At 39.1% G+C, this 115,343-nt stretch carries 111 protein-coding genes, 1 pseudogene and 1 riboswitch (1 of these 113 only partly in view); of the genes and pseudogenes, 25 read left to right on the forward strand and 87 right to left on the reverse strand.

From position 1 onward, the window contains the following. On the reverse strand, positions 1 to 1,213 hold the start of the coding sequence (locus K7887_RS10815; protein ID WP_223493518.1) for a DEAD/DEAH box helicase. It extends 1,376 nt beyond the left edge of the window; only the first 1,213 of its 2,589 coding nucleotides appear in the window; its start codon is at positions 1,211 to 1,213; the stop codon falls past the left edge of the window. 46 nt (positions 1,214 to 1,259) lie between these two features. Beyond that, positions 1,260 to 2,033 carry a S1C family serine protease gene (locus K7887_RS10820; protein WP_223493519.1) on the reverse strand — a complete coding sequence of 258 codons (774 nt, stop codon included), beginning with the start codon at positions 2,031 to 2,033 and terminating at the stop codon, positions 1,260 to 1,262. A gap of 213 nt (positions 2,034 to 2,246) precedes the next feature. Here K7887_RS10820 and K7887_RS10825 point away from each other — a divergent pair, with 213 nt between their 5' ends. After that, positions 2,247 to 2,777 (forward strand): YceI family protein, encoded by a 531-nt coding sequence (locus tag K7887_RS10825; protein ID WP_223493520.1) that lies wholly within the window; start codon positions 2,247 to 2,249, stop codon positions 2,775 to 2,777. Positions 2,778 to 2,821: 44 nt separating this feature from the next. Here K7887_RS10825 and K7887_RS10830 read toward each other — a convergent pair whose 3' ends face one another. From K7887_RS10830 to K7887_RS10865, 8 genes are all read right to left on the reverse strand, one after another. Next, positions 2,822 to 3,100, reverse strand: coding sequence for a DUF1871 family protein (locus K7887_RS10830; protein WP_223493521.1), 279 nt, complete (start codon positions 3,098 to 3,100; stop codon positions 2,822 to 2,824). 18 nt (positions 3,101 to 3,118) lie between these two features. Continuing rightward, positions 3,119 to 5,098 carry a penicillin-binding transpeptidase domain-containing protein gene (locus tag K7887_RS10835; protein ID WP_223493522.1) on the reverse strand — a complete coding sequence of 660 codons (1,980 nt, stop codon included), beginning with the start codon at positions 5,096 to 5,098 and terminating at the stop codon, positions 3,119 to 3,121. 413 nt (positions 5,099 to 5,511) lie between these two features. Next, a complete protein-coding gene (locus K7887_RS10840) occupies positions 5,512 to 6,516 on the reverse strand; it encodes an LLM class flavin-dependent oxidoreductase (protein WP_223493523.1) in 1,005 nt (334 codons plus the stop codon). A gap of 16 nt (positions 6,517 to 6,532) precedes the next feature. Continuing rightward, on the reverse strand, positions 6,533 to 7,702 hold the full coding sequence (locus K7887_RS10845; protein ID WP_223493524.1) for a M20 family metallopeptidase: 1,170 nt from the start codon (positions 7,700 to 7,702) through the stop codon (positions 6,533 to 6,535). Positions 7,703 to 7,831: 129 nt separating this feature from the next. Then, a complete protein-coding gene (locus K7887_RS10850) occupies positions 7,832 to 9,055 on the reverse strand; it encodes an NADH:flavin oxidoreductase/NADH oxidase family protein (protein ID WP_223493525.1) in 1,224 nt (407 codons plus the stop codon). Positions 9,056 to 9,139: 84 nt separating this feature from the next. Beyond that, on the reverse strand, positions 9,140 to 9,232 hold the full coding sequence (locus tag K7887_RS10855) for a YjcZ family sporulation protein (protein WP_010199532.1): 93 nt from the start codon (positions 9,230 to 9,232) through the stop codon (positions 9,140 to 9,142). A 103-nt stretch (positions 9,233 to 9,335) separates the two neighbouring features. Next, a complete protein-coding gene (locus K7887_RS10860) occupies positions 9,336 to 10,565 on the reverse strand; it encodes an aminopeptidase (RefSeq protein WP_223493526.1) in 1,230 nt (409 codons plus the stop codon). A gap of 275 nt (positions 10,566 to 10,840) precedes the next feature. Next, positions 10,841 to 12,118: a hypothetical protein gene (locus K7887_RS10865; RefSeq protein WP_223493527.1), complete on the reverse strand. Its 1,278-nt coding sequence runs from the start codon at positions 12,116 to 12,118 to the stop codon at positions 10,841 to 10,843. Between the two features lie 187 nt (positions 12,119 to 12,305). Between K7887_RS10865 and K7887_RS10870 the strand changes: the two genes are divergently transcribed. Then, complete coding sequence (locus K7887_RS10870; protein WP_223493528.1) at positions 12,306 to 13,061, forward strand: AraC family transcriptional regulator; 756 nt, start codon at positions 12,306 to 12,308, stop codon at positions 13,059 to 13,061. A 22-nt stretch (positions 13,062 to 13,083) separates the two neighbouring features. Here the strand turns inward: K7887_RS10870 and dat are convergent, their stop codons facing one another. The 3 genes from dat to K7887_RS10885 all read right to left on the reverse strand — a co-directional run bounded on the left by dat (position 13,084) and on the right by K7887_RS10885 (position 15,732). Then, entirely contained in the window at positions 13,084 to 13,944 is an 861-nt protein-coding gene (gene dat, locus K7887_RS10875; protein WP_223493529.1) for a D-amino-acid transaminase, read from the reverse strand. Positions 13,945 to 13,965: 21 nt separating this feature from the next. Beyond that, entirely contained in the window at positions 13,966 to 14,730 is a 765-nt protein-coding gene (locus K7887_RS10880) for an exodeoxyribonuclease III (protein WP_223493530.1), read from the reverse strand. Positions 14,731 to 14,826: 96 nt separating this feature from the next. Beyond that, positions 14,827 to 15,732 (reverse strand): DUF899 family protein, encoded by a 906-nt coding sequence (locus K7887_RS10885; RefSeq protein ID WP_223493531.1) that lies wholly within the window; start codon positions 15,730 to 15,732, stop codon positions 14,827 to 14,829. A gap of 159 nt (positions 15,733 to 15,891) precedes the next feature. On the opposite strand from K7887_RS10885, the gene K7887_RS10890 reads away from it, so the two are divergent. Further along, the gene (locus K7887_RS10890; RefSeq protein WP_223493532.1) at positions 15,892 to 16,230 is read left to right on the forward strand and encodes a hypothetical protein; all 339 of its coding nucleotides are present in this window, start codon (positions 15,892 to 15,894) and stop codon (positions 16,228 to 16,230) included. 145 nt (positions 16,231 to 16,375) lie between these two features. Here K7887_RS10890 and K7887_RS10895 read toward each other — a convergent pair whose 3' ends face one another. From K7887_RS10895 to K7887_RS10915, 5 genes are all read right to left on the reverse strand, one after another. Next, complete coding sequence (locus tag K7887_RS10895; RefSeq protein ID WP_047968712.1) at positions 16,376 to 16,690, reverse strand: ferredoxin family protein; 315 nt, start codon at positions 16,688 to 16,690, stop codon at positions 16,376 to 16,378. Beyond that, positions 16,672 to 17,967, reverse strand: a complete 1,296-nt coding sequence (locus tag K7887_RS10900; protein WP_223493533.1) for an FAD-dependent oxidoreductase — start codon at positions 17,965 to 17,967, stop codon at positions 16,672 to 16,674. Before K7887_RS10900 ends, K7887_RS10895 begins: the two co-directional genes overlap by 19 nt. Position 17,968: 1 nt before the next feature. Further along, entirely contained in the window at positions 17,969 to 18,991 is a 1,023-nt protein-coding gene (locus K7887_RS10905) for an electron transfer flavoprotein subunit alpha/FixB family protein (protein ID WP_223493534.1), read from the reverse strand. Next, on the reverse strand, positions 18,988 to 19,818 hold the full coding sequence (locus tag K7887_RS10910) for an electron transfer flavoprotein subunit beta/FixA family protein (RefSeq protein ID WP_223493535.1): 831 nt from the start codon (positions 19,816 to 19,818) through the stop codon (positions 18,988 to 18,990). The genes K7887_RS10905 and K7887_RS10910 overlap by 4 nt, the downstream gene beginning before the upstream one ends. A 187-nt stretch (positions 19,819 to 20,005) precedes the next feature. Next, a complete protein-coding gene (locus K7887_RS10915; RefSeq protein ID WP_223493536.1) occupies positions 20,006 to 20,884 on the reverse strand; it encodes a LysR family transcriptional regulator in 879 nt (292 codons plus the stop codon). A 110-nt stretch (positions 20,885 to 20,994) separates the two neighbouring features. Here K7887_RS10915 and K7887_RS10920 point away from each other — a divergent pair, with 110 nt between their 5' ends. Next, positions 20,995 to 22,077 (forward strand): citrate synthase/methylcitrate synthase, encoded by a 1,083-nt coding sequence (locus K7887_RS10920; protein ID WP_223493537.1) that lies wholly within the window; start codon positions 20,995 to 20,997, stop codon positions 22,075 to 22,077. Positions 22,078 to 22,458: 381 nt separating this feature from the next. Here K7887_RS10920 and K7887_RS10925 read toward each other — a convergent pair whose 3' ends face one another. The 3 genes from K7887_RS10925 to K7887_RS10935 all read right to left on the reverse strand — a co-directional run bounded on the left by K7887_RS10925 (position 22,459) and on the right by K7887_RS10935 (position 25,952). After that, on the reverse strand, positions 22,459 to 23,172 hold the full coding sequence (locus tag K7887_RS10925) for a DsbA family oxidoreductase (protein WP_223493538.1): 714 nt from the start codon (positions 23,170 to 23,172) through the stop codon (positions 22,459 to 22,461). A 105-nt stretch (positions 23,173 to 23,277) separates the two neighbouring features. Beyond that, on the reverse strand, positions 23,278 to 25,467 hold the full coding sequence (locus tag K7887_RS10930) for a DEAD/DEAH box helicase (protein ID WP_223493539.1): 2,190 nt from the start codon (positions 25,465 to 25,467) through the stop codon (positions 23,278 to 23,280). A 119-nt stretch (positions 25,468 to 25,586) separates the two neighbouring features. Next, on the reverse strand, positions 25,587 to 25,952 hold the full coding sequence (locus K7887_RS10935; RefSeq protein WP_223493540.1) for a hypothetical protein: 366 nt from the start codon (positions 25,950 to 25,952) through the stop codon (positions 25,587 to 25,589). Positions 25,953 to 26,189: 237 nt separating this feature from the next. On the opposite strand from K7887_RS10935, the gene K7887_RS10940 reads away from it, so the two are divergent. Then, positions 26,190 to 26,360 (forward strand): hypothetical protein, encoded by a 171-nt coding sequence (locus K7887_RS10940; protein WP_010199486.1) that lies wholly within the window; start codon positions 26,190 to 26,192, stop codon positions 26,358 to 26,360. Positions 26,361 to 26,900: 540 nt separating this feature from the next. Continuing rightward, a complete protein-coding gene (locus K7887_RS10945) occupies positions 26,901 to 27,215 on the forward strand; it encodes a hypothetical protein (protein WP_223493541.1) in 315 nt (104 codons plus the stop codon). 57 nt (positions 27,216 to 27,272) lie between these two features. On the opposite strand, the gene K7887_RS10950 is transcribed toward K7887_RS10945, so the two are convergent. The 15 genes from K7887_RS10950 to K7887_RS11020 form a co-directional block, all read right to left on the reverse strand. After that, complete coding sequence (locus K7887_RS10950) at positions 27,273 to 28,133, reverse strand: YihY/virulence factor BrkB family protein (RefSeq protein ID WP_223493542.1); 861 nt, start codon at positions 28,131 to 28,133, stop codon at positions 27,273 to 27,275. Positions 28,134 to 28,149: 16 nt separating this feature from the next. Next, on the reverse strand, positions 28,150 to 29,019 hold the full coding sequence (locus K7887_RS10955) for a dimethylarginine dimethylaminohydrolase family protein (RefSeq protein WP_223493543.1): 870 nt from the start codon (positions 29,017 to 29,019) through the stop codon (positions 28,150 to 28,152). 134 nt (positions 29,020 to 29,153) lie between these two features. Beyond that, positions 29,154 to 29,999, reverse strand: coding sequence for a CAP domain-containing protein (locus tag K7887_RS10960; RefSeq protein WP_223489153.1), 846 nt, complete (start codon positions 29,997 to 29,999; stop codon positions 29,154 to 29,156). Between the two features lie 104 nt (positions 30,000 to 30,103). Next, the gene (locus K7887_RS10965; RefSeq protein WP_223489155.1) at positions 30,104 to 31,060 is read right to left on the reverse strand and encodes a Gfo/Idh/MocA family protein; all 957 of its coding nucleotides are present in this window, start codon (positions 31,058 to 31,060) and stop codon (positions 30,104 to 30,106) included. Positions 31,061 to 31,231: 171 nt separating this feature from the next. After that, complete coding sequence (locus K7887_RS10970; RefSeq protein ID WP_223489157.1) at positions 31,232 to 31,756, reverse strand: type 1 glutamine amidotransferase domain-containing protein; 525 nt, start codon at positions 31,754 to 31,756, stop codon at positions 31,232 to 31,234. 62 nt (positions 31,757 to 31,818) lie between these two features. Further along, positions 31,819 to 33,210, reverse strand: a complete 1,392-nt coding sequence (gene argH, locus K7887_RS10975; protein ID WP_223489159.1) for an argininosuccinate lyase — start codon at positions 33,208 to 33,210, stop codon at positions 31,819 to 31,821. Between the two features lie 160 nt (positions 33,211 to 33,370). Next, positions 33,371 to 34,582: an argininosuccinate synthase gene (locus K7887_RS10980; protein WP_223489161.1), complete on the reverse strand. Its 1,212-nt coding sequence runs from the start codon at positions 34,580 to 34,582 to the stop codon at positions 33,371 to 33,373. A gap of 65 nt (positions 34,583 to 34,647) precedes the next feature. Then, positions 34,648 to 35,622 carry an ornithine carbamoyltransferase gene (argF, locus tag K7887_RS10985; protein WP_223489163.1) on the reverse strand — a complete coding sequence of 325 codons (975 nt, stop codon included), beginning with the start codon at positions 35,620 to 35,622 and terminating at the stop codon, positions 34,648 to 34,650. Next, a complete protein-coding gene (gene carB, locus K7887_RS10990) occupies positions 35,607 to 38,831 on the reverse strand; it encodes a carbamoyl-phosphate synthase (glutamine-hydrolyzing) large subunit (protein WP_223489165.1) in 3,225 nt (1,074 codons plus the stop codon). Before carB ends, argF begins: the two co-directional genes overlap by 16 nt. After that, positions 38,821 to 39,894 (reverse strand): carbamoyl phosphate synthase small subunit, encoded by a 1,074-nt coding sequence (locus tag K7887_RS10995; RefSeq protein WP_223489167.1) that lies wholly within the window; start codon positions 39,892 to 39,894, stop codon positions 38,821 to 38,823. Before K7887_RS10995 ends, carB begins: the two co-directional genes overlap by 11 nt. Next, positions 39,887 to 41,050 (reverse strand): acetylornithine transaminase, encoded by a 1,164-nt coding sequence (locus K7887_RS11000; protein WP_399209694.1) that lies wholly within the window; start codon positions 41,048 to 41,050, stop codon positions 39,887 to 39,889. The genes K7887_RS10995 and K7887_RS11000 overlap by 8 nt, the downstream gene beginning before the upstream one ends. A gap of 25 nt (positions 41,051 to 41,075) precedes the next feature. Further along, a complete protein-coding gene (gene argB / locus K7887_RS11005; protein ID WP_223489170.1) occupies positions 41,076 to 41,873 on the reverse strand; it encodes an acetylglutamate kinase in 798 nt (265 codons plus the stop codon). 13 nt (positions 41,874 to 41,886) lie between these two features. Further along, the gene (gene argJ, locus K7887_RS11010) at positions 41,887 to 43,125 is read right to left on the reverse strand and encodes a bifunctional ornithine acetyltransferase/N-acetylglutamate synthase (RefSeq protein ID WP_223489172.1); all 1,239 of its coding nucleotides are present in this window, start codon (positions 43,123 to 43,125) and stop codon (positions 41,887 to 41,889) included. Between the two features lie 15 nt (positions 43,126 to 43,140). Beyond that, complete coding sequence (gene argC, locus K7887_RS11015) at positions 43,141 to 44,178, reverse strand: N-acetyl-gamma-glutamyl-phosphate reductase (RefSeq protein ID WP_223489174.1); 1,038 nt, start codon at positions 44,176 to 44,178, stop codon at positions 43,141 to 43,143. 131 nt (positions 44,179 to 44,309) lie between these two features. Beyond that, complete coding sequence (locus tag K7887_RS11020) at positions 44,310 to 45,443, reverse strand: M20 family metallopeptidase (protein WP_223489175.1); 1,134 nt, start codon at positions 45,441 to 45,443, stop codon at positions 44,310 to 44,312. A 394-nt stretch (positions 45,444 to 45,837) separates the two neighbouring features. On the opposite strand from K7887_RS11020, the gene K7887_RS11025 reads away from it, so the two are divergent. The 6 genes from K7887_RS11025 to K7887_RS11050 all read left to right on the forward strand — a co-directional run bounded on the left by K7887_RS11025 (position 45,838) and on the right by K7887_RS11050 (position 52,516). Then, positions 45,838 to 46,824 (forward strand): Gfo/Idh/MocA family protein, encoded by a 987-nt coding sequence (locus K7887_RS11025; protein WP_223489176.1) that lies wholly within the window; start codon positions 45,838 to 45,840, stop codon positions 46,822 to 46,824. 402 nt (positions 46,825 to 47,226) lie between these two features. After that, positions 47,227 to 48,144: a nuclease-related domain-containing protein gene (locus tag K7887_RS11030; protein ID WP_223489177.1), complete on the forward strand. Its 918-nt coding sequence runs from the start codon at positions 47,227 to 47,229 to the stop codon at positions 48,142 to 48,144. Between the two features lie 658 nt (positions 48,145 to 48,802). Further along, entirely contained in the window at positions 48,803 to 49,012 is a 210-nt protein-coding gene (locus K7887_RS11035) for a hypothetical protein (protein WP_223489179.1), read from the forward strand. Positions 49,013 to 49,038: 26 nt separating this feature from the next. Beyond that, on the forward strand, positions 49,039 to 49,521 hold the full coding sequence (locus K7887_RS11040) for a spore coat protein (RefSeq protein WP_223489181.1): 483 nt from the start codon (positions 49,039 to 49,041) through the stop codon (positions 49,519 to 49,521). 322 nt (positions 49,522 to 49,843) lie between these two features. Further along, positions 49,844 to 50,782 (forward strand): coiled-coil domain-containing protein, encoded by a 939-nt coding sequence (locus K7887_RS11045; protein ID WP_223489183.1) that lies wholly within the window; start codon positions 49,844 to 49,846, stop codon positions 50,780 to 50,782. Between the two features lie 78 nt (positions 50,783 to 50,860). After that, entirely contained in the window at positions 50,861 to 52,516 is a 1,656-nt protein-coding gene (locus K7887_RS11050) for an AMP-binding protein (protein WP_263290302.1), read from the forward strand. A 31-nt stretch (positions 52,517 to 52,547) separates the two neighbouring features. On the opposite strand, the gene ltaE is transcribed toward K7887_RS11050, so the two are convergent. Beyond that, positions 52,548 to 53,579, reverse strand: a complete 1,032-nt coding sequence (gene ltaE / locus K7887_RS11055) for a low-specificity L-threonine aldolase (protein WP_223489187.1) — start codon at positions 53,577 to 53,579, stop codon at positions 52,548 to 52,550. Positions 53,580 to 53,740: 161 nt separating this feature from the next. Here ltaE and K7887_RS11060 point away from each other — a divergent pair, with 161 nt between their 5' ends. Further along, positions 53,741 to 54,985, forward strand: coding sequence for an MFS transporter (locus K7887_RS11060; protein WP_223489189.1), 1,245 nt, complete (start codon positions 53,741 to 53,743; stop codon positions 54,983 to 54,985). Between the two features lie 89 nt (positions 54,986 to 55,074). Further along, positions 55,075 to 56,142 carry a DUF3900 domain-containing protein gene (locus K7887_RS11065; protein ID WP_223489191.1) on the forward strand — a complete coding sequence of 356 codons (1,068 nt, stop codon included), beginning with the start codon at positions 55,075 to 55,077 and terminating at the stop codon, positions 56,140 to 56,142. Positions 56,143 to 56,800: 658 nt separating this feature from the next. Here K7887_RS11065 and K7887_RS11070 read toward each other — a convergent pair. The 3 genes from K7887_RS11070 to msrA are packed head-to-tail and all read right to left on the reverse strand — an operon-like array spanning position 56,801 to position 59,004. Next, positions 56,801 to 57,193: a VOC family protein gene (locus tag K7887_RS11070; RefSeq protein ID WP_223489193.1), complete on the reverse strand. Its 393-nt coding sequence runs from the start codon at positions 57,191 to 57,193 to the stop codon at positions 56,801 to 56,803. A 26-nt stretch (positions 57,194 to 57,219) separates the two neighbouring features. Then, entirely contained in the window at positions 57,220 to 58,410 is a 1,191-nt protein-coding gene (locus tag K7887_RS11075; protein ID WP_223489194.1) for a DHH family phosphoesterase, read from the reverse strand. Between the two features lie 48 nt (positions 58,411 to 58,458). Then, the gene (gene msrA / locus K7887_RS11080; protein WP_223489196.1) at positions 58,459 to 59,004 is read right to left on the reverse strand and encodes a peptide-methionine (S)-S-oxide reductase MsrA; all 546 of its coding nucleotides are present in this window, start codon (positions 59,002 to 59,004) and stop codon (positions 58,459 to 58,461) included. Between the two features lie 242 nt (positions 59,005 to 59,246). Here msrA and K7887_RS11085 point away from each other — a divergent pair, with 242 nt between their 5' ends. Further along, entirely contained in the window at positions 59,247 to 60,776 is a 1,530-nt protein-coding gene (locus K7887_RS11085) for a hypothetical protein (RefSeq protein ID WP_223489198.1), read from the forward strand. Positions 60,777 to 60,819: 43 nt separating this feature from the next. Here K7887_RS11085 and K7887_RS11090 read toward each other — a convergent pair whose 3' ends face one another. Further along, positions 60,820 to 61,086: a hypothetical protein gene (locus K7887_RS11090; protein ID WP_223489199.1), complete on the reverse strand. Its 267-nt coding sequence runs from the start codon at positions 61,084 to 61,086 to the stop codon at positions 60,820 to 60,822. Positions 61,087 to 61,183: 97 nt separating this feature from the next. Then, on the reverse strand, positions 61,184 to 63,331 hold the full coding sequence (recQ, locus tag K7887_RS11095) for a DNA helicase RecQ (protein WP_223489201.1): 2,148 nt from the start codon (positions 63,329 to 63,331) through the stop codon (positions 61,184 to 61,186). 306 nt (positions 63,332 to 63,637) lie between these two features. Here recQ and adh point away from each other — a divergent pair, with 306 nt between their 5' ends. Together adh and K7887_RS11105 are read left to right on the forward strand one after the other, a co-directional pair. After that, positions 63,638 to 65,158: an aldehyde dehydrogenase gene (gene adh / locus K7887_RS11100; protein WP_223489203.1), complete on the forward strand. Its 1,521-nt coding sequence runs from the start codon at positions 63,638 to 63,640 to the stop codon at positions 65,156 to 65,158. A gap of 1 nt (position 65,159) precedes the next feature. Beyond that, positions 65,160 to 65,489, forward strand: a complete 330-nt coding sequence (locus K7887_RS11105) for a DUF779 domain-containing protein (protein ID WP_223489205.1) — start codon at positions 65,160 to 65,162, stop codon at positions 65,487 to 65,489. Positions 65,490 to 65,983: 494 nt separating this feature from the next. Here K7887_RS11105 and K7887_RS11110 read toward each other — a convergent pair whose 3' ends face one another. Beyond that, positions 65,984 to 66,970: a DUF3231 family protein gene (locus K7887_RS11110; RefSeq protein WP_223489207.1), complete on the reverse strand. Its 987-nt coding sequence runs from the start codon at positions 66,968 to 66,970 to the stop codon at positions 65,984 to 65,986. A gap of 156 nt (positions 66,971 to 67,126) precedes the next feature. On the opposite strand from K7887_RS11110, the gene K7887_RS11115 reads away from it, so the two are divergent. The 4 genes from K7887_RS11115 to trhA all read left to right on the forward strand — a co-directional run bounded on the left by K7887_RS11115 (position 67,127) and on the right by trhA (position 71,367). Continuing rightward, entirely contained in the window at positions 67,127 to 67,579 is a 453-nt protein-coding gene (locus K7887_RS11115) for a cupredoxin domain-containing protein (protein WP_223489209.1), read from the forward strand. Between the two features lie 138 nt (positions 67,580 to 67,717). Continuing rightward, positions 67,718 to 69,337, forward strand: coding sequence for an ABC-F family ATP-binding cassette domain-containing protein (locus K7887_RS11120; protein WP_223489211.1), 1,620 nt, complete (start codon positions 67,718 to 67,720; stop codon positions 69,335 to 69,337). A 142-nt stretch (positions 69,338 to 69,479) separates the two neighbouring features. Beyond that, complete coding sequence (locus K7887_RS11125) at positions 69,480 to 70,580, forward strand: AI-2E family transporter (protein WP_223489213.1); 1,101 nt, start codon at positions 69,480 to 69,482, stop codon at positions 70,578 to 70,580. 139 nt (positions 70,581 to 70,719) lie between these two features. Continuing rightward, a complete protein-coding gene (gene trhA, locus K7887_RS11130) occupies positions 70,720 to 71,367 on the forward strand; it encodes a PAQR family membrane homeostasis protein TrhA (protein ID WP_223489215.1) in 648 nt (215 codons plus the stop codon). Between the two features lie 255 nt (positions 71,368 to 71,622). On the opposite strand, the gene K7887_RS11135 is transcribed toward trhA, so the two are convergent. From K7887_RS11135 to K7887_RS11145, 3 genes are all read right to left on the reverse strand, one after another. Then, on the reverse strand, positions 71,623 to 73,050 hold the full coding sequence (locus K7887_RS11135; RefSeq protein ID WP_223489217.1) for a phospholipase D family protein: 1,428 nt from the start codon (positions 73,048 to 73,050) through the stop codon (positions 71,623 to 71,625). 192 nt (positions 73,051 to 73,242) lie between these two features. Next, positions 73,243 to 74,355 carry a PQQ-dependent sugar dehydrogenase gene (locus tag K7887_RS11140; protein WP_223489219.1) on the reverse strand — a complete coding sequence of 371 codons (1,113 nt, stop codon included), beginning with the start codon at positions 74,353 to 74,355 and terminating at the stop codon, positions 73,243 to 73,245. 107 nt (positions 74,356 to 74,462) lie between these two features. Then, a complete protein-coding gene (locus K7887_RS11145; RefSeq protein WP_169290212.1) occupies positions 74,463 to 74,666 on the reverse strand; it encodes a DUF6501 family protein in 204 nt (67 codons plus the stop codon). A 98-nt stretch (positions 74,667 to 74,764) separates the two neighbouring features. On the opposite strand from K7887_RS11145, the gene K7887_RS11150 reads away from it, so the two are divergent. Then, on the forward strand, positions 74,765 to 75,469 hold the full coding sequence (locus K7887_RS11150) for a class I SAM-dependent methyltransferase (RefSeq protein WP_223489221.1): 705 nt from the start codon (positions 74,765 to 74,767) through the stop codon (positions 75,467 to 75,469). A 25-nt stretch (positions 75,470 to 75,494) separates the two neighbouring features. Here K7887_RS11150 and K7887_RS11155 read toward each other — a convergent pair whose 3' ends face one another. Beyond that, the gene (locus K7887_RS11155) at positions 75,495 to 75,947 is read right to left on the reverse strand and encodes a hypothetical protein (protein ID WP_223489223.1); all 453 of its coding nucleotides are present in this window, start codon (positions 75,945 to 75,947) and stop codon (positions 75,495 to 75,497) included. 229 nt (positions 75,948 to 76,176) lie between these two features. On the opposite strand from K7887_RS11155, the gene K7887_RS11160 reads away from it, so the two are divergent. Next, on the forward strand, positions 76,177 to 76,764 hold the full coding sequence (locus K7887_RS11160) for a cell wall hydrolase (RefSeq protein WP_223489225.1): 588 nt from the start codon (positions 76,177 to 76,179) through the stop codon (positions 76,762 to 76,764). A gap of 49 nt (positions 76,765 to 76,813) precedes the next feature. On the opposite strand, the gene K7887_RS11165 is transcribed toward K7887_RS11160, so the two are convergent. Continuing rightward, positions 76,814 to 77,005, reverse strand: coding sequence for a DUF2187 family protein (locus K7887_RS11165; RefSeq protein ID WP_223489227.1), 192 nt, complete (start codon positions 77,003 to 77,005; stop codon positions 76,814 to 76,816). A gap of 26 nt (positions 77,006 to 77,031) precedes the next feature. Beyond that, complete coding sequence (locus K7887_RS11170) at positions 77,032 to 77,925, reverse strand: alpha/beta hydrolase (protein ID WP_223489229.1); 894 nt, start codon at positions 77,923 to 77,925, stop codon at positions 77,032 to 77,034. A gap of 125 nt (positions 77,926 to 78,050) precedes the next feature. On the opposite strand from K7887_RS11170, the gene K7887_RS11175 reads away from it, so the two are divergent. Beyond that, the gene (locus K7887_RS11175) at positions 78,051 to 78,587 is read left to right on the forward strand and encodes a YhcN/YlaJ family sporulation lipoprotein (RefSeq protein ID WP_223489230.1); all 537 of its coding nucleotides are present in this window, start codon (positions 78,051 to 78,053) and stop codon (positions 78,585 to 78,587) included. 75 nt (positions 78,588 to 78,662) lie between these two features. Here the strand turns inward: K7887_RS11175 and K7887_RS11180 are convergent, their stop codons facing one another. The 32 genes and pseudogenes from K7887_RS11180 to K7887_RS11335 all read right to left on the reverse strand — a co-directional run bounded on the left by K7887_RS11180 (position 78,663) and on the right by K7887_RS11335 (position 109,187). Beyond that, a complete protein-coding gene (locus K7887_RS11180; RefSeq protein WP_223489231.1) occupies positions 78,663 to 79,094 on the reverse strand; it encodes a bifunctional adenosylcobinamide kinase/adenosylcobinamide-phosphate guanylyltransferase in 432 nt (143 codons plus the stop codon). Next, positions 79,046 to 79,681: a histidine phosphatase family protein gene (locus tag K7887_RS11185; RefSeq protein WP_223489232.1), complete on the reverse strand. Its 636-nt coding sequence runs from the start codon at positions 79,679 to 79,681 to the stop codon at positions 79,046 to 79,048. The genes K7887_RS11180 and K7887_RS11185 overlap by 49 nt, the downstream gene beginning before the upstream one ends. After that, positions 79,633 to 80,394, reverse strand: coding sequence for an adenosylcobinamide-GDP ribazoletransferase (cobS, locus tag K7887_RS11190; protein ID WP_223489233.1), 762 nt, complete (start codon positions 80,392 to 80,394; stop codon positions 79,633 to 79,635). The genes K7887_RS11185 and cobS overlap by 49 nt, the downstream gene beginning before the upstream one ends. Further along, positions 80,391 to 80,939 carry a bifunctional adenosylcobinamide kinase/adenosylcobinamide-phosphate guanylyltransferase gene (locus K7887_RS11195; RefSeq protein ID WP_223489234.1) on the reverse strand — a complete coding sequence of 183 codons (549 nt, stop codon included), beginning with the start codon at positions 80,937 to 80,939 and terminating at the stop codon, positions 80,391 to 80,393. Before K7887_RS11195 ends, cobS begins: the two co-directional genes overlap by 4 nt. Then, on the reverse strand, positions 80,936 to 82,012 hold the full coding sequence (gene cobD / locus K7887_RS11200) for a threonine-phosphate decarboxylase CobD (RefSeq protein WP_223489236.1): 1,077 nt from the start codon (positions 82,010 to 82,012) through the stop codon (positions 80,936 to 80,938). The genes K7887_RS11195 and cobD overlap by 4 nt, the downstream gene beginning before the upstream one ends. A 9-nt stretch (positions 82,013 to 82,021) precedes the next feature. Next, positions 82,022 to 82,990, reverse strand: a complete 969-nt coding sequence (cbiB, locus tag K7887_RS11205; RefSeq protein ID WP_223489238.1) for an adenosylcobinamide-phosphate synthase CbiB — start codon at positions 82,988 to 82,990, stop codon at positions 82,022 to 82,024. Next, entirely contained in the window at positions 82,987 to 84,462 is a 1,476-nt protein-coding gene (locus tag K7887_RS11210; RefSeq protein WP_223489240.1) for an adenosylcobinamide amidohydrolase, read from the reverse strand. The genes cbiB and K7887_RS11210 overlap by 4 nt, the downstream gene beginning before the upstream one ends. Continuing rightward, complete coding sequence (locus K7887_RS11215; protein WP_223489241.1) at positions 84,455 to 85,528, reverse strand: FecCD family ABC transporter permease; 1,074 nt, start codon at positions 85,526 to 85,528, stop codon at positions 84,455 to 84,457. The genes K7887_RS11210 and K7887_RS11215 overlap by 8 nt, the downstream gene beginning before the upstream one ends. After that, positions 85,494 to 86,492 carry an ABC transporter substrate-binding protein gene (locus K7887_RS11220; RefSeq protein ID WP_223489243.1) on the reverse strand — a complete coding sequence of 333 codons (999 nt, stop codon included), beginning with the start codon at positions 86,490 to 86,492 and terminating at the stop codon, positions 85,494 to 85,496. Before K7887_RS11220 ends, K7887_RS11215 begins: the two co-directional genes overlap by 35 nt. Before the next feature lie 43 nt (positions 86,493 to 86,535). Then, a complete protein-coding gene (gene cobT, locus K7887_RS11225) occupies positions 86,536 to 87,576 on the reverse strand; it encodes a nicotinate-nucleotide--dimethylbenzimidazole phosphoribosyltransferase (RefSeq protein ID WP_223489245.1) in 1,041 nt (346 codons plus the stop codon). Then, positions 87,560 to 89,101, reverse strand: coding sequence for a cobyric acid synthase (locus K7887_RS11230; protein ID WP_223489246.1), 1,542 nt, complete (start codon positions 89,099 to 89,101; stop codon positions 87,560 to 87,562). The genes cobT and K7887_RS11230 overlap by 17 nt, the downstream gene beginning before the upstream one ends. Further along, positions 89,094 to 90,476: a cobyrinic acid a,c-diamide synthase CobB gene (locus K7887_RS11235; RefSeq protein WP_223489248.1), complete on the reverse strand. Its 1,383-nt coding sequence runs from the start codon at positions 90,474 to 90,476 to the stop codon at positions 89,094 to 89,096. Before K7887_RS11235 ends, K7887_RS11230 begins: the two co-directional genes overlap by 8 nt. Before the next feature lie 19 nt (positions 90,477 to 90,495). After that, the gene (locus tag K7887_RS11240; protein ID WP_223489250.1) at positions 90,496 to 91,044 is read right to left on the reverse strand and encodes a cob(I)yrinic acid a,c-diamide adenosyltransferase; all 549 of its coding nucleotides are present in this window, start codon (positions 91,042 to 91,044) and stop codon (positions 90,496 to 90,498) included. A 177-nt stretch (positions 91,045 to 91,221) separates the two neighbouring features. Continuing rightward, positions 91,222 to 91,408, reverse strand: a riboswitch (cobalamin riboswitch). A 239-nt stretch (positions 91,409 to 91,647) separates the two neighbouring features. Next, a complete protein-coding gene (locus tag K7887_RS11245) occupies positions 91,648 to 91,878 on the reverse strand; it encodes a hypothetical protein (RefSeq protein ID WP_223489252.1) in 231 nt (76 codons plus the stop codon). Positions 91,879 to 91,975: 97 nt separating this feature from the next. Next, entirely contained in the window at positions 91,976 to 92,848 is an 873-nt protein-coding gene (locus K7887_RS11250) for a hypothetical protein (protein WP_223489254.1), read from the reverse strand. Beyond that, complete coding sequence (locus tag K7887_RS11255; protein WP_223489256.1) at positions 92,845 to 93,354, reverse strand: RNA polymerase sigma factor; 510 nt, start codon at positions 93,352 to 93,354, stop codon at positions 92,845 to 92,847. The genes K7887_RS11250 and K7887_RS11255 overlap by 4 nt, the downstream gene beginning before the upstream one ends. A gap of 200 nt (positions 93,355 to 93,554) precedes the next feature. After that, positions 93,555 to 93,767: a DUF6366 family protein gene (locus K7887_RS11260; RefSeq protein ID WP_223489258.1), complete on the reverse strand. Its 213-nt coding sequence runs from the start codon at positions 93,765 to 93,767 to the stop codon at positions 93,555 to 93,557. 129 nt (positions 93,768 to 93,896) lie between these two features. Then, positions 93,897 to 94,310 (reverse strand): hypothetical protein, encoded by a 414-nt coding sequence (locus tag K7887_RS11265; protein WP_223489260.1) that lies wholly within the window; start codon positions 94,308 to 94,310, stop codon positions 93,897 to 93,899. A gap of 52 nt (positions 94,311 to 94,362) precedes the next feature. Next, positions 94,363 to 94,929, reverse strand: coding sequence for a hypothetical protein (locus tag K7887_RS11270; RefSeq protein ID WP_223489261.1), 567 nt, complete (start codon positions 94,927 to 94,929; stop codon positions 94,363 to 94,365). A gap of 111 nt (positions 94,930 to 95,040) precedes the next feature. Continuing rightward, positions 95,041 to 95,505, reverse strand: a complete 465-nt coding sequence (locus tag K7887_RS11275; protein WP_223489262.1) for a hypothetical protein — start codon at positions 95,503 to 95,505, stop codon at positions 95,041 to 95,043. A gap of 169 nt (positions 95,506 to 95,674) precedes the next feature. Beyond that, complete coding sequence (locus tag K7887_RS11280; protein ID WP_223489263.1) at positions 95,675 to 96,187, reverse strand: hypothetical protein; 513 nt, start codon at positions 96,185 to 96,187, stop codon at positions 95,675 to 95,677. Positions 96,188 to 96,567: 380 nt separating this feature from the next. Then, a complete protein-coding gene (locus tag K7887_RS11285) occupies positions 96,568 to 97,077 on the reverse strand; it encodes a GNAT family N-acetyltransferase (protein WP_223489264.1) in 510 nt (169 codons plus the stop codon). A 241-nt stretch (positions 97,078 to 97,318) separates the two neighbouring features. Then, entirely contained in the window at positions 97,319 to 97,618 is a 300-nt protein-coding gene (locus K7887_RS11290) for a hypothetical protein (RefSeq protein WP_223489265.1), read from the reverse strand. A gap of 153 nt (positions 97,619 to 97,771) precedes the next feature. Continuing rightward, positions 97,772 to 100,838, reverse strand: a pseudogene (locus tag K7887_RS23075) (efflux RND transporter permease subunit). A gap of 102 nt (positions 100,839 to 100,940) precedes the next feature. Beyond that, positions 100,941 to 102,296 carry a sensor histidine kinase gene (locus tag K7887_RS11300; RefSeq protein ID WP_223489266.1) on the reverse strand — a complete coding sequence of 452 codons (1,356 nt, stop codon included), beginning with the start codon at positions 102,294 to 102,296 and terminating at the stop codon, positions 100,941 to 100,943. Further along, complete coding sequence (locus tag K7887_RS11305; protein ID WP_223489267.1) at positions 102,289 to 102,966, reverse strand: response regulator transcription factor; 678 nt, start codon at positions 102,964 to 102,966, stop codon at positions 102,289 to 102,291. Before K7887_RS11305 ends, K7887_RS11300 begins: the two co-directional genes overlap by 8 nt. Positions 102,967 to 103,254: 288 nt before the next feature. Beyond that, positions 103,255 to 104,286, reverse strand: a complete 1,032-nt coding sequence (locus K7887_RS11310) for a cyanophycinase (RefSeq protein WP_223489268.1) — start codon at positions 104,284 to 104,286, stop codon at positions 103,255 to 103,257. Between the two features lie 908 nt (positions 104,287 to 105,194). Further along, positions 105,195 to 105,668 carry a YxiG family protein gene (locus tag K7887_RS11315; RefSeq protein ID WP_223489269.1) on the reverse strand — a complete coding sequence of 158 codons (474 nt, stop codon included), beginning with the start codon at positions 105,666 to 105,668 and terminating at the stop codon, positions 105,195 to 105,197. Positions 105,669 to 105,683: 15 nt separating this feature from the next. Beyond that, the gene (locus K7887_RS11320; protein WP_223489271.1) at positions 105,684 to 106,514 is read right to left on the reverse strand and encodes an SAR2788 family putative toxin; all 831 of its coding nucleotides are present in this window, start codon (positions 106,512 to 106,514) and stop codon (positions 105,684 to 105,686) included. A 21-nt stretch (positions 106,515 to 106,535) separates the two neighbouring features. Continuing rightward, entirely contained in the window at positions 106,536 to 107,360 is an 825-nt protein-coding gene (locus K7887_RS11325) for a S8 family serine peptidase (protein ID WP_223489272.1), read from the reverse strand. A gap of 566 nt (positions 107,361 to 107,926) precedes the next feature. Then, entirely contained in the window at positions 107,927 to 108,406 is a 480-nt protein-coding gene (locus K7887_RS11330; protein WP_223489273.1) for an HIT family protein, read from the reverse strand. Positions 108,407 to 108,452: 46 nt separating this feature from the next. Further along, on the reverse strand, positions 108,453 to 109,187 hold the full coding sequence (locus tag K7887_RS11335) for a hypothetical protein (RefSeq protein WP_223489274.1): 735 nt from the start codon (positions 109,185 to 109,187) through the stop codon (positions 108,453 to 108,455). A 322-nt stretch (positions 109,188 to 109,509) separates the two neighbouring features. On the opposite strand from K7887_RS11335, the gene K7887_RS11340 reads away from it, so the two are divergent. Beyond that, a complete protein-coding gene (locus tag K7887_RS11340) occupies positions 109,510 to 109,854 on the forward strand; it encodes a hypothetical protein (RefSeq protein WP_223489275.1) in 345 nt (114 codons plus the stop codon). Between the two features lie 503 nt (positions 109,855 to 110,357). On the opposite strand, the gene K7887_RS11345 is transcribed toward K7887_RS11340, so the two are convergent. The 6 genes from K7887_RS11345 to K7887_RS11370 all read right to left on the reverse strand — a co-directional run bounded on the left by K7887_RS11345 (position 110,358) and on the right by K7887_RS11370 (position 114,989). After that, positions 110,358 to 111,593 (reverse strand): FtsW/RodA/SpoVE family cell cycle protein, encoded by a 1,236-nt coding sequence (locus K7887_RS11345; protein WP_223489276.1) that lies wholly within the window; start codon positions 111,591 to 111,593, stop codon positions 110,358 to 110,360. After that, positions 111,590 to 111,991 (reverse strand): helix-turn-helix domain-containing protein, encoded by a 402-nt coding sequence (gene lstR, locus K7887_RS11350; RefSeq protein WP_223489277.1) that lies wholly within the window; start codon positions 111,989 to 111,991, stop codon positions 111,590 to 111,592. Before lstR ends, K7887_RS11345 begins: the two co-directional genes overlap by 4 nt. Then, positions 111,924 to 112,481, reverse strand: coding sequence for a sigma-70 family RNA polymerase sigma factor (locus K7887_RS11355; RefSeq protein ID WP_234946554.1), 558 nt, complete (start codon positions 112,479 to 112,481; stop codon positions 111,924 to 111,926). Before K7887_RS11355 ends, lstR begins: the two co-directional genes overlap by 68 nt. 287 nt (positions 112,482 to 112,768) lie before the next feature. Next, positions 112,769 to 113,566 carry a class I SAM-dependent methyltransferase gene (locus K7887_RS11360; RefSeq protein WP_223489278.1) on the reverse strand — a complete coding sequence of 266 codons (798 nt, stop codon included), beginning with the start codon at positions 113,564 to 113,566 and terminating at the stop codon, positions 112,769 to 112,771. Between the two features lie 160 nt (positions 113,567 to 113,726). Further along, complete coding sequence (locus K7887_RS11365; RefSeq protein WP_223489279.1) at positions 113,727 to 114,413, reverse strand: hypothetical protein; 687 nt, start codon at positions 114,411 to 114,413, stop codon at positions 113,727 to 113,729. 114 nt (positions 114,414 to 114,527) lie between these two features. After that, complete coding sequence (locus tag K7887_RS11370; RefSeq protein ID WP_223489281.1) at positions 114,528 to 114,989, reverse strand: hypothetical protein; 462 nt, start codon at positions 114,987 to 114,989, stop codon at positions 114,528 to 114,530. Positions 114,990 to 115,343 lie beyond the last annotated feature (354 nt).

Raw genomic sequence — 115,343 nt, forward strand, 5'->3', positions numbered from 1 at the left:
GAGCAAGATATAATCCGCTTTTGGCTTCTTTCATTCTCTGCAAAGCCTGAAATGTCTTTCCTGTGTTTGTTTCCCCAATATGTATGACATACCTTGTGCTTCTACCGTTCGAAGGAATATACTCCCTTCCGAAGATATCTTCTAACATCCTCTCCTCTTCTTTTTGTTTTCGGCGAATCTCTGCCAAAATCTCCTCTTCTTTTCGTTTCCTATCTTTGATATCTCTTTGTAGATACTCCTCATGTAGTTCGAAGTCAAATGGTTGTTCTGCCAGTTCAAGCAGATCCGTAACAAATTCATCTTGCAGTTGTTCCATATAATCATTGACCAATAAGTAGAAAGAGTTGGCAAGTAACTTTCTAAGCTTAGATACAGTAAATTCCTCGGAAGTCACGGTTTCGTAGTCTGTTAAAATTTCTTCAGAAAGCTCATTCATTATTAGGCCGGGGATAAAACCGAACAGATAATCTGTAATTCTTTTTTCATAGAAAAAATAATATGTTTCATACTCCAAGTATTCCTCATAATAATCAAAGCTCTGATGGACAGCACCTGTCAATTCACTGAAAAAGTCCCTCATTGTGTGATAGTCAGATGCATCCATAGGACCCGCCTCTTTTAACACTTCTTCTCTTCTGTACGATTCTGTTTCCTCAAACTTCGGGTTGTTTATTAAGTCCTCTTTGACTTTCTTGGCTACAAAGTGCCTGACATATAAGAAGTAATTCGCTTGATTTTCTTCCACTATCTTATGAGCTTCCTGATCAACCGCATCTGTAACAGCATCCATGCGAAGTTGCAATCGTTTTTCTTCCATTCTTTTTTGAAAATCTTTACGAGCCTGAATGTATTTTTCTTCCCAAACAGATGGGTTTGTATAAGAAGAATTCTGCAACCACTCTACTGCATCAAAAGGTTCATATTCCCTCATTTCATTTTTGAAAAGTTGATTGATTATTTTCTTGTCTATCCCTTCTACTTCGAACCCTCTCTCACTCAAAATCTGTTTTTTCTCTTTACGTGCAACATCATTTGTTACTTTATTGAGCCAAACATTGTACCAGATCTGTTCCACATAATGCTTTCGTTCTTCCAAATATTCAACAAAGGTCGGCAGGTCTTCTTTCGTTTGAAAATATTGTTGAATATCTTCTTCAATCTTATATTTTGTTCGATCCAAAGATGTAGAATGAATGATGTCTAATTTGTCCATGATGAAGTCTCCTTTAGTATATGTTTAGAGACTTTAGATGTTTGTCTTAATCCATGTCTAAAAGCTCTAGTATTTGTTTCGCTGGTATTGCCAATCCTTTGTTTTCCTCTGTTGTTGCATATACCACTCCTACCACTAATCCATCTTCTGTAAGGACAGGGCTCCCACTATTACCGGAATGTACAGGAACCTCAATAAGTAAAACGTCCGAATGTATAGAAGAACGAACCATTTCTCCAGAAGTGCCTTCATTTACAATAAAAGTATGTGCGAGTGGGTTTCCAATTATATAGATAGGTCGATTAGGTTCGACCTTTTGATCACTTAACGGAAGTGAAGCGAAATTCTCTTTCTGTGCAGTAACCTTTAACAATGCGATATCATTTTCTGGATTTTCCTTTAAAACTTCTGCTGAGTATATTTCTCCATTTGAAAAGGAAACCTGTATTTCTTTCATTTTGTCAATAACATGAAAGTTTGTAACAATTAATCCAGCAGGGTCAATGATAAATCCTGTTCCTTTTCGCCCATTTCCGTTAATAGTTACAACGGCTTCCTTCCATGCCTGTATATCACTATCTTTTGATAATTCATTGGATTTTAACAAAAATTGTATGGATGGGATATTCACGATACGGGGAAAAATGCCCCATATATTCACTAATAGGGCCAATATGATAAAAAATGTTATGTACTTTATTGTCTTTTTCCTTTTTTGTTTTTTCCTTGCTATTGCTGCTAATTCCTCTTCGGTTATTTGAAAATCTTCCAATGAAGGCTCTTCCAACTCCTCGAATTCTTCATTTTCGTCCTTTTTCACAGCTCCACCTCTGATCTCAAATTGGTGTTTCCTGCAACATATCATAAGAATATTCCCTTGTCACGAGTTACATCTCATTTTTTTAAAACAGAGTAAATTATAGGAAAAAATAGTTGTTGACAATTTTACCCCTCGAGCATATAATTTATCTTGAAGTTATAAATCTTGAATTAAAGATATTTTATTAAAAGGGAATTTAGGAGGAATATTATTATGGCTAAAACAGTATGGAATGTTGACAAATCTCACAGTACAGTGGATTTTTCGGTGAAGCACATGATGTTCGCTACAGTTAAAGGCGGATTTCATGAGTATGATGCAACAATTGTAGCGGATCCAACTGATTTAACAACAGCTGATATTGAATTTACAGTGGATGTTGCAAGTATCGATACACGAAGCAGTGACCGTGATGCTCACCTTCGCTCTGCTGATTTCTTTGATGTAGATAATCATCCAAAAATGACGTTCAAAGCGACAACCATTGAAAAAACAGACGATAACGAATATAACGTAACAGGAGATCTTACTCTACGTGGTACGACAAAATCAGAAACATTCTCCGTTGTATTTGAAGGAACTGGTCAAGATCCTTGGGGAAATGAAAAAGCAGGTTTTGCAGTAGAAGGAAAACTTAAGCGCAGTGACTATGGTTTGACATGGAATGCTCCATTAGAAGCCGGTGGTGTACTTGTTGGCGATCAAATTAAAATAGCATTGCAATTACAAGCTGCTAAAGGATAAATAGAAAAAAGGGAATTGCTACACAATGGCAATTCCCTTTTTGTTTATTCTTGTATTTCTTCCCAGATTAAAACCGCTACTTGCAAGCATGTTATAGAGGGGAAATCGGTGGAAAAAGAAGCGTCCATATATTGTTTAATGAACCCTGCTAGTACGTCTACCGAGTCAACTTGATCTAGCGCATCTACAATTTTATCAATTTTTAACCGGTACCTATCTTCCCCCGCTCCCATTGCAAGGAGGTCCATTGGATCCCATTCATTGATAATCTTGGTGACGACGTCTTGTTTTTTTCTCTTAGATACACTAATAAAACTTTCCATCTATAACACCTGCCCTAATTAATTTGAAAGAGCCTCATAAAATTTGTTCGTCAATTCTATTGTGTATCTGCTTCCACCTCTGTCGATTACGTCCTCGATCAACATAGCAGTCAATAATGTCGGGTCCTTCTGATCGTAAGAGACCCATAACCCGTTTTCCAATCTTTCTTCTTTCTTAATCTCAGCTGTACCGGTCTTTCCTGCAATCTCACGGCCTGGTACATTTGCCACACTGGATTTTCCTTCTGTAACAGTCTTTCTAAGATTATCCTGAAGGAGTTTTGCATTCTCAGGTAACACGATATTCTTCCATACTTCCGGAGTTTCTTCTACCAACAGCAATGGTTTCATCATCGACCCGTCATTTACTACCCCACCATAAATGCTTGCAAGGTGTACGATGTTTAATAAGACTTCGCCTTGTCCATAGGCAGTGTGGGCCAATAGGACCTCATTGTCGAAGGAGCCTGAGTTGGAAATTTGAGAATCGCTTACAGGCGGATAAGCAAAAGGAAGTTCTTCTCCAATACCTAATTTCGCCAATCCTTCTTCAAAATCCTCTATTCCAATGTCAATCGCAGCTTTAGCAAAATAAATGTTATCTGAATTGTTCAATCCACTTTCTAAATCGACTTTTTTGTCGTCTACATACACCCTGGTTACTTTACTTCCCCCAATATCCCATTGTTTTTCAGGAATGTCATATTGGTGGTTCGGGTCAAGTTTGCCGCTTTCAAGACCGATAATGGAAGTAAGGAGCTTCATGGTGGAGCCTGGGGAATACGTACTACGGAAGCGGTTTTCACTCGCATTAATTCCTGCTTCCTTAAATTCATCCAGCCTTTTTTTCTTACTCATTGAAGTTCCCATTGTAACAGTGTTTGGGTCATATGCCGGGGTACTCACAAGACTTAACACCTTTCCGGTACTTGGGTCAATGGTAGCTGCTTGCCCTGCATCATCTTTCATGACATCATACAATTTCTGTTGCATGTTAGCATCAATTGTCAAAGTAATGTCTTGACCACGCTCTGGCTCTGTTCTTGCAATTGTTTTTTCAGTGCCATCTTCTTTTACTTGGGTTACTTCTAGGCCTTTCTTTCCTTTTAATTCTTTTTCATACAACCCTTCAATTCCGGTGACACCTAATCTATCACCCTGTTCATACCCATCAAAGTCTTCTAAATCCTGTGCAGTAACCTCATCTATATAGCCAACTAAATGAGCTGTTGCTTCTGCGAATGGATAAACTCGTTCCATTGATCTTCCATTTGTAACTCCTTCAATTTCTATTAATTCTAAAACCAGGTCCCTCTCGTCTTCTCTGAAATTTTTGATAGGCATAGCATAATGTGGCTGTGCCCAGCTTAATGTATAAAGACCTGTAATTTCTTCCTCTGACATATCAATCATCTCAGCAAGCTTTGCCAAATCTCTTTCTGCATTAAACTCACCTGGAACAATTTGCAGATTCATCACTTCTTCATTAGCAGCAAGCTTGTTTCCCTTGCTGTCCAAGATTTCTCCCCGCGTAGCTTCGGTGTAATCTATTACAAATTCATCTGTCAAATCATATTCAGGAAAAATAAAACTTGGTTCCCACTGAATATACCAATGTTCGTTTTCTTCTTCGTCCAACACTTTATCCATGACAAAATTCACTTCGTAATCTATCTTTCTAGCAAATGTGTCATAAGTGATCTTACCCGGAATGGTGACGGTTTCTTGTTCTTCCCACTCAACTTCTTGATCCAACACTTCAACTTTTAAATTTTCCATTTCAAAAAGGTCATAAACCTCTTTATGTTTTTCCTCAAAAAGTTGCAGTGGTACGTTTTCTTTTGAATCCGATTGGAGATATTCCTCATACATGCTGGAGAAATTTTGTTCCTCCCAAGTGGTTATGTAGTCGTTTAATACATCATAGGGATTGACGGGTTCTTTTTGACACCCGGCTAGTATAAACAACATGATGATCATAAATAATATCTTTTTCATTCAAGCCCCCACCCTCTCTTGTCTCTTTGTTTTAAGGATACATGAATTTCCATATTGGTTAAAGGAAAAAGATTCAATCGTTTCTTGGAATATCCAGCTAAGCCTTCATGAAGACCTCTGGGAAACAGTTTCTGGCAGATAGAAGTCCTCATAAGCGGTATGAAGACCTCAGGGAACCAATTTTCAGCTGAGAGAAGTCCTCATAAGCGGTATGAAGACCTCAGAGAAGCAATTTTCAGCTGAGAGAAGTCCTCATAAACGGCATGAAGACCTCTGCTCTGAGTTTTTAGTAAAAAGAGGTCTTCATGCCAAACTTTATAAGTTACCGCTAATACTAATCTTGTTTCCCAATAACAAAACAAAAACCCCTACTCCTAAAAGTAGAGGTCAAAGTCTATCTAAATATCTTGCTTTCATTGTCCAAACCAAACATCTGCCAAAATCTGATATGATTTTAACCTTGCTTGCTGGTCATAAACATGAGTATTCACAATTAGTTCATCTGCTTGTGTTTCTTCCAGTATTGCTTCAAGCTTTTTCCTAACTGTTTCTGCATTACCTGTAACTGTATATTTCAACTGTTGGTCAACCACATGCTTCTCATACTCACTCCAGAGAGAGTCCATATCTTCTACTGGTGGCTTTAACTGGCCTGGGTTGCCACGGATCAGATTGAGGAACTGTTGCTGAATAGATGTTGCTAAGTATTCGGCTTCCTCATCACTATCGGCGGCAATTACGTTCACGCCAATCATGGCATACGGCTTTTCCAAATGCTCAGATGATTTAAAAGAACTGCGATAGATTTGGAGTGCAGGCAGCGTGTAATCTGGTGAAAAATGACTGGCAAAAGCAAAAGGCAATCCTTGTTCTGCAGAAAGCTTTGCGCTGAATCCGCTTGAACCGAGCAACCAAATTGGAACATCCAATCCCTCTCCAGGTACCGCTTTTACTCTAGTGGTTCCATCAGGGTGAAAATAGGAACGTAATTCCGCTAACTGATTAGGGAAATCCTCTCCTCCTGTTTTGCGTTCTCGTCTAAGCGCCGCCGCAGTAAGTTGGTCACTTCCTGGTGCCCGGCCGAGGCCAAGATCGATTCTCCCAGGATACAAGGATTCCAACGTCCCAAACTGTTCTGCAATGACAAGCGGGGCATGATTAGGGAGCATAATGCCGCCGGACCCTACTCTTATTGATTTTGTCGAACCTGCTATATGTCCGATCACGACAGAAGTGGCAGAGCTTGCGATTCCCCTCATATTATGGTGCTCGGCAAGCCAATAGCGGTTAAATCCTAATCTTTCCACGTGTTGTGCAAGCTCCACACTGTTTTTAAAAGATGTTTGAGCATTACTTCCTTCTACAATTGGTGCCAGATCCAAGACAGATAATGGTATCTGGTTAATTTGTACGGTCATTATTTATTCTCCTTTCTTACTTTGGAGCATTATCGAATTCTTCTTTTATTTTCTTAAGAAGCTCTTGTTTCGTTAAAAGTTCATATGCGGTCGATGCCATTGCTTTTGCTCCAAGGATCATCGCTTCTTTCCCTTGCTCACTCAATGCCGCATCACGGAATTCAGTGGTATGGCAACTATATAATTCATTACAGATTTTAATGTACGGATGAATGGAGGGAACTACTAGACTTACATTTCCCATATCCAGTGAGCCAGATCCATCTCTGTTTTCAACAATCTCTTCAGAGTCCACTCCAAGTGAAATCAATTGTTCTGTAAAAATATTTGACAGTGTTTCGTTGGTCACCATGTTATCGTACGATAATTCATAGTTGGACATTTTCATGGAAGCTCCAGTAATCATCGCTGCGCCTTCTGCTATAGATTTCACTTTTTCTACCAATTCATTCACATAACTGCGTGTTTTGGCGCGAACGTAAAATTGAGCGACAGCATAATCTGGCACCACATTGGCAGCTTTTCCGCCTTCAGGAATGATCCCATGAATACGGGTATCACTTGTAACATGTTGTCTCAGTGCATTGATGCCATTAAATGTCTGAATCACAGCATCCAATGCATTTATTCCTTTTTCAGGGTTTGCCGCTGCATGGGCAGGTTTCCCAAAGAATTCAAATTGGATAGCATCCATCGCAAGCGAGGAACCACTTTTCACATAGGAATGCAATGGGTGGACCATCATGGCTACGTCTAATTTATCAAAGACACCCTGCTCCGCCATTGTTACCTTGCCGCCTTTTGTCTCTTCGGCAGGAGTACCGTAGACAATCACTTTGCCTCCTGTTTCTTGGATTACTTTACTAGTGGCAATCCCTGCTGCTATCCCCATCGTACCTATTAAATTATGACCGCAAGCATGTCCAATCTCAGGTAGCGCGTCATATTCACACATAAATCCGATAGTTGGACCCGGTTTCCCACTGTCAAAAACAGCCTCAAAAGCAGTTGGCAGGTCCCAAATTCCCATTTTCACATTAAAACCGTGTTCAGAAAGTTTATCTGAAAGGACTTTGGCTGATTTGAATTCCTCATGTCCAAGTTCAGGATTTTCTCCTATATATGTACTAATCTCATAAAAATCATTTTTATGTGAATCAAGGAAATCTGATATGATTTGCTTCATTTATTAATCCCCTTTGGACAATTTATTTAGTGAATGGAAATATAGTAACATGAAGTTTCTTCAAATAATAATATTTTGCCTCAAAATAAATAAGGGAGCTTCCACCTTTTATTGGAAGCTCCTTCAACACTATACTCTTCTCATCTGAAAGACATCTAATCCATTTTTCCATAGTGTCTGTAATAATGCCACTTTAGGAGACAGTCTTGGATTTGTTTGCTTGCCTTTCCCTATTCGCTCTAACTGATTGCTATACCACGTTAATTCTAGCATAGCGGTTTGATCCACGAGTTTTATTCCTGTTTTTCTTGGTGCTAGTTCTATAGAATCCCTTTTACCTTGTAGAAGTTCCTTAGGGAGATAAGGATAGACGGCCATCGGGCGAGCCAAGCCTATCATCGATGTTGCCCCTTCAAGGATTGCTTCCTTCATTCCGGTTAACGTTCTGAATCCTCCGGTGACAACAAGGGGGGCTTTTGTTACCTTTCTAGCTTCTGTTGCAAATTCAAGAAAGTACGCTTCCCTTCTTTTGGTGCTCTCTTTTACATTTACTCCCGTCATCTGCGGACTTTCATAGGAACCACCTGAAATTTCAATTAAGTCTATTCCCAGTTGGTCCAATGTTTGAATAACCTGTAATGCTTCTTCCTCTGAAAATCCGGCCTTCATAAAGTCTGCAGAATTAAGTTTAACTCCTATTGGGAAAGAGTCACCAACTTCTTCTCGAACCTTTTTATAGATTTCCAAAAGAAATCTCATGCGGTTTTCGAGTGAACCTCCCCACTTGTCTGTCCTTTTATTATGTCGGGGTGATAAAAACTGACTGATGAGATAACCATGCGCACCATGGAGCTGTACACCTGTAAATCCAGCTTTCTTGGCAATTATGGCTGTGTTGGCAAATCGTTGGATGATGTCTTTTATCTCTATTTCTTGCAGCTCCCTCGCTACAGGGAAGTAGCGTTGAAGCTTTGGATTAAACTCCACTTTGGACGGAGCCACCGCTTCTTTTACAATTCCTTTAAATACCTGTTTGCCTGGATGATTGATTTGCATCCAAAGGTGAGTTCCATTCTTTGTTCCCGCCTTTGCCCAACTCTTTAACAAATCTAAATCTTTTTCATTTTCCACAACGACGTTCCGGGGTTCACCAAGTGCACGTTTGTCGACCATGACATTGCCTGTCACAACAATACCTGCTTCACTTTCTGCCCATGTTTCATAAAGGCGAACCAGTTTTTTTGTTGGTCTGTTGTGTTCGTCTGCCATCCCTTCGCTCATCGCTGCTTTAAAAAATCTGTTTTTAATTTCAACCCCATTTGAAAGCAACAATTTGTCATGTAACTGTGTCATTCATTCATCTCCCCTACGCTTGTCCTTACATGGATATGAAAAAATGGTTGGAAGAACACTCCAACCATTCGTTTATTTGTTAAATTAGTATCTTAACGCGCCTGCACCTGCGATAATCAAAATAATGAAAAGCACTACAATCAGCGCAAATCCACCACCATAATTTCCACCTGACATACAATTCCCTCCTTCACGTAGACTACAATACAATTTATGCATCAAACTCGTCCTACGTATAGGCTATGGAATGTTTTTTAGGCAAGGAATGTTCTATAGTGGATTATGCCCAATTACCTTGGCGGAACAACGGTACTCTCTCTCCGTCCTTGGTGATCCCGTCAATATCCATGTCACTTGATCCGATCATGAAATCGACATGGGTTATGCTTGAATTTGCCCCTGCTGCTTCCAGTTCTTCTTCTGACATCTGTTTTCCACCTTCAAGTGCGAAAGAATATGCATTCCCAATCGCCAAATGATGAGATGCATTTTCATCAAATAACGTGTTATAGAAAATTAGATTGGTATTTGAAATAGGAGAGTCATGCGGTACAAGTGCTACTTCTCCTAAATAGTGGGATCCCTCATCCGTTTCAATCAATTTTTGTAAGGTTTCATATCCTTCTTCTGCTTCAAAAGAAACAATTTTCCCGTTTTCAAACGTAATCGAAAAATTGTCAATCATATTTCCGCCGTAGTTCAATGGCTTGGAACTTCTAACCGTCCCATTAACTCCTGTCTTAAGGGGCGTGGTGAAGACTTCTTCTGTCGGCATGTTGGCGATAAAGGCAACACCATTTTCATTAATACTTTCCGGACCAATCCACACATGCTTTTCAGCTAGCTCAATCGTTAAGTCCGTTCCTTCTGCTTTGTAATGAAGGGATTTAAACTTTTTGTTGTTAAGGAATTCCACTTTCTCACTAAGTTTTTCCTTGTGATCCATCCAAGCTTGGACTGGGTCTTCAAGATTTGCTCTTGTTGCATGAAAAATAGATTCCCATAATTTTTCTTCTTGTTCTTGTTCTGATAAATCAGGGAAAACTTTTGCGGACCAGCCTTTAGATGGAACAGCCACAATAGACCAGCTGATTTTATCAGCCATGACCATATTACGATAGCCTTTGGTTGCTTCACCTGCTGCCTTTTGTAAGTTTGCAATTTTAGATGCATCCACACCTTTAAGTAAATCAGGATTTACGGATGTGATAGCAAGCATTGCTGCTCCTTCTCCGAATGCCTTCTCAAGCATTTCGGCTCTCCAGCCAGGAAAATATTCGAATGATTCGTCTGGTGCTTTATCGTAACGGATTCTTGTTACTTGCTCATCGGTCCATTCAATCTGAACGAGTTTTGCTCCTGCTTCATAAGCTTTTTTTGTAACTAACCTAACGAAAGGTGCTGTTGCGATGTCAGCGTTTACAATTAGTGTTTGGCCTTTTTGTATATTTACTCCGACTTTTACGGCAAGTTCAGCGTATTTTTCCATGGTTGTGTGAAGATTGCTCATTATGTATACCCCCTAAGATTTTTCCTATGTTCCCAAAAAATATCATGTTCATTAGGATTTGTCTAGTTTTCTAACGCAAAAAGGCAGTAACCATAGTTGGTCCTGCCTAATTGTTGCATTTACTGTTGATCTCCGTTCCAGGTGCTTCGCTTTCCGCGGGCGGTCCGGGAGCCTCCTCACTTCGTTGCGGGGTCTTCCCTGTCCCTTCCTCCCGCAGGAGTCTTCGCACCTTACTCTACGATCAACATGGTATTTCGACAACATAATTTCTTCTTTTACTTATTCAAAACCGTATTCACTCTAGGAAGATTTGAGCTGAATAGTTTCATGCCGTGTTTGAATGCTGCTAGACCATAGAGCATGCTGCTCCAGTCGATTAGGGTTACTTTTGTTGGGTACCAACGGTTTGGCTGCTCAAGATGCCACCAGGATATGCGGTGTAGTCCGTATTTGTACGCCGCTTTGAATTTTTCTTCGTCCTCTTTATCCTCTTGGTTAGCGTACACATCATATGGGATATGCAAAGAATATTGTGCGTATAGATCATAGATTCCTGCAGGATACACAGGCAGATAGCCCCCAATAATGTAGGATGAGGCAATATTATGTGGAGCATCGTTAATTCTGTCAGCATGATAGCCATCGAATAGGCCGTCATTCGGGCCTGCACCATAGCCCCAAATATAAGATGGAACATCCTCGAGCTCTTTCCATTTCATTCTGTCAGCAAGACAAGCGTTCTTATAATACTCCAGATAAGTTGCACTTTCTGCATATTCAGGCACTAGATAATAAGGAAACTGTTGAACGAAGGATGATAAAAATGCACCGGGATGATCGTTTAGAACCGCAAGTCCACGAAACTCTTCTTGGGGAAGTTCCTTGATTTTTTCTTCTGCAAAATTGTTCAGCCAAAGTGCCTGGATGTTCTCATCATCTGATTTACCCAATAAAGCAAGGTAAGAGACCATTACATATTCATTATAGGCCGGTAGTGGGGCAATCCCTTCTCCGTCCTTAGCTATCATGTTAATGACACCTTTATCTTTATCTGCAACCACGATACTCCAATCTATAGAGTAAAGAAGTTTTTCTGCCATCTCCAGTATCCTTGGCTCTTTTTTCGCAAAATGATTTCCTGCAAATAGTGCACCTGTTAAGAGAAGGGTCGTATCTATTGTAGAATACTCTGAATTCAGATTTTCTCCTGTTTCCATATCTACAAAGTGTGCATAGAAACCAGACTTATCATCTCTGGCAACCCGGCATCCCTCTATTTCCCCGGATACCCCTTTCAATGTGATTAATGCTTTAGTAGCCGCATTATCATCCCAGCCTTCTAGATCAGCAATAGCAAGACTGATCAGACCGACACCAGTGGCAGCTATAGAGCAGCGAAAATCCGGATTTTCACCGAGGGTCATATAACCATCTGCATATAAACCTGTTCGTTGATTTCGTGAAGCTTCAAATAGTGCGTAGGAATCATGAAATTGGCGATCAAAAAACTGTTGTACTTTAGTTGGTAGATTTTTATACTCTTTTGTTGGCATCTCTTTTGCCCCTTTCATCCAGTAAATTGGAATGACATTGTATATTTCATGCTTATGTATTTTTTATGTAATCAAATTCTTTGCTGAAAATGATATAATTATCATACAAAATTTATCCTTATGTGAAAATAGACAAAACTATACTAATTGGATAATTCATCACTTTAATTAGAATGGAGAGAGTGAAATGCCCATTATTCATGGGGTTTTCTACGATATTTCGCCACATTGGGACGTGGAAAAAGCAAAGGGTCTAGACACGCTTGTTTATGTTACAGAAGGAAAAGTTCATTACCAGGTGGAAGGTCGGCTTATGGAATTGACGAAAGGGGATCTTTTGTTTATTCCTTCAACGTACACGAGGTCTTGGAAAAATGATATCGTCGAGGGGCATCGTAAATATACCGTCGTTTTTGAGAACAACGAGAGAACCTATCAACATTTTGTGGAAAATGAGATCGTTTCATTTAAACCACGTAAGTCTGCTTATTATGAACAAAGGCTGACTTTTTTAAATGAGCAATGGCTTAGTAAGAGGGTTTTTCATGAGGAATTGTCTCAGAATATCTTATTGGAGCTTCTGATCATGATTGCTCAGGAGAAAGCAGAATGGCATACTTCTCCTGTAAAAGAAACATCTGTCCGTGACATGCAGGAATATATTCTTCAGCATTATCGCCGAAACATTACAATAGAGGAATTGGCAGCTTTAATTGGGGTGACACCGAATTATGTGACCGTCTTGTTTAAAGAGGTGATAGGGATCACTCCTATACAGTATCTTCATCAAACTCGCATTAATAATGCTTGGAATTTAATTAGTACAACGAAGATGACGATTAAGGAGGTTGCGGAGCATTTAGGTTATTGCGATCAGTCGTATTTTAACAGGATGTTTAAAAAGTGGATGGGAATCCCGCCTTCTCAAGTGAAGAAGACATAAGAAAAAGCATAGAGATTGGCCTCTATGCTTTTTCGGTGGTCGTTTTTGTTTCGGTTTTGACTGCTTCGCGGAAGGCTTTTTGGAATTTGAGTGTGTATGGTCCTGGCTTTGCTTGTGAAAAAGTGACGCCATCGATTTTGATGATAGGCATTATTTCACTGGTTGTGGATGTAAGGAATACTTCATCTGCCTCCATCAGTTCCTCTTTATGGAATGGTTGAATTTTATAATCCCAACCATTTATATCCATAATTTCTAGCAGTTTCGTTCTCGTAATTCCGTTCAAAATTAAGTTATTGGCTGGATGGGTTTGGAGAATCCCGTCTTTGACGATGAAAATATTAGAAGATGAACCTTCGGTAACAATCCCGTCTCTAAAAAGTATGGTTTCAAATGCCCCAGCCTCGCTTGCTTTTTGCTTGACCATAATATTGTAGAGCAGGTTTAGACTTTTAATATCGCATCGAAGCCAGCGCATATCTTCAGCAGTTATGGCTTCCACTCCCTTTGTCTGCGCATCCTCTACACTTTTATATGGAAGTGGGTATGCAACAAGTTGGGGAGTTAATGATTGATCATAATGGTGTGATCTGTTAGAGACTCCTCTTGAAATTTGGAGGTAGAGACCTCCTTTTGTCATGTTATTAACGTCAATAAGTTCAAGCAACCTATTACAAAGCTGTTCTGGTTGTTCGTTTAGTAGAATGCCAATTTCCTTAGCACTTCTATAAAACCTTGCAATATGCTCTTTTAACGTAAAAGGAACTCCTTCGTATATGTTGACAACCTCATACACCCCATCGCCAAACTGATACCCTCTGTCTTCAATATCAACTTTTGCTTCATTTCTTTCCATAATCTCATCATTCATCAATACTTTCATTTTTCAGCACCTCCGGAAGCGTTATTCATTTAAGTTAAGTACAACAGGGCAATGGTCACTTCCCATAATATGAGAGTGGATTTCAGCACCCTTTAACGAATCAAGTAATGTATTGGAAACGATGAAATAATCAATTCGCCAACCGATATTCCTTTCACGGACTTTATTCATATACGACCACCATGTGTATTTGTCAGTCATATCAGGATAAAAGTGGCGGAATGTATCGGTAAATCCTTCTCCTAGCATTCTAGTCATCTTCCCTCTTTCTTCTTCCGTAAAACCAGAATTATTGCGGTTAGATTTAGGGTTTTTCAAGTCGATTTCCGTGTGTGCTACGTTCAGGTCCCCGCATAAAATGACGGGCTTCACCTGATCCAGCATTTTTATGTAAGCTAAAAAGCGGTCCTCCCAATCCAGTCTGAACGGTAGTCTGGCCAAATCACGCTGAGAGTTTGGTGTGTACACATTGACCAAGAAAAAATTCTCGTACTCCAGTGTGAGTATCCTTCCTTCTGGTTCGCATTCTTCTGCCTTTTCCTCATCCAACCCATAACGAACTTGCAGCGGTTTTACTTTGGTGAAAACAGCAGTGCCTGAATATCCTTTTTTAATTGCGTAGTTCCAATATTGATAGTACTCTGGGGTATCTAATTCAATTTGTCCCTCTTGAAGTTTCGTTTCCTGAATGCAGAAAATGTCTGCATCCATCTCGTTAAAATAATCCATGAATCCTTTTTTAACACAAGCTCTAATTCCATTCACATTCCAAGATACTAGTTTCATAGGTGCATGTAATTCCCTTCTAAACTATTACTATATTTAGCCAAGTATATCAAAAAGAACCGCTTTCCATAAAGAAAAGCGATTCCAACCTGGTCATTACACTTGAAATAGATGAAATTTTAATCCGTAAGGGTCACTTACCATTATACTTTTCTCGTTAAACTCCTTCGTAATGATACAGTTATTTTCGATTAAGACTCTTTTAGCAACTTCCATGTTTTCAACAGCGAATTCGAAAAATACGGATTGATCACTATCCTTATTATGATTCTCTACATATAAATTCGTGCCATTCATAGTAAATAGTGTTTCAGAATCTGTACTTTTTTCTGGTTTCATCCCAAGGATTTGGTGATAAAATTTAATAGCATTCTCATAATCTTTCACTTGTAGTGCAATGTTATTTGTCATCTGATAATCGGAACGATCATTAATTTTCTTACTTGGTTTATAATCTTCATATCCGGAAGGTAGTAGATCGAATAAGGGCCATACCGAACAAAAATCATCTCCTGGTCCGAAAAACGCGCTTGAATGACGGTATATCTCTCCCGTATCATCTTTTGAAAAAACCGTCACGCCGGGGTAAAACCCTTCATCTACAACGAACCCCATGTCTTCTTTGAATGATGTTCCTTTTGTGGAGACCATTGGGAAGTTCCAGCTTCTTTCTGCTGCGAAATTCTCTTGCACTTGAGGTTCATCCGGAGTTGACACGACAAACGCTGCCTTCCTGCGGATGTGATGGTATACACTATTAAATCCATCTGCCCACATCGTGCAATAGGAACAGCTTTTACCCATATTGTGGACCACGAATAATTCATCTTTATCTTCAAACAACTCCGCCAAGCTTACCTTGCCATTTTGAAAAGACGAGAAGACATAATTATCGACTTTTTCTTTTTCTATGTTGCGTTTCATTTCTGCCAATTGCTTTTTCTTTTCTAGGATTTCTTTCTCAAGCTGTTGAATTTCTGTTAACATTTCCGTTTGATTCAATACGACCACTCCATTCAAGATAGTATTCTATCTACCTATTATACAACCTAAAATATGAAATAAAATTAAATTTTCAAAAAACACAAAATATTTCACGTAGCCCTTCATATAATAATACAACTACTACTTACCCACATTTCATATAAAGGAGAGATGTTTATGAGAGAAGCTCCTAATTACGGAGAATTTTATCCAAAGTCTTTGGTTCCGATTAATAAGGATGATCTTGTGATTTTTCTAGAAAAAGTGACGGACTTTGAGTGTTGCGACAATTACAGCCATTGGTTGATTGCCCTTGAAGGCAGAGCGTTGGGGACGGGAGAAGATTATTACCATTGGCAAGTCGTTGTGTTCCCCGCTGAAATAGGTGGAGGTTTTGACTATAAGCATCCCCTTTACGTTTCTTCCTTCTTCTTATCCATTGATGAGGCCATTGACTACACCTCTGAAGTGGAACGAATTGCAAGTGACGGTCAGCTATATACAATCGCTGGCTAATGAAAAAAGTCAAATAAAAGAAAAACGCCATGTTTTTCTTTTTGAAAGCGTTTGTGAAAGAATATACATATGAATGCCCCGCGGTTTCCTTTTTCAAAGTCCCCTCTTTAATTTAAAAAAAGCCCACCGCTAATGCGATAGACTCCTAAGCTAAACGGAACACAATTCCATGACCGCCTTTTGGATACTCCCATTTGATATTTTGATGGGGACAACCAATTCTGCAGCTTCCACATTCATGACAACCCTCGTAACCTACATGCATCCGAATATTTTCCCATTTGTAAATTTCTGCCGGACAAAATATTGTACAAATTTTATCGGGACATTTTGTTAAACAAATATCTTCATCCATTACCGTTAAATGTGATTTGGTGTCAGCATTAAAGCGAACCAGGTATTGTTTTTCTTCGATAGACTGACCCTTTTTCTGTTCACTCATTACTTCATCACCTTCCATGCCCGGTATGCGTCTCGGGCTAGTTTGAGTTTCTCTTTTGGTGAGCCAAGATCCTTCCAGATCTTTTTCTGCTTCTCCCACTTGGACTTACCATCAACCGTAAACATCTGACTGGCTGCACGGTTGACCATTGGAATGTACTGGTCGAAGTATTGCGGAAACTTATTAAAGTGATGGGTGGAATCCTTGTATTTTTTCATATCCTGCCCAACAAAGCTCTTCATGAGATTGACCCTGTATTGATCCAGCGTCCGTTCGGAAAAGTCCCCGACTGACATGGCCTCAAGAATAGTGGATGCCGCCAACCTCCCTGAAGTCATGGCAAGGTTCGATCCCTCACGGTGGATGGCATTTACAAGCTGTGCCGCGTCTCCTACTACCAAGACCCCGTCCGCCACGATACGCCCCATTGATTTTAAGCCACCTTCTGGAATCAAGTGGGCCAGGTATTCAACAGGTTCCCCGCCAGCAAGATAAGGTCGGACCATTGGATGTGTCTTCACATATTCCAACAGTTCGTATGGTCTTATCTTATGCTCAATTAATCCAGATAGAAGTGTTCCGACCCCGATACTTAAAGTGTCTTTGTTGGTGTACAGAAATCCTGTACCAAGAATGCCTTTTGTCGCATCTCCCAAAAGTTCAATAGTACAACCTTGGTTCTTTTCCAGGTTGAAACGGTCCTCAATGACCTTACTGTCCAGTTTAATGATTTCCATCGTGGCAAGGGCCACTTCATCCGGCCGGTATTCCTTGTGGAAACCAAGGGATTTACCGAGTAAGGAATTCACGCCGTCTGCAAGGACCACTACATCTGCATAAACCTCCCCGTCAGGCCGATCTGTCCTTACCCCCACCACTTTTCCATCTTCTACGATACATTCCAGCACAACCGTTTCATTGACAAGCAATGCCCCCTGCTCCACCGCTTTCCCTGCGAACCATTGATCAAACTTCGCCCTTAGGACGGTAAAATTATTATAAGGTTCCTGTGCCCATTCCAGGCCCTTATAGCCAAACGTAACAGCGGATTCCTTGTCCATCATCATAAAGCGTTGCTCGACAATCGGCCTTTCAAGCGGGGCCTCTTTATGAAAATCAGGAATAATATCCTCCATCATCTTTCTGTATAACACTCCGCCCATTACATTTTTAGATCCGGGGTATTCCCCCCTTTCCAGCAAAAGAACATTTGCACCGCCCTTAGCGAGTTCATATGCACAAGAGATACCCGCAGGCCCTGCCCCAACCACGATACAATCAAACTTTTCCGGCATATTAAACCTCGACCTCCTCTCCGTGTAAAGCTTTGTTAAATTCCTTTACAAGCAATGGGACGATTTCAAAAGCATCTCCTACAATCCCATAATGACAAGAATTGAAGATGGCCGCATCAGGATCTTTATTAATGGCAATAATCATTCCTGAATTCTTCATTCCCACAATATGCTGGATGGCCCCGGAGATACCGATGGCAAAATAAATCTTTGGTGTTACCGTGACCCCCGTCTGTCCGACCTGATGATGATGGTCGATCCAGCCCGCTTCCACTACATCACGGCTTGCTCCAACCACTCCTCCAAGCGTTTTTGCAAGTTGATGAACAAGTTCAAATCCTTGCTCACTTCCAAGACCTTTTCCTCCAGCTACGACAATATCCGCTTCATCAATCCTGATTTTTTTGGTAGCTTCCCTGACAATTTTTAAAACTTTTGTCCGCATATCTTCTTCTTTGATATCGATATTCTCTGCAACTAACTTACCGGTACGTCCCTTCTCCGGTTGCAGTGCTTTCATCACTTTCGGACGAACAGTTGCCATTTGTGGTCGGTACTTTTTACAGAGGATAGTCGCCATGATGTTGCCGCCGAATGCCGGGCGACTGGCCAAAAGTAACCCCGTATCCTCTTCTACATCGAGTTCGGTTGTGTCAGCAGTTAAGCCTGTTGGAAGATCCGTCGCAACTGCACTAGCAAGGTCCTTTCCAGTTGATGTGGCCCCGTACAAAATAATCTCCGGCTTGTACTTTTCACTGCAATGAAGTAGTGCTTTCATAAAAGATTCCGTACGATACAATTGGAATATCGGTTGATCATATACATAAACCGTATCTGCTCCATATTCAAAAACTGTATCTGAAAGTGCTGTAACATTTTCACCGATTATTATTCCGGCAAGCTCCACTCCCCGTTTGTCCGCAAGTGTTCGCCCGGCCCCAAGCAGCTCCAAGGAAACCGGTGCGATCTTCCCTTCATTTTCTTCAATAAAAACCCAGACCCCGCTATAATCCTCAAAACTCACTTCGATCCCCTCATTTCTGCAAACAACTCTTTCCTTTCCAACACTACTGAAAGCAACTGTTGTACCTGTTCGTCCGCGTTGCCCTCAAGTAGCTTTCCACCTTCTGGTTTAGGTGGGGCCCAAACTTTTGCAACAATGGTTGGTGAGCCCTTTAAACCTAGCTGTTTCCTGTCAATATCCTCTAAATCATTAACAGACCAGATGACAGGTTGATATCGCGCAGCCTTTAGCATATTTGGAAAAGAGGAGTATGGAACTTCGTTAATCTCTTTTTCTACGGAAAGCAAACAAGGCAGTGTAGTCTGCACGACTTCATACCCATCTTCAAGTTTCCTATGAACTACCATATTGCCATCCTCTTTGTTGATTTCGACGACTTTATTAACTGAGGTCAAAGGTGGTATATCAAGACGCCGGGCAATACCGGGCCCTACTTGTCCTGTATCACCGTCAATGGTCATTTTCCCGCAGATAATCAAATCGACCGGCTTGATTTCGCTGATCTTATTGATTGCCTTTGTCAGTGCATAACTGGTTGCTAAGGTGTCCGCTCCGGCAAAAGCCCTGTCAGAAATCATATATCCCTCGTCGGCTCCAATCTCAATGCATTTCCGAATAGCTTTAACCGCTGGTGGTGGACCCATCGTGACGACCGATACGGTTCCTCCATATTTATTTTTCAGGCGTACAGCCTCTTCTACCGCGTGGGCATCATAAGGATTTAATATCGCCGGTGCACTGGCTCGATCCATCGTATTCGTTTTCGGATTCATCTTTATCACTTTTGTATCTGGTACTTGCTTTATACAGGCAACAATGTGAAGCAAATCTTTTCCCTCCTGCCCTTTATCTATTTGTAATGATGAATAGTAATGTATATTCGTCCCACTACTATCACTATATAAAGTTATTTAAGAGAAAATACCGGTTTTTATAGATTTGTTGACATGTTGGATGAAAAAGAAAAAACATTACTCCTTTGTGTGGGGAGCAATGTTTTAATTCTAGTCATTGTTAAATTCTGTATTGTGATAAAAACTTCAGAAACTCTTTTTGTATAGAATGCTCATATTTCATCAGTGCGTATGTCTTGGCATCGGGTAGATTTATCGACTGGCAATCTACTTCAAGTAGCCTTCCTTCTAAAAGTTCACGCCTCACAGTGGATTTAGGTAAAATGGACACCCCTAGCCCTTCTATTATGAACCGCTTAGTTATATGCGTCTGGGAAACCTTCATCATTTTGGTGTGAGGGTACTTCACCTTTATCTGCTGACATAGTTCGTCCCAATATCCAGGGTGATTGTGAGTCAATAAGGTATGTTGCCGAAAGATATCTTCTTCTTCAATTGGATATCCTGTCTCCAAATCAAAGCCGTCGTGAGGCACCGCCAAAACTAGGGGATCTTCATATAAATGATGGCATTTAAGATCTGTTTTTCTGTTAGGCAGACATGATAAACCGATATCCACTTCTTCGAGTTCCACTGCCTGTTCAATTTTGATAGATTCTATAATTTTTACGGAAATTTCTATGTTTGAATGTGATTGAATGAATTGTTTTAGCACAAAAGGCAAAATGGTATCCGCAATCAACGGAGAGATTCCGATGGTGAGTTGTGATGTGAACCCCTGTTGAAAGGAATGCAAATTCGATATTCCTTCTTCATAAAGGGATAGCAATGTTTTTGCTTCCTTCACATACCTTCTCCCTGCCTCGGTCAATATTACTTTTCTACCCTCGCGAACAAACAGCTCTGCTCCCACTTCCTTTTCTAATTGCTTAATATGTACTGTTACTGTGGGTTGTGAAATATATAACAGTTCTGATGCCTTTCTGAAATTTCCATGTTCTGCAGCTATTACAAATGTTTTCAGCCAGTTAAGCTCCATCGAATCACACCTCTGATTATTTATATTAATCAATTAGTTTAAAAATCTTTAATTTTCTTAATCAATGCTATTTTATACAATATAAGTAATAAAAGAAAGGGTGATGAAGGGTGAGTATACAAAGAGGATTAAAAGGTGTCATTGCAGCTGAAACCAGGATTGCGGAAGTGGATGGTTCAAATGGTCGGTTGATTTACCGCGGATATGAAATAAGGGATATTGCTACTACTTATTCATTTGAGGAAATTGCTCATCTATTATGGTTCGGTGAATTGCCTTCAGGTGCACAGTTAGAAAAATTCAAATCTACTTTTGCTTCATATAGGAACCCTTCCCCAACGATGGAAAAAGTTTTAAATGTTCTTCCTAGTGATATGGATATGATGAGTGTGGTAAGAACAGTGATTTCCAGTGCCGGGGGCCAATCCATGACGTGGAAACCGACTGTTGAGGATGCGATGATATTGACAGCGGTTATTCCCACAATCATTGCTTATCGAAAGAGAATACTAGAGGGTAAAGATCTAATTGCTCCTTGTTTTAAATATAGTCATGTGGAGAATTATCTGTATATGTTACATGGAAGTCCAGCAAGTCCTGAGCACATCCGCGCTCTGGAAACCTATATGATATTGACAATGGAACACGGAATGAATGCATCCACTTTCTCTGCAAGGGTAACTGCTTCAACTGAATCGGATCTTGTATCTGCGGTAACTTCCGCTATCGGCACGATGAAAGGTCCTCTTCATGGCGGAGCTCCTTCTGAGGTAATAGTATTGTTGAATGAATTGAGTGAAGTTGAAAATAAAAAATTGCACTTACGAGAAAAAATTCTCTCGGGAGAAAAGCTGATGGGATTTGGGCATCGAGTTTATAAAACGCATGATCCACGTTCGATAGCGCTGAAGGAAACTTTGTCAGGACATGTAGGAAAAGATAGATGGCTTGACTTGGCATTAGAGGTAGAGAATGCTGCAATAGATGTGTTGGAAGAACTTAAACCCGGCAGAGGGTTGTATACGAATGTTGAGTTTTATGCTGCCGCCATCATGAAAGCAATAAATATGGATTCTTCCCTCTTTACGCCAACTTTTACAGCTAGTCGAATGGTCGGGTGGACAGCGCATGTTCTGGAGCAGGCTGAGGATAATGTGATATATCGTCCATTGTCGAGGTATGTGGGGAAATAGCGGGTATATTTATGAAGGCGCCTGATAAATTAGGCGCCTAAGTTTTCCGATTTGTTTACATAACAATATTATAGTACCAGTCCTTGGCTATGAAGACATTTCCTACTGTAAAAACAGCTTTAAAGTGTCTTCATTGGCCCTATGAAGACACTATCGAGGAAAAATCTAGCTCTAAATTGTCTTCATCCCCCATATGAAGACACTTTCCACCCAAAAACCATCATTATAGTGTCTTCATCCTGCCTGATTAGTAGATTGCCCCCCTCTACCCCACAAAAAACCAGAACCCCATCCAAAAGGGTTCTGGCTACTCCAAACATAAATATTAATACAGGCTTAAATACGTGAAAAGTGGGTCGTGGAACCTGTCCCTAAACCCAATCACTCACAGCAGTCGTCAGAGCAATAGGAAGTTTCGCTTTTATTCTTAGACTCAAAATTCTGCAACTTCGGCTTTTCGTTCTCTTCTTCCCATACTTTAGCCAAGGCTTCAGCAAACACTTCCGGGGGTTGTGCTCCGGATATGGCATATTTGCTGTTTAATACAAAGAATGGAACTCCTTGTACACCAATTTCTCTTGCTTCTCTTTGGTCGAAGCGGACATCTTTTTCATAAGCGTCTCCGGCTAACACTTCTTCCACTTCCGCAGAGTCCAAACCTAGGCTGACCGCTAATTCTTTTAAATAGCCTTTGTCGCCAATATGTTTAGACTCAGTAAAGTACGATCTTAGTAAACGTTCAGTGATTTCTTTTGCTTTGCCCTTTGTTTCAGCATATTTGGTTAAACGGTGAGCATCAAATGTATTGGTTGGAATTGAGGTATCAAAATTAAACTGCAACCCTACCTCAGCCGCTTGTTTGGCAACCCCGGCGCTCATTCTTTTCGCCTCTTCTACAGGCATTCCATATTTCTTCGCAAGTATTTCATATATAGTCAAATCAGTATCACGCTTTGCATTTGGGTCTAATTCAAAGCTTTTATATTCTATTTCAATCTTATCTTTATGTGGGAAATCTTCCAATGCTTTTTCCAATCTTCGTTTTCCGATATAGCAGAAAGGACAAACATAATCTGACCAGATTTCTATTTTCATCGTTGCACCTCATTTCCTAAACTAGTATGTATTATCATACCATAATGTATGAAAAACCTCTTTTAATATGACTTGGAACGAAAAGCAAGGTCCCGGCTCCCTTCCTTATATACCAAACTGATTAAAAAGTTCCCTGCATATTGCCGCAGACTCCACCCTTACACTTACAAAAGGTGGTTTTGTGTTTGTGGCTGCCTCTACAGGCACTCCAAGCCAAAGGATACGATGGTCAATAATGATAAATGGAAAGGTTACTCCCTCTGTAATGATAGAAACTCTTTTCTTCCACAGAGTCAATCTCCTTCCCCATTCTTCTGGAAGTACATTCCGGTCTTTTAAGCCTATAGTGATGGATGAACTGGAATGCTCCATGTCTTCCATCACTCTATCCCATTTTCTCGCATGCATCCATTGAACCTTGGGATGCTGATGCTTGATCCAAGAACCTATTTGAAATGGCTGAACGTGAAATTGGGAGGCTTCCTGATATTCCACTAATTTTCTAATAATCTTATTGTAGGAAACCTTTTTCTTCATAAATTGACTGTCACAGACGTGAATAAACTTACCTTTCGATCTTGTGATTGCAACATTTAACAGGCGTTCACTTTCTTTTCCGACTAACAACATTCCCGGTCTCTCCATAGGAAAGCTGTCGACAGAATCAAAAATGATAGTATCCTGCTCACTTCCTTGAAAACGGTGGACGGTAGCAGATACGATCTCGGCTGTTTCCATTTCAACTCCATAAATATCTTGCAGCAACATATCCATCCATTGAGCCTGAGCTCGGTATGGGGAAATATAACCGATGGACCTTCCACCTACTACATATGCTTCATGTATTAGTTGAAAAGATAAAAGAAGATGCCACAAGTTAATCCGAGACCTGCTGCTTTTTTCAATAAAAGCATGCTCTCCGGTATAGCTCGTATTAACCAATACGGAAGCTTGATCAGGGAATGGCCGCTGCCTAGCTATGTCTTGCCTGTTTTTCTTTACACTTGGATGATCACCTACAAGAGAATGATAGATATATTTGTTTGTAAAGGCGGAAATATCAGGGTGCATTCTCCGTTGTTCTTTTAATAAAAATAAATGTGGATGCAAGCGAGAGGACTGAACATTGTCTGCTACTCCTGTACGATGGAACACATCTTCTTTTAACCATTTTTCTACTAACTCATGTCTTGCTGAGGCAATAGGCGGCAGTTGCTTGAAATCTCCGCATATGATGATATGTTTTGCCAGTGAGGCTGCAAAAGCAGATTGAGGAACATATGCCATACTCGCCTCATCCACAATGACCACGTCATATTCTTTTTCATAAATGGCAGGATCCATAGCAGCTTTAGCGAGCGTCGTGCCAATGATGAACGCTTCATCTAAGAAGTCCACTTCTTTCTGCCTTATTTTCTCCAATATTCTTGCTACCTTGGTTTCGAGCTTCAGCAATGTTTCCGAATCCCTCTTACTGAAAGACTTGGATAAATCCATTTTTAAATGTTTCCGTTCTTCCATCAGCTTGTCTCTGTCATTAGCAAGTATTGGATCACGGTTTTGTAGTAGTTGTGAGGTTGTATTGGCCGGAAGGTTTGCCAATATGTCACTGTTATGTGACCCATACCTCAGAACATCACCTTCTCTATTGCGTTCTTGCTTGGAAAGAAAGGCTGAAATCTCTCGCATAAATACGTCCACAGACTGGTTACTGTGAGATAACAGTAAAACTTTCTTCTTTTTAAAATATTTATTGGCAGCAACCCTTGCTAACGTATAGGTTTTTCCTGTTCCAGGCGGTCCCCAAACAAAGGTTACGGGATTGTATTTGGAACGGAGAATTAATTCATGAACACTGCTTTTAATAATATCGGTGGGATGCTTTGGCTTCATTTCCGGATTCATCAATCTTTTAATGCGGCTTCTCTTTTTTTTACTTTCTTTCAATTCATCCAGCCTCTGGAAAAGTTGATCCAACAGCTCCCACGGATCATGAAAAAGATATGCTTCTGATATAATATCTCCAAGTGATTGTTCAAAAGAAACGATAACACTCTTTCCTTCAGATGACAGAATCTTTCCTTCCGTTTTAATTCCTCCCCATTCGACTTTCACTAGTGAACCTACAGGAATTCTTACGGAAGTATAGGTTTCAAAAAAGTAAGTAAAACTTTTATCGCTTGACATCAGATGACCGTTATTTATAAGATACTTGGTGCTCCCAAATTTTTTTAAATGTTGTATTTCAGCCTGTAATGCCTTTTTCCATTCGTTAATATATTGAATTGTCTTCATTTATCTTTCCTCAACTCATCATTTTTTACATTCCCAAACTATATCACAAACATTATTAAAATAAAAAAGCCAAGATCCCTTCAACAAATTTTGTTGGAATCTTGGCCATTCATTTCGATTTATTTGTAAAAACTTATTACATTTTTCAGTACTTTTTTATCTTGCTTGGATATTGTCTTTGGTTTGATGGGAGCAACGGCAATCTTATCTGCACTTTCTAAGGTTGAGATTTCAAGGTAAAAAGGATTGGAATTTTTGTCTCCATCTAAATACCCTTTAAGGATTTTTACTTTATCAGTAGAGCCCTTCATGCGTTCTTCATAGTCCCATGTTATATTATTTTTGTACGCTTTATCAATACGTTCCTTTAAACCAAGGGCTTCTGAAACAGCATCCTCTGCGGTTTCAAGAAAAGTATCAGATCGTTTCAATCCTCTTTTTTTCAACCCGTCTCCAGCCTTTGCTTGGTAAAATAGACATGACATATAGGTCATCCTCTCTGTGTGTCGGCCTCACACCTTTAGACGGCGAATCTTAACACCAGGATACCAAAGGAACTTACCTCTCCTTATAGTGTAACCTCTCAAGCCAGTTTCTACCACCATTTTCTATAATTATACGGGATTGGAGAAAATATATTTGAGGATTAAGTGGGATTACTCCCTATTTTATGAGATAATGAAAGAATGATTAGAAATTCCAAATGGAAAGAAGGAACATTAATGAAACAAAAAAACAAGTTCCAAGACAATGAAAAAGTCATTTTGAAAAGCACTGGCGAGGAAGTTACCATCTTAAAATTCAACTACGTCCCCAATTTAAAAAGATACTCCTACACCATAAAAGAAAACCCTAAAACCTTTTATTTCGAAGAAGAAATTAAACAAAGCTAATAAAACAATACCCATTCTCGAGAAACCTACGGCTCCTTGCCCGGGTTTCTTTTTTTTTAGAAAAATATAAAACCCGGTTGATTTCCGTTCCAGACGCTTCGCTTGCCTGCGGGCGGTCCGTGAGCCTCCTCGGCTACGCCTGCGGGGTCTCACCTGTCCCTTCCTCCCGCGGGCGTCTGCGCGCCTTCCACTCCAATCAACAATGTGGCTTCATTCATCGAAGGGTTTGAAAAACTATCTAACCGAGATAACTGATTAAACATTAACCTATCGTTTACATAACTTCTAGCTGTGGATTGGAGCAAATGGCGGAGACTCCAGCGGGGGAGTAACGGTAGATTGAGACCCCAAAACGAAGCGAGGAGGCTCAAGCGCCGTCCCGCGGAAAGCGAGCCATTTGCGGAAAGGAACAGCGGCTATTAACCACAAACTAATGTCTTATGTTATAGGCGGTTATTATTAAATCTTTAGAAACTCACAATGTTTTTATCACTTTCTGTGGGGTATTTATTCTATATGTAGCCAAAGGAGGAGGAAGAAATGTTATTAGTATATTTGAGTATTGGAATTCTAGTTGTATCCATCATTTTGCTTAGTATCGGGTTTATCTCTTTTCGTAAAAAGACAAACCCCACCCTATCCTATATAAATTCGGTGAGTGAGCGTCTTCAGGAAGAAAACGATGCCATTCAAGAGCAGGTGGATCAATTGAAAAGTAAACAAGAGGCCATCAAAAATGATATTGATTGGAAGAAATCCGTTCTATCCTTTACTGTGGCAGAAATAAAGAAGCTTCCTAATTCTTTTAAGAGTAGTTCAAGGCAAAAGCTTCATGAGTATGAGCGCGGCATGTAAGCAACGATATCAAGCAAAAGCACCGTTACCTATTAAGGGTTAACGGTGCTTTTGTTCTTATAATGCTGTGAATTTTTCATCGTGATATTTATTAGAGCTGGTAGTAATCCGATCTTTATGATAGATGGCATTAATCTCGCCTCCTATGACAAGGGCAAGTCCTGTCAAAAACAACCATAACATCAAGATAATTACCCCACCCAAACTCCCGTAGGTTGCGGAATAATTACCAAAGTTACTAACGTAGAACGAAAAGCACAAGGAGACTAGCTGCCAGATTACTGTAGCAACTACTGCACCTGGTAACAACTGTTTAAATGACTTGCTGATATCAGGGGCAATGCGATAAAGGACCGTAATAATCGTAAATATAACAAAAAACGCAATGATGAACCTTAAGATATTTAATATAATGGCTGTACTTCCTGGAATATAAATAACCGATTCAAGCTGCTTAATGATTATTCCACCGAAAACGGGGAGGAAAAATGCAATAAGGAAAGCAAAAATCAATCCGATGGTAAGCCCTATAGAGAGAAGCCTTACAAGATAAAACGGCCTGCTTTCTTCTACATTGAAAGCTTCATTCATCGCACTAATAAAAGCGTTCATCCCATTGGAGGCTGACCAGATTGTTCCGAGTATCCCAAAGGTCAAAAGTCCACCGTTCGGTTTATTTACAAATTCATTGATATTTTCTTCGAATACTGAAACAGTTTCGGGAGGCATCATGGTTTGTAAGAACTCTATCACTTTTTGTGGATCAATATTTAAATATGGAATAATGGATAAAGCCAGCACTAACAAAGGAAATAGTGAAAGCATATAATAATAAGCTTGTTCAGCTGCCAACCCTGTTGCACGGTCTTTTTTCATTTCCAGGCCTAATCTTTTCAAAAATTTAACCAGTCGCGACAACTTTCACACCCACCTCTCATTTTCCGCCTCTGAGTAAAGGCAATGTGCAACACCTGAACGACCCACCAGATTTGATGATCTCAGAAATATCTACTTCCACTACCTCATAGCCCCTGTTGCGGAGTTGCTCGTTCACTTGTTTATTGCACGGCAGACTGAAAATCTTTTTATTACCAATAGACAATACATTCGTTCCCATGGTGAATTGTTCTTCTTTAGATACTTCAATTAATTCATATCTTTTTGATAGAAAGTTTAGTTCTTCTTCTCTTAGTGCTGGAGAGAAAACAAGTGCTTCTGTCGGTGAAATGACATTAAATACACAGTCTAAATGGAGATATGATTTGTCTATCGGGATAGGTTGAACGGTATACTCAGAAAGGGATTGGCTAATATGTTCCAAGGCCTTCTTGCTTGTTCTGCCACTGATTCCAATGTACACGATATCACGGTCAATAATGATATCTCCGCCTTCCACACTGTAACCTGAGAAGGGAGTATATGATAAGTGTTGTTCTTCTAGCCACGATTTTAAGATATTTTCTTCACCCGATCTAATATCACTGCCCATACTGGACACGAAAACGGTATTTCCAAGTGTAAAGCCAATATCTCTTGTGAAGACCTGTTCTGGATATTGCTCACTCGGAGGTAAACTATAAACATCCACTCCATTTGCCAACATGGCTTGGACAAAATTACGATGTTGTTTTGTTGCCAACGTCTCGTCAATATTGTCTTCCAAGAAATGTTTTTGTGTTTCATTAATCACTTCTGTGATGCTCATATGAGTTGGCGGACACACAATGACCTTTTTTAATTCTCCATATTCATTTTCACATGTATGTCTTGTCACCTTATCCGTATATTCCAAATTAATTGTCATTTTGTAATCCTCCGATCAAGTATATGTAGGTTGTTCTATGAACTCTATTCCCTAAACGGAGAATTACTTAAACATTTTAGAATAATAAAAAGCAAATCTAATCATAGGACTAGATTTGCTTTTTATTTGATTGCTTATTTACCGATAAACATTTGTGTCCAATAATTGCCTTCTTCTACATAACCAACACCGATGTGTGTGAAATCTGGAGTTAGAATGTTTTTACGGTGTCCTTCACTGTCCATCCATGCTTGAACTACTTCTTCTGGAGAACGTTGGCCCATTGCAATATTTTCTCCGGCAGTATTATAGGAAATACCGTAGTCTCTCATCATATCGAATGGTGATCCGTGAGTTGGACTTGTGTGAGAAAAGTAATTATTTGCTTGCATATCTTTGGACTTATCACGAGCAACGTTGCTTAAAGAAGCATCAGCTTTTAGGTCTGATAATCCATTTTTGCGGCGCTCTGCATTTGTAAGTTCTATTACTTTCATTTCTGTTTCAGAAATACCTTCTGTTGACTCTTCAGCCTGTTGTTGATTATCATCTGCTGGTTCTTCAGCAGGTTGATTCTCAGGAGGAGCTGCTTGCCCGCCTTGAGGAGCTTGACCTTGTTTTGGCTGAGCCGGTTGTCCTTGTTGTCCAGGCGAACCTTCTTGCCCGAATTTGTATATAGCAAACGGTCCTTCTTGCTGGAATTTTTCAACATGCGGGAACTTTTCGCTTGGGATTGATGTGCTGAAAGAGTTTTGATCAATCGTTAAGTATCCATTGTTGATTTCTTGGACATCTGCACTTTGGCCCATTCCGCGAGCTTCATTTCTTACATGAGTAATTCCATTGCCGTTATCGTTATCAAGAAAAGCTGTATTGTTGTTATCCATATTATCATTATTGTTGGTAGCATTGTTGTTACAACCGACCACTAATGATAATGCAAAAGCAGTAATAACTGTTACTTTCAAAAGTTTCGTCATTTGTACATCTCCTTTTCATCATTAATACTTTTTTAGTTTTGCAATTTCACCTGAAAGTATTATTGGTAATAATGATAAAAAAGAGATAATTTTGGTAACAGTTATTATCGTATAAGTTGTTCTAACACACGTTGTACCTCTAAACCTTCTTTAAATCCGACGAGAAAGGCTTGTTCATTATTTAACCTTTTAACAAAATGTTCGACTAAGCTCCCTTTTGGGTTCACTAATTCGGAATCCATAATTTCTGTCCACTCTTCCCCTTTGTTTGCCAATTTCACCTTTCTCCAGTTAAGTAAAGAAAGGCTCTGATTTTCCCCATGAATGGTAAAGGCTATTTCTTCCTTTTCCGCTTGTCCTGCAAGTCCATCAATAAGAACACGGACTCCATTTTCAAGAGTAAGCATGGCAATGACAGCTTGCTCGCATAGTTCTGGATTGGAAGGGTAATCCACATAGCTTTTGACTTCTTTAACAGGACCGAAAAAATGAAGGATCATTTGAAGGTAATGTGGCGAGATTTCCCTGATAAATCCCCCTTGTTTCCTGGAACTTATCCAATTTGTTTGTTGCCAAGGTCTTGGCCACTGATCAAAGTGCATTTTTAAGGTAATTCGCTTTATTTTGCCAAACGAGTCTTTGCGTATGTGCTCTTCAATCGTGGCAAATGCTTTTTCATATACAAGAGGAAAATGCATGGCATGTACTAAACCGGATTCTTCTGCAGCACGTAACATAGCTTCTGCTTCTTCCTCAGAATTGGCTAGTGGCTTTTCACAAAGAACATGTTTTTGGTGTTGGAAAGCAGACATGACGACATCATAGTGAACAGCAGGTGGTACCGCGACATAGACAAAATCGATTTCCTTTAGTTGCAGTAATTCTTTGTAGTCTGAAAAGTAAGATATATCACCGCATTCCATGGCTGTTTCTTTTGCCAAGCTTTCATTATAGTCGCACACTGCTGCGATTTGAATATCTTCGTTATTTTGAAATGCTGAAATTAGCCTCTGGCCAACTACTCCAAGCCCAACTACTCCAACTTTATATTTTTTCTTCAATGTTTCTCCCCCTATGATAGCTTTAACGGTTGATTGCCGTTCCAGGCGCTTCGCTTTCCATGGGCGGTCCAGAAGCCTCCTCACTACGTTGCGGGGTCTTCCTTGTCCCTTCCTCCCATAGGAGTCTGCGCGCCTTCCACTGCAATCAACTTGGTTTTAGCATAATCTCTTCTATTTGTCCGCTAATACCCGGATGAATTCTCTCATATAGTCTGGAAGGTCTGGTGGTCTTCTGCTGGAGATGATGTTTCCGTCGACAATTACAGCTTCATCAACCCACTCTGCTCCGGCGTTTATCATATCATCCTTAATTCCAGGTGTACTGGTTACTTTTTTTCCTTGAAGTATCTTTGCGGAAATTAATACCCAGCCTGCATGACAAATTTGACCGATGGGTTTTTGTTGCTCATCCATCGTTCGAATAAACGATAGAATATCTTCATATCTACGAAGTTTATCTGGTGACCATCCCCCAGGAACCAAGATGGCATCATAATCTGCTGGATCTGCATCGTGAAAAGATATGTCAGATTCAATGGGCACGCCATATTTTCCGATGTAGGTCGTACCTGCCTTTTCCCCAGCAATGACCACTTCAGCACCTTCTTCACGCAAACGTAAAACCGGATACCACAGTTCTAAATCCTCAAAATCGTCACTGACTAATTGAATTATTTTTTTATTATGTAATTTCATAAAAAAACCCTCCTTCACATGAATATAACTCCATTGTGAACGAGGGTTTCGCGTTTTGCAAATTATGAAGTTGATACTGAATCATATATTAGCTGCTCTGCTAATGCTAGCTGATTTTCCACTTGTTCAAAGGAGGTTCCGCCTTCGCTTTTTCTGGCACCGACAACGTGTTTTGGCTGAAGCAACTCGAAAATATCGTCCGAAAATAAGGGGGAAAAGTCCTTATACTCATCAAGTGTTATGCCTAAAAGATATTTATCCTGATTGATGGCATAAAGCACGATTTTACCGATAATTTCGTGAGCCTGTCTAAATGGCAACCCTTTGGTCACTAAGTAATCAGCAATATCCGTGGCATTTGAAAAGTCTTTTGAGACCGATTCATACATCTTATTTTCGTTTACAGTCATCGTATGGATCATCGGTGCCAACAGTTTCAGGGAACCAACCAGTGTCTTGACTGTATCGAACATCCCTTCCTTGTCTTCCTGCATGTCTTTGTTATAAGCCAGTGGCAAACCTTTTAGAACTGTCAAAAGTCCAACTAGATTTCCGTAAACTCTGCCAGTTTTGGCTCGAAGCAACTCTGGTACATCCGGGTTTTTCTTTTGTGGCATAATACTTGAACCGGTACAGAAAGAGTCGTCTAGTTCAATGAATTGAAATTCCTGACTTGACCAAATGACCATTTCTTCTGAAAGGCGTGAAATGTGAGTCATGATAAGTGATGCATGAGATAGAAACTCGACGATAAAATCACGGTCACTGACGGCATCCATGCTGTTTGGGTATAGTTTATCAAATCCTAATAAGGAGGCAGTCTGAGCTCGATCTATCGGGAAGGTTGTGCCAGCCAAGGCACCTGCTCCAAGAGGTGACCAGTTGATTCTCTTTAGGCTGTCTTGTAGACGCTCCTTGTCACGCTCAAACATCCAAAAATATGCCATCAGATGGTGAGCAAATGACACTGGCTGGGCACGTTGCAAATGCGTGTAGCCCGGTAAAATGGTTTGCACATTTTCCTTGGACTTCATTAAGATGGAATTTTGTACATCTGTTAGTAATGAAATGATTTTTTCCGTTTGTTTTTTAAGGTATAAGTGCATATCTGTTGCCACTTGGTCGTTACGGCTTCTTCCGGTGTGAAGTTTTCCTCCTACCGGTCCGATTTCATCTATTAACAGCTTTTCAATGTTCATATGAATATCTTCATGTGCAACGGAGAATTCGACTTCCCCTGCATTTATTTTGTTTTGGATCACTTGGAGTCCATGTTGGATTGTTTTTGCGTCGTCTTTTGGAATAATGCCGCAGTCACTTAGCATTTGGACATGGGCCATGCTTCCTTGTATATCTTCGAGTGCGAGTTCTTTATCAAATTCGATGGATGCTGTGAATTCTTCTACTAGTTTGTTTGTTTCTTTTGTAAATCTTCCGCCCCAGAGCTTTGTCATGTTGTTGCCTCCTCTTACTGTAGGTTTCTGTATTAACTGTTGATTTCCGTTCCAGGCGCTTCGCTTGCCTGCGTGCGGTCCGTGAGCCTCCTCGGCTGCGCCTGGGCGTCTACGCGCCTTCCACTACAATCAACAAGGTTACTGGAAGTTACGCCATCTTTTAAAGGGTTACTTTTTCTTTGTTGTGGATTTCTGCGTATACTTTTGTAGGGAGGCCCCAGAGTTTGATGAAGCCGACTGCTGCATTATGGTCAAACATATCCCCTTTGGAATAGGTTGCAAGCTCTTCGTTATAAAGGCTGTATGGCGATTGGCGTCCAACTACAGTGTGGTTGCCTTTTTGGAGCTTTACGCGAATTTTACCTGTTACATTGTTTTGAGTTTCTTCAATGAATGCTCCTAGTGCGTTTACTAATGGAGAGTACCAAAGTCCTTCATAAATAACTTTCGCCATTTGTGCATCAATGGATGCTTTAAATTGTGTCACTTCTCTTGGAAGCGTCAAGAACTCAAGTTCTTTGTGTGCTTGGATAAGAATAAGGGCTGCAGGGTTCTCGTATACTTCTCTTGATTTGATTCCTACCAAGCGGTTTTCAATATGATCGATTCTACCGACCCCATGTTTTCCTCCCAGCAGATTTAATTCTTCGATAAGATCAACAAGGCCCATAGGCTTTTCATTTAAAGCCACCGGTATACCTTTCTCAAAGCTAATTTCCACATATTCCGGTTGGTCTGGTGTCAGTTCAATCGGGTTAGTCCAATCAAAAGCTGCTTCTGGTGCTTCATTCCAAGGATTTTCTAGTACCCCTGCTTCGCATGCTCTCCCCCATATATTTGCATCTATAGAGAAAGGGTTATCCAGATTAACTGGAATTGGAATATTATGCTTTGCTGCGTATTCAATTTCTTCATCTCTTGTCATCCCCCATTCACGAACAGGTGCAATGACCTTTAAATTAGGGTTTAGCGCTTGAATGGATACTTCAAAACGTACTTGATCGTTTCCTTTGCCAGTGCAACCATGTGCCACTGCCACCGCTCCCTCTTCCTCTGCGACTTGTACAAGCAGATTTGAAATAAGCGGACGAGACAACGCGGATGATAGCGGGTATTTTCCCTCATACATCGCATTCGATTTTAATGCAGGTACAATATAGTCTTTGGCAAGCATCTCTTTTGCATCAACCATAATAGCTTTGATTGCGCCAACGTCGAGTGCCTTCTGTTTAATTGATTCCAAGTCCTTGCCCTCTCCGACATCAAGACCAAGTGCAATGACATCATAACCATATTTCTCTTGTAACCATTTAACGGAAACGGAAGTATCAAGCCCTCCTGAATAGGCCAAAACCACTTTCTCTTTCTTCATATGAATTCCTCCTTAGGTATAAAAATCTACGTTGTTGTATTTTTATGCATTTTAATGTAAAAAAATTAGTTACTTAGTAAAGCCTTTAGAATGGCTTTTTGTGCATGAAGTCTGTTTTCAGCTTCATCAAAAACAACAGAATGGGTTCCATCAATAATTTCAGCAGTTACCTCTTCCCCGCGGTGTGCAGGCAGGCAGTGCAAAAAGATAAAATCGTCCTTAGCATATTTGCAAAGCTCACTGTTTACTTGATATGGCGCAAATACCTTAAGTCTCTCTTCCGATTCAGCTTCTTGCCCCATGCTGGTCCAGACGTCTGTTACGACTACATCTGCGTCTTTGATCATTTCAACAGGGTACTCTCCGACCTCAATAGAAGAACCTGTTAAGAGAGCTTCCTTCTTCATTGCAGTGAGAATGGACAAATCCGGTTCGAAACCAGCAGGACAAGCGATAGAAATATCCATGCCGACTTTTACTGCACCTTCTATTAAAGAATGAGACATATTATTGTTTGCATCACCTAAGTAACAAACCTTTAAGCCTTTTAACTTCCCTTTATGCTCTTTGATGGTCAAAAGATCTGCCAATACTTGAGCTGGATGATGCGAATCAGTGAGGCCATTGATAATTGGTACGTCCGAGTGACGTGCAAATTCCTCTAATGTTTGATGGTCAAAAGTCCGTATCATCAATCCATCTACATAGCGGGACAGGACTTTTGCTGTATCTGCTGGTGATTCTCCCCGCCCTAATTGTATATCATTTGAGCTTAGGAAAATCGCATGACCACCAAGTTGCAGCATGCCTACTTCAAAGGAAACTCTTGTTCTGGTAGATGACTTTTCAAAGAGCATGGCAAGTACTTTACCTTGTAAATAGGGGTGAGGTATTCCCTCTTTTTGATATTTTTTAAGTTTAATAGCGTCTTCTAATAAAAAATGAATGTCTTCTTGTGAAAAGGATCCAAGTGTCAAAAAATGAGATTGACTTACATGATAGGTCTCCTTGTTCGTTTCCCATTTTAGTACACTTTGCATAAATATTCAACCTCTCTCTTTTTATTTTTTGTATAATCTTTTATAGTTTGATAATTTTGTTGTATCGTATCGTTCAGCATGATTGCTTGTTGAGCGGTTTCTAAACAAGTAAAAGTTCTTATTCCGTTCATGGTGCACAATGCTCTGTAGATGGCTCCATTACGTAACTTTTCTCTTCCAATTGTAGGAATGATGATTGCAGCAGCAAACTTCTCTGTTTTTAATGTGATGTCTATATCCTTTTTGGAAATGGTTTCCACTGATATATTGTTTTCTTTTAAAAATTCAGCAGTACCTTCCGTTGCAATGATAGAAAAACCTTTATTCACAAGTTCCTTCATGAGTGGAAGAGCATTCTTTTTTTCACGATCTGCAATGGAACAAAAAATTATTTTTTCTTCTTGCATAAGAGAGAATGGGCTTTTTTTCCCAAGGAACAATGCTTTACTCATTGCCTCTTCAAATTTCATTCCGAGGCCGATAATTTCTCCCGTAGACTTCATCTCAGGTCCTAGAACATGATCCACGTCCTTTAGTTTAGTATCAGAAAAGACAGGTGCTTTTACCGTCCAAAAACCAGGATCCTCTTTTAGGCCGCTTTGACTGAGTTTCTCCCCCAATTGTGTTCGGATTGAAAGTTCTATCATGGGGACATTCGTAACTTTACTAACAATAGGGACTGTTCGGGATGCCCTTGGGTTAACTTCTAAACAATAGATAATGTCGCCGGAAATGACAAACTGGATATTGGCAATACCGATGATTTGAGCAGCATGACATATTTTCCTTGTGTACTCGATTAGTCGTTCTTTCACTTGTTCTGACAGAGAGATGGAAGGAAGAACGGCAAGGCTGTCACCTGAGTGAATTCCTGCTTTTTCAATGTGTTCAAATATTGCAGGGATATATATTTTTTCTCCATCTGATACTACATCCAGTTCACATTCCAGACCTGGAACATAACGATCGACCAACAAAGGCCATATGGAGTCATTATTTTGGTGTGTTTCGCTGAATTGATTTAATTCTTTTTCATTAAAAAGCGTGTACATGGATTGCCCACCGATCACATAGGATGGACGCACCAATACAGGATAACCGATAGCATGTGCTGCAGCCTGCAATTGACCGTGGTGATCTACCATCATTCCTTCAATATGAGGAATCCCCTCTGATTCCAGTAAAGAATAGAAGTGTGATCTGTCCTCAAGTTTATCAATCGATTCGATGCTCGTTCCTGCGATGGTGACACCTTCCCGTTTTAGGCCTTCTGCAAGGTTGATGGCAGTCTGCCCACCAAATTGAATAAAGACAAGATCAATCTTTTCCTTTTGGATGATTGATAAGATATCTTCAACTGTAATGGGTTCAAAATAAAGTTTATCAGCCACCGAAAAGTCTGTACTGACGGTTTCAGGGTTGTTGTTTACAACGATAGTTTCATAGCCTGCTTTCTTCAGGGCTTTCACAGCATGGACAGAGCAATAGTCAAACTCAATTCCTTGGCCGATACGGATCGGTCCGGAACCTATGATTAGTGCTTTCTTGTTTTGACTGACTTCTACTTCGTCCCCTCCACTATATGTGGAATAATAGTATGGAGTTATAGCCTCAAATTCAGCTGCACACGTATCAACTAATTTATAGGATGGAAAGATTTGATGGTCTTTCATAAGGGAAGTCAATTCTTCAAAACTGCATCCTAGTAAACCACACAATCTGTCATTACTGATATTATGACGTTTAGCTATTTTTAAAGTCTCAAGGGATAATGTCTCCAAGCTGTTATTAGAAAGGTCCTGTTCAAGCAACACCATTTGCTGCAATTTATGAAGAAACCATTTATCAATAGAAGTCATCTCATATATGGTTTCTAATGAAATACCCTCTCTAAAAGCATGCGTGATAGCAAAAAGTCTTAAATGTGTTGGTTCCTTCAGTAAACCCAACCATTGATCCTCCACCATATTCTCCATTTGAGGGTGTGCAATCCCGTTTACTTTCATCTCCAAAGAACGAAGTCCCTTATTTAAGGCTCCTTCAAAGGTACGGTCGATCGCAAGTACCTCACCAGTAGCCTTCATTTGTGTACTTAGAGTTGAATCTGCTTCTGGAAATTTATCAAATGGAAACCTAGGTAACTTTACTACTACATAATCAAGAGCAGGTTCAAAGGAAGCAAAGGTTGATCCTGTTATTGGATTTTTAATTTCGTCCAAGTGGTAACCCACTGCACACTTGGCTGCCATTCGAGCAATCGGATAACCGGTTGCCTTTGATGCAAGAGCGGATGAACGGCTTACACGGGGATTCACCTCGATAATATAGTAATCATCTGACTGAGGATCGATAGCAAACTGGATATTGCATCCTCCGACAATCTTTAAGTTTCTGATAATTTTTAGACTTGCATTTCTTAGTAGTTGATATTGTCTATCTGTTAATGTTTGGGAAGGAGCAACTACGATAGAGTCCCCCGTGTGAACTCCAACTGGATCAAAATTTTCCATGTTGCACACGATGATGCAAGTATCGTTATCATCACGCATTACCTCGTACTCCACTTCTTTCCAACCTTTTATGCTTCTTTCCACTAATACTTGACCTATCGGACTCAGGCTCAACCCTTTTTTTAGTATGGACTCAAATTCTTTATCGTTATATGCAAAGCCCCCACCTTCTCCACCTAAAGTGTATGCGGGTCTGATGATAAGCGGGTAACCGATTTTCTTTACAAATTGAAGGCCTTCTTTTAGAGAATGGACAATTTGTGATTCAGGAACTGGTTCATTTAAATCCATCATCAGTTTACGAAAACGTTCTCTGTCTTCTCCCTGTTGAATGGATTGAACAGATGTTCCAAGTACCAAAACGTTGTGTTTTTTCAAGATGTCTTTGTGCGAAAGTTCTACTATCAAGTTTAAGGCTGTCTGCCCGCCAAGCGTTCCAATAATTCCGTCGGGATGCTCTTTTTCAATTATTTTCTCCAGACTTTCCACAGTTAAAGGTTCCATATAAACGTGATCTGCAATATCTGCATCCGTCATGATTGTAGCAGGATTGTTGTTTACTAGGACCACTTCAATGCCCTCTTCTTTGAGAGCCAGGCAAGCTTGTGTTCCGGCATAGTCAAACTCTGCGGCTTGGCCGATGACGATCGGGCCTGAACCGATAACCAACACTTTTTTTATTGTATTGTTAAATGGCATATGACATTACTCCTGTTTTCTCATGGATGAGTGTTAAAAATTTCTCAAAAATATAATTGGTATCCTGCGGTCCAGGATGTGCTTCCGGGTGAAATTGAACACTTAAAGCAGGAAGTTTTTTATGTTGAAGGCCTTCCACTGTCCCATCGTTAATATTTTTATAAGTGATGGAAAAGATTTCTTGATTAATAGAGTCCTCTTTTACGTTATAGCTGTGATTTTGGGACGTAATATACACTTTCCCTGTTGCAAGATCTTTTACTGGGTGATTGCCGCCTCGATGTCCAAAAAGCAACTTTTCTGTCTTTGCACCAAATGCCATAGCTAATAATTGATGGCCTAGGCAGATCCCAAGCGTTGGAAATTCTTCTGCAATCTTTTTAATTTTTGGTAAGTGACCCTTCAATACTTCTGGATTTCCAGGACCATTGCTTAATAACACACCATCAGGTTGAAGCGTCTCTACTTCTTCCAGGCTTGTGGAATATGGTACAACTGTTACCTGGCAGTTTGCATGAAGCAAAGCTTCTAATATTGATTTTTTATATCCATAATCCAACAGAACGATGTGAGGACCAGGTCCAGGATAGTTTTTCATTATTGGAGTGGACACCAATTCTACCCAATTTTCTGGAATTTTTGTATGTGGGAAGTCTTTTATAGAGTCAGTAATGAACCCTTTCACAGATCCCCGTTTTCGAATGGTTTTAACAAGCTCTCTTGTATCCACATTACTAAGTCCACTGATCCCCATTTTTTCTAAAAGCTCAGGTGCTGCCACTTCAGAAGAATAATGGTTAGGCATATAGCAAGCCTCTCCCATGACCACCCCTTTTGCATAAATATTTTTGGCTTCATAATCTTGTGGGTTAAAGCCATAGTTTCCGATTAGCGGATAACAAAAGACGATAATTTGGCCGGCATAGGATGGATCTGACATGATTTCCTGATAACCTGTCATACTGGTGTTGAAAACCACTTCCCCGATCGCATCGTCTTTACTTCCTATTAAAATACCGGGAAAAACTTCCCCTGTCTCTAAAAGTAAATATCCATTATTCATGTTCTACCTCCATGTATTGCTGTAGTACCTTGGTGAATTTTTGAACGAAAGTGACCACATCTTCTTGTGTGATTGTGAGAGGTGGAAGCAGTCTTACCACGTTTGGACCGGCACTTAACAGTAATAGTTTTTCCTCTAATGCCATTTTGACTATATCAATCGCGTTCCCATTTATCTCCAAACCAATCAACATGCCTTTTCCCCTTTTTTCCTTGATGAAGGAAAAGTCATCTAGTAAACTTTCAAGCTCTGTATGCAGGAGCTGGCTCTGTTCTGCAACATTTTTCAAAAAGCTTTCTTCGCTTATTATGTTTAAAGTTTCAATACCTGCAGTACATGCTAACGGATTCCCGCCAAAGGTACTTCCATGCATACCAGATTTAAAGGCAGCAGCGACCTCTTCTTTAGCGAGCATCGCACCAATCGGAAAACCAGAACCGAGTCCTTTGGCTAGTGTCATGATATCTGGTTCCACATTGTATTGTTCATATAAAAACAAGCTTCCTGTACGACCCATTCCCGTTTGCACTTCATCGACGACAAGTAGAATTTCTTTTTCCTTACATACAGAAGATAGTTCCTTAACCCAGTCAGGATCTGCCGGGACCACTCCGCCCTCTCCTTGAAGAAGTTCTAGCATGACAGCGGTTGGTTCCAGTTCTCTTATTGTTTGGAGAGATTGATAATCGTTATAAGGCAGGTGGATAAACCCTTCTGGCATTGGTTCAAATCCAGACTTGATTTTCTCTTGTCCTGTTGCCGCCACTGTAGCCAAGGTTCTTCCATGAAAGCTTTGCTGAAATGTCACAATGCTTGCATGCTTCTTATGATTGTTATTGGCAAAGGCCCTTACAAGCTTAATAGCGGCCTCGTTTGCCTCTGCACCGCTATTACAGAAAAACACCTGATCAAAGCAGGATTTTTCCACCAGAAGGCGGGCGAGTTCTTCCTGTTTTGGAAGATGATAAAGGTTGGACGTATGCCAAAGATTTGACAGTTGTTGCTCAAGAGCTTTTTGAACTTCAGGGGGACAATGCCCTAGATTGCATGTTGCAATTCCTGATGTGAAATCCAGATAGGCTTCATTCTTATCAGACCAGACATATGCCCCTTTACCTTTTTGGATTGGTAAAGGCAGCCTGCTGTATGTATTCATTATTGGTGAGTAATCAGTAGCAGATTTAGACACTTTTCTTCATAACCTCCTCAAGATAGAATGATGTACCTGCACCTGTATGGTTCAATGCGAAATGGGTTAAGGCATCCTCGGTGGTACCATTGATTATGCCAATTTGACTTACCCCTTTTTTCAAGCATTGAATGGCAGCCTCCACTTTTGGAATCATCCCTCCGGTAATATGTTTATTTTCTATTAGGCTATAAACTTCACTATCTGATAACTTTGACGCCACAGAGTCTCCCACCATCACCCCATCAACATCTGTGATCATGCAAAGCGGCGCACGGAAAGCTGTCGCAACAGCAGCCGCTGCCATATCCGCATTAATGTTGTAATGCTGGCCCTCTGTATCAACAGCAACCGGGGAGATAATTGGTATGATTCCTTGTTGTATGATAGGAAGCAATAATTCTTTATTTACACCCACGATCTCACCAACTAATCCTAGCTCCTCCGCATTGGCATTCGGTTCTGCCAAAAGCAACTTCCCATCCACGCCACTTAAACCCATAGCATTGCCGCCTGCTTTCATGACTTGGCGGACAAGATGCTTGTTCATCGATCCTGACAAGACCATTTCCACTACTTCCAATACAGGTTCTGTCGTTTTTCTTAAACCATTGACGAATGTGGTTTCTACATTTAAGGAGGACAAAATAGTAGAAATGGAAGGTCCTCCACCATGAACTACAATGACCTGGATTTGATGCTTGTTCTTTAATTCCACTAATTCTGTAAAAAATGAAGGGGAAAGCTTGCCGATCGTACTGCCCCCGCATTTTATAACTAGTGACTCCATAACTTCCCCTCCTTTATGTTCGATAGGATGCATTAATCCGTACATAGTCGTATGATAAATCACAGCCCCAAGCGGTAGCATTTTCACTCCCAGCTACAAGATCTACCATAATTTCAATCTTTTCATTTTCCAAATAGCTTTTGGCTTCTTCTTCACAGAAAGAGACCGGCATTCCATCCTCAACAATTAAGATAGGTCCTATCATCACCTTGATTTTTTCTGTGTCGAGGGTGATTCCGCTATATCCAACAGCTGAAACAATTCTTCCCCAGTTTGGGTCTTGACCAAAAACTGCCGTCTTCACCAAGCTTGAGCCGACAATGGTTTTAGCAATTACTTGTGCATCTTCTACAGTTTCAGCACGGTTAACGTGCACTTCAATTAGTTTAGTAGCCCCTTCCCCGTCTCTTGCTATCTGTTGAGAAAGCGATTTGCAAACTGTATGGAGCCCTTGCTTGAAAAGAGTATATTCATCGTCATTTTCTTTCCATTGTTTATTTCCTGCCATCCCATTTGCCAGGACGAGAACCATGTCATTGGTACTTGTGTCTCCATCAACGGTAATCATATTAAAGGTTTCTTTCGTTACTTCGCTTAAAGCTTGTTGTAATAATTCATGATCGATATTAATGTCGGTGGTGACAAAACCAAGCATGGTTGCCATATTCGGATGAACCATCCCAGATCCCTTTGCAGCTCCAGCTATCGTGTACACCTTATCTCCTGATTTCAACTGCAGACAAACATGCTTTGTAAACGTGTCGGTAGTAAGAATCGCTTCTTCAAAAGACAGGGCTGCGTCAGATGTTTTTAGTGCTGATATCGATTCCACCCCTGTTATTATTTTGCTTATTGGCAGTTGCTCTCCTATGACTCCTGTGGAGATGACTGCGACATCCTCTTTGTTTAAGCAGGCTTTTTCTGCAAACACTTCCCTCATTTTATAAGCGTTTTTTAAGCCCTCGTGTCCTGTACATGAGTTAGCATTACCTGAGTTCACGATGACACCTTGGAGGGTTCCGTTAGTATTTATGCTCTCTTTGGAAACTTTAAGTGGCGGTGCTTGAAATAAATTGGTTGTGTAAACTGCTGCTGCCGTTGCAGGTGTTTCACTGTAGATCCATCCTAGATCTTTTCGTTTTCGTTTAATTCCACAATGCAGTCCACCGGCGGAAAAGCCTTTAGGGGTACAGATATTTCCATCTTGTACAGCAACCCATGTCTCTTTTTTCGCTAAAACTTCCACTTTCATGTCTTCACCTCTTTTTTATGGATAGACAGGTGTTATATTTAGTCCAGTTTGTTCGTCCCACCCGTTCATTATGTTCATATTTTGTACTGCCTGGCCTGATGCGCCTTTCATTACATTGTCGATAACAGAAACGATCATTATTCTGTTGGTTCGTTCGTCAACTGTTATACCGAGATCACAAAAGTTGGAACTATATACCTCTTTGGTGGCTGGCAAGTGATTCTCCTGTCTGACTCGAACAAAGTACTCTTTTTGATAGAACTCATTGTAGAGTCCTATTGCTTCTTTTGTACTTATTGTTTGCTTCATATCACAATAAATCGTGCACAAGATCCCTCTAGACATTGGGACTAGATGCGGAGTAAATGTGATAGTGGCATCCATGCCGGAAAATGATTGGATTACTTGTTCCATTTCCGGGATATGTTGATGGTTTCCTAGTTTATAAGCTTTGACATTTTCATTCACTTCACAGTAATGAGTGGACATGCTAGCTTTTCTACCTGCACCTGTTACACCAGATTTTCCATCGATAATGATGCTGTTTAGATGGATCAAATTGGTCTTCAATAGTGGTGCAAGACCAAGCAATGTAGCAGTGGGATAACAACCAGGGTTTGCTATTAAAGATGCATGTTTAATTTCTTCCCTGAAAAGTTCCGACAGCCCATATGTAGAGTTTTGTAATATGTTATCAGGGGCTGGTGAATATTTATACCATTTGTCGTATAAATTAGAATCTTTCAAGCGATGATCGCCAGAAAGGTCAATACATGGAATCCCTTCTTCTACAAACCTATGAATCATGTTTTTAGCGACTCCGGACGGGGTAGCAAAAAAGAATATGTCAGCACTTTCCATCAAATCATCTATATTCACTTCTTCTAATCTATTATCTGTAATCCCCATTAAATGGGGATATTGTTCAGAAATCAGTGTTCCGCTTGTTGAGTGGGAGCCAAGAAAGCTTATTTCTACTTCCGAATGCTGCTTTAAGATTCTTATAAGTTCTGCACCGCTATACCCGTTCGCTCCGATAATTCCAACCTTCAAAATCTTCATCCTCTCCATGGGTTTATAATATGAATTATTATAACTACGTATGTATAAAAATACAACATGTTTTTTAAAAATAAAAAAGATGACCTTGAGAGGATAGTTTCTCAAGGTCATCTTCTTAAATATTATTCTCCCAAGGCGGCAATCGTTTTTGCCAGAAGTTCCGTCCGTTCTGTTAGAGAAGGAATTTCTAAGTACTCTTCTTCGCTGTGGGCATTCCCGCCAACCGGCCCCATTCCATCTACGGTGGCAATTCCCATCGCAGCAGTAAAGGAAGCATCCGATCCACCGCCTGTAGCCGTGTCTTTTACCACTACTCCTATCTGTTTGCCAACTTTCTCAATGACATGTAACAATGATTCTGTGCGTGCTGTCTTTTCCATAGGAAGCCTATTCATTTCGCCAACCAGCTCGACCTCTGTACCTTTGACATCTGTTGATGCACAGATTTTTTCCAATTTCCGTTCAATAGGGATGGCCTGTTCTCGTTCTGTGATTCGGATGTCTACATGGGCAACAGCACTATCAGAAACAGTATTAACAGATGATCCTCCCTCAATCAAGCCTACATTGACACTGATTCCCTTAGAATGATCATTGAGTGCGTGTAGCTGTATTACTTTATGAGCGAGCTCTTCAATCGCACTTCTTCCTTTTTCCGGCTCAATTCCGGAATGTGCTGCCCGCCCGCGTACATTTATCGTATATTTCCCTTTTCCTCTTCTTGCCGTGACAAGTGAACCGTCTTTTCTGGCAGGTTCCATGATAAGCGCATATTTTTTATCCTTTGCTTTGCTCTCTATAAGCGATTTGGAAGACGGAGAACCAATCTCCTCATCACTGTTCAATACAAGAACAACATCCTGATAAGCTTTAGAATGGGCGTGAATTAATGCTTTCATTGCATAGAGTATGGAAACTTGGCTGGCTTTCATATCAATGACACCAGGTCCATATGCCCTCCCACCTTCTACTTTAAACGGTCTACTTTGTACGGTACCATTAGGGAATACCGTATCCATATGTGCCACTATTATTATTTTTGGCTCTTTTGCTAACGGATGCTGGATGACTAAATGATTTCCATACTTTTCTTCTTCTAACACTTGTACCGAAAATCCGATAGACCTATACTCCTTTGATAAAATAGATCCAATCTGATCTATTCCCTCTTTAGAGGTCGATCCACTATCAATATTGACCAGTTTCTCCAACAACTCTAGCATATTAGTTTGGTTATTTTGTAAATACTCTTTCATCTTACTCTCTCCTGACATAATAGACGCATAAACCTTGTTCTTCTATATACATATATTTATTTACCTATTCCATTATACCTTTTCTACTTATTAAGTCCTATATTTCCTTTATTCTACCTATTCGAAGAGTTCAAACCTTTTTTTAATAAAAAAACATTTTTTATCTGAATAAACAATCTATTATGTTTTCCCGCTAATCTATGTTATAGTAATTATGCGATGAGCTGAATTGTGTAAGTCGACGGACGCGCTCTTTGAGCAAGGCATGAATGTGGTCATGCTGTCCCTCGCCTCAATACGCAGGAAGGCACCTTTATAGGTGCCTTCTTTTTTTGCTACTTTTTCGCCATTTCTGCTATACTGTCTACATCTATTAGAGAAAGAAGGAATTATTTTGATACGTTTTGGTGTCATCGGAACCAACTGGATAACAGAATCATTTATTAATGCAGCTCTAGAGTCAGAAGATTTTCGCTTAACTGCTGTCTATTCCCGAAAAGAAGAAACAGCAAAGGAATTCGGGAATAAATTTAATGTATCTACCACATATACTGATTTGAATGATTTTACAAAAAGCAAGGAATTTGATGCAGTTTATATAGCCAGCCCTAACTCTTTACATGCAAAGCAAGCAATCGCATGCATGGATCAAGGTAAACATGTAATCTGCGAAAAACCGATAGCATCCAATACAAGAGAATTATCTGAAATGATAGCTGCGGCAAAAAGAAATAACGTCGTTCTGATGGAGGCAATGAAAAGCACTCTCCTTCCTAACTTCTTGGCAGTTAAAGAAAACCTGCATAAAATAGGGAAAATCAGGCGTTATGTTGCTAGTTATTGTCAGTACTCCTCCCGCTATGATAAGTACAAAGAAGGAACAGTACTTAATGCCTTTAAACCTGAGTTTTCCAATGGTTCCTTAATGGACATAGGGATATATACAATTTACCCAATGGTGGCATTGTTTGGGAAACCGAAAGCTTTGCATGCCATGGCCCATATGTTGGAATCAGGAGTGGATGGACAAGGGAGCATCTTGTTCCAGTATGATGGAATGGATGCCTCTGTCGCCTACTCCAAGATAGCGAACTCCTACCTTCCTTCCGAAATACAAGGAGAAGAAGGAACGATCATTTTAGATACCATCCATACGCCGGAGAAGGTTCTAATTAGGTTTAAAGACGGGACAGAGGAAGATATAACGGTCCCTCAAAAGAGTAAATCAATGTTTTATGAGGCTGAAGAATTTATTCGACTTATTAAATCTGGTGAGAAGGAATCTTCTATTAATTCTCTTAGTGCTTCCCTGCAAACCATGGAGCTAATAGAAGAAGCCCGCTCACAAATAGGTCTTGTCTACCCGGCGGACAAAAGATAACCTATACTCCTGAAAGAATCGCCTGTTGCACACGGGCGGTTCTTTTTTATTTAGTTTCTTCATTTACCATTTGACTTAAGGGGGCAAACAATGATGACCTCTTGAGTTCTTTTTTCGTGCTAGAGCGGTCTTCATTGCTCGGATGAAGACTTCTCTCGTTCTTTTTTCGCGCTAGAGAGGTCCTCATTGCTCGGATGAAGACTTCTCTCGTTCCTTTTTCATGCTAGAGAGGTCCTCAAAGGGCTGATGAGGACCTCAGTGGAGCGGCATCGAAGGAAGAGAGGTCTTCATAATTACCACAACGATACTCAATGGATAAAATTAGAATTTTCAAACAAAAATCCTACCTTTTCCACTCTACTATTGGTATAGTAAGAAGTACAAAGAATAAAGGAGTGTGCCATGATATATAAAGCTCGAACTATACCTCGCGAGTTAGAAGTTTATCAATTACTTAATTCTCGCAAAAATCTACTCGAAAATGAGAGGAAGCACCTTTATGCCCTTCAAAAAGGTTACGAAGGAGAATTGCTATTTGATACCTTGACTTATTCAGTTATGAAAGCCGAATGTCTCATTCTCAACGACTTACTTCTTCCCCATAACAAAAACACTTTTCAAATTGACTCACTGATCATTGTCCCAGAGACCATTTACATAATTGAAGTGAAAAATTTCGAAGGGGATTATTTTTATGAACAAGACCGCCTATATACAAGAGTTCCTCCACATTCTGAAGTAACCAACCCGCTTATTCAACTTAATAGAAGTGAGTCCTTGTTCAGACAACTGTTACAACAGCTCGGTAATAATATGACTATTCAATCTTACCTAGTGTTTGTAAACCCCGAATTCACGCTATATCAAGCACCCATTAACAAGCAAATCGTGTACCCAGGTCAGATTAATAGATTCCTAAAAAGCATTCTCCCTATCTCTTCAAGATTAGATAATAACCACTACGTTCTTGCTGACAAACTTAAGTCCCTTCATAATCCTAAAGCTCCATTCTATTTTCCACCTTCTTATCAATATGATGAGCTACGAAAAGGTATCCCTTGCTCGTATTGTGACTCGTTAGAATTTACTACTAAGGGTCCTTACTGTTATTGTTTGGTTTGCTCGAAAAAAGAAACGATGGAAAAACGTATTCTACGAATTGTTCATCATTTTACTATGCTGTTTCCTGAGATAAAAATTACTACAAATGCGATTTTTGACTGGGGTAGTGGGAAAATTTCAAAGCGGGTGATTAGGCGAGTGCTTCAAAAGCATTTGAATACTAAAGGTGTACATCAGTGGAGTTATTATGAGTTTTGATGATGTGTGATAATAATAGATTTTTAGAATAGTAAGCGAGGGTGGAGAGTAGTCCATCTTCGCTTTTTTAAGTGGTAAAACACTACTTTATTAAATTTACAATTAGAGATGAAGACCTCAGTGAAGTCGAAGTCAGGGAAGAGAAGTCTTCATAGCACGGATGATGACTTCTCTCGTTCTTTTTTTATGCTAGAAAGGTCCTCATTGCGAGGATGAAGACTTCTCCTGTTCCTTTTTCTTGCTAGAGAGGTCCTCATTGCAAGGATGATGACTTCTCTCGTTCTTTTTTTATGCTAGAAAGGTCCTCATTGCAAGGTTGAAGACTTCTCTCGTTCCTTCTTCGTGCTAGAGAGGTCCTCATTGCAAGGATGAACTGCCCCCTGTTCCCTTATCATGAAAGAGAGGTCCTCATCTCACAATTGAAGACCTCTTCTCTCCGTTTTCCCCCCTAGAGAGGTCCTCATCCCACACTATGAACTTCTTCCCTTCACCAGGACCAGGTGCCAATCAAAAACTATCGTTTATTGCATAATTCCCATAGACTCTACGCCTATTTTGCTAAATCTAGTAAAAATGGACGTTTGCTAGAGGACAGGCGTCCACTCTCTTCTCTCGTAAATACATAGTATGTGGTAGATAAGAAAAAGGGGGTGTAAGAATGGCAGATAGCAAAGATATGCAACGAGAGATTTCAAAACTCACCCAGGCAACAACAAACATGATGCTTCAAAATGTTTTAAAGAAACACAATGTGAAACTAAGTGGAGATAACTTCTCCAAAGAGCAAAAAGCGCAACTTAAGAAATTGGTTGCAGACATCCAGGATTCTTTCGGGAAAATGGAAAAACTTCAAAAAGAAGAAAAATAAAAATTTTAAAATGGGGGATTTAAATAATGAGTAAAGATTGGTTATTCGGTGGAAGAAGCTGTGGCTATGATCACGGCTGTGGAAATAATGGTGAATGGAATGCTTTAGCAGCAGGAAGCAGACATCCACTTGACAATGATGGTGTAGCTCAAGAAGCTGACCAAGTAAACAAAATGATTCAAAAATCTTATGAGCAAATTGTTATTAAGGATTCTTGCGATATTGAAGTAACAACTACTGACACAAAAATTGCCGTATCACTACAAGCAGCAATCCAAGCAGCTATCGCTCTAGTTATCAGCGTAAGTATCGCAGACAGTAACAAAGCAGAGCAAGTAATCCAAGAATTGCTTCAAAGCTCCAAATCTGTACAAGTAAATCACCAACAAACGTATATTCAAAACTCTCGTGGTGTAAGAGTAACAACTACTGACACTGACCTAGTACTAAACATTCAGCTACTTCTTCAATTATTGATTGCACTTGTTGTAGCTGTAGACATCTTATAATCTTGCTGAAGACTTGCCCGCTTCAGCCAAAGTTTTCAAAAAAAACACCTGCCATGTAACACTCCTTCTTATCTAAAGTGCCGGAAAAAAACACCTGCAATTCCTGCCAAAGCATATCATAGCCTCCTTGCTATACCCATCTTACACCACACCTACAAATAGTTCGGAAAAATGAAGACCAGAAAGTTGGTCTTCTTTTTATTGTTTGCTGGAATGACAAATCTAGTCTTTTGCCTAGTTTTCTTAAAAACACGCGCAAATCCATGGCTCTCTCATAAGATAGTGTAGTTAAATAACCTATTTTTAAAAAAGGAGTTAAGTTATGACAGAAAAAAATAACAACCTGCTTCCCACCCCTAAATTATACCATCAGACGAAATCAATCACGTCCAACCAGCAGGAATATCGAAAGAACTATTTAACAGATATATTAAAGCAACAGGAAGAAACGAATTTGACTGTTTCTAGAACAGTTAACAAGATTAATGAAAATTTACAACATAGTATGTCTACCCAGGATAAGAATCATCAACTTTTACTGGATAAATTATACTCCCAGGAAAAATCTCAACAAGATTTATCGGAAATGATAGCCACTCAAGACTTTAATGTACGGCAAGTATCTGACAAAGTACTTGTGCACGAAAAATATCATGAGGATCTTACACTAAAACTAAATGATCAGGATAAAAATTATGCGCAACTCCTAGAACTATTAAAAGTTCAGTCATTGTTAAGTGAAGAACTTCAAGAGAATATCGCATCACATGAAGAAAGCAGTAAGAAGGTAGAGCAAAGACTGGATAAATTGGAAGTTTCACTGGAAGAAGAAAAGCTATTGAGTCAGGCTACGATAGATCAGTTGGCATATCAAGAGAATCTGACCCGAGGCATCCACACCAAGTTAGAAAAATATGAGGAATTGTATGAAGACATTCAATCAAAATTACATGATCAGGAACATTTTTACCAAGAGATAAATAATAAATTACAGGTTCAAGAAATGTTTCACAAGTCGGTAATGGAGCGAATGGACAGTCAAGATATTGCCACCCAGAAAATTGCCGATCAGCTTAACTCCTTGAGACAAACACTAGTGGATAAATTGGAGACAGCTATTTCTTCCATTGATAGTAAATATAAGCAAACACTCCACTATTTGAGTGGAAGTATGATCGGGTTAAAAGAAAGAATTATTCAAAAGGCTCCGGTTGAAAATGAAAACAATGAAGTGAAAAAAGTAGAAGTGACACAAGAGTAGTCTTCGGGCTGCTCTTTTTTTCGTTTGATTTTTCTGAACATTCATACTAATATTTAACTAGCACTTACTTTTTCTATTATGGAGGTTTGGACGATGGCAGAGTTAGTACATAAAACAATAGGTAATCTATTGGATGAAACCGTATCACGTTACCCTGATAAAGAAGCTGTAGTGTATGTGGAGACAGGATTGCGTTATAGTTATAAAGAATTTCAGCAAATCTGTAATCAAGTGGCGAAAGGCTTAATGAATCTAGGAATTAAAAAAGGAGATCATATTGCGGTTTGGGCATCCAATAAACCTGAGTGGTTAATTACCCAATATGCAAGTGCAAAAATTGGTGCCGTTTTAGTTACAGTAAATACTAGCTATCAATCGAAGGAACTCGAATATCTCTTACGTCAATCAGAATCCACCACCCTTCTTCTTATGGACAATTTTAAAGGGGTAAGCTACTTGGATATGCTTCAAGAGCTATGTCCAGAGCTTGAAAACTGTGCACCTGGAGAACTTGCTTCTAATAGATTACCTAAGTTAAAGAACATTATTTTTATGGGCAGCGAAAGACACCCGGGTATGTTCACATGGGATGACCTTTTGAATAAAGCATCAACTATTACAGACGAAGAGTTAATGACCCTACAAAACAGTACAAGCTATGAGGATGTCATCAACATGCAATATACATCTGGTACTACAGGCTTCCCAAAAGGAGTCATGCTTACCCACTCCAACATTATCAACAATGCCATTAATGTGGCGGAATGCCAGAAGCTTACCGTAGAAGATAGAATATGCATTCCGGTTCCTTTTTTCCATTGTTTTGGTTGTGTGATGGGCACCCTTGCTGCTGTAGCTACAGGAGCAACGATGGTCCCACTTGTAATGTTTGATCCACTATTAGTTCTAAAAGCGGTGGAACAAGAAAAATGTACGGCGCTTTACGGAGTTCCAACCATGTTCATCGCCGAACTAAACCATCCGGATTTTGAAGAATATGATTTATCCAGTTTACGTACCGGTATTATGGCAGGGTCACCTTGTCCTACGGAGATTATGAAAAGAGTTGTTCATGATATGGGAGCTAAGGAAATTACTATCGCTTATGGGCAAACAGAAGCCTCCCCTGTTATTACACAAACACGACCATACGACAGCATTGAAAGAAGAGTTTCAACTGTTGGAAGCGCTTTAGATAATGTAGAAGTGAAAATTATTGATCCTGCAACAGGTGAAACTGTGCCAACTGGCATTCAAGGTGAACTTTGTACGCGGGGCTACCTTGTCATGAAAGGCTATTACAATATGGAAGATCAGACAAAAGATACGATTGATAAAGATGGATGGCTTCATACAGGAGATCTTGCCACAATCGATGAGGATGGATATGTGGTCATAACAGGCAGGTTGAAAGATATGATCATCCGTGGCGGAGAGAATATTTATCCACGAGAGATAGAGGAGTTTTTATATTCCCATCCGAAAATATTTGATGTTCAAATCGTAGGAGTTCCTGATGAAAAGTTCGGCGAGCAAGTTGCAGCATTTATTAAAGTCAAACCAGGCGAAAGCTTAGACAGTCAAGAAGTCAAAGACTACTGCACTGGAAAAATATCTAAATATAAAATACCTTACTATGTAGAGATAGTAGACGAGTATCCAATGACAGCATCTGGAAAGATACAAAAATTCAAACTCAGAGAACATGCCGTAAATACACTGGTGAAAATATAAAACGGTAAGGGGTATTGTGCCCCTTACCGTTTTATTTTCTAGTTTTCACTATCTCATCTATCACACTAATAATTCTCTCCATGTCCCCTCTGCCCACATCAAAATGAGTCGTGAGTCGAACAAGTGTAGGTCCAAAGGTAACAGCCAAAACACCCTTCTCTTTTAATGCTTGTACAAACTGCTCTGCCTTAATACCTAAACCTGATACATCCAGCACCACAATATTCGTATCAACCGAATTCACTATTTTTAACGGGCTGATTCCCCTTATTCCATCAGCAAGAAAGGTGGCATTATCATGATCTTCTGAAAGTCTTTCTGTCATCTGTGTTAAAGCAATTAAGCCAGGTGCCGCAATAATTCCAACTTGCCTCAATCCTCCACCAAGTCGCTTTCTCCATTTTCGAGCTCGTTTAATGAAATCGTTAGAGCCGGCAATAATCGAACCAACTGGTGCACCTAACCCTTTAGAAAGACATATTTGAACAGTATCGCAATGTTTTGTGAATTCTTGTATAGGTGTGCCCGAACTTGCTGCGGCATTAAAAAGTCGAGCACCGTCCACGTGAACAGGGATAGAATATCTCTGTGCCACTTCATAGATTTCTGCCATGTTTGATACAGGCACCACTGCCCCGCCAGCACGATTATGTGTGTTTTCTATACAAATCAGACCGGTTTCAGGAAAGTGTTGATCTTCCCCACGTATAGCAGATTCTATATCTTGTGGATTCATTATCCCATTTACGCCTGGTATGGTTCTTGTTTGGACCCCTGCCAAAGCGGCAACAGCACCAGATTCGTAATAAAAAATATGTGACTCTTCCTCTAGTAATATCTCATTTCCTGGTCGGCAATGCGTCAACACCGCAATTTGATTACCTTGTGTTCCGCTAGTAACAAACAGTGCCGCTTCTTTTCCCAGAATTTCTGCCGCTTTTTCTTCTAACAGCGTAACTGTCGGGTCTTCTCCGTATACATCATCTCCCACCTCTGCTTCATAGGAGGCCTTTCTCATTTCCTTTGTCGGTTTTGTAACTGTATCACTTCTTACATCAATCATAACGCCTATCCCCTTTTCTTTTTCTTTTTAGTTTACCAGAATACTATTTATTTCGCATACCGTAAAATAATCTACCATCCCTTCTCCTTCACGTGCTATGATTATGAATATACAAATGTTGGCTAATAGGTCCATTATCAACCTAAGGAGTTTAAACTAATATGCAGGCACAAAAAATTAGACAAGATACCGCAACCAATGAAACCTCAACCGTTTACCCAATACTTTTTATTATCGGCCTTGTTCACCTGCTGAATGACTCTTTACAATCAGTGGTTCCGGCCTTATTCCCCGTGTTGCAAAATTCCATGGGGCTCACATTTACACAACTTGGACTAATTGCATTTGCATTAAATGCGACATCTTCGCTTATTCAACCAATTGTGGGGATTATTACAGATAAAAGACCTTCACCTTATGCCCTGCCAATCGGACTTACCTTTTCTTTATTCGGAATTATTGGTTTGGCCTTGGCACCAAGCTTTTGGGTGATTATTATTTCTGTGTTGTTTATTGGACTAGGTTCTGCTGCATTCCATCCTGAAGGTTCCCGTGTTGCATATATGGCGGCAGGAAACCGCAGGGGGCTGGCACAGTCTATTTACCAGGTAGGGGGCAACTCTGGGCAGGCCTTGGCTCCTTTGATGGCAGCTTATATCCTGTTACCACTCGGACAAAAAGGCGTGTTATGGTTTACAATTGTCGCTGCCGCAGCTGTCCTATTACTTTTATACATCGCTGCTTGGTACAAACAGCAAGTAGCAAATACAAACAGACCATTAAAACAAAAGAAGAAAACGATCAAAGTTAAATCAACGGATAAATCTATTAGAAATAAACGGATCATCATCTTTTCGATTTGTTTGCTAATTTTTCTGGTATTTGCTCGTTCATGGTTCCATGCAGGAATCACCAACTTCTATGCTTTTTACGCCATTGAGAACTATGGAATACCTATCGCAGATTCACAAATATATATTTTCGTGTTTTTAGGTGCTGGTGCAGTGGGCACATTTTTTGGAGGACCATTGGCAGATCGTTTCGGAAAGAGGCTTGTAATTTCTCTTTCTATGCTGGGGTCTGCTCCACTTGCATTGTTGCTGCCTTTTGTAGGTCCCACACTTGCCTATATACTTGTTGCCATTATCGGATTCATCATCCTTTCTAGCTTTTCGGTAACGGTCGTGTACGCTCAAGAGCTGGTGCCTGGTCGAATCGGCTTGGTTTCCGGTCTGATTGTAGGACTGGCGTTTGGAATGGGGGCCGTGGGATCCGTTGCGCTTGGAGTTCTGGCAGATTGGGTCGGGTTAACAAACACCATCATATTTACTGTGTGTCTACCTTTTATAGGATTGTTGACGTTCTTCCTTCCTAGTGATCAGAAAGTTAGAGAAATGCATAACTAAAGGAAAGAAAGGGTCCCTGTTGACCCTTTCTTTCCTTTTGCCTATACTGTTAAAGTGCTTAAAGATACCTAGCGAAAATGGTGATAAAAATGGATTTTGATATAAAATCATTAGCCTTTTACCTTATTGAAGTAGAAGGCAGTGGAGATAATGCCAAGAAACAATATAAACCGATGGCAGTATTGGATGAAACTACATATGAAGAAAGTGCATTAAAACCTTTCCTAGACGGAGAATTGATGAAAATCACCAAAAGGAAGGTAGATCGACACCCTAAAAATGAACAAGTACCAACAAAGATTGGGCGATTTATTGTAGAACCTGGCTACGACCTGGGCTCAAACCCCAACTATAACCAATTTAACCGGATCAAACAGGCCGAAAGCTTAGAAGCATTTTCCTCTGCGGCAGATGAAATAGCTTCCACCTATACAGATACAACGGCGGTAAGAGGTGGTGTACTTATTGTCACCAGGGCTAAATTAAATAAATATTTTGATGAGCCCTTTGTTTTTATTTTAAAATGTGACTTTGAACAAAAAGTTGCTTCCATCACAAATGAACAGACGCTGATTCATAATGTCCAGATGGCCATTACCACAAAAAACATGAAGTCCATTCAGTATCCATTTATGATAGAGGACGGTATGGTGGAAGAAGGAGAATTAAAGATCCACCAGTCCTCTCACTCTCGTTACTTCGAGGATTTCCTGAAGTATGTAGAATATGGTGAGTCGATGCCAGAAATCATAAAGAACCAAGTGATGGGGATGGTTCACCAAGAAATTTCCGAAACCTATCAAGAGGAAAGCGAAGAAAAAGAAAAAGTGGAACAAGCCATGGAAGCCTGGGCTACTTCACCGAAAAGAGAACTTCAGGAGCGTTGGTCCGACGAACAAGTAATAGAGGCCTCCTCCTCCATCATCGAACAGACACCGGATATAGAATTGAAATTCAAGCTTGATCATATCTCGGTTAAAGCCTTATTGGCGGACTTTGGTGAAAATGTCCATATAGCCAAGATTAACGACCGTTATGTTGTCCTTCTTGAAGGGGATTATCTTCAATTTGAAAAGAATGTCTCCCCTGTTGAGATGTTAAAGCCGAGTGAATTGACGATGATTTTAGAGCGGTTAAATAAAAAATACAGTTCCTAACACCAATCTAAGAATAATTTGAACAAGCATTGAGAGAATAAGAACAAATACCTTTTAGGGGTGACTCTCATGGATTGGATGTCCATCATTCGGTATGCTTGCTCTATCACCGGAATCATTTGTCTTGGCTTTACGTATAAACATATGTTAAAAAGCTCACGAGCTAAAGGAAAAACTATGGATAGGAAATAAGGAAAAATAACAAGAACCACACGTTCTTGTTAAACCTAAAAATTTTAGTTGATTGGGTAATCGACGCTGTTGCTTTCCGCGAATGGCTTCGCTTTCCGCGGGACGGTGTTTGAGCCTCCTCACAACGCTTCAGGGGTCTCAAACTACCGATACTCCCCCGCTGGAGTCTTCGCCATTTGCTCCAATCCACAGCTAGAAATTATGTTAAAGAAACGTTATTGGTTTATCATAACTCGGTTAGTTAACTTTATTGACCTCAAGGTGAATGAAGTCATCTTGTTAATTGGAGTGGAAGGCGCGCAGACGCCCGCGGGAGGAAGGGACAGGTGAGACCCCGGAAGGCGAAGCCTGAGGAGGCTCACGGACCGCCCGCAGGCAAGCGAAGCGCCTGGAACGGAAATCAACAGTTTTATTGATTAATCATCATTTAAAAAAGAAGGCTGGGAAATTTCTCCCTGCCTTCTCTTTATTTTACCGGTGTTTCAAACAATTCTATCCATTCTCCGTCCGGCCCTGCAAAAAAGATATATCTTGCTCCATTTGGCAGCGTCGTGATCTCCTGTTCGATAAAGGTGACATCCAAGCTTTTCAATCTCTGATGCTCCGTCTCTACATCATCTACAGTTAAGGCAATATGATGGACTTTGCCTTCTACCGGTAGATCGTCATTATAGCCTTGAATAAGCTCTAACTCCGTTTCTTCCCTTTCGTTAAAACCAAGAAATGCAAGTTTTATTTCCCCGTTCGGATGATCTAATTGCCCCTTTAAAGAAAATCCGACCACTTTCGTATAGAACTCTATGGATGCCTGAATATCCTTCACCATGATTCCAACATGTTCTAACCTTTTAATTGCCATACTCCATCTCTCCCATTATATATATGTTAGTTTGTTTTTAACCTTCTAATGTTTTCAACTAGAAAATTGACATATTCCTCGTCTTTAACCAACCATGCTGCAAATTTTCTTTTTATAAAAGTTTCTGCTTCCTGAAAAGAAGAGAAGGTTGTATCCAAAAACTTTTCCTTGTTTTCCACCTTCCATGTGCCGTCTTCCTTCGGTAAAAGAAACAATGTTCCTTTTTCTTTGGAATCATACAACACACCATTAGGAGATTCTTTTACATTGAAAACGTTGTGACGAGCGTCTTGTTTGAGAGGATGTAACGGAAATGCCTCCGCTACAAAAAGCTTGTACGCTTGTTCATTTAAATTACAACCAGATGCCTTAGCATGGCCTCCCCCATCAAATTTACCGGCGACTTGCGAAACGTCGACATCATCATGTATGGTGCGCAAGCTAATACGTTTGCTTCCCATATTAATCATAGCGATATAATCCAAGTGGGGATTTTCCTTCCCCAAAACATTACCAAGTTCCGAAAGAAATGATTCAGCATGGACAATTCCAACCCAATTATCCCCAACAGGCTTTTGAATAATTTCTCTGCGTTTTTTTCGCAAATACCTTTCCAGTTTTTGCTCTTCCATATCAAGGATCTGAGTCTCAAAATCATCAAAATCGAATTTGGCGGCACTTGTTAACTTTTGAAGCATTCTCGATTCAAAGTCATCAATAGAAATCATGTACAAAAGGTCGTTCAATCTTTTTGCCTTTGTATTATTATTTCGATCCCATTCCCATGTATCATACTGACGTATCAATTCCACTACTTCATCTAAGGGTTCTGACCGGTCTATTAAACCTTGCTCTAATAAATACTCATAAAATAAAGATGTGGCACTTGTCAGTCTGCCATCCTCATACTCGACCGTAACAGAAGCCCAGCTATATTCATTAAGATGAATGGCAGTTTTATGATGATCAATGAATTGAACGAAGCCTTCTTGTTGTTTGGCAAAATGGTCGAGTTTTTTTGCGTTTTCCTCATTGACCGATAAATCTGTTATGTATATTTGATGCCTTGGAGTTGCTTCTTCCATAAACTCCGCAACCTGATAATTTAAACTGCCGACTGAATTATAATGAACCTTCACTTTTTCATCAAACGCAAGCTTGGCCAATATCCCGCAGCCTACCCCATCCAGGTCATTATGTGTAAAAAGATGAATCAATTGTAGTCCCCCTTATTCATATGGGTAAGCATTTATTACCACCCTCTCTTACTTTGTATATTCTTCTCCCCAATACTCTTTTATATGAGCATCTCTTCCTGATTCTTGACGTTCTTGTTTATATTTTTCAGGATTCTTCTTATAAAATTTTTGATGATATTCTTCTGCTTCATAAAATGGAGTCGCCGGTTTAATTTCGGTTACAATTGGCTTTTTATATCTTCCGCTTGCTTCTAACTCCTGTTTAGTTTTCTCTGCAAGCTTTTGCTGATCTTCATTATGGTAAAAGATAGCTGTTCGGTACTGACTTCCTCTATCAAAAAATTGCCCTCCATCGTCTGTCGGATCAATTTGCGGCCAATATAACTCCAATAATTTTTCATAAGGAAAAAGATCAGGGTTAAATTCAATCTGGACAGCTTCGTAATGACCTGTATTGCCTTTTTTAATTTCTTCGTATGTAGGATTAGAGACATTACCTCCCGTGTAACCGGAAACTACTTTTTCAATGCCAGGCATCTCGTCAAAAGGTTTGACCATGCACCAAAAACATCCTCCAGCAAAGGTAGCGAGTTCTGTTTTGTTCGTTGTCATATTGTTGTATTCCTCCATCTTTTAGGTGTGTTTGATGGAATTTTACACTAACTATCTAGTAGTTACAATAACTACGCTCAAATACTACAGCAGTTGTTTACATAATAAAGTTATAAACCACCTTATATAAATTAAATAGTTAAACATTTTAATGATGGCGTTTACAATGATTTACACTTACCTAAGAATATTGTACGATAATTCTTTGTGAAAAAATGAACGATAGGAGTCTGATCAGAAAGATGTTAGAACAATTTTCAAATATAGAATTGTTAAATCAATTTTGGTTGATGCTTTTCTTCCTTATTCCCATTGTATTGGTTTCAAGGATGGTAGTCGCAGGTACGAGATTTTCCCCTATCCTTATTATTGTAATTCTGGGTTTAGGAATGGGTTACTTACTTGTAGACACAGGTGTTGCAACTCCAGGATTAGTAGAGTATCCCTTTATTGACCTTATGGCAAGAACAACTATTATTGCCTTGACCGTATCCTTTTTCGTAGGAGGTCAGGAGCTTCGAAAAATACTAGGAAATAAAGACTTGGATGTAGAAGATAGCGTGGTTCCTTCTGAGGAAGAGACTTTCCTTGGCACTTCAAGAACTCAATTTTTCTTTATCGTCCGTGCATTCTTCCTATTATTTGGACTAGAGGGAATCACACGGATGATCCTTTCTGATGGTACACAAAGTTTTGATAATGTTTATCCTTTGATTGCTTACATCGGAATCATCGGATCCATTCTTCTTATTGATAACAAAGCTAAGCTTCAAAATAAGAAACAGTACATGAAAAAAGGAATCGTAGAGATGATGGCGATTATCCTGTTACTGGTAATTTCTTATCATATTGCGATGTGGATAAAGCCACTGATTGCCTTGCCACAAATTTTCTTTGCGATGATGATCGCTGCTGCTTTAGGTGCTATCTTCTATAATTGGAGCTTCGGACCGACGATTCGCGCACTATTAGTTGCAGGTATCCCGGTTGTATTGGCAGCCAACTTTATGGTTGGTGGTTCCCGTATAGGCGACGCATTTGCCATTGATGGGATGAATGCAGTATTAGCCTATGGATTCTTCGGCCAATTGTTCTGGATGTTTGGCGGAATTGCTTTGATCATGTTTTTTGCTAAAAATGCCAATACAAGAAACCTTGCTCCTGGTATGGCTGGTTCCCTGTCACATTCAGGTTTAACAGGTGCTTGCACAGCTGGTGATTTTGGAAAAACTGCTGCAAAACGTGCTCCCATTATGATTAACATCCCGTTTTTCGGACATATATTTGTCTTCTCTGTGCTTGCTATAAGTGCGGAAAGAGGCAGCCTTTGGATCTTGCCTTCCATGGTAATTGTAGCTGTTGGTGTTGGTTTGACCGTTCTCGCATTGGTTAACTTAAGAAAAGCTAATGGAGAAGATAAAAAAGAAGTAAAGGCATTGATGCAGTTCTCTTTTGGATGGCAAATGTGTGCGGTATTCGGTGGATTGGCTTTACTAAGCCTAAGCACTATGTCTATTGACTATGCAGCCATGGCTCAATCTTCTGCGATTTCGCATTTTGGTTTATTTGCTGCCATTCAAGGTGAGATGTTCGGTGCTGAAGCTGCCGCTTTAATTCCGTTCATTTTCTCTATGCCGTTCTTAGTTCACCCGCTTGTATTCTTTATGTTTGGGAAAGCGATGGAGAATAATGGTGAGATGCCAATAAAGCCTGTTTATACATTGGCTTTAATAGGGGTTGTTGGTGTAGCTTACGCTATATTCTTTGTTTAAAACATTAAAAAGGCGTTCGGTTTTGGACCGAGCGCCTTTTTGTTTATTGCATTTTCTTATTATAATAGTCTACTGAATATTGAGCACCTTCACTGACCATGTTGTTATCTTGGAAATCTTCTGGATCTGGGTTCCCTGCTTTTTCGATTGGCAAATCCGTTTTTCTGAACTTTAAAGGTATAAGTTTATTTTTAACTTTCTTGGAGTAATGAACAATCTTTTCTCTGTATGGTTTATATGCTAACAATCCGGCCCCGGTGAGGCTAGCTGCTCCTGCCACAATTAAAGGTTTCTTTAGTTGACGATTCATTATAAACGCCTCCTGTTTTATGGTTTTTATCTATAAACTTGATATTCCCGACAAGATAAAAACTAAACATTATGGAGAATTGTTTAACTGAATATATTTATATCATCTCATGCTTGGCCATTACCGCTTTTATTGCAATATACTCAACATCATCAGGTAAATTCTCTTTTATTGGCTTCAGCTTTTCCGTGCCTACTTCCTCGATGACTTTAATTATTTCTTCCTCATACTCCTCCGGAATAAAAGTGTCCCAATCAACCTGTACACCTTCATCACTTGCACATTTAAAAAGGTGATTTTGAATCGTAATCAAACTCATTCCACGTTCTTTGGCTATTTCTTTAAAGGACATGCCCTCTTGCAGGAGTCTATAAGTAAACATATGACTTGATTCCCCCATATTCATCGGAATAGAAGGCTTATTTATCTTTTTAGAAACGTTTTTTTGGGTGGATGAAGTACTATTGCTGGAGAACTCTTTTCCTGTGAACTTTGCTATCTCACTTAAAAACACTTCTCCATACTTCTCAAACTTTAACGACCCCACACCTTTTATTTCTAACATGGCCGTTTCATCCGGCGGTAGTTTCTCACTCATTTCTCTTAATGTACTATCTGGAAAAATAACGTATGGAGGGACTCCCTCTTCTTTTGATAGGTTTTTACGCAACTCACGCAACATATCGAATAATTCGTTATCTTCCACGACAGATTTCACTTGCTCTTTCACTTTAAATAACACTTTTTCTTTTCCTTTTAACACTGGAACTGCCCTTGTACCAAGCTTCACAATAGGATATTGTCCTTCAGTAAGTATTAAATACCCCTCTGCAATTAGAATATTGATTAAATCCACCAACTCTTTTTCTGTATAGTTGTTCATTAATCCGTAGGTTGGCAAGCTATCAAAACGGAATTGCTGGATACGCTTATCTTTTGATCCTTTTAATACTTTTGCTACTAGTAGAGCCCCAAATCTTTCGTTCATTCTATGAATGCAGCTAAATATCTTCTGTGCCTCAAGCGTAATGTCCTGCTCAACGAAATCGGTGGAGCAGTTACTGCATTTACCGCAAGTAAGATCTGTTTCCTGACCAAAATATTGCACGATATATGCTTGCAGGCAACGCTGCGTATAGCTATAGTCCATCATTGCTTGAAGCTTTTTGTATTCTTGCATTTTGCGTTCCGGTGAGCGGATGCTCTCTTCGATTAAAAATTTCTGGATCTGAATATCCCTCGCGTTAAACAGAAGGATGCACTCACTTTCTTCTCCATCCCTTCCTGCCCTTCCAGCTTCTTGATAATAGGACTCTACATTTTTAGGCATATTGTAATGGATGACAAATCGCACATTCGACTTATCTATTCCCATCCCAAATGCATTCGTCGCTACCATCAGCTTTAAGCGATCATGTAGAAAGTCTTCTTGATATTCTTTTCTTTCCTCTTCTGAAAGTCCTGCATGATACTTGCCAATTTTATAACCCTTTTTCGTCAATGAGGAAAAAATTTGATCTACTTCTTTTCTGGTAGTTGCATAGATTATCCCCGACTCTTCCTTATTTGCTTTCAGGAACTTTTCCAAATAATTGTCCTTATTTTGTCCTCTCAAAACGGAAAATGTCAGGTTATCCCGTGAAAAACCAGTTACATATGTATGTTCCGGTGTTATTCCAAGCATCGTTTGAATGTCTTCAATCACCTGTTCTGTTGCAGTCGCTGTAAAAGCTGTTATGGTTGGGTTTCCTGGTATCCTTTTGATAAAAGTACCCACTTCACGATAGCTTGGCCTAAAATCGTGCCCCCATTGGGACATACAATGCGCTTCATCAATCGCAACGATCGAAACTTCAACAGCAGATAAAATAGATTGAAAATCGTAAGAATCAAGTCTTTCTGGTGCAAGATATAATAGTTTAATTTCGCCTTGTTCCACCAGTTGAACTCTTTCCCTTATTTCTCCTGCGTTCAACGAACTATTAATATATGTCGCCTGCACCCCTATATTTATCAAGGAATCCACTTGGTCTTTCATTAAAGAGATTAATGGAGAGATAACAATTGTCAATCCACTTTCTAGAAGAGCTGGCACTTGATAGCAGATAGACTTCCCTCCACCAGTGGGCATTACTCCTAGCGTGTTGGATTTAGTTAAGATACTTTTAATGATTTTTTTCTGGCCAGGTCTAAAATCTTCATAGCCAAAGTATTCTTTCAATATAATTTTTCCTTGTTCGTACATAGTACACCTCGTTTTTATATGGGAAATGTGTTGAAGGTAATTGGGGTTAGGTAAATGAAGGAGTATTCTAAGATTCAATATTATTTTAACTGAATGAGTAATGACCTGCAACCAAAGTGAAATGAAGCCTAATAATCATTGCTGACGATAAAAAATCATTTCCCTTGCATTTTATTATCAGAATGTTTAAAATTCATTATACAATAGGTTGTCTAACCTCTTTCTTTTTTTGCAGTATTTTGTATACGCTTACATAATGAGGTTCTATGGATAATCTATTAATCTATTCTGAGGAGGAATTTTCAAATGATTTATGCTAACCCAGGTGAAAAAGATTCAAAAGTATCTTATAAAAATCGATATGACAACTTTATAGGCGGCGAATGGGTCGCTCCGGTAAAAGGTGAGTATTTTGAAAATGTCACTCCCGTTACAGGTCAGGTTTTTTGTGAAGTTGCCCGTTCCACTGCAGAAGATATTGAATTGGCATTGGATGCTGCCCATAAAGCGAAATCAGCTTGGGGACAAACTTCTGTAGCTGAAAGAGCAAACATATTAAATAAAATTGCAGATCGTATGGAAGAAAACTTGGAGATGCTAGCAGTTGCGGAAACTTGGGAGAACGGAAAGCCCGTTCGCGAAACGATGGCAGCCGACCTTCCGCTAGCTATCGATCATTTTAGATATTTTGCAGGTTGTATAAGAGCACAAGAAGGCTCGCTCGGAGAAATTGATAACGACACAATCGCATACCACTTCCATGAACCACTAGGGGTGGTCGGTCAAATTATCCCTTGGAACTTCCCGTTATTAATGGCCACTTGGAAGTTAGCTCCTGCCTTGGCTGCTGGTAACTGTGTGGTATTAAAGCCTGCTGAGCAGACTCCTGCATCCATTATGGTAATGACTGAGTTGATCTCAGACCTTCTACCTCCAGGAGTATTGAATATTGTCAACGGATTTGGTGTGGAAGCAGGAAAGCCATTAGCCTCCAGTGACCGAATTGCAAAGATTGCCTTTACTGGAGAAACGACAACAGGTCGTCTAATTATGCAATATGCTTCTCAAAACATCATTCCGGTAACTCTTGAGCTTGGTGGAAAATCTCCGAACATTTTCTTTGAAGACGTATTGGCTCAAGATGATGATTTCTTCGATAAAGCGGTGGAAGGTTTTGTGATGTTTGCACTCAATCAAGGGGAAGTATGTACATGCCCTTCCCGTGCCCTGATTCATGAATCTATTTACGATAAATTTATGGAACGTGCACTTGAGCGAGTATCTCAGATCAAACAAGGAAATCCACTTGATACGGAAACGATGATAGGAGCCCAGGCCTCATCAGAACAGTTAGAGAAAATCCTCTCCTATCTTGAAATTGGGAAAGAAGAAGGTGCCGAGCTACTTGCTGGTGGAGAACGTAATATGCTTGAAGGTGATCTTGCTAATGGTTATTATGTGAAACCGACCGTTTTTAAAGGCAATAATAAAATGAGAATTTTCCAGGAAGAGATTTTTGGTCCAGTAGTATCTGTCACCACATTCAAAACGGCGGAAGAAGCTTTAGAAATTGCGAACAATAGTCTTTACGGACTTGGTGCAGGAGTTTGGACTAGAGACGTCAACACTGCCTATCGTTTTGGCCGCCAAATTGAAGCAGGACGCGTATGGACAAACTGCTACCACGCATATCCTGCCAATGCAGCATTTGGTGGATATAAAATGAGTGGAATCGGCCGTGAAAACCATAAAATGATGCTTTCCCACTACCAACAGACAAAGAATCTTTTAGTAAGCTACAGTCCAAAAAAATTAGGATTCTTTTAAAATGGAAAAAGTACTGGCAACCGAAGCTGCCCTTGAATTAGTTGAAAAGCTTATAGGCAAACATGGACCTGTACTATTTCACCAATCTGGGGGTTGCTGCGATGGCAGCTCCCCTATGTGCTATCCAAAAGAAGACTTTATGATTGGAGATTCTGATGTCCTTCTTGGAGAAATAGGCGGTGCTCCCTTCTATATGAATAAAAAGCAGTATGAGTATTGGAAGCATACACAGCTGATTATTGATGTGGTACCTGGAAGAGGTGGAATGTTCTCCTTAGAAGGTCCTGAAGGAGTACGTTTCCTGACAAGATCAAAAGTCTTCCCAAAATGACGAAAGGCGTCCGCAAATGGACGCCTTTTTATAAGTTAAGGAAGCATATTTCCGTTCCAGGCGCTTCGCTTGCCTGCGGGCGGTCCGTGAGCCTCCTCGGCTTGCAGCCTGTGGGGTCTCACCTGTCCCTTACTCCCGCGGGCGTCTGCGCGCCTTCCACTCCAATCAACAAGATGTTTTCATTCACCTTAAGATCAAAGAAGCTATTTAACCGATTTACTGAAAACCTAATAACCATTCTTTAACGAAATTTCTAGCTGTGTATTGGAGCAAATGGCGGAGACTCCTCGAAAATGCTACGCATTTTCTTCGTGCGATGGATCGCTGCCGAAGCCTTCCTTGTCCTACGGGGAAGTAGCGGCAATGTTGAGACCCCGCAGGCTTGCCGAGGAGGCTCAAGGTCGCCCCGTGGAAAGCGCAGCCATTTGCGAAAAGGAACAGCGGTGATTAACCAATCAACATAAAAGACCGGGCGATATTTGGCCCGGTTTTACTTACTTTGTGCTTTTCATTGACTGCGGAGGTTCTTCCATCCAGCCATTTTTAACCATTAACTTTCCACCATCTTTGGCATAATCAAATATATCTTTAGCGATAAACGTCATCTTTGCCGGCAAATCTGACCGAAGACTGAACGATGTGCCAAGAGCATTACTTGTAAGACCGAAGTTGCTGAGGAGGTTTGTCAAATACATCATAAGCTTCTCTGAATAAGGGGATTCCGTTGATAAGGTTGGATTTCCCCAAGCAACTATTGGTGGCTGAATATCACTCTTTAAGAGTGTATCGCTGAAAGTATCAATTATTTGTTTCGCCAGGTCTTTCCCTTTTTCAAAATATTTCTTTACTTCTTTGTCCTTGCTCACTTGCTCAAACCCTCTTAACAACTGAAAACCGAGTACATTGGTTTCTATCCCTTGATACAATAGCGAAATTTCTATTGCATTCAATGGTCTTTTTTCACTGAAAACATTAAATCCGGCCATATAGCCTTCCCCTTTTACAAACTCCACCTTTTCAGGCATCGGAATCATTGGTGGACGACTGAGTACCCCATCTTTCAACAAGAACTGGGTAGACTCATTGTATGTATTTTGCGCTAAGTCCAGAAATCTTTTATATAATTCGGTTATGTCTTGTCGGTATGACATACTAACATGTAAGGCATTAAGACCGATGGTTATTTTCATCATAACCCTTAGGAAAAGTGCATCAAAGTACTGATCGTATAATGGCTTCGTGGACGGATTCACGTCGCTTTCTACATATCCAACAGGCACCACGATATTCTCCTGATTAAATAGCACCGTTAATTCATTTATAAAATTAATTTCTTGATCGTAGTAGGTTTGTAACAAATTGTGGACCTCTTCATTTTGTTTGTTCGCAAGAAAATGCTCTAAAAGCCTCGCCAGCATCGTTTTTTGTTGGTACGTCATCCACAGATTACCTATTTCAGACGATGACAACTGCTTATCCATTTAAACTTGCCCCTCCCGAGATTCATTTTTTTTAGTATGCCTCACAATAACAATTGTTATTAAAAAATCATCTCTTTTAAAAAAGGAGACAACCCACTCCCCTCCCGTGCATACACATTTAAGTAGAAGACAAGCAAAAGAAGGGGTGGCGTAGACTTGAAATTTTTTGTGATTAAAAAAAGTTTCCTTATTACGGTTGTACTTTGTATAATCGCTGGATTAGGCGGGTGGTATGTTGTTAATAAAGGGGTAATGCCCACCACCGGCAAACCATCTGCAGAAGAAAAACTAGTATTCAATATGATTACTTCTGAATTTAAGACTAAATTGGAAGATGGTACAGAAATAGAAGCCTACCGTTTTGACCCTGGTACTATTACCGTACCAAAAGGCAAGGAAATAACATTAAGTATATTTGGAGTAAATGGCAGTGAACATCCATATTCAATTGAAGGAACAGATATTAACGGGGTTATAAAAAAAGGCGAGGAAACTCTTATCAATGTAAGTTTTGACAAAGCTGGAGTATATAAACTTATCTGTTCCACTCATTCTCACCATAACGGACATCATAGTCCTCCAATGGTGGCTTATATTTACGTTTATTAGATCCAAATTGACCAGTCAAGATGTAGACTGGTCATTTTTATTTTTATATTTTATGCTTCTATATTAAATGAATCTTTTGCAACCTCCTCATTTAATGGTATAATTTCAACGACATTAATTTTGGAGGAAACTAATTACATGCTTACAGTTACGAATATAGGATTACGTTATGGCGATCGAAAGTTATTTGAAGATGTTAATATAAAATTCACCCCTGGCAACTGCTACGGGTTAATTGGCGCAAATGGCGCAGGAAAATCAACGTTTCTAAAAATTCTTTCCGGTGAAGTGGAAGCACAAACCGGCGATGTATCCATGAATAAGGATGAGCGTATGGCTATCCTAAAGCAGAACCACTTTGAATATGAGGAACATGAAGTTCTTAAAGTGGTAATCATGGGACATAGCCGTCTTTATGAAGTGATGCAAGAAAAAGATGCTATCTACATGAAAGAAGACTTTTCAGATGAAGATGGTATGAGAGCTGCAGAACTTGAAGGAGAATTTGCTGAATTAAATGGTTGGGAAGCAGAATCAGAAGCAGCAATCCTCTTAAAAGGTTTAGGGATCTCTGAAGATCTTCATACAAAGAAAATGGCCGACATCACTGGTGGGGAAAAGGTAAAAGTACTTTTGGCACAAGCCCTCTTTGGTAAACCTGACGTACTACTACTTGATGAGCCTACCAACCACTTGGACATTAAAGCCATTCAATGGTTAGAAGAGTTCTTAATCAACTTTGAGAATACAGTTATTGTAGTATCCCATGACCGTCACTTCTTAAACAAAGTGTGTACACATATTGCTGACTTAGACTATGGAAAAATTCAGATCTATGTTGGTAACTACGACTTCTGGTATGAGTCCAGCCAACTTGCATCAAGAATGGCATCTGATGTGAACCGTAAAAAAGAAGAAAAAATTAAAGAGCTCCAAGCCTTTATCGCCCGATTTAGTGCAAATGCATCTAAATCCAAACAGGCTACATCCCGTAAGAAGCTTTTAGATAAGATTTCTTTGGATGATATAAAACCTTCATCCCGTCGTTATCCTTACGTGAATTTCACACCGGAACGTGAAATAGGAAATGATCTTTTACGTGTCGAAGGTTTAACTAAAACAATCGATGGCGTCAAAGTATTGGATAATGTAAGTTTTATCATGAACAAAGATGATAAAATTGCGCTTGTTGGTGGAAATGAAATTGCAAATACCACTCTTTTAAAAATTATCTCTGGTGAAATGGAACCTGATAGCGGAACATTTAAATGGGGAATCACTACTACTCAAGCATACTTCCCAAGAGACAACTCCAAGTTTTTTGAAGGCGTAGATATGAATCTTGTGGATTGGTTGCGTCAATACTCCCCTAACGACCAAACCGAGAGCTTCTTGCGCGGCTTCCTTGGTAGAATGTTATTCTCTGGTGAAGAGGTAATGAAAAAAGCAAGTGTTCTATCTGGAGGGGAAAAAGTTCGTTGCATGCTTTCTAAAATGATGCTTTCCGGATCCAACGTGCTATTACTTGATGACCCTACAAACCACTTGGATCTAGAGTCTATTACTGCGCTTAATAATGGCTTAATTAATTTCAAGGGCTCCATTGTTTTCACGTCTCATGATCATCAGTTCATTGAAACGATTGCAAACAGAATCATTGAAATCACACCTAAAGGTATGGTTGATAAACAAATGACTTACGATGAATATTTAGAGGATGCAAGTGTTCAACAGCAATTAGCTGATCTTCATTCCTAAAATTGTTAAAGGCCCTTTTTCCAAAGGGCTTTTTTCAAATCGTGAAACCTTTTTGTTTTTGTTTCGTATTAGTATTATTCAGAAGTTACCTATATAATTGAGTAATTAACAACTAAATATTTTGAATGAACGAGGTGTTACAATGCCGCAAACGAAGTGGTTTAAAGTTGGCTATGGAATTATTGTCATACTGTTAATTATTTTCTTAGCATCACTGGTAGATTTTATCTTCACCCCTCTCACCGTGATGATCAGCACGTTATTCGCACCTATTATTCTTGCAGGTGTGATGTATTATTTACTCAGACCTCTTGTTAATCTTGCAGATCGCTATGTACCAAGAGCATTGGCTATTTTAAGTATTTACCTTATGTTTATTGGACTTATAACTTTACTTTTGTTCCTTATTGGTCCTACTCTACAACAACAGGTTAATAGTCTGGTGAAGAATACACCAGAAATAATTAATGATATTAGAGATTACACAATTGAATTACAAGAAAATGAATATATTGCAAGGTTTCAGCAGAATGAACGATTTTCTTTAGAAGAGATATCCGGTAAGTTAGCGGATAATTTAAATGCTTATGTAACAGCATTTGGATCGAATGTAGTTAATGTTATTAGTGCAATAACCGGCTTCCTTATTTTACTGGTAGTCATTCCTTTTGTTCTATTCTACATGTTAAAAGATGGAGAACGATTACCTGATCAGGTTTTAAAAATAATACCTCGCCAACATGAACGTGAAGGTAGAAATGTACTGAAAGATATGGATATCGCTTTGAGTTCTTATATTCAAGGACAAATTATTGTCAGTGTATTTGTTGGTGTTTTAATCTATATTGGGTTTTTAATAATTGGACTTGAATATTCCCTCGTCTTGGCATTAATCGCTATGTTTACGAATGTAATACCTTTTATCGGACCTTTTATCGGGACGATTCCAAGTGTTATCGTAGCCTTTTTTGACGAACCTATTATGGCTTTGTGGGTACTGTTAGTAGTGGTGATTGTTCAACAGATAGAGAGTAACTTCATCTCGCCGCAGGTTATGGGTAAGAAATTGGATGTTCACCCATTGACAATTATTTTACTTCTACTAGTTGCTAGTAAGTTTGCTGGATTGCTTGGCCTACTGCTAGCTGTACCAACCTATGCAGTTTCAAAAGTAATTGTCCTGCATACCATACGATTTATTAAACTAAGGAAAGTAAAAGTTACGGAAGATTCGCTACTATAAATATGTTAAAAGCATGTCATGCAAAGTTAATTTCACTTTGATGGCATGCTTTTTTATTGGAAAAAAAAACTTATAGTTGTTATGATAATAAAGAACGTTTTAGTTTAGTACATTAATCGACAAAAGTGAGATGATAAACATGGCACAAACACATACCTTTTCAAAAGGAGAAGAAATTGCAAATACAGTTACACACGGGATAGGAATATTAACGAGTATTGCAGCACTTGTTTTATTGATTGTGTTCTCTGCAATCAACGGAACCCCCCTTCACCTGGCTACTTTCATCGTATATGGAATAACCATGTTGATGCTTTACACATCATCGACATTATTACATGCATTGCCTAAAGGAAAAGCTAAGAATGTTTTTGAGATTCTTGATCATTCCTCCATTTACTTTTTTATTGCAGGGAGCTACACCCCTATTACCCTCATCCTTATGGATGGTGCTCTAGGCTGGACACTTTTTGGAATAGTATGGGGACTGGCTATAGCAGGAACGGTATTTAAAGTGTTTTTTGTGAAAAGGTTTATTTTGGCTTCTACCCTTCTTTATGTATTGATGGGATGGCTGGCTGTGTTTGGTTGGAGTGATATTACTTCTACTGTGGGCACTGGCGGTATTGCCTTTCTTGTTGCTGGTGGGGTTGTTTATAGTTTAGGAGCGGTTTTTTATGTGTGGCGGGCTTTTCCGTATCATCATGCGGTTTGGCATGTTTTTGTGTTAGGCGGGACTGTGCTGCATTTCTTTTTTGTTTTGTTATATGTGTTACCTATACAATAACAAAAAGCTGTCCAACAAGGACAGCTTTTTTTATACTTAATATTACATCTAACTGTTGATTTCCGTTCCAGACACTTCGCTTTCCATGGGCGGTCCGGAAGCCTCCTCAGGCTACGCCTTGCGGGGTCTTCCCTGTCCCTTCCTCCCATAGGACAAGGAGGGCTTCGGCAGCTTTTCATCGCACGAAGAAAATGCGTTAGCATTTTCGAGGAGTCTGCGCGCCTTCCACTCCAATCAACTTGGCTACTGCATTAATCAGTAGGTCGTAAACCTAAATATTTTTTGTAGGCGGTACATGGCTTTTTTTACGATAGGCATTTCATCTTTGTAGGTTTCATAAGGGAGAGTGTACATCTCGTCCTCGTTGCTCCATAACCTTAGGAAGTAATCGTCCATATCCTTCATTACTTGCTCGTCATTATTGGCGGTTATCTTTATGTCAGTTTCTAAGTTAAGATCATATAGGTTTCTTCTCGTGAAGTTTGCAGATCCACCGATAATGGTGGATTCTTCTGCTCGTTTAAAATAGATCATTTTCGGGTGGTATTGCTCACCTTGTGTATTGTACCATCTTAATTCAATGTTTCCTTGCCCTTCTTCTACCATCTCTGCTGCAACTGGCCTATTGGGAAGACCGATTTTCTGTTGACCGAAGGCATGTTCATTGGGGTCAAGAATTAAATTAACGGTTACTCCCCGATCTGCAGCGGCAATTAGTTCCTCAATGATCTTTCTTTCAGCCAGATAGAACATCCCTACCCAAATTTCTTCCTTATCTTTGGATTTTTTTATTTCCTCCAGAACATGGTCTAATATTTTTCTTTCGGTTAACAGCTGAACTGCAATATCACCTTCTTCTGCCTGTCCGGTGTATTTCGGTAAAGTGCCTCCCCCTGAAAAATCAAGGATTGCCTGTTCTGTTTTTAAAATATCACCGATGATGTTTCCAGACACTTCAAAAGCTGTATTGGAGTGGAGTCCGCTTGCATCGTGTGGATTTGCTGACGAGATGATGGCAGTTTTATCTGTCGCTATTACCTTTCGGTGGTTAGCTTTAATATTTAAGAGTTTTAGATAGGAGCGCACGGTTGTCTCAGGTGCATCTTTAGCCATCGGATTTTTGATCCAACCTGAACCACCTTGACCGAACCATTGAAAAAACACTCGCCAGACACCAGAATAAAGCGGATTGGAATCCCGTAAAACCTTTACATTTGTTTCAATTACTCTAATTCCATTATCCTCGAGGGTTGAGAGCTCTTCCGCTTCATGTGACCCGTAAGTCGTATTGATTTCATCTGTTATGAATACAATGTCTAAATCTGGGTTTTCTTTCTTTTTGGAAATAAGACTTTCCTTTAAATTGGAGCTTAATGGAGGATAATCCATTTCACCATCATGATATCCATTAAATAAAAACATGTCTATTACGATAAATTCTTCTGCCTCATCAATCACTTCATAAATACGGTCAAATATCGCATGTTCTTTCTGAAGGTTATCCTTTTCACCGTAAGTAATATCATAGAGGAAATCCACTTCTGAAACGTTGTGAACCTCTCCTTCAAAGGATACACCTTGAGGCAAAGGCTTATAACTGTGATAAACGCTGGTTAGTATAACAATAGTAATAAGTATAAGGATAAATATCAGCATTTTATTTTTCTTTATATAGTTTTTCATCTTGTTCCCCCTAAAATAGTGGCGAAAGACCAACTAATCTTTCGTAAAAACCGCTGTTGATTTCCGCAAATGGCTTCGCTTTCCGCGGGGCGACCTTGAGCCTCCTCGCTTCGCTGCGGGGTCTCAACATTGTCGCTTCTCCCCCGCTGGAGTCTTCGCCTTTTGCTCCAATCAACAGCTAGAATTCTTTAGTTAATCAACCGATAGGTCTAGTTTGATCAGCTGGTCATCTTCTGGGACAGGGTTTCCTCTCCCATCTGTGTTGTTGGTTATAAAATAAATGGAATCCCCCTCCTTCCATACATCTCTAATTCGTCCATTGTCTTTCCAAAGTATAGATTGTTGCTTAGAGCTAATGTCAAATGCTCTTACCATTTCACCCCTTAAGCTTGCTGCAAACAGGATTCCGTTCTCAACGACAATGCCAGATGGTGCCCAAGTATCAGTCCTAGAGTGAAACAGAGGCGCTTCTACCCCATCAGCATGGTCATCTCCTGTATAAGTTGGCCATCCATAGTTCTTGCCTTTTTTTATAATATTGATTTCATCGAATGCGGAAGGGCCATGCTCTGATTCATACATCTCACCGGTTTCTTTATCCCAAGCTAACCCTTGAGGATTTCGGTGGCCGTAACTGTATACATAGGAACCTGGAAACGGATTATCCTCGGGAACAGTACCATCCAGATTCATGCGGAGAATACTGCCAGTGAGCAACTCTTTATTTTGTGCAGACTCAGGTTCATTGGCATCTCCGGCAGTTACATATAACTTGTCATCAGGTCCGATTTTTACCCGTCCACCATTGTGATAAATTGCTCCATCGATGTCTTCCAAGAGAACTCCTGTTTCCTTCCATTCTGTTCCGTCATACTTCAACGTTACAATCCTATTCTTCACTTTCTCTTCCGTTCCATATGTATGATAGGCAAACGCGAGTCCGTTCTCTTGAAAGTCAGGATGTAGTTCCATACCGAGCAATCCACCCTCACCATAGACCAATAACGGTTTATCCAGCTGTATATCTTCCCTTTTCATACCTTCTTTATCTATCTTCACTATCTTACCTGCTCTTTCTGTAATAAAAAATGTATCTCCTGATTTAGTGATGGACCAAGGCACGTTTAATTTGGTCGCCATTACTTCTTTATTAGTAATGCTAAATTGTTCATCCTTTACATCCTTGTCAGGTGATGTGTTCGTTTCTAGTACTTCTTTATTACTTTCATTTTCCGGTTCCACCCCAGAAGTACAACCTGCTAAAAACAGACACAGCAAGGCAATAGTTAACATGAATTTTTTCAAAAAAGTCACCCCTCTACTCTTTTCCCCTCATCTTTCAAGTCTAATCCAATTTACGAAGTAAAATACAAAAAAAACAAGACGTTTTTCCGCCTTGTCTCTCCGTTCGCTTATGCTTTTTCAAAATAGGTTTTATAATATCCGCCAATATGGCCGCTGTTGTCTTTTACGAAAATAAACTCTTCCGTTTCATTTTTCACTTCGTACGTTTTTCCAACAGTCAGCATATTGCTCACTAGATATTTTTTTGCATCTGTATGTACACACTTTACATGCTGTACAGTCTCTTTTTTATCCCAAGAATTATGTATCATTTGCTTTGCACCTCCACAGTTATCTCTCAACTATTTTACCTCATCTTTTATTAATGAACAAACACAACCGTTTCCTCATATGATTAGATGAGGTGAAAATGATGAGCAATAAAGCGTATACGGATCTACTTGCTTTCCTTGGGATTGGTGGTGCTCACCCTGGAGGGTTGGAGCTTACAAAAACCATTCTCTTAAATGAAAATCTTGAAGATAAGAAGTTGCTTGAAATTGGGTGCGGAACAGGACAAACGTCAATGTTCCTCCATGCTATGAATATAGATGTTACACCCGTAGACAACCACCCTATAATGATTGATAAAGCCAACAATAGATTTGCAGAACAGCAAGCAGGGATAACTGCCCTACAAATGGATATTGAAAAAACAGAGTTTAAAGGTAGCACTTTTGATTTTATACTTTCTGAATCTGTACTATCTTTTACCGATACAAACAAAACACTTCCTGAGTTGTTTCGATTGCTGAAGGAGGACGGTGTTCTGTTAGCATTTGAGATGACGAAGAAAGGTACCATGCCCCTTGAATTGGAAGACAGAATGAAGCAATTCTATAATATGCCAAGAATACTCAGTAAAAACGAATGGAAAGAAACTCTTAAACATCACGGGTTTAATAAAGTAGAAATATCTCCTCTTCCTTTAGGAGAAATAGAACCCTCCGAGCCGGAAATCAACCCTTCTGAAGTAATAGAAGATATGTACTTTGAAGTGATGCATGAGCATGAAAAGCTAACATATGAATCGCAGGAACATGTTGAATTGACTATCATACGAGCACAACGGTAAAAAGCTGGAGCTACTTATGTATGCTTCAGCTTTCTTTTGTTACGTTTTGACCTTGCTCAATAAAGTCTTCCCTACATACGATGGAAATTCCATTCTTCTTCCCAAACAGATGTAATTGATCATACATATTATCAGGTTTAAAATTTATTAATCGAATCGGAAAAAGTTTATCTGTATAAATGAATGCTCCCCTTGCTGACCATCCCACTCGTTTAAAGACCATTTTCCTTATGTCACTGGGAACGATTTTTTTTGAATAAAACGGATGACCTAAAAACAGTATGTCGTAATACACGCTTGTTTCATCCAACTTTATTTCATATCGAATGAAGTAGGAAAACAAGATAATCATTCCTATGGAGAGCTGCACTATTCCTCTTCCATAGTGAGCTTGCAACATTTGATAGGTTCCTTGGATCAACATCAAGGATAATATAAAGCTGTGGACTGCTGTCGGGTACTTTGCTATATAGCGCAATACAACATCTCCCATCAATTTTAATTAGGTTATACTTGGCGTAATGAACTTATTTTCCCACCTTTATCCCAACATTATCCTCTTAATTGTGAAATGTAGGTAATATCTACAATATATATCATCCCATGCCAACATTTATACAGTGAAATAGTTGTATATACTTGTTACGATATTTTCTAGAGCGTCCGAGAGTTGATGATTATACACAACACAAGGAGGAATTTTTTCTATGAAAAAACTTATTGCAATCTCTACTGCAGCTGTAGCATTGTTTGCCGGAACAGGATTTGATGCACAAGCAGCTGGTTCACATAAAGTAAAATCAGGCGATACACTTTGGAATATAGGTAAGACTTACGGAGTTTCCGTTAAGGAAATGCAAGAATTAAACAATAAAAACAACCATCTAATTTTCCCTGGAGAAGCTTTACAACTCCCGGAAAAAGTATCAAAGGAAGATAAAGAATTGTTGGCACGTCTTGTACATGCGGAATCTAAAGGTGAGCCGTATGAAGGTAAAGTTGCTGTGGCAACAGTTGTCTTAAATCGTGTTGATAGTGAGCAATTCCCTGACTCTATCAAAGAAGTCGTGTATGAAACGACTGCTGGTGGAATTTATCAGTTCTCACCAGTTGGAAATGGTCAAATTGATAAAGCCGCAGATGAAGAAGCATTAAAAGCTGTGGAAGAAGCCATTGCATTCCGCGGAGATGGCAACAACTCCCTTTACTTCTTTAACCCTGACAAAACAAGTGATGAATGGATTCGTACAAGAAAAGTAACGAAGACAATTGGTAATCACGTATTTGCACAATAACTATAAGAAAAAAAGGCACCGGATTTATGTCCGGTGCCTTTTTCATTATTTATAGCGCTTTGTAGTTTTTATGGTTGATAACGGTACGAATAGGTTCGCCAGTATTAGGGTTTTTGCCGAGTTCAACGATTACCGAGCTGTCTCTGACAACAATAACCGTACCTTTACTACCTTTTTTTGACCCTTTATTAATTTGAATCGTATCTCCTACTTGAACGTTTACTGCTTTTGTTTCTTCCATGTTCGAACTCCACCTTTTTTAATTCTTTATTCTCTTCTATCCTTATTATCCCCAATGGCTGATAAATATCTTTTAATATGTGTAAAAGTTATATCCCTAATTATTGCCGTTTCATTGAAAAGTTGATGGTTACCTCCATCGATAAGAACACACGTTGAATTTGGGTATTTTTTAAAAATAAAACTTACATTATATCTCCAATCAACTGTCGTGTCTTTATTTCCCTGAATGATAAATAGGGGTTTCTCACTCCCTGAAAGTTGTTCAGACAGACTGCCGTTCCACCGGTCTAGAGATTGAAGCCATCCTATAGGTAGTCTGGTAAATTGAAGCGGATCCCTTTTCACAAGTGCTATGTACTCTGGGTCTGAAGAGTTCTTTCTAAATGTTCTTTTAAAATTAAATTTTTTCTCCCCAATGAGTTTAACACCAAATTTTGAAAATGACCACAAATATGGCTGAATCAAGGGTGCAACTAGAATAATTTTGTCAAATGAGCATTCATACTCGTTCATGTAAGTTAATATGATGGCAGCACCGGTACTATGTCCGATTATTGACCATCTTTTATGAGTTATTCCCTTTTGTAAGAGGTGACAATGGACGGCATGTAGGACCTGGATATACTCAGAGAAATCTTTAATATCTCCCCGGTCTCCTCTTGAGTGACCATGGCCCGGCAAGTCAAAAGTGATAACGCCGTATCCATCAGAAACTAATGTATGAATGATCTTGGAAAGTGCTCCTGAATGGTCAAGATAACCGTGAACTATGGTGACTAGTCCCTTATTTTTTTCCGGTAAAAAAGTCTGTATGAAGATTTCGTGGTGTTCGTGGGTAATCATTTCACCAGTATGTATGGTAACCAATGTATCCAAACCATAGAAATGTAAATATTCTTCCCTGTTATACGTAACCATAGCTGACCTCTTTTCACTCATGAAGCACTTATTCTTATCTTACCTTATTTAAGAACAAAAATCCGAATAATTCCCTTCCTCTTGATGAAACATATAGGTAAATATGATGAAAGAGGTGTAGAGAATTGAAAATTAAAGGATTTTTAGTAACTGGCCTTGTCATGACGATGGTGATGACAGGTTGTGGAAATGTAGATGATTATGGTACTGCAAGAAATGACAATCCTGATGATGCTCTAAATGTAAATTACGATAACATGGGGCGTTATAATAGGAATGTAAGAAATGGCGACATCAACCCACGTAGAGTTAATGAGACAAATGAACCAAGACTTGAAGTGGCGGATGAAGCTACAAAACATATTACTGATCTAAAAGAGGTAGAATCCTGCAGTGTTCTCGTTACTAATCGAAATGCTTATGTGGCAGCTGTGTTAGAAGGGAAAGGTAAGAAGGAATTAACGAAAGATGTGGAAAAGAAGATTGCAGACCAGGTGCGTAAATCAGACGGTAGCATCCGCAATGTATATGTTTCTGTAAACCCAGAATTCGTCGATCGTATGGAAGGCTATACGAATGATATTAGAGACGGCAGACCGGTTGCTGGAATCTTTGATGAGTTTACGGAAGTAGTGCAACGTTTATTCCCGACTTCTAGGTAATGCAGGAGATAAATTTGCATCAGTAAAAACCCAGATTTAACGGTCTGGGTTTTTATTTTTTATGAATATAGTCCATCACTTCAATTGTTCCTTCATCCCATGCCAAACATAGTATACCTCATCTGCAAGTTTTGCGGCATCTTGAGAGAACCATCCCGCAAGATCACGAAGTCTCCTTTCCTGTTTCTCCACAGGGACAATCCCGCGGCCCATTTCCAGCATGATTAGAACTATTCCTTTGCCCCTCTTACGTTCCTCCTCTTTCAACTCCAAAAGAAATGAATAAAAAAATTGCCGAATGGAATCATCATCTTGTTCCAATGGTAGAGCATTCATTATCCACTGTTCCCAGCCTTCTAAAACTAATGATGTATCGCTCTCCCACTGGGATTTCCAGTCGGTCATGCTATGTTCATCGTACGCAGAAACCCAGCTTAGTTCCTCAGAATGAAGGGTTCTTACTGTAGATCTTTTCCCACTGAAGGCACCACCGATAATGAGTTGCACTTCCACTCCCCCTCCCTGTCTACCAATCTTAATAAAAGTCCTTTTCCATGTGTAACAGCAGGTGATTCCCAAAAAGAGTTTGTAGCTTTGAACTTACGAAGCATGTACCGAATCACTCCACCGTGGGTCATTACCAGAATGCTAGCTTTTTCCAAAGACAGCTTGTCTCTATTCAACATTTCCGAAACAAATGCATCCACTCTCTGTTGAAACATTTGCCCGCTCTCGCCAGATGGTGTGCTATGCAATTCCCAATTATCAAGCCATTTCTGGTAACAAGGATCTTCCTTCAAATCTTCGTATTTCTTCCCTTCCCAATCACCGAAATTCATTTCTCTTAATCTCGGATCAACGTTTGGAGAATGGCGCAGGTGCAAGTAATCCAACGTCCTTTGACATCTTCTCAGGTCACTTGAATAGATGGCATCGAATGATAGACTTTCAAGCTCACTTTTTAGTAAATCCAACTCATTTATTCCATCCAGTAGGATATCTTGATCCGTGTGTCCAAGATAACGTTTGTCCCTGTTCCAATCGGTTATCCAATGACGAATGAGATATAGATCCACATAACGATTAATCCGCATAGTTCCCCTCCTTCAATGGCCGTCCCCAACAGATCACCATTACTTCCTTTAAAGTGTTTCATCATCCAATGGCCATACCACCATGTGAAGAAAAAATAGCCAAGTAATAGTAAAAGATACTCCGGAAGTAATAGAGTTAATCCGGCTATGGGCAAAAATGCCACGACCAAATCTCCTCTAGTAAGGTTCTTCTTCCATTCAAAAGCCAACCCATGTTGCTGAGCAGTTGGAAAGAAATACATCAGACAGACCGCAATGCCTCTTGAACAGGCAAGGATGACCAGGAAACAAAAGATATATTGTAAGGATTCAATCAACAACAAATAAATGAAGACTGCTTTCCATACTACCAGGAACAATAAACTTAAGATTCCAAAGCTACCAACCCGCGGGTCTTTCATAATTTCCCACTTTTTCTCAAGTGTAGCATTGGAACCAATTGCATCCGCCACATCCATCCAGCCGTCAAGATGCAAGCCTCCTGTAATCCAAATCCAGATGGTCAAAATAAGGAGTGCCAGCATCCATGTTGGCACAACACCATGCAAAAGGGATACAGTTAAAAATAGAATCCCTCCCAGTAACATACCTGTCAATGGATAACATCTAAGTGCCCACCTACTAGTTTCCTTGTTCCAAGGACACTCCACAGGCACAGGAATCCTGGTTAAAAATTGGAGAGATAAACATAATCCATACAAGCAATTTTTCACAATGACACCTCTTTCCCTTTCCAGTACTTTGGAATGCCTGCCCTGACCTGTATCGCTACTTCAGCTTGTTTGACGATATTTTGATGTAGTAATTCCAACATATATACATAGCAGCGTACCGTTTTATAAGAGGATAAAGGTTCTTCATTTAGGTCATTGGAGACAATTAACAGAGTCAAACCTTTCTTCCTTGCAAAAGTCCCCCACTCTTCAACTGTTGCAACTATTTCCTCTTTTTTCCTTGGTATTCCATCAAATAGCATGTTACTAAGCCAGATTGTCAGGCAATCCAAGAGGATGACATCGCCTTTACGCGCCTGCCGTATGCTTCGACCAACCTCTACCGGTATCTCTTCTACCTGCCACTTCTTCTCGCGCTGTTCCTTATGCATCGCTATTCTTTGTTCCATTTCTTTATCAATCTTTTTAGAAGTTGCTAGATAAATAAGCTCAGTGGTGGGATTTTTATTATGAAGAGATAGAGCCAGCTGTTCCGCAAAGCTACTCTTACCAGATCGAGCCCCTCCAGAAATAAAAATGATCAATCTCTCTCCCTCCACTTTTTTAGAATGGCAAGCAATTTATCATTCTCTTCCTCTGAACGTATGGCAAGCCTTAAGTGGCTTCCATCCAACCCTTTAAAATTATGTGTATGCCTTGCCAAAATTCCGTGTTGGAACAAGAAAGTGAAAAGCGTCTCCGTTTTTTCCGGACTTCTATTATCCTTAAGTAGATAGAAATTGACTGATGTGTTAGATAGATAGAATTCATACCTTTCTGCAAAGTTTCGCAACTTCCTTTTCTGTCCATCAAGCCAACTGAAAGTCTGCTCCACAAAGTCTTGATCCCTTAATAAAAGCGGAGCAATAGCACTTGCCAAAGCATTGACACTCCAAGGTACCTGGAAGCTTTTCATTTCATTTATGACTGCTTCACTAGCCATCATATAACCTAACCGAAGGCCTGGTATCGTGTACATTTTTGTCAGTGACCGGAGTAAAATCAGATTAGGAAATTCTTTAAGCAACGGAGTCAACGACTCGGATGGAACAAAATCCACGAACGCTTCATCTATAACTAGGAAGGTATGATTATGAAGTCCCTGTTTCAGTAACATTTTTATCTCTGCTTTCGGAATGACCACCCCAGTTGGATTGTTAGGACGACATAGGAAGAAGACATCCAAATCTGGAAGTGCTTCAAGCAGCTGATTCATCGGCAGCCGAAAATCATCCACAGGCGATGTTAAAAAGTCTGTCACCTGTAGATGATAATGCCTACATGCCCGTTCATATTCCGAAAAAGCAGGATGCACGATCCCAGCCCTCTTCCCTTCAAAATATTTAGCCGCAAGAAAAATGGCTTCCGCTCCCCCATTGGTAAGAAGCATTTCCTCATCATGAATCCTTTCCATCCATGCTAATGCACTAGTGCTAAACGTATAGTTCGGATCCGGATAGCACAACAACTTCTCCCACTGCTCTTCCAACTCACCCTGCAACCATTCAGGTGGTCCCAATGGATTAAGGTTCGCACTAAAGTCTAAGACTTCTTGCTCTTCTGCTTGCAAAAGCTTCTTCATCAAATCCGGCTGACCGCCGTGTTCTGGCCAATTCATCCTTAACCCTCATTTCTGTCCCAGTAAAAATAGTAATAGAATTTCTAATCCTAAAAATACGCCCCAACCACCATGCATGTATAAAATGGATCTTGGGATATCATCTGCCACTAGCTTTCTATGAAAATCCCCCATCGTTTTCCTGTTAGATTTAATACCTTTATAATAATTCACACCACCTAGCTGGATTCCCATCAAGCCTGCCGTCATCGCTTCCGGCCAACCGCTATTGGGGCTGGGGTGTTTCTTTGCATCCCGCATGGTAATGGTCCATCCGGCTTTTCCATTAGACCCTTTTATAAAAATAGAAGATATCCAGATGGACAAAGCTGTAAATCTGGCCGGGATAAAGTTAGCAACATCATCCAGCCTGGCAGAGGCCCACCCGAAATCCAGAAATCTTTCATTCTTATACCCTACCATTGAATCTAAGGTATTGACGGCTCGGTAAGCCATGGCAAGAGGGGCTCCACCAAGCATTGCCCAGAACAAAGGGGCCGTAATGCCGTCTACTGTATTCTCCGCTATGGTTTCCACCGTACCTCTGACAACTTCACTCTCTGACAAGTTCTCTGTATCTCTCCCCACAATCATGCTAAGGTCCATCCTAGCCTTTTCCAGCTTTCCATCTAGAAGCGGGAGCAAGACACCTTTCCCTGCATCCGATAATCCCTTGATGGCGATCGTTGTCCATATAAAGTAGATTTCCATTAGTACACCTGCATAAAAATGGATCTTATAAGATAGCGTTACGATAAGGAATACAAAGCCATAAACAAAGAGGACCACCATTGAAGCCAGAAGTACGCCTTTCCATTTTCGCTTCCGCCCGTTGTTTAAGAACCTCTCCAAAAAAGAGATAAGTTTCCCCATCTGCACTACAGGATGTGGCAACCAGCGCGGATCGCCTAGGAGCAAATCCAACACTATGGCTGCAACCAAAATAAAAATATTTATATAGAAAACATCAGCTATCATATATGCTGTCCTATTCTTTTTTGGTATTTCTGTATGGCTTTTGTTACCCCTTCATAGACAAGATGTCCAATTCCTTTACCTATAAGGGTTCCGGATCCAGCATAAGGTGTCTTTTCCCCTTGTTGGGTGACAGCCAGAACCATGGCATCGGTGGAAGTCCCTGTTGCAATGGTGCCGGTCTTCATATCTTGCACCTTTAAATCATGGAGCGCCTTCACTTTTGCCTCGGTGGCTGACATCATTGCATTGACCAGCCCACCATCCGTTAAGTGTGCATCGATAAAAAGTATGATGTTAATGGTCCCAATGGTCACCGGCGTCTTACACAGCTCCGCTTTTGTGATATCAACCGCATTGCCAACCCCTGCTGTAACCACTGCCATGAACTCCATTCCCTCGATTTCCTTCTTGCTTACCACAACATCCGAAAGCTTGACCGCCGTCATCATCCCGACTGACTGTTCAGTCGGGATTTCCCTTTGACGCAGCCATTCCCGGATATCTTTTTGAGGATGATCACAGTTATAATCCTTATCTACATGAAAGTTGCAGAAATGTTTATACCATTGTATCCCTTCACCTATCACTCCATTGGAGATGGTTCGTAACGGCTTGTTTGATTGGACATGAACACACCTTTCATCCATGTCAAATACGAGATTATCCAAGCCGTGAACTTCATTCTTCACTTCCAACTTAGGGGTCATTAAAAGTTGAGGTTTAGGGACAACTGGATGTGGTCCTGCTTTGATTAGCACATCATATACTCTTTCAAGTTGCTCTTCTTTTCGGAGTGTGTCAGAGTCCCCCACCTCCAGAAACCTTCCATTATATAAAAGTGCCAAACGATCTGCATACAAGGATGCAACATTCAAATCATGCAGGATGGCAAAGACAGTCAAGCCTTTGGTATGCTGCCACTCTTTGATAAGGTCCAACATATGAAAAGTATGCTTGATATCAAGATGGTTGGTCGGCTCATCCAACAAGAGAATCTCAGGTTCCTGAGCAAGGGACTTTGCAAGAAGTACCCGCTGCTTTTCTCCCCCGCTTAATTTGTGGAACTGCTTATTTTTGTGTACGGTCACCCCGGTAATATCCATCACCTGTTTCATGATATCCTTATCTTTTTTGGTAAGGTTCTTAAGCAATCCTTTTTGGTGAGGGTACCGTCCAAGAGTAATGATTTCTTCGACAGTATAATCAAAAGAAACCTGTACTTCCTGTGTAAGCACCGCAATTTTTTTAGCCTTTTCCAACTTTGTAAAGGTAGAGAGAGGCCTCCCTGAAAGCAACATTTCCCCCTCTACCACCGGAAGCTGTCCTGTCACAAGTTTAAAGAGGGTGGTCTTTCCACTTCCGTTCGGCCCTAGCAACGCGAAAAACTCCCCTTTCCGTATAGCCAGATCCACCCCGTTTATAATTGGCTTTTCCCGTTGATATCCACCGACAAGCCGCTTTAGTTCAATCATTTCCTTTCCCCTTCCCAACCCTTTCTCTGATAAGAAGACCAGCAAAAACTGGCGCACCAATCAAAGCGGTTATAACTCCTATCGGCAGTTCTTTTGGTGCAATGATGGTTCTTGCGAGTAAGTCTGCCAATACGAGGAATCCCCCGCCTATAAGCATTGAAAAAGGAAGGACGTGACGATGATTTGGCCCAGTCAATAGCCTCACCAAATGAGGAATCACCAGCCCCACAAACCCGATGGAGCCAGACACGGCAACAGCGGAACCTGTCAGAAGCGAAGCACCAAATAAGATGAGTATTTTTCCTCGTTTCACATTCACTCCAATATGATCTGCCGCTTCCTCCCCCAACGCCATCGCATTCAATTCACGATAATGCAGGAACAAAAGGATGGAACCAGCCAACATAAACGGGAAAATAAGTTGGACATGCCCCCAACTTCTCATCCCCACACTTCCGTATAGCCAATAAATGATTTGGGTCATTGCTTCTTTATCACCAAGGGCAATGATCAATGAAATAATGGAGCTGATAAAAGCGCTGATGATGATTCCCGCCAAGATGATGGTTTCGATCGCCAGCCCCCGGCTGCTCAACCTGACTAGCCCGAACACAAGGAGCAAACATAGCAGTCCACTGACAATGGCAACAACAGGAAGGGTGTAATTACCCAGCCCGATAATGGTAATATTGAAAAAAAGCACGGCAACCGCCCCCAATGCAGCTCCGGAAGAAACCCCGATGGTGTAGGGATCAGCAAGGGGATTTCTTAACAACCCCTGAAAAGCTGCGCCGGCAAGCGCAAGGGATGCGCCGACAAACATAGCAAGCAACACACGCGGAAAGCGGATATTCCAAATGATCATTTCTTCATTCTTCGGTAAGTCCGGTAGCCAGCCCATCCCAAATGTATTTTCCGTCAAGATATGCAAGATGGTTGGAATCGGGATAGAGACACTGCTGTTCAATAAACCAAGGAGGGCTGCACAAAGTACAAACCCTCCGCTACCAAGATATAACCAAAATAGCCTATTACTCAAAGATCTCCGGATAGATAAGTTTCGCAAGGTGCTCCACCCCTTCAATCAAGCGAGGTCCAGGTCTTGTTACAGTATCACTGTCCACATCATGGACATTTCCATCTTTGATTGCAGGAACTTCCCCCCACCCAGAACGGGCCATAACACCCTCTTTTGGGTTGTCCACATAATAGCCATAGGTAGTGATGATCACATCTGGATTTAATTGGACAATTTCCTCTTCCGTCAGTTTTACCCAGCCTTCTTGATTGCCAGCAGCATTTTCAGCTTGTATGGACTCCAGCATTTCGTGCATGAATGTCCCTTGACCTGTAGTAAAAATATCCGGAGCAGGAGAAACCTCCACCCAGACTTTTTTCTTTTCTGCCACTTGCTTTGCTTTTTCCTCCACCGCAAGTAGTCGTTCCTTCATATCAGCAACCAGCTTTTCAGCTTCTGCAGTTGTACCAGTTGCTTTTCCAATCAATTGAATTGTTTCATATACATCCGCAAACGAAGACTCACTACCAATGACGATGACACTTATTCCCGCTTCCTCATATTGTTTGAGGATGGCATCATGATTCTGATGATGATAATCCGTTACAAAAATCACATCAGGCATCAGTGTCAAAATCATTTCCGCATTCATGTCCTGGCCGCCAACCTTTTCCACATCTGCGGTTTCCGCTGGATAGTTACAATAATCGGATACACCGATCATTTTGTCTACAAGGCCAAGCGCATAAGCAATTTCCGTATTGCTAGGTTGCATGGAAATGATGCTTTCAGGCTCTTTTTCAATAGTGATTTCCTCACCTGAATCATCCGTTATGGTGATAGGAAAGGCGGATTTCTGCGATTGATCCTCACCGCTTGTACTTTCATCGATTGCTGCATCATTTGCATTGCCGTTTGTTTGCTCAGAGGTTGGCGCGCATCCTGTTAAAATTCCAACAATTAAGATTAAAGCAAGACCGATAATTCCCCATTTTTGTTTTATTTGTTCCATCTCTTTTTCTCCTCTACTATTTTCTATTAAATAGTTGATATTTTTAGATTTTTCCTGCTACCCCGGCTGACTCAAAAGTCGCCATCTCTTTAACAATATTTGTAGCTGCCTCTAGGATTGGATAGGCAAGAGCAGCTCCAGTTCCTTCCCCAAGCCGGAGACCGAGATTCAAAATGGGCTTTTTATCTAGTAGCATGATAGCATGCTTATGACCTGCTTCCATGGATTGATGACCAATGAAAAGGTATCCATTTACTTCAGGATATAGTCTCTTGGCAACCAGTGCAGCAACGGTGCTGATGAAACCATCCACAAGTACAGGGATATTACGTTCCGCTGCCGATAAAATGGCCCCAATCATTCCGGCAATCTCAAGTCCCCCTACCTTTGATAGAGTTTCGATTGGATCGGTCGGGTCAGGATTCCGTTTCTGGAGCGATTGACGAATGACTTGTTGTTTCCTTTTCAATTGGTCAACACTTATTCCAGTTCCAGTCCCAATGACCTCCTCTACATCCAAACCGCTTAAGGCTGAAAGGATAGCACTGCTGCTTGTGGTGTTCCCAATTCCCATTTCCCCAATGATCAGACATTTCGCTCCGCATTCGATGACACTTGTTGCCATGTCGCTTCCCACTTCAATCGCCTGCCATGCCTCTTCTCTAGTCATGGCGTCCTCCTTCAGGAAGTTTGCGGTCCCATGTCGGATTTTTTTCATATGAAGTCCTACCCTGTCCACATCTGCCGCCACCCCTATATCGACAATTTCAACTTTTGCACCGATTTGCTTCCCCAATACATTTATGGCCGCTCCACCATCAAGGAAATTGTGAACCATCTGCACAGTCACTTCCTGAGGGTATGCCGATACTCCCTCTGAAGCGACTCCATGATCAGCAGCAAATACAATGATTCCTGGAGGTGTCACCTCAGGAAAATTCTCCCCAGTAATCTGCGCAAGCTGAATGGCGATTTCCTCCACAGCCCCTAAACTCCCTTGAGGCTTGGTCAAGGAGTTTACATATTCCTGCATCTTCGCACCTTGCATCAGGTTGATGGGATTTATTTCAAACACTTTCTCCATTCGCTTCCCCTACTTTCTTTTTGTTTAACCTCTGAAATTCAACCATCTTTTCCTTAATCTTATCCATAGCAAGATGCCTGCTCACAACATCTGCCAATCTATCAAACGACTCTTCTCTTTTTCTCTCAAAAGAAGACCTGTTTGTAATGGGAGACATTCCTTTCTTTCGCCGTAATGTGTTCAACAGTCCCTCTCTGAATCTGTCATTATGAAAGAGACCATGAAAGTATGTACCAATTAAATTTTCCATTTGAACTCCATCTGTTCGGTCTGCTAATACAACAAACGGCATGATATCTTCTCTTTCATGGACGGTAGTTACTCCCATGTGGATTTCATAACCTTTTAGAGGCAATAGCTTTCCCTCAACCTCCACCATACCCTCTGAAAGAACCGTTTTCTTCTCCATTGTCAGGTGCGTTTTCATGGGGATGAGATGAAGACCGGAAATCACTTTTAGCGAAGATTCCACCTCATATTCATCCACAACTTCCTCACCAAGCATTTGATAACCCCCACAAATCCCGATTATTTGTGTCCTTTGTTCTGCCAGCGACTGTATCCGGTTCCCTAGGCCACTTTCATGTAAGAATTGCAGATCTCCTAACGTATTTTTGCTACCAGGGAGAATGACCAAGTCCGGTTTTCCGACTTCTTCCGCCTTTTGCACATACCTCACTTGGCAATCCTCCTCCGTAAAAAGTGGGTCCATATCAGTGAAGTTCGAGATGTATGGGAAGCGGATCACTGCAATATCCAAGTCTTTCATATCATCTTTATCTTTGGAAAAGCTATCAAGGACGACAGAATCCTCCGCTTCAATATGTAAACCTGAAACAAAAGGGATCACACCTAATACTGGCATGCCGGTATATGCTTCAAACCATTTCAATCCAGGCTCAAGCAGGGATACATCTCCCCTGAATTTATTGATGACGACGCCGATGACTCTTTTGCGATCATTCTCTTCTAAGAGCTGCAATGTTCCGACAAGGCTTGCAAATACACCACCCTTTTCAATATCACCGACAAGAATGACCGGCGAATCTGTTAACCTGGCAATACGCATGTTCACAAGCTCCCGATCATTGAGGTTTACTTCAGCAGGGCTCCCCGCCCCTTCTATCACGATAATCTCGTGTTCATTTTGGAGTCGAAAATAGCTCTCTGCTATTACCTGTAAACCTTTCTCGTAGAATTCTTGCCGATATTCACCTGCCTTCATATTTTGAAAAGGCTTCCCATGCACGACGATTTGGGATTGATAGTCGCCGGTAGGCTTTATCAAAATAGGATTCATGTCGGTGGTCGCCACCACACCAGCTGCTTCCGCTTGAACGCCCTGTGCCCTACCAATTTCCTTGCCATCCTTGGTAATATAGGAATTTAGCGCCATGTTTTGCGATTTGAACGGTGCCGTTTTATAACCTTCTCTTGAAAATATCCTGCACAATGCCGTTACCAAAGCGCTCTTTCCCGCGTCGGAATGTGTTCCTTGGATCATCAGTGGCGTCCCTTTAAACATGCAGTTTTACCTCCAGACATCTTTGAATCCAGTTTTCCACTACCCTTGGATTGGATCCAAAGTGAATGTGAGTATAACCAGCAACTAGGTTTTTGCTGATAAACCCGTCTGTTCCTTTCCCTCTTATTCCTTTTGTTTCGAAGGCGGCCGGCAGCTCTGTTTGGTGATGAAAGGTGGAATAGTGGAACTCATGGCCCCTCGCCACCTCTCCCTCCTTCAAGAGAAAATTCCCGTTCAGCCCTTTGATTTCCCTGTATCCAAGGGCAGCAAGCCTAGTTTGCATGTGCACGATACCAGGAATGACACCTACCATTGGATAAGCATCCCCTCCTGCTGTCACAAGTTCTTTGCATAAATACATATAGCCTCCACATTCCGCAAAGGTAGGGATTTCACTTTTGACAACTGCGTGATAGACGCTATCCATGCTTTTCGTATTCAAAGCGAGCCTAGATGCAAACTCCTCCGGGAAGCCTCCACCAAGATACAAACCATGCACATCATGTGGGACCTCCTCATTTTTCAAAGGGGAGAAGAAGGTCAATTCCGCCCCTCTCTTTTGCAAAAGTTCCAAGTTCTCTTCGTAATAAAAATGGAAAGCAGAATCATAGGCGACAGCTATCCGGACTTTTTTGTTGGGATATGAAGTAAAAACGGAAGGCTTAGTCATGGCTGGAATCTCGGAAGCTTGGTCCGCCAGCTCATATAAACGCTGGACATCTACCGTTGTTGCAACACGCTCACCCAATTGATAAAAAAAACCTTCAAGTTCCCCACGTTCAATGGATGGAACAAGCCCTAAATGTCGTTCTGGCATCTCAAGTTCAGACTCCCTTGTTATGTAGCCAATTACAGGAATCTTACATTCCGATTCGACCGCTGCTTTAATTAAATGAAAATGCCCTTCGCTTCCCACTTTATTCGCGATCACCCCAACTATCTTCACTTTTCCTGAGAGTGCCTGATACCCTTTGACTATTGCAGCCGCACTCCTTGCCATGCCGGAGCAATCTACCACAAGCACAACTGGACTCCCTGTGAGTATGCTTATTTCTGCACTGCTCCCCTCATCGGAAAGCGGATCTTTTCCATCATAGAAGCCCATCACCCCTTCTATGATGGCAATATCGGCACCCTCACTTCCACGGACCAAGACTTCTTTCACAAAATTAGAAGAAAGCATCCAACTATCCAGATTCCGCGACTTCCTTCCAGTAACAGCCGTGTGATAAGAGGTGTCGATATAATCCGGACCACATTTAAACCCCTGGACACAAAGGCCCTTTTTCCGCATCGCTGCCATCAGGCCGATTGTAATAGTAGTCTTTCCTACACCACTGCCTGTTCCTGCTATAAGAATTCTCCTTTTACCCATTTTCAACCCCACCTTCTTCTTAAAATTCCACACCTTTAACTGCCGGGATTCCCTTATCGTAATAATGCTTTTCTGCATGAACGACGGAGACAAGATCAGCTGCCGCTTTGACTTGTTCAGGTGCATCTCTTCCGGTAATAACAAGATGGACGTGCTCAGGCTTGTTCCTGATAAGCTCCAAGACCTCAGTCAATGGTAGGACATCATCAACCGGAAAACCCTGAATGGATAATGCGTTATTTAATTCATCCAAAACAACTATGTCGTAGTCTCCGCTCATGACAGCCTCTTTCGCTTTTGGCCAACCGATGCGAAGTGCTTCACGATGCTCCTCAGGAGTCTTTGTCCATGTGAAGCCAATTCCCAGTTGCTCCATCTCCACTCCTAATTTACTTAGGGAAATCTGTTCGCCGTATGTACGATTCGGTGATTTAATGAACTGATATATCTTCACCTTCATCCCCCTTCCTACCGCGCGAACCGCCAAACCAATAGCCGAAGTTGTTTTGCCTTTGCCATCTCCGGTGTACACCAGTGTCAAGCCTCTTTGTTTTGTTTTCTCACTCATACAACATGCCTCCCTGTTTTTCTTCATTAAAAAAACGCCTTTCTGCTAATAGCAAAAAGACGTTTAAAGGTCCATCCAATCCAGTCCTTATTAAAAGCTCTTACGAAGAATCGCTTATAAATGTGAAAACTGAATAAAAATAAATGAATGTCACTTTAAGCATTCTTTCCTCGCAGAATCCTTAAAAACAAATAGGCAGGTCTCCTGACTTGCGTTTCAAGCACATTACCGACCCTTCCCATGCTTTTGCACAGTGGATATTTCGGCAATATTCAACGCTTACAGTGGCGGGGTCCGTGCTGGATTTTCACCAGCTTCCCTTTTAACCTTTCTTCACAAAGGCACCTAAATGTTGTATTGTATCAATCAAAATATGAAATTTAGTTTATTGTATTTAACTATCCAAGCTTAAATTGACAACGAACTTATTGTAGCCTATTTTCATACGAATGTCTTTAATAAATTTTGTGGCTTTTAAAAAAAGTTTAATAGTTCTATAAAATCTGAACCACCAATATGCGACTATTTTACTTATCCACATAGAAAATATCCCTTTCATACTATTGTTTAGTTAAAGAAAGGTCACTTTTTTTCTCTTTTCAGTTATCCAAAGTAATGATGAAAACACCAGACAACAAGAAACATACTTACAATACCCCAAGCTGTAGCACTATATATCCACCGTATTATCGATTTAGCTTTTGTTGAACTTTCCTCGGTTTCCGTATTTGCTGTTATAAAAGCGAGCTTACTTTCCATCCCTTTTTTCATAGAAATGAGAACAGCAAATCCGATAATTATGAAACCAATAGTTATCCAAAGTAATAAGATCACCTGTTACACCTCACTATTTCATTTATCCTGCACAATTACTTAATACCAATTATTTCAAACAATGAACACTTTCTCAAGGGAATTTTCCCATAAAAACTTAAAATTCCAAGTCGTAACTTTCTCCGGTTATTACATTTTTATAAACCTTCTCCCCTTGATCAGTCTTTATTATTTCAAAAACCCCATATCCACGCGCCATAATTCCATATATTTCATCCTCTGTTTGTTGATTTGCTAGAATAACTGCATATTCCTTTCCTGGCACCATTTTGTAATCGTATTCAGATGTGTAGGAAATAAATTTGGTTTCTTGTTCTTCTCTGGAGAGTTTGGTTAGGCCCATTTTTTCTAAACCAGTATATTCACTTCCTACCCAAGAATCCAACAGGTTGGAAATCCTAATGTCTCCCCCTCCTATGTAAATTGTTTTTTCACCAGATAAATCTTTGCCATAAATGGTATCCACTATTTCCACATCCAATGGTGTATAGGGCATATAAGTATAGAAATTTTCATATTTTGGAAGTATTTCAGCTTCCCTGATGTTTAGAACTTTTATGTGTACAATAGATGTCCCTTCGATAATTAAATTCCTTGGTTCTCTAGGATCAACCGCCCAGCTATTTTGGCTCTGAGAAACTGAATAAATATCCTCAGGGTTAATTTCTTTCTGTATGCTAACATCCTGCTTGTTCTCTAAGATTAGTAATTTATCACTATGAATTCCAGCAAACTTTTGTAGATTACTATCTTGCCCACTAAAGCTCCAAATTAAGGTGGCTGCCAATGTCAAAGTAAGCAATGTGGTGGCGACTATTTTTCTCGTGTTAGGTATTCCTTTTTGGACTTCAATCTGACTCATAGCTAGTTCCTTATTTATATGATCAGAGATACTGTTGAAGCTTCTTTCATTTAACCTATAATCCTTAGGAAAAGATTGCAGTTCATTGTGGAGTCTGGAATCTTTCATGTTTCTCGCCCTCCCATCTTTTTCTCCAGGGCTTTTAAAGCCCTATGGTAGCTGAGATTCACTTTACTCTCACTCCAATTCAGCGCTTGAGCAGTCTCTTGTACTGAAAGCTCGTTAATTCCTCTTAACATGAGTACGTCATAATAGCTTTGCTTTAGCAACCTTATTGCCCTATAGAGTTCCAGCTTCGTTTCACTTAACCCCACCATTTCCTCTGGTGAATCTGACCCCTTTGCTGTCGTACTGAATTGTAATAGCCGATTTCTTTTAATCTCTTCTTTTCTTCTTTTTCTGCTCTCATCTATAGCCACATTCCTGGCAATACTTATCAGCCAAGTTCTAGGGTTTGATCCACCCTTAAATTTATGTAAGTTTCTTATAGCCTTAATAAAAGTCTCTTGTACGAAATCCTCCACATCTATACTGCCCGTATAATAGATTAGGAAATTGTAAATGTCATTGTGATATTCTTTGAACCAATCAGATACATCGTTTTCTTCTCTCATTCCTTCTCCCCCGTGAAACCATATACTTATTAGACGTTAGTTTTCATTCTTACTTTCACATGGAATTTATTTATTTAAATTTATTGTTTTTGATTCTAAAGAGTATCCTCATAAAAAAGACACGTTGTATTTACAACGCGCCATGTAGTGGAAATTATATGGTGGCTGCCCAGATAGCTGAACATATTTTCTAAAAGCTTTTAGAAAATCAGACTGTATAAGACATATCCAACTATTAAAACTACAATTATAATTCCTGTAACTTTCCAACCTAAACCACCAACTAAATCTGCTAAATTCCCATTCTCAGCTCGATTTAACCCATCTCCCAATACACCGCTCGGATTCTTTTTAAGTTCTTCTTGTCTTAATCTCTCTCTATTTTCTTCTGGAGTTTCTTGTCGATTATTCAAACAAGCACCACCTTTTTATACCATATTCTTTAATATCTTGGTAAATACCTTCTTCAAGTAACCTGTCCAGTTCTTAATTTAGGACCGATCCATTTTGCAACAATCGCTCCTAGTTTGTTGAACAATCTTTTATTTCTCTTCTCCGAGTAAAGAATACACGTTACCATTTTTGACAGAAAACGCACCTATAACCTCTCCATCGCTCATCATAACGGTTACTAATATACGTCCTACTAATACATCACTTAATGGATGATTGCTTACATAGAAAAACTCGTGGTGAATTTCCTTATCTATATAGAAATCTTGATCATGCTGTTGTACTGACAAAAAGTTAGAATGTGGTTTTTCATTAATGTTGTTCTTTGTAATTGTATAGGGTCCAAATTCACCTTCATGGTACAGAACAAATAAGCCTTCATCCTGTAAATAGCTCATGGCGGTAGTGCTAGACTCTGATAAAGTGGTTAGGTGGATCCACCTTATTCCTAACACTAGTACAACTAAACTAAAAAATAGTACCAAAGAAACTTTTTTCTTCATATAACACCGCCTTTTTCATTGAAAACTCTAACCAACGCTCAGGATGTAGAAACTAAGATGATCTAATTTTATTCAACTCTTGCTCGTATTGATTGCTAATCTCACTTATTCTTTTTATAGCCTCTTCAATATTTAGAGTCTCAACTTCAGTTGAAGTTAACGCACCAATTGATTGAGATAGCTCTTTTAAAACTTCTAGATACTCTATATCTCTATCAGAAAGAGGAACAATTTCAATACCATCCTGAAATTTGCTGTTTGAAAATTCTCTATTAAAATTATTGACTTCACCCGCAAGTTTGTTCGAATTACTTTGATATTGATTTTTAAAATCTATGTCATATTGTTTGGCAAAAGTTAAAGAATCGTCAATTCCAAATAAAACATCATTAGATATGTACCAGATATTATCGAATTCCTCGCGAGTGACTTGTTTGGTGTTTATTGTCTTTTCCAACTCTTTAGGAAGGATTTCTTTTGCCACACTAAAAGCAGAATTCAGTTCCACCTTTAAATCGTCTTCTAGCTTTTTATTTAAAGAGTTGATTTGTTGAAATTGGTATATGTTTAAAAACAGCAAAACGATAATTCCTAATGTAAGTATTTTATTTTTACTCACAGTACTCCCCCAATATAGTTAAATTCCCGCCATAACATTAGATAGAAATCAAATCCTTTTTGTTGTAAATTGTTATTCACCAATCTTGACAGTTTATAAGATGAATTTTTCCTATTTTATATACTCAACGTCAAGGTTGCTAGGTGACTTGTTTGAATATGCAATCCAATAGTTAATTGCCTTGGAATGTTTAATTTGTTTCGCATATTCGCCAAAAACTTTTACATGATTTATCTCAGGGTCATCGGGAATCATAACATTTACTATCAGTGGATCTGAAATATAAATATGACCACCCCTTAATTCTGGTCCACCTATACCTATTTCCCAATCCAATTTTCCTTTATTATTCTTGATGAATCCAATATTTAACTGCTCATTTGATTTGCTCTTATAAACAACAACAATAAAATCACCTTTTATGTCGTAGTCAATTACTGTCTCAAAATCCCTGTTTTCACTTTCTTCCAGAATGTCCACAATTTTATCCTCAAGTGATACTTCCCGAGAACATCCGAACAATAATATTAATAGAACTATTGGATAAGCAAAATATGAACTTGTTATTCTACTCATAGTTGCCCTCCCACCTTCTTTAAGAAACCCACCAAATGTTTATGTAAGGAGCGAAAAGCTATGCAGCAATCGCTCCTAGATTAATTAATAAAGAACTCATTATTATAGATTTTTAGTTCTTGTTAAAAGTCCGAAACACTAAGGTGGAATGTCCGCCTTAACACCAAATTTATCTATTTACTAAAGTTAAAGAATTTGCAATCTTAATCAATTCTTCTTGTGAATACAGTTCTTTTCCTTCTTGATGGGTAAAAACAATGATGTTGTAGTTAAATCCTTCGTCGTTTAAGGATAAAGTTTGTCTGTTGTTATCGTATGAATAAAACCCTTCTCTACTGCCACTTAATGCTACTTGTTCTAGATTTTGATGATTTAAATTTCTATTGTTCAAAGGTGGTGTCATTTCTATAAAGACAAGTTCCTCCGAATTACCACCAATTCCAATTGATAAAGCAAAATCATTGGTTTTGGCATCTGCTAATTTTTCAGGCAACTCTTCTATAACTTGAATGTAGTCATATACCCTTACTTCCTTTACATCATAAGGTAAATAAGTAGGTAGTTTAAAATCATATGGAAATTTTTCAATGCCCTCTAAACTATCGACTATTGGGTGTTGAGAAACCTCCTGATTACAACCTGATAATATTAATATCAAGGCTATTATTATTTTTATTCGCATATATACCCCCTAAAAAACTCTTTTTTCTTCATAACAGGAATGCTGCCCGTTTGCTTAATTCCAATTATTTCATAATCTAATAATTCCTACAATATGAAATTCTCTTTGGCCACGACAAAAATGGCGCTAATCCTTGTTCCTGGATCGCGCCCTATTCTGAAAGAAGGGAAGATTCAAATTGAAGCTATTTTTTATCTGACACCCTAATTGTTAGGTTCAACTGGAGTATAGTAGTTATTTCTTCATTAGGGTTTTAAAAATTGAAAATCCGACTGGAAGCTCTAAAAACAACTTTAAAAACATCCTTAAGAACCTCAATAATTTCTAGTATAGGTATGCACGCCATTGAGCAATCAGTTTCGTTAGTGTAGGGAAAAATCTTATATCGTCCACTTATAATAAACAAACTTAAGACTCTTACCATTCATTTCAATTTCTTCATCACTTGTTGATATATGCTTAAATCCGTTTTTCTCCAAGATTTTTTGTGAGGCAATGTTGTTAGTCGTTGTCTTCGCTAAAATCTGTTCAATATCTTGCTTGTTAATAGTTCTTAATAACAGCTCCAATGCTTTATTAGCAATTCCTTTCCCTGTATATGCTTCTCCCACCCTATAACCGATATAACCCAACTTACTGCATTTATCAATATCCACTAAGTTCATTCGTCCAAGGATTAAACCATTTTCATTCTTAATCAGATAATAATAGGATTCTCCCTTTTTTTGTTCATTCAGTAAGGCTTCGTGCCTTATTTTAAATTCTTCCAAACAATAATAATCTTCCCCACGACTTGGCACCATTTTTTCAAAATAATCTCTGTTTTTAAGTTCAAATTCATATAACATATTTGCATCAGCTTGTTGTAATTTTTCTAAAGTAATTTCCATAATACCTACCTCTCAAATTATATGAAACCAACCCTTTTCATGCATAACATATAATTCGAGATACATTCTTTTATTTCCTTCCTTCTTCCAGATTAAGGCCCTAAAATGACTCATCCTTGTTCTAGGATCGCGCCCGATTGCGGAAGACTATTGCATAGTATCATTGTAATTTGCAACAATAATTTTTCTTCCTACTTCAAATAAAACTCAACTTCTCTATCAAATTACTTAGTTTCTTACGTTACTTTTCTTTCATAATAGGCACAAAAGAATTATATACACCAATAAACTTCATTTCCTTTCCCTTGAATTGGGTTTTATGTATCGTAAAGAAAACGAAATCATTATATTCAGAATTTTTTTCAATCATCTTTTTACCAAAAATCTTCAAAGTCGTTTCCTGTAAAGGTTGGTTTGCCCCAGCTTTTTCAATAACAACCCCTAATAGCCAGTCTGCGTACATATCCTCTGTAGGCTTTGTCAAATACATGCTACTTAATAAAACAACCATAACGACAGCACTAACGATCCACTTCTTCAAAACTATCCCTCCAGTATTATAAGAGGTAGGATTCTCATCCTACCTCTTACTTAAATCAATTATTATCGGAGAGCTCGCATGTGTATTAAACCAAGTGAACATTCTCCACTTTAAATGAAACATGCTAGCACTTTATACTGTAATAAATCGGATTTATGAAAACCTTCTCCACTTCCCTACGATACTGTAAAGAACTGGTATGAAGACAAGCGTGAGCAATGTACTAGTAGTAAGCCCCCCGATTACAGTTATGGCTAACCCTTTAGAAATAACACCTGACGATGATGTTGATAAAGCCAGTGGTACGAGTGCTAAGATGGTAGCGAGGGCCGTCATAATAATGGGACGGAAACGTGTATTACACGCTTCAATCACTGCATGATCTAAGGCCATTCCGCTGATCCGGTTTGCTTCTACGCGGTCTAGCATCACAACCGCATTTGTTACGACAATCCCGATTAGCATCAGCATCCCGATCATTCCACTCATGGATAACGTTTCACCTGTAATCAGTAGGGCCCCGAGAGAACCGATTGGTACAAAAATCAAAGAGGAAAGAATAACAAATGGTGTAATGACTCCTCCGTATGTGATGGTTAACGTTAAGAACACCAGTCCTACCGCAATCATCATGGCGATACCAAGGTCTTGGAATCCTTCTGTCATCATCTCTTGCCCACCACCAACTTCCCATTCCACTTCATCTGAGATCACTAGTGATGCCAAATCCCCTTCTACTTGTTCTGTTACGGCTCCAACCTCCTCACTTACACTTTCTGCTGACAAGGTGTAAGCAAGCTTCCCATCCTTATGCTGAATCGTAGCAGGAATGGACATTTCTTCTATCGTTGCGAGTTCAATCAATGGCTTTGGTCCTTGCTGCGTTAGTATCTCGGTATTTTCTAATTCTTTTTTATCACGAACTAACTCGTTGTAAGTTACAAATACCTCTAGCTCTTTCTTGTCTAAGTCCATCACTCCAGCGGAAAGCTCATTCATTTTTTCATTGACTTGCTGATAAATGGTAAATTGATTTACTCCTAATTCAACCGCTTCGTCCTTTAACTCCAATACGTACTTCGTTTGAAGCTGCTGTGCACTACTAGACACATCTGTTAGTTGGTCGTTCTCCTGTAAGACGCCTTCCACTTGATCCGCTGCGTCCAGAAGTGCCTCTAAATTCTCACCATAGAGTGTAATGTCAATGGTTTTACTTGATGGAGGTCCTTCCTGCTGCACCTCATTAATTCGCACGGTACTTTCTTCGTATGTTTTTGATACCTGTGCAGCGATTACATCTTCTAAACCTTTTCGTTCCATTGTAACGGTGTATCCATCTTTTAGTTGAATAAAGAAAGTAGCTTTATAATCAGACGAAGCTTTTTGCTTTAATGGGTTCGAGTTATTGGCTAATCCTACAGAGCCTTGAACATATTCAATGGCCGTATCTTCCATGAGCAACTCTTCTATCTCTTTTGCCATACTATTTGTTTTTTCTAGAGTGGTGGACGCTGGAAGCTCCACCTCCACCTCTAATGCACTTGCTGGACCACTTGGTAAAAAGGACTTACCGATTGCAGGTACCATGAAGAGGGCTCCGGCCAATAAAACAAAGGCACTAATTATGACCATCATTTTATAGTTCAGTGATCCTTTTAATAACCGGTCGTATGCTTTTTGGATCCAACCTTGTTTCTCCTCCTGACTTCCTTCTTTTAAAAGCGTTAAAGCTAAAACCGGGATGAGCATGAAGGCCACAAGTAAGGAAAGCGCAATGGATGTAACAACGGCAATAGAAAATGGCTTAAAAAACTCCCCTACAATTCCTCCTACAAAAGCCAATGGCAGAAATACAACAATGGTGGCCACCGTAGATGACGTGACCGCTCCAATCACTTCTTTAGTAGCGTTGAAAATTAGGTTTTGATAATTTTTTTTCCTTCTGCATCCATTGGAAAATGTTTTCAATAACGACAATACTATCGTCTACAATCCGGCCAACGGAAACTGCGATTCCACCAAGAGTCATGATGTTTAATGAGTATCCAAAATAGTCAAGAACGGCAATGGTACCTAAGATCGAAATAGGTAACGATAAAATGGCAATTACCGTTGATCGGATATTTCTTAAAAACAACAAGATGATAATAATTGTAAATAGGGCCCCGAACCCGCCTTCCTGTAATAAGGATTTTACCGATTTCTCTACTTCTTTCCCTTGATCGATGATGGTATATAATTCAGAATCGGAAGAAGCATGGAAGTCTTTCACCTTTTCTTTTACAAGCTCCACAACTTCCGCTGTATTCGCATCTTGTGTTTTCGTTACACTTACAATAAGTGCTGGTTCACCGTTATAACGAGTGATACCGTTCTCTTCCTCCACTTCTTTTATTTGCGCTATTTCACTTAACGAAATAAACGTTGGTTTCTGGGGCAGGGAGGGATTTGTTGCTTTCTCATTTGGCGGAATACCTTGCTGCGAAGGAGAAACAGGGATTTGAACCCCCTTCATATCTTCTATGCTAGAAAGGTTCCCCTCCATATTTACCGGGATCTTCCCCTCTTCTTCTTCTAGACTTCCAAGAGGTAACACATAGTTTTTCTCGTTTAAAACTTGGATGATACTTGCGATTGTTAAACCATTCTCCGCTGCTTTTTCTTCGTCCACTTCTATTACTAGTTTGGAAGTGGTTGTTCCCGAGACTGTTACATCACTCACACCTACAATATTTTGAAGCTGTGGTGTAAGGGTATCCGTTATATTTTCTTGTAATGCTGTTAATTCTTCATCTGCGAAAGCAATTTGATAGATAGGCTTTGCACTAGCCGATAAGCGTTTGTAAGTCAGCGTGGCATCTTCCGGTAGGTTAAGCTTACTAATCGCTGATTGTATCTCCCTTTCTCTTTCTTCCATATCTTCATTGAAGTCATAGCTTACTTGTATCATGGTGCTATTATCTTGAGTAGTACTCGTTAATTCTTCATATGGTGCTATGTTTTCAATGGCTTCCTCTATTGGTAGAGTGATGTCTTTCTCCGCTTCTTCTGAGGAATGGTTTGGGTATGCTACCTGAATCATTAGTGTTGGAATCTCCACTTTTGGATAGTTTTCCAATTTAATTGTATTTGTTGATATATAACCTGTTATAACAACTAGTATCGTTAACATAATCATTGCAACACTGTTTTTTAAGCTAAAATCAATCATTTTTTTCATATCAGCATGTCTCCTTTTGTGTATGAGTTCACTATATAAGAGAAATGTGACCAACTAAGAACTTAAAAATTAAAAAAGCCAAACTCTAAAAAGAGTTTGACGTTATTTCGGAAGTACTATTTGAATAGAAGTGCCTACTCCATGTTCACTTTTAATGGAAATTTCACCTTTATGAAGGTCGATAATTTTTTTGACAATCGCTAGCCCCAAACCACTACCCTGACCTGAGCTAACCCTTGCTTTATCAACCTTGAAAAACCGATCAAAGATATACGGAAGGTCCTTTTCAGGAATCCCTATTCCAGTGTCAGAGAAAATCACTTGGACTTTTTTTTGAATATCCTTTACTTCTACTTTTATTTTGCCACCGGTATTGGAATATTTAATACTGTTTGTTAGTAGGTTATGCCATACTTGCTCTAATTGCAACCGGTCAGCAGTTATCTCTACTTTATTCACATCTTCTAAATTTAACTCAAGTTTTTTTTCAAGCCATTGTGGCTGATGGCTTAAAAAGACTTGCCTAATTTGTTGATCAAGGCGGAAATTTTCCTTCTCTAACAATGATTCTTTATTTTCTAGCACAGAAAGTTTTAGTAAGTTCTCACTAAGCTTTGCAAGTCGTTCACTTTCTTTTTGAATAATGGTTAAATAATGATCCTGCTGTTCTTTAGAAAATTCATTTTCCTTTAATGCAACAGCAAATCCTCTAATCGATGTTAATGGTGATTGTAAATCATGCGAAACATTTGAAATAAATTCTTTCCTCATTGTTTCAAGCTTGATAAGCTCGGTAGTCATTTTATTAAAACTTCTACCTAATTCGCCGATTTCATCTTTTCGCTTAATCGATTTAATTTGCTGGAAGTCGCCTTTTGCGATTTTGGTTGTCAAAGCTGTTAATTTTTTTATTGGATGTACTAATAGAAAAGCCGCAATTAAATAAAGTAAGCTACCAATAATTAATACATATGTTAAAACAGTAATAAGTGCTTCTTTAATAATATCAATGCGATCAATAATTCTTGGTTTAAGAAATAGCGCATATCTCTCTTCCTCCACTTGGAACGGCAAACCGATTGTTATGTTCTTTAACAATCTCTTCTCAGTGGATTCTACTCGATAAACGCCGCCATTTAACACTTTCTGAACATCAGAAGGGGAAGCCATTAGTTCATCCGTATTTCTACCAAACACCTTTACTTCTCCATCTTCAAAATAAATAGCGATATTAAAGGTAATAGTTGATGTTGCCGCCAAATAGTCTTCAAGGTTCTCTTGTCCTATCGTTTTCTGTAACTGAATGATACCCTTTCCAGCTTGAATCATTTCTCCCTCCAACTCACTTAACACACGCTCCTGATAAAAGCTAAATGTGATATAGAAAGCGGCTGTTAAACTTATTACTATAACTAAAATAAATGTAACTACGACGCGAACATATAACGTATTAAACATCCTTTATTACCTCTAATCGATAGCCCAACCCCCTAATGGTCAGGATATCAAAAGCCATTTGTTGGTTTAACTTTTTCCTTATTTTCTTAATATGTGAGTCAACGGTTCTATCGAAACCTTCAAAATCACTTCCCCAAATTTCTTCTATCAACTGGTCTCTTGAAAACACTTGTCCAGGATGACTAGCAAGTTTAAACAGAAGTTGGAACTCTTTTAAAGGAAATATGATAGGCTCATGATTAATGGTAACTTCCATACTATTCGCGTCAATTACAACATTTCCAATTGACACTTTATTTGTTGTATTGATTTTATATCTCCTTAAGAGCGCTTTAACTCGCATGATTAATTCATGTGTATCAAATGGCTTAACAATATAATCGTCTGTCCCTTGCTGAAAGCCTTTTACTTTATCTTCGCTCTCTCCTTTAGCCGTAACCATTAGTATAGGCAAGTCATATAGCTCTCTTATTTCCTTACAAAGTTCCCAGCCGTTTTTATTTGGCATCATAACATCAATGATACATAAATGAATGGTACGTTGAGATAAAATATTCGTAGCTTCTACACCATCATTTGCTTCAAAAACTGTATATCCCTCTTTTTTTAAATAGATCGCAATCAGTTCCCTTATGAAAAGGTCATCGTCTGCTACTAAAATAGCTGCCAAAAAAACACCTCGTTTCAAAAAAAATTTGTTTAGGTTGATCAAGGAGTACTGTTTTTAATGAAGAATACTTCTATTATTTTTCACCATTATAAGTGATGAAAAGAGTGAGCGCTAATCCTTTTTTCCAGGATTGCGCCCTTTTGGGGAATTTGTGAAGGGGTTGTCTGTATTATAAAGGAAGAAATTATGTCTAGCGGAAAATAAAAAACCCTCCGAATCATTTCGAAGGATTTATGAAGATTATTACATTAATAATTAATCCTCATACACAAACAACACTACTATCTATTAATTCCCATAAATATTTCCTGTCGATGAAGACAATACACCATTCTGAGCATTTAATGTATATTGAAGTCCGTTAGTGCTTGTCCAAGTTGGAAAAGAAAATGTGTCACCTGCTTCTAACTTAAACATTTCAATGTTTTTCATTGTTAATGGTGAGCGGGATCCGCTTGTTGGTGCACTGGTAGTGCGAGCGACGTATACAGCGGAATTTGTACTTCCAGGTTGAGATACTACTCTTGCGGAACCGTCTGCTTCAACTAATAATGCCGTCTGTTCGTTCACAGCAATTCCTTTTGCTTGTGTTGTCCAACCGTCCATGATGTTACGAGCCATAAATCCAACAAATCGGCCCATACGATCACGTTGTTCAAAATGCGTGTCTGTGATGGTGCTTGTTAAATAAGGGTTATCTAAAAAATTCCTTGTAAACGTCATATAACGATTTCCCGGGTTGCTTAATGCTTCGTCCGAATAAACCGATCCGTTCTCGGCATCATACACAAACTGCCCTTGAATCGCAAGGCCTGCACTCGTTCCACCCATCGGAACATTGTAGATTGAAATTAAATCATTTAATGTATCTTCCAGTGGTGTATCTATTATATAGTCCACATATAAGGACTGATCACCACCCGCAAAGAAAATCGCCTCAGCTTTAAATACTCTATCAAGCACAAACGAATCATACGCAGCATTGCGATTCTTTAATACAATGGTTTCTACTGAGTCTACAGGAACACCGTTGCTTGCGGCTAAGTCGTATACATATTGATTGTAGCCATCGCTTCCAGATGCTCGAAGCACGACAAAGTCCCCCCCATTTGCCTTTTCCGCCATCCACAGCATCGCTTCATCGACATCCGTTGATCCCCCCATTAAGTTAAGCCCAAAAGTGGTAGATCGGGTAATGTTTGTTGTGTCTCCATAGCCGTAATACGTATAATCTTTACTTGCTGCTTTAGCAGGCCAGTGAGCAGCCAATAATACCAATGACAAACTAATCGATGCAGCCATTTTCAAATATTTCTTCATGTTTCTAACACTCCCCGCATTTCATATTTGTAAGGACGTTTTTAATAGTCCCTACAAATAATCTATATGCAAGATTTATGCCAATAAAAAATTTAAAATATTCTGTTATTAATCGCGTTTATCTGCCTCTTAAACTTTTAATGGTTATATGAAAAATACCCAATTAAACCCTAAAACTTTACCCATTAAATGTTTAGATGTTATATAACGTAAAGCTATAAGTAATAGACCTGATACTTTATTACACATCTTTCCCTAAGTAAATCACTAAATTTTTACCACTTAATTCCACACTATGTTATTCTTCATCCTAAAAAAGATTGAGCGCTAAACCTTGTTCTTGGATAGCGCCCGATTGCAGAAGTCTTGATTTCAAGATAACTATATATTTCTTCAAATATGTCTCCATTTACTTTAATAGGAGATATTAGAAAGGTAGATATTTACGACTACTAATACTATTACCGAAAAGCTATATAACGACCAAGCTAATCTTCGGTTACCTCTTGGAACATCTTTGTTTTTAAGCACCTGCAATTGCTTATAAGTCAAAAGTAAAAACATTACTATCGAGAATAAAAGCACTTCATTAAATTTTTATACCCCCTCCTTTTTTAACAGCTGTTCGATTGCTTAATACCAATTATTTAACTAAGATTTCATACATTATGTTATTCTTCATTCTCCTCAAAAATGAAAATGAGCGCTGATCCTTGTTCCTGGATGGCACCCAATTGAAAGCTTTTGTAAAAAAGTGTATTATTTTACTTTACTAAATTTATACTTATTGACTCAAGGAATTTTTACTTATTTGAATTTATTTTCAAACATTATTTTCACTAAAAAAAGAGGCTGCCGAAAATCAGCTTTTACTGGCTTTCTATGCAACAGCCCCAAGTCATGATTAATTAATCTAACGGTTTCTTTAACTGTTCTTCATCCACAAGTAAATTACAATATTCTTTTCCATTAATATCAACTGCATTTGCCTCAATAAAGAAATAATCTTTATTATTTACCTGAAAATAAAAATTTGTTTTAGAAGAGAGTGTTTCTATATCTTTTAAGTCTTTATCAAGACTTTCAACATTAATCTTACCGAAACCACGTGGAAAATAACTTGATTCTGTCAAAAGCAAATCCGAATTCACATTAAAGTTATTTAACCTAAAAGTATCGTACTCAGGTTCTTGATACATATAGTAAGATAATACTTGCTTGAACAATATGTTAATTTTTGTTAATTGATTATTATTAACCCTAATAAGCTTAAGGGTGATTGCCTCTTTAAGATAATCAATTTTCAAGTCAACAATAGTTTGGTATTCTATCTCTGAAAAGAATTGTTGTAATCTTTTTTCAACATCCACATTAATTGACATAAATAATGCTCCTATCTATTTTTTATATCTCTTAATAAGATTAATTATCGTTGAAATGGAGGATTCTTGTAAAGTTATATGCGTTTCATTAGCATTATTCGAGTAGTTCCCTGCTCTATTCAAAGCTTTATTTCCAACAGACATTCTCCAGTAAGCTTCTTTTCTACCTCCAGATCCTGCTTCCATTAATCTAATTACAATAGTTTGGTTTTTATTCGGAATAGTAATTACTTTTCCTTTACCGTTTTTAGCATTTTTGGTTGAACCACCATATGCTTTAGTAATACTAGAAACTCCTAAATCAATTAAAGCTTGCATTGCTGCTTTTTTTCCATAATGTTTTATTGCATATTGTAATCCAGCTCTTACTATCAATGCAACAATGATGGGTATTGCAGTTGTTTGAGTTATGGAGCTATCAATAATTGTTTCTTCTAAAGTTTCATTATCTATAACCTTAGCAACAAGTTTATCCTCGTTCATTTCAATTATTTCTAAAGAATAGTTCTTAGTTGTTGTATGACCGTTTTCATCAGTTGTTTCAATATCTACGTAGTTATCAATATTATCTGCATTGATTAACATATCAGCTTTAATTTCTTCAACTTGTGTATCTAGCTTAATATTTACGTTAACAGATTCTTCACTTTCATTTCCGTCAATACTTACTGCCTCTACAGAACCTAATTCTTCACTATTAGAAGTAATTAAAGTGTCTACTCCAACTTCATCTAAAGAAATTTGCTCATTAAGACCTGTTTCTTCTGCTTTAACAGATGTGTACGCCGGTAGAATAAATGAAATAACCATAGTAGTGATTAATATTTTTATAAAATATTTCTTCATATTTACCTCCAAGATTTTGTATTATTCAATATATCCATTTCCAAATATGCTATTTTCTTTAGAAATAGAGCTATCAGCAGTATCTAAAAGAAAATGGTATGATTTTTCATACCCTCTCAAATTGCCATTTTTGATCATGTTATGCAGTAAGTAAGCTGTAACTTTAGCAGTTGCAAATGATGAGCCATTACGAACTTCGTATGTATTTTTATTATTAGCTACTTTGACGCCTTCACCTATACTAACAAAATCAATTTTTCCCGTAGAAGAAGTCAAGGATTGAGTTTTGCTTTGAGAAATAGAGCTTATAGAAATTACTTGATTTAGTTTTGCCGGATAATCCACCTCAAAGCCTAAATTATTTCCTGCAGAGGCAATTACCACAATTCCTTTTTCATATGCCTGACTAATCAGTTTTTTTATTTCTGGATTATTCGTCTGAAAGCCTGCACTGATATTTATAATATCTACTTCTTCTTTTATCGCCCACTTTAAACCACCCAACATACAAGAAGGCTTGCCTATACCATTGTCATTTATAACTTTTACATTGTACACAACCACGTTACTTCTATCTTTTTTACTTAAGGGGTCTACTATTAGGGATGCTATACCTGTACCATGATTATAATTGTCCTCAGTATACTTACTATTGTTATCAATAGCATTATAGGATTTAAAATTTATGTTGCTAAAAAACTTATGATCTTGATTAATCCCACTATCTAGTATCGCCACCTTAACTAGATTACTATTAGATGTGTTAAAGTTTGAATAATAGAATAACAGCATAGATACAGAAAAAAATATTATAAACGATAAAGTAAACAAAATGTTTTTCTTCATTATTATACCCTTTCCCAGTATAGAGTCTTTTTCCACCTCCCTATTATTAATAATTTCTAAATAAGAAATGGAATAATATTGAACAAATGTAATTATAACCCAATTTATTAATGAAGCAATACAATTTCATATTATTCGCAAAATGTTCACAAAGTATTTACAATTCATAAGTATATATATATCTTCTAAAGTATTATGAGATTCCTTGCGAACCTCTTCTAGGATATGAAGTAAATTTATCGCTTGATCCACGGATAATAATTGTTTATTTTGACACGTGAGATCATCAGATAGTGACTCAGGTACCATTTCTTGCACATATTCCGCATTATGTTAATTAAGTCGCAGGTACCTAAAATATGAAGATAATAAATGTAGCTAATAAACCCCAACTATCCATAAAACTCATATCCACTATTGCTCAATACAATTACTTCAAAATTTAGAGATACCTAAAATAAGTTATTCTTATCCTTTTCCTAATAAATCAACGCTGATCCTTGTCCCAGGATAGCGCCCTTTTGTGGAATAACAGTGAAGTTTAAATTTCACACCTAACTTACTCCTCAATATGAATTTTTCATTAACTCTTGGATTTTGATTCTTAATTTCTCTTTGATTTCTCCATGGCACTCATCCGTATATTTATATTTTGGATCGCTCCATTTTTCACCAGAGTATTGCCAAACAGGATATGGAATTCGTTCTTTAGGTTCCCAACTATATCGAGGAAAAACATGTGCATGCAAGTAAGCATCTGTGTTGCCATAAATGGAATAGTTAACTCTTCTAGGTTTACAAACATCCAATATCGCTTCACCAATCAAACTCATATCCAACAAATAGTCACTGCGTTCCTTTACATTAAGTTCTTCTAGTGATCCAAATGGTTTTGTGGGTAACAATACAGTGTAACCAGGTAAGAACTGTGTATCTCCAATAGCTGCAAAACCACTTTTCATTCGTACAATAATCATTGGGTTATCACCACTATGTGCCGATGCAATCCTATCTTTTTTCCACTCGTCTTCAACATATGTATTCATTTTATCCACCCTTATCATGTTGTCTTGAAAAATCTTCCGTAATAATTTATTTCTTCAATCTTCTATAGGGAAAAAAGAATAGTACCATGATAAATCCTATTATCAAAGTTGCAAACGGATATATTAACGGGAACAATAGTGAAGGATAAGCTTGTAAAGCATCTGTATAATATCCAATTCTATAGGGAAAAACTGCACCTGCATTTAGCAATTCTGTTTGTAAAGCGTCCCGTTTTGAATAACTAAAATCTTCACTTGTATAGGTTCCATCCTCATCAATTGCGTAGAGTGTGTATTTTAATTTCTCTGGTGTAACCCACCCCCTAATATCACCGTTTGGCATCTTTTTTGCTAATTCTTTCGTTCTCTTTACCAGTACAATAAATCGGGTTATATCATTTTTCTTGTCTTCTACAAGTAAATAAGCGATTTCGCCATAATATCGATTTAAACCTTCTGCTCCCACTCTTATTGGATGCTCGTTTAATTGAACTATCTCTTCTCTATTTATATTTATCGATAAATTTGAGATGCCGATTATGTTATCCGTAGAATCTAAATGGCTATACTCTTCTTTTAAGGTTTCCTCTATTTCTATGACATTGTCTTTAAATTGATAGGTGGAATCAGTAGGAGGGAAACCTTCGTTTACATCTGTTATAATAAACGCTTCATTCATTTTTTGATTATGAAAAACCTCCATGATAATTTTTGTGCTTAATGGTAAAGAAATTACAAATAGAATTAAACCTACGAAGAAGATTACTTGTCTTGTCTTCATATTTATCTCACCTTATGTCTAAATTTTATTACTTTTACATATTGCTGTTTGAGTGAGCTTGAAACTATTACACCTACTCTAACTTTTAGCAGCTCCCCCCTTTTGTCATATTTCCTAATACCAATTATTTCGTAAGCTAATAATTCCTACAATGAATAACTTTTTAACTTACCTATTAAAATGAGCGCTTATCCCCTGTTCAAGGAAAGCGCCCAATTCTTGAATATAGTTCATGCAAAATGAGTAACTTCATTTTTACCTTACATAAAGATTTTGCATTTGGGCAAAATTATAGAAACAAATCTAATTGGAGAACAACCTTATGATTTTACTTTCACTTTTCTTAATGTTAGGTGGGTTATTGATTATTAATGCTATTTACGCTTACCACACTAAGCACATTGACTCAAATTTTTTACATACTTTATGGTACTATATTAAACTTGTACCTTTATTCCTGTCTGCGAGTATGATGATTGGATACGGGGTGAAATATTTAACAAAAATCGTAGATAACTTAACCTTCTCACTTATTGTATCTAAAGGAATGGAGATCCTAGTTTGTGTTGTAATTGGATACATATTTCTAGAAGAAATTCCTAATTGGCGTACGGGGATAGGTATCACAATTATTTTAATTGGTTTTTGGATATTAAAAGGAAAATAAGAAAGAGCTGTAAAGTGACAAAAAAGTTATTTAATTTTAAAAACTCAACCAAGTATAACCCCGTTCTTATAACGGGTTCCGTTTTGTGAGGAAAAACCTGAAATAACAGGGTATTTAGCACCCAGAATAGCATAAATTCAACACACAAATTAGCACCGCTTATAGCGGTGTTTTTTCATAATAAAAATGATGAACTGAGTTTATAAGTTCTTCCTCTATTGCGCCCTATAATGAAAAGTGAGCGCCAATTCTTGTTCCAGAATAGCGCCCGATTGCTGAAGACTCGATATCAAGATAACTACATATTTTTTCAACTATAGCCTTCGATTCCCGCTATCAAATCAGTCAACTTTAAGCTTCGTCATTTTTTAAAAAGTTCTTCAAAATAAATAAGAACAATTCGAGTATTTTATCTTTGAAGAGGAACAAAACTTACCTTCACATCTTACAACACCTTCAATCTTCTAATATTTAAATAATAATTTCCTATTCTTTGAATATGGCTAGCATTCTTTCCATGTTAAATGCTTTCTTCTAAACGTACTTAGCAAAATTCCAATAAATATTGCATTAAGTAAAATTGGCTGTATTCCATAGCTTAAAAATGGCACTTGGACTGCCATAATTGGAACAAGACCGGTAATCATCCCTAGGTTATAGAGCAATTGAAATGCAAATAATGTAGAACTTCCAACTATAATGAGTTTACCGAATTCAGATTTAATTTCACTTATTATTCTCACAGCCCTATATAATAAAAATAGTAACGCGGACAATAATAGAAAAGATATTATATATCCTAGGCCATATATTATGGTCACAGCTGCCAGCTCTGTATGAGGTAGCACTATATCAGCCGGTATCCCTTGTGGAAGTAATGAAGCGTCTGATAATATTTTTTTTGCGACCGTCGTTCCGTAATGATCATACCTAGTAATTCTATCTATATAATGGGGTGCAAGAGGAATAAACATAATTCCTAGGACTGGAAGTATAATTAAAATGCCTACCGTTCTGTATCGTTTACTATATAGTAGCATTCCAATAACCATTACAAAGAGAGCTATCGTCATCGCTAAGTTGTGCACAGATATCATCATTAGAAATGAAAGCAGTAAGCATGATACAAGCTGTACCCATTGAATCCGGTTAATAGGCTTCGCTAAGTATCCTGCAACAGCTACTAAAAAGAAAGGAATCATCATTGTAGAGTCAAGGATTGGCTTCATAAAATACGGTCTACCATTGGTTGTACCAAACCAGCTAGTTAAAACCCCATATTTTTTATGTAAAACAAAGAATAACAAAAACGCAACAGCACCTATCAGTAAAGGCATTTTATATTTCTCCCACACCCGGTAATTAGAAAACATGATGAATACTGCAACTATCATTCCTATTCCAATTGAAATACTTTTATTTAACCAACTTAAATGAAACCCCGAATCTTCAAGTAGAAACAATAGCAAGTAACCCGCCAACAACAAGATAAGAAACACTCCAATTGTCACCCAATCGAACATTGGCTTATATAACTGATTAAATCGTTTGCCTACAGTTACTGGATTTCCCATTTCTTCTATTGCTTTTCTTTCCGCATCTTGCTTTGTGAATCCTTTCTCTTCCAGTTCTTTTATTTTCTTTTGAATATGGTATTGTAATTCTTTTTCTACAAGGTCTTTTGCTTCTTTAGAACTTATCCATTGGGTAACGGATTGAAGATAATGAAACTTACTCATACATTTCTTCCTCCGCTCCATAATTCTTGTAGCCTTTTGCTAAACTTTTTATTTGTGGATTCTTCTAATTCCTCCAGATATTTAAGCCCTTTTCTATTCAGTACATAGCGTTTTTCTTCGTATATCCAACGACTTAAAAGCAACTGTTTTTGTTCTAATTCGTGTAGATCCGTGTAAAGAACAGCTTCTGATTGATCATAATTTGTTATTCCTCTGGCACGCAATCCTTGTAGTAGTTCGGTTCCTGATTTTTCTTTTCTTAATAGTTGTAGGATGGACAGTCTAAAATTTTCACTATAGCTTTTTCTAATAGAGTCCATTTGCTTCTTTTCAAAAGTCAGTTCTTTTAACACCGTATTTTTCATTGATTTCCGCAAATTCTTCAATTTTTCTTCCATTGTTATTTTCCTCCCATTCTTTTTTTAGGAGTTGCTTTGCCTTACGCAATCTGGTTTTTATAGTATTTAAGTTAACGTTCAAAATTTCCTCAATTTCAACCAAGGAATGCTCTTCAAAATAATATAAATATACAACTTCACGATATTTAACAGGCAACAAAAGCACTGCTTCAGCAAGCATTTTATCCTCTTCTTTTCTAATAACTTCCTTCTCTATTACCTCTCTGCTAGTTCCTATAGCTAAATCGTTTGGATTATTTTCTAAAGATACGTGGCGGAAATGCCAGCTTCTCAAGTAATCTTTACAATGATTTATGGCAATACGCCATAACCATGTTTTCACAGAAGCTGACCCTTTGTATGTATGTAAAGATTGATAACACTTAATAAAAACTTCCTGCGTTAAATCCTGTGCAGCCTCTTTATTTCTCACATACGAATATGTCAAGTAAAGAAGTTCCTGACCATGCTTTTCCATTAAGTGAGTCATCACTTCATCTTCATTGTTGCATTCTGTCTTCAAATACAGTAAATCCACTTATTTCACCTCTTTTTCCTGTATATTAGACGATGCTCAATCTAAAAGAGTTTTATATTTTGACTAAATTCAACAGTTATGGATTTAATTCATTCGCATATTGCTTAATAACTTCCCACGACTAAGTTATACCAGTAGGCTGGTATTTATAAAAAGTTTTCCATATGAAAAATCCCCGCCAAAAGGGCGCTTATCCTCTTCTGAATAAGCGCCCTATTCTGGAATAAACTAAGGAGTATTTAATTAACTTTAATCCCGAGCTTAACTGATAATGTCATTTGTTCTTTATATTTTCCAGAGTCATTTATTGCAAGTAGTGATTCTCTCACCTCACGCTCAAAGAGCGCGACATTATCCCCAAGGAAACGCTTTGATCCAAAGGATGTTGAGTATAGATTTCCAAGTATTGAATCAATTGTCCAATTTACTTCGTAAATAGGTAGATGATGAACCTCTAGTTTAAAATTCGATTTCGAAATTACATCTTCATGACTCTCGGTAGGATGATTATATGTAGTCTTACCAGCTCTTCTTTCTTCTCCATACCAACGGCTAATTATTTCATTGAGCTGTTCTTGCCATGTTGTAAGTTTCTTATTAGGTTCATAGTTATCTATGATAGCAACCCCTCCACTAACTGCAACAATGTCAAATAATTCTTCAAGTACTTTAGGGCGATCCATCCAATGGAATGCTTTAGCTATTGTAACAAGCTCAAATTGTTCCTTGTGTTCTTTTTTGTATTTCTCCAATGATCCATTAAACCAATGTATATTACCCATTCTCAACGAATGATGAAGCCGTTGTGCTTCTTCTATCATTTCAAGTTCAGTGTCAACACCTACAATTTTGCTAAACCAATCTGAAAACCTTATTGTTAATTGTCCTGTACCACAACCCAAATCAAGTAGCTGTTGCTCTCCATTTAAAGAAAATCTATGAACTAAATATCTTATTAAAGAAGAAGGATACATAGGCCTATATTTAGAATAATAGTGAGCTGCACCTTTAAATAAATCTTCACCGTATTTCTCCAAAAAACTCACCTCGCCGCGACTTTTTAAATCAATGTTATTTCTTTATAGCCCTAGATTGTTGAAGATTGTGAGTCCTTTTATTATTACAGAATGTATAAGACCAACAATATTTTATTTGGCTACAGAACTCTCCAATCGAAAAGTGTATTTCTTCAAATGGTTAATCACTTTCAAAACTATCGTCTGAGACCAAAGTGTCATTTATTTGAGTAATAACAGTACCTTTAGGTAAATTTGAACATAAATTTTTAACCGTTGAATATTTCTCTTTATTAGAGTATAGATAGAATCCTGCACCATCATGAAAGATGGTAATAAAAGTTGTTTCTTCATCTAATTCAAAATTAGCAACTGAACTCTCTCTTGTTCTGCCCCATTCTGTAACAGTTTCCAGCTGAAAAAATAAATTTTCAGAATAGGATATTGCATAAAACTCATTTTGAGCAGGAAGCCAATAGGTCTCTTCTAATACAACTGATAGTGAACGTGCATCCATAATTTTCACCATAAAATACGGTGGATGATACCTAACATTTTTTAAAGCAGTCCAATAGGTTCTAGTTTCCTCCAAAAAACTAATTTTACAATCGATTTTTGATTCATGGAGTGTTTCCTGAAATTCTTTATAATCATCGTGATAATAAACAAAAGTAAGGTATAGTGGATACTTGTTTTGTGTTATTAAAAAATCCTGCAAATACTTTCTATTTCGTTCCACATAATCCCCTTCTGAACCTTCACTAATGAAATATGCAGCCTTTAAACTCCCTTTTACTTTTATATGATGACCTAATTCACCTAAAAATTTATCACTAACTTCTTCTTCTTGGATCCAAATTTCAGCCATAGGTTTCCTCCAATATTTTTCAAATTTATTTAAGAAAAATTCTTAAATAAGCAAAACGTTGAGAAATACGTTATTAAATAAGTCTTCCCTTTAAGTAGAAAACTTGGTTCAATTCTAGCTAAGAGCTAAGTGAAGAATCACGTTAGCATCAGGTGTTTTCAAGTACAAACTTTTATATTTTCTCAACAAAACACCAATAAACTCCTCTTCATCAGCAGTCTCCGAAATGTTCTTTTCAAACCCTTTTGGGAGAACCAATAGATAATGTCCCAGCAAACTAAACCAGAGCTCCTTGAAAAATTCAATCTCATTTCGACTAATTGTTTTGTGAATTATGCGAGATTTCTCAGGTTTTAAAATTTGATTATCCTTAATAACACTTATTGTTCTGTCAAACCAAAGCAAATAAATGCCACTATCTAAATCGCCATAAATGTCATTAGAAAGCTCGAATAGAAGAGAATTGCTTGGTTCTCTATTTTGAAACTGTTTTAACTCCTCTAGGTTGGCGGTCTTCTTCTCCTCGTCTGATAAACCGATAATATCCAACAAACCTTCCCAAGACCCTTCTTCCACTTCCTAACACCTCCATAACGTTTTCTCCATTCTAGAAAGTTACTCCATTCTCCAGCCCAATTGCTGCATATAATTTTGAACCACACCATGGATAAAAATCAATTCCTATACTTGAAGAACCACCATTTGTTAAGCAATTCCATACAATAATCAAATGATTGTGAGTTAGCAAGGACTTCGTGATTTAGCGATTGAAATGACAATATAAATACAAATACGGAAAATAACAACAACCTACGCATAAGAATACACCTCCATTATTAGGTTATATTATTTTTCCATTTTTTTATTGCATTAAACTGTCCAACTCTTGAATTAAGGAAGAGCTGAGGAATATTAATTTTCAACTCTCGC

The organism is Sutcliffiella horikoshii (assembly GCF_019931755.1).
Classification (GTDB): domain Bacteria; phylum Bacillota; class Bacilli; order Bacillales; family Bacillaceae_I; genus Sutcliffiella_A; species Sutcliffiella_A horikoshii_E.

Excerpts from the sequence above, each read along its gene's own strand:
- argF (WP_223489163.1), bottom strand. The coding sequence starts at position 35,622 with ATGCAAAGTGTACTAAAATGGGAAACGAACAAGGAGACCTATCATGTA.
- K7887_RS11210 (WP_223489240.1), bottom strand. The coding sequence starts at position 84,462 with ATGATTGAACTAAAGCGGCTTGTCGGTGGATATCAACGGGAAAAGCCA.
- K7887_RS11265 (WP_223489260.1), bottom strand. The coding sequence starts at position 94,310 with ATGAAGAAAAAAGTTTCTTTGGTACTATTTTTTAGTTTAGTTGTACTA.
- K7887_RS10890 (WP_223493532.1), top strand. The coding sequence starts at position 15,892 with ATGAGAGAAGCTCCTAATTACGGAGAATTTTATCCAAAGTCTTTGGTT.
- K7887_RS11255 (WP_223489256.1), bottom strand. The coding sequence starts at position 93,354 with ATGAGAGAAGAAAACGATGTATCTGATTGGTTCAAAGAATATCACAAT.
- K7887_RS10830 (WP_223493521.1), bottom strand. The coding sequence starts at position 3,100 with ATGGAAAGTTTTATTAGTGTATCTAAGAGAAAAAAACAAGACGTCGTC.
- K7887_RS11280 (WP_223489263.1), bottom strand. The coding sequence starts at position 96,187 with ATGCGAATAAAAATAATAATAGCCTTGATATTAATATTATCAGGTTGT.
- K7887_RS11345 (WP_223489276.1), bottom strand. The coding sequence starts at position 111,593 with ATGAGTAAGTTTCATTATCTTCAATCCGTTACCCAATGGATAAGTTCT.
- dat (WP_223493529.1), bottom strand. The coding sequence starts at position 13,944 with ATGAAAGTATTGATGAATGATGAGATTATGGAAAGAAATGAAGCAAAA.
- K7887_RS11150 (WP_223489221.1), top strand. The coding sequence starts at position 74,765 with ATGATGAGCAATAAAGCGTATACGGATCTACTTGCTTTCCTTGGGATT.
- K7887_RS10960 (WP_223489153.1), bottom strand. The coding sequence starts at position 29,999 with ATGACGAAACTTTTGAAAGTAACAGTTATTACTGCTTTTGCATTATCA.
- argB (WP_223489170.1), bottom strand. The coding sequence starts at position 41,873 with ATGGAGTCACTAGTTATAAAATGCGGGGGCAGTACGATCGGCAAGCTT.
- lstR (WP_223489277.1), bottom strand. The coding sequence starts at position 111,991 with ATGGAAGAAAAATTGAAGAATTTGCGGAAATCAATGAAAAATACGGTG.
- K7887_RS11045 (WP_223489183.1), top strand. The coding sequence starts at position 49,844 with ATGACAGAAAAAAATAACAACCTGCTTCCCACCCCTAAATTATACCAT.
- K7887_RS11240 (WP_223489250.1), bottom strand. The coding sequence starts at position 91,044 with ATGAGTGAGAAAACAAAACAAAGAGGCTTGACACTGGTGTACACCGGA.
- K7887_RS11060 (WP_223489189.1), top strand. The coding sequence starts at position 53,741 with ATGCAGGCACAAAAAATTAGACAAGATACCGCAACCAATGAAACCTCA.
- K7887_RS11110 (WP_223489207.1), bottom strand. The coding sequence starts at position 66,970 with ATGGATAAGCAGTTGTCATCGTCTGAAATAGGTAATCTGTGGATGACG.
- K7887_RS11090 (WP_223489199.1), bottom strand. The coding sequence starts at position 61,086 with ATGAATCGTCAACTAAAGAAACCTTTAATTGTGGCAGGAGCAGCTAGC.
- K7887_RS11135 (WP_223489217.1), bottom strand. The coding sequence starts at position 73,050 with ATGAAAAACTATATAAAGAAAAATAAAATGCTGATATTTATCCTTATA.
- K7887_RS11300 (WP_223489266.1), bottom strand. The coding sequence starts at position 102,296 with ATGTTTAATACGTTATATGTTCGCGTCGTAGTTACATTTATTTTAGTT.
- K7887_RS10825 (WP_223493520.1), top strand. The coding sequence starts at position 2,247 with ATGGCTAAAACAGTATGGAATGTTGACAAATCTCACAGTACAGTGGAT.
- argH (WP_223489159.1), bottom strand. The coding sequence starts at position 33,210 with ATGACAAAGCTCTGGGGCGGAAGATTTACAAAAGAAACAAACAAACTA.
- K7887_RS11145 (WP_169290212.1), bottom strand. The coding sequence starts at position 74,666 with ATGATACATAATTCTTGGGATAAAAAAGAGACTGTACAGCATGTAAAG.
- argJ (WP_223489172.1), bottom strand. The coding sequence starts at position 43,125 with ATGAAAGTGGAAGTTTTAGCGAAAAAAGAGACATGGGTTGCTGTACAA.
- K7887_RS11315 (WP_223489269.1), bottom strand. The coding sequence starts at position 105,668 with ATGTCAATTAATGTGGATGTTGAAAAAAGATTACAACAATTCTTTTCA.
- K7887_RS11325 (WP_223489272.1), bottom strand. The coding sequence starts at position 107,360 with ATGAAGAAAAACATTTTGTTTACTTTATCGTTTATAATATTTTTTTCT.
- K7887_RS11105 (WP_223489205.1), top strand. The coding sequence starts at position 65,160 with ATGGAAAAAGTACTGGCAACCGAAGCTGCCCTTGAATTAGTTGAAAAG.
- K7887_RS11365 (WP_223489279.1), bottom strand. The coding sequence starts at position 114,413 with ATGGCTGAAATTTGGATCCAAGAAGAAGAAGTTAGTGATAAATTTTTA.
- K7887_RS10865 (WP_223493527.1), bottom strand. The coding sequence starts at position 12,118 with ATGCCAACAAAAGAGTATAAAAATCTACCAACTAAAGTACAACAGTTT.
- K7887_RS11070 (WP_223489193.1), bottom strand. The coding sequence starts at position 57,193 with ATGGCAATTAAAAGGTTAGAACATGTTGGAATCATGGTGAAGGATATT.
- K7887_RS11355 (WP_234946554.1), bottom strand. The coding sequence starts at position 112,481 with ATGACTCACTTAATGGAAAAGCATGGTCAGGAACTTCTTTACTTGACA.
- K7887_RS10860 (WP_223493526.1), bottom strand. The coding sequence starts at position 10,565 with ATGAGCAATCTTCACACAACCATGGAAAAATACGCTGAACTTGCCGTA.
- K7887_RS11065 (WP_223489191.1), top strand. The coding sequence starts at position 55,075 with ATGGATTTTGATATAAAATCATTAGCCTTTTACCTTATTGAAGTAGAA.
- K7887_RS10845 (WP_223493524.1), bottom strand. The coding sequence starts at position 7,702 with ATGAAGCAAATCATATCAGATTTCCTTGATTCACATAAAAATGATTTT.
- K7887_RS11020 (WP_223489175.1), bottom strand. The coding sequence starts at position 45,443 with ATGAAAGAGTATTTACAAAATAACCAAACTAATATGCTAGAGTTGTTG.
- K7887_RS10935 (WP_223493540.1), bottom strand. The coding sequence starts at position 25,952 with ATGTCATGTCTATTTTACCAAGCAAAGGCTGGAGACGGGTTGAAAAAA.
- K7887_RS10915 (WP_223493536.1), bottom strand. The coding sequence starts at position 20,884 with ATGGAGCTTAACTGGCTGAAAACATTTGTAATAGCTGCAGAACATGGA.
- K7887_RS11120 (WP_223489211.1), top strand. The coding sequence starts at position 67,718 with ATGCTTACAGTTACGAATATAGGATTACGTTATGGCGATCGAAAGTTA.
- K7887_RS10980 (WP_223489161.1), bottom strand. The coding sequence starts at position 34,582 with ATGAAGAAAGAGAAAGTGGTTTTGGCCTATTCAGGAGGGCTTGATACT.
- K7887_RS11235 (WP_223489248.1), bottom strand. The coding sequence starts at position 90,476 with ATGGGTAAAAGGAGAATTCTTATAGCAGGAACAGGCAGTGGTGTAGGA.
- K7887_RS11320 (WP_223489271.1), bottom strand. The coding sequence starts at position 106,514 with ATGAAGAAATATTTTATAAAAATATTAATCACTACTATGGTTATTTCA.
- K7887_RS11050 (WP_263290302.1), top strand. The coding sequence starts at position 50,861 with ATGGAGGTTTGGACGATGGCAGAGTTAGTACATAAAACAATAGGTAAT.
- K7887_RS10880 (WP_223493530.1), bottom strand. The coding sequence starts at position 14,730 with ATGAAACTAGTATCTTGGAATGTGAATGGAATTAGAGCTTGTGTTAAA.
- K7887_RS11160 (WP_223489225.1), top strand. The coding sequence starts at position 76,177 with ATGAAAAAACTTATTGCAATCTCTACTGCAGCTGTAGCATTGTTTGCC.
- K7887_RS10955 (WP_223493543.1), bottom strand. The coding sequence starts at position 29,019 with ATGACAATTAATTTGGAATATACGGATAAGGTGACAAGACATACATGT.
- K7887_RS11165 (WP_223489227.1), bottom strand. The coding sequence starts at position 77,005 with ATGGAAGAAACAAAAGCAGTAAACGTTCAAGTAGGAGATACGATTCAA.
- K7887_RS11125 (WP_223489213.1), top strand. The coding sequence starts at position 69,480 with ATGCCGCAAACGAAGTGGTTTAAAGTTGGCTATGGAATTATTGTCATA.
- adh (WP_223489203.1), top strand. The coding sequence starts at position 63,638 with ATGATTTATGCTAACCCAGGTGAAAAAGATTCAAAAGTATCTTATAAA.
- carB (WP_223489165.1), bottom strand. The coding sequence starts at position 38,831 with ATGCCATTTAACAATACAATAAAAAAAGTGTTGGTTATCGGTTCAGGC.
- K7887_RS10855 (WP_010199532.1), bottom strand. The coding sequence starts at position 9,232 with ATGTCAGGTGGAAATTATGGTGGTGGATTTGCGCTGATTGTAGTGCTT.
- K7887_RS10870 (WP_223493528.1), top strand. The coding sequence starts at position 12,306 with ATGCCCATTATTCATGGGGTTTTCTACGATATTTCGCCACATTGGGAC.
- K7887_RS11035 (WP_223489179.1), top strand. The coding sequence starts at position 48,803 with ATGGCAGATAGCAAAGATATGCAACGAGAGATTTCAAAACTCACCCAG.
- K7887_RS11170 (WP_223489229.1), bottom strand. The coding sequence starts at position 77,925 with ATGGTTACGTATAACAGGGAAGAATATTTACATTTCTATGGTTTGGAT.
- K7887_RS10940 (WP_010199486.1), top strand. The coding sequence starts at position 26,190 with ATGAAACAAAAAAACAAGTTCCAAGACAATGAAAAAGTCATTTTGAAA.
- K7887_RS11085 (WP_223489198.1), top strand. The coding sequence starts at position 59,247 with ATGTTAGAACAATTTTCAAATATAGAATTGTTAAATCAATTTTGGTTG.
- cobT (WP_223489245.1), bottom strand. The coding sequence starts at position 87,576 with ATGGAGAAAGTGTTTGAAATAAATCCCATCAACCTGATGCAAGGTGCG.
- K7887_RS10895 (WP_047968712.1), bottom strand. The coding sequence starts at position 16,690 with ATGGAAGGTGATGAAGTAATGAGTGAACAGAAAAAGGGTCAGTCTATC.
- msrA (WP_223489196.1), bottom strand. The coding sequence starts at position 59,004 with ATGACAACGAACAAAACAGAACTCGCTACCTTTGCTGGAGGATGTTTT.
- K7887_RS11335 (WP_223489274.1), bottom strand. The coding sequence starts at position 109,187 with ATGAAGACAAGACAAGTAATCTTCTTCGTAGGTTTAATTCTATTTGTA.
- K7887_RS10850 (WP_223493525.1), bottom strand. The coding sequence starts at position 9,055 with ATGACACAGTTACATGACAAATTGTTGCTTTCAAATGGGGTTGAAATT.
- K7887_RS11030 (WP_223489177.1), top strand. The coding sequence starts at position 47,227 with ATGATATATAAAGCTCGAACTATACCTCGCGAGTTAGAAGTTTATCAA.
- K7887_RS10930 (WP_223493539.1), bottom strand. The coding sequence starts at position 25,467 with ATGAAGACAATTCAATATATTAACGAATGGAAAAAGGCATTACAGGCT.
- cobD (WP_223489236.1), bottom strand. The coding sequence starts at position 82,012 with ATGAATTGGCCAGAACACGGCGGTCAGCCGGATTTGATGAAGAAGCTT.
- trhA (WP_223489215.1), top strand. The coding sequence starts at position 70,720 with ATGGCACAAACACATACCTTTTCAAAAGGAGAAGAAATTGCAAATACA.
- recQ (WP_223489201.1), bottom strand. The coding sequence starts at position 63,331 with ATGTACGAACAAGGAAAAATTATATTGAAAGAATACTTTGGCTATGAA.
- K7887_RS10995 (WP_223489167.1), bottom strand. The coding sequence starts at position 39,894 with ATGAATAATGGATATTTACTTTTAGAGACAGGGGAAGTTTTTCCCGGT.
- K7887_RS11330 (WP_223489273.1), bottom strand. The coding sequence starts at position 108,406 with ATGAATACATATGTTGAAGACGAGTGGAAAAAAGATAGGATTGCATCG.
- K7887_RS11230 (WP_223489246.1), bottom strand. The coding sequence starts at position 89,101 with ATGTTTAAAGGGACGCCACTGATGATCCAAGGAACACATTCCGACGCG.
- K7887_RS10900 (WP_223493533.1), bottom strand. The coding sequence starts at position 17,967 with ATGCCGGAAAAGTTTGATTGTATCGTGGTTGGGGCAGGGCCTGCGGGT.
- K7887_RS10945 (WP_223493541.1), top strand. The coding sequence starts at position 26,901 with ATGTTATTAGTATATTTGAGTATTGGAATTCTAGTTGTATCCATCATT.
- K7887_RS11250 (WP_223489254.1), bottom strand. The coding sequence starts at position 92,848 with ATGAAAGATTCCAGACTCCACAATGAACTGCAATCTTTTCCTAAGGAT.
- K7887_RS11340 (WP_223489275.1), top strand. The coding sequence starts at position 109,510 with ATGATTTTACTTTCACTTTTCTTAATGTTAGGTGGGTTATTGATTATT.
- K7887_RS10840 (WP_223493523.1), bottom strand. The coding sequence starts at position 6,516 with ATGACCGTACAAATTAACCAGATACCATTATCTGTCTTGGATCTGGCA.
- ltaE (WP_223489187.1), bottom strand. The coding sequence starts at position 53,579 with ATGATTGATGTAAGAAGTGATACAGTTACAAAACCGACAAAGGAAATG.
- K7887_RS11185 (WP_223489232.1), bottom strand. The coding sequence starts at position 79,681 with ATGCGGATTAATCGTTATGTGGATCTATATCTCATTCGTCATTGGATA.
- K7887_RS11285 (WP_223489264.1), bottom strand. The coding sequence starts at position 97,077 with ATGGAAATTACTTTAGAAAAATTACAACAAGCTGATGCAAATATGTTA.
- K7887_RS10970 (WP_223489157.1), bottom strand. The coding sequence starts at position 31,756 with ATGAAATTACATAATAAAAAAATAATTCAATTAGTCAGTGACGATTTT.
- K7887_RS10925 (WP_223493538.1), bottom strand. The coding sequence starts at position 23,172 with ATGAAAATAGAAATCTGGTCAGATTATGTTTGTCCTTTCTGCTATATC.
- cbiB (WP_223489238.1), bottom strand. The coding sequence starts at position 82,990 with ATGATAGCTGATGTTTTCTATATAAATATTTTTATTTTGGTTGCAGCC.
- K7887_RS11220 (WP_223489243.1), bottom strand. The coding sequence starts at position 86,492 with ATGGAACAAATAAAACAAAAATGGGGAATTATCGGTCTTGCTTTAATC.
- K7887_RS11310 (WP_223489268.1), bottom strand. The coding sequence starts at position 104,286 with ATGAAGAAATATTTGAAAATGGCTGCATCGATTAGTTTGTCATTGGTA.
- K7887_RS11040 (WP_223489181.1), top strand. The coding sequence starts at position 49,039 with ATGAGTAAAGATTGGTTATTCGGTGGAAGAAGCTGTGGCTATGATCAC.
- K7887_RS11275 (WP_223489262.1), bottom strand. The coding sequence starts at position 95,505 with ATGAGTAGAATAACAAGTTCATATTTTGCTTATCCAATAGTTCTATTA.
- K7887_RS11000 (WP_399209694.1), bottom strand. The coding sequence starts at position 41,050 with ATGAATACATACAGCAGGCTGCCTTTACCAATCCAAAAAGGTAAAGGG.
- K7887_RS10835 (WP_223493522.1), bottom strand. The coding sequence starts at position 5,098 with ATGAAAAAGATATTATTTATGATCATCATGTTGTTTATACTAGCCGGG.